Origin of the sequence: Actinoplanes sp. NPDC026619, assembly GCF_040638295.1 — a bacterium.
In the GTDB taxonomy this organism is placed as follows: domain Bacteria; phylum Actinomycetota; class Actinomycetes; order Mycobacteriales; family Micromonosporaceae; genus Actinoplanes.
Genome location: NZ_JBEZYA010000019.1, coordinates 112837 through 228179, shown reverse-complemented (window position 1 = coordinate 228179; position 115343 = coordinate 112837). Strand labels below are relative to the sequence as shown.

At 72.0% G+C, this 115343-nt stretch carries 85 protein-coding genes and 2 pseudogenes (2 of these 87 only partly in view); 52 read left to right on the top strand and 35 right to left on the bottom strand.

Annotated features, from left to right (window positions below):
* From AB0E90_RS34875 to AB0E90_RS34860, 4 genes are all read left to right on the top strand, one after another.
* Window positions 1-706: the 3' portion of a MerR family transcriptional regulator gene (locus tag AB0E90_RS34875; RefSeq protein ID WP_360415487.1), read on the top strand. It extends 125 nt beyond the left edge of the window; only the last 706 of its 831 coding nucleotides appear in the window; its start codon lies off the left edge, out of view; the stop codon is at window positions 704-706.
* A complete protein-coding gene (locus AB0E90_RS34870) occupies window positions 703-1122 on the top strand; it encodes an ester cyclase (protein ID WP_360415485.1) in 420 nt (139 codons plus the stop codon). The genes AB0E90_RS34875 and AB0E90_RS34870 overlap by 4 nt, the downstream gene beginning before the upstream one ends.
* A gap of 125 nt (window positions 1123-1247) precedes the next feature.
* Window positions 1248-1820 (top strand): hypothetical protein, encoded by a 573-nt coding sequence (locus AB0E90_RS34865; protein WP_360415483.1) that lies wholly within the window; start codon window positions 1248-1250, stop codon window positions 1818-1820.
* A 66-nt stretch (window positions 1821-1886) separates the two neighbouring features.
* Window positions 1887-4061, top strand: coding sequence for a helix-turn-helix domain-containing protein (locus AB0E90_RS34860; RefSeq protein ID WP_360415481.1), 2175 nt, complete (start codon window positions 1887-1889; stop codon window positions 4059-4061).
* Between the two features lie 216 nt (window positions 4062-4277).
* On the opposite strand, the gene AB0E90_RS34855 is transcribed toward AB0E90_RS34860, so the two are convergent.
* Together AB0E90_RS34855 and AB0E90_RS34850 are read right to left on the bottom strand one after the other, a co-directional pair.
* The gene (locus AB0E90_RS34855; RefSeq protein WP_360415479.1) at window positions 4278-5942 is read right to left on the bottom strand and encodes an alpha/beta fold hydrolase; all 1665 of its coding nucleotides are present in this window, start codon (window positions 5940-5942) and stop codon (window positions 4278-4280) included.
* A gap of 100 nt (window positions 5943-6042) precedes the next feature.
* Window positions 6043-6933, bottom strand: coding sequence for a hypothetical protein (locus AB0E90_RS34850; RefSeq protein ID WP_360415477.1), 891 nt, complete (start codon window positions 6931-6933; stop codon window positions 6043-6045).
* A gap of 170 nt (window positions 6934-7103) precedes the next feature.
* On the opposite strand from AB0E90_RS34850, the gene AB0E90_RS34845 reads away from it, so the two are divergent.
* Window positions 7104-8834 carry an MFS transporter gene (locus AB0E90_RS34845; RefSeq protein WP_360415475.1) on the top strand — a complete coding sequence of 577 codons (1731 nt, stop codon included), beginning with the start codon at window positions 7104-7106 and terminating at the stop codon, window positions 8832-8834.
* Between the two features lie 3 nt (window positions 8835-8837).
* Here AB0E90_RS34845 and AB0E90_RS34840 read toward each other — a convergent pair whose 3' ends face one another.
* Window positions 8838-10394, bottom strand: coding sequence for a multicopper oxidase family protein (locus AB0E90_RS34840; protein ID WP_360415473.1), 1557 nt, complete (start codon window positions 10392-10394; stop codon window positions 8838-8840).
* Between the two features lie 113 nt (window positions 10395-10507).
* Here AB0E90_RS34840 and AB0E90_RS34835 point away from each other — a divergent pair, with 113 nt between their 5' ends.
* Together AB0E90_RS34835 and AB0E90_RS34830 are read left to right on the top strand one after the other, a co-directional pair.
* Window positions 10508-11659, top strand: a complete 1152-nt coding sequence (locus AB0E90_RS34835; RefSeq protein ID WP_360415471.1) for a histidine kinase — start codon at window positions 10508-10510, stop codon at window positions 11657-11659.
* Entirely contained in the window at window positions 11656-12339 is a 684-nt protein-coding gene (locus AB0E90_RS34830) for a response regulator transcription factor (RefSeq protein WP_360415469.1), read from the top strand. Before AB0E90_RS34835 ends, AB0E90_RS34830 begins: the two co-directional genes overlap by 4 nt.
* Here the strand turns inward: AB0E90_RS34830 and AB0E90_RS34825 are convergent.
* On the bottom strand, window positions 12294-13451 hold the full coding sequence (locus AB0E90_RS34825; protein ID WP_360415467.1) for a glycosyltransferase: 1158 nt from the start codon (window positions 13449-13451) through the stop codon (window positions 12294-12296). The two genes, AB0E90_RS34830 and AB0E90_RS34825, sit on opposite strands and share 46 nt — an antisense overlap.
* Complete coding sequence (locus AB0E90_RS34820) at window positions 13448-14167, bottom strand: lysophospholipid acyltransferase family protein (protein ID WP_360415465.1); 720 nt, start codon at window positions 14165-14167, stop codon at window positions 13448-13450. Before AB0E90_RS34820 ends, AB0E90_RS34825 begins: the two co-directional genes overlap by 4 nt.
* Window positions 14168-14188: 21 nt before the next feature.
* Between AB0E90_RS34820 and AB0E90_RS34815 the strand changes: the two are divergent.
* Window positions 14189-14734, top strand: a pseudogene (locus AB0E90_RS34815) (DUF998 domain-containing protein); the annotation flags it as partial.
* Window positions 14735-14744: 10 nt separating this feature from the next.
* Here AB0E90_RS34815 and AB0E90_RS34810 read toward each other — a convergent pair.
* Both AB0E90_RS34810 and AB0E90_RS34805 read right to left on the bottom strand, forming a co-directional pair.
* Entirely contained in the window at window positions 14745-15578 is an 834-nt protein-coding gene (locus tag AB0E90_RS34810; protein WP_360415463.1) for a glycosyltransferase family A protein, read from the bottom strand.
* 25 nt (window positions 15579-15603) lie between these two features.
* Window positions 15604-16503 (bottom strand): SDR family NAD(P)-dependent oxidoreductase, encoded by a 900-nt coding sequence (locus AB0E90_RS34805; RefSeq protein WP_360415461.1) that lies wholly within the window; start codon window positions 16501-16503, stop codon window positions 15604-15606.
* A 100-nt stretch (window positions 16504-16603) separates the two neighbouring features.
* On the opposite strand from AB0E90_RS34805, the gene AB0E90_RS34800 reads away from it, so the two are divergent.
* The 4 genes from AB0E90_RS34800 to AB0E90_RS34785 all read left to right on the top strand — a co-directional run bounded on the left by AB0E90_RS34800 (window position 16604) and on the right by AB0E90_RS34785 (window position 19285).
* Window positions 16604-17266, top strand: a complete 663-nt coding sequence (locus tag AB0E90_RS34800; protein WP_360415459.1) for a TetR family transcriptional regulator — start codon at window positions 16604-16606, stop codon at window positions 17264-17266.
* A gap of 81 nt (window positions 17267-17347) precedes the next feature.
* A complete protein-coding gene (locus AB0E90_RS34795; RefSeq protein ID WP_360415457.1) occupies window positions 17348-17926 on the top strand; it encodes a sigma-70 family RNA polymerase sigma factor in 579 nt (192 codons plus the stop codon).
* Entirely contained in the window at window positions 17880-18566 is a 687-nt protein-coding gene (locus AB0E90_RS34790; RefSeq protein WP_360415455.1) for an anti-sigma factor, read from the top strand. Before AB0E90_RS34795 ends, AB0E90_RS34790 begins: the two co-directional genes overlap by 47 nt.
* Window positions 18567-18649: 83 nt before the next feature.
* Complete coding sequence (locus tag AB0E90_RS34785; RefSeq protein ID WP_360415453.1) at window positions 18650-19285, top strand: fasciclin domain-containing protein; 636 nt, start codon at window positions 18650-18652, stop codon at window positions 19283-19285.
* Between the two features lie 19 nt (window positions 19286-19304).
* On the opposite strand, the gene AB0E90_RS34780 is transcribed toward AB0E90_RS34785, so the two are convergent.
* Both AB0E90_RS34780 and AB0E90_RS34775 read right to left on the bottom strand, forming a co-directional pair.
* The gene (locus tag AB0E90_RS34780; protein ID WP_360415451.1) at window positions 19305-20660 is read right to left on the bottom strand and encodes a hypothetical protein; all 1356 of its coding nucleotides are present in this window, start codon (window positions 20658-20660) and stop codon (window positions 19305-19307) included.
* A gap of 25 nt (window positions 20661-20685) precedes the next feature.
* A complete protein-coding gene (locus AB0E90_RS34775; RefSeq protein ID WP_360415497.1) occupies window positions 20686-20853 on the bottom strand; it encodes a CGNR zinc finger domain-containing protein in 168 nt (55 codons plus the stop codon).
* Between AB0E90_RS34775 and AB0E90_RS34770 the strand changes: the two genes are divergently transcribed.
* Window positions 20854-21672 carry an alpha/beta hydrolase gene (locus AB0E90_RS34770; protein WP_360415449.1) on the top strand — a complete coding sequence of 273 codons (819 nt, stop codon included), beginning with the start codon at window positions 20854-20856 and terminating at the stop codon, window positions 21670-21672.
* Between the two features lie 26 nt (window positions 21673-21698).
* The gene (locus tag AB0E90_RS34765) at window positions 21699-22763 is read left to right on the top strand and encodes a magnesium and cobalt transport protein CorA (protein ID WP_360415447.1); all 1065 of its coding nucleotides are present in this window, start codon (window positions 21699-21701) and stop codon (window positions 22761-22763) included.
* On the opposite strand, the gene AB0E90_RS34760 is transcribed toward AB0E90_RS34765, so the two are convergent.
* The gene (locus AB0E90_RS34760) at window positions 22758-23645 is read right to left on the bottom strand and encodes an alpha/beta hydrolase (protein ID WP_360415445.1); all 888 of its coding nucleotides are present in this window, start codon (window positions 23643-23645) and stop codon (window positions 22758-22760) included. The genes AB0E90_RS34765 and AB0E90_RS34760 overlap by 6 nt on opposite strands.
* 84 nt (window positions 23646-23729) lie before the next feature.
* Here AB0E90_RS34760 and AB0E90_RS34755 point away from each other — a divergent pair, with 84 nt between their 5' ends.
* Window positions 23730-24209 (top strand): MarR family winged helix-turn-helix transcriptional regulator, encoded by a 480-nt coding sequence (locus AB0E90_RS34755; RefSeq protein ID WP_360415443.1) that lies wholly within the window; start codon window positions 23730-23732, stop codon window positions 24207-24209.
* Here the strand turns inward: AB0E90_RS34755 and AB0E90_RS34750 are convergent.
* Window positions 24181-24399: pseudogene (locus AB0E90_RS34750) on the bottom strand (alpha/beta hydrolase fold domain-containing protein); the annotation flags it as partial. The gene AB0E90_RS34755 and the pseudogene AB0E90_RS34750 sit on opposite strands and share 29 nt — an antisense overlap.
* A 112-nt stretch (window positions 24400-24511) precedes the next feature.
* Window positions 24512-25054 (bottom strand): DUF3558 family protein, encoded by a 543-nt coding sequence (locus AB0E90_RS34745; RefSeq protein ID WP_360415441.1) that lies wholly within the window; start codon window positions 25052-25054, stop codon window positions 24512-24514.
* A 107-nt stretch (window positions 25055-25161) separates the two neighbouring features.
* Here AB0E90_RS34745 and AB0E90_RS34740 point away from each other — a divergent pair, with 107 nt between their 5' ends.
* From AB0E90_RS34740 to AB0E90_RS34710, 7 genes are all read left to right on the top strand, one after another.
* Window positions 25162-25392 (top strand): hypothetical protein, encoded by a 231-nt coding sequence (locus AB0E90_RS34740; protein WP_360415439.1) that lies wholly within the window; start codon window positions 25162-25164, stop codon window positions 25390-25392.
* 4 nt (window positions 25393-25396) lie between these two features.
* Complete coding sequence (locus AB0E90_RS34735) at window positions 25397-28573, top strand: glycosyltransferase (RefSeq protein WP_360415437.1); 3177 nt, start codon at window positions 25397-25399, stop codon at window positions 28571-28573.
* A gap of 187 nt (window positions 28574-28760) precedes the next feature.
* Window positions 28761-29726, top strand: a complete 966-nt coding sequence (locus AB0E90_RS34730; RefSeq protein WP_360415435.1) for an ABC transporter permease subunit — start codon at window positions 28761-28763, stop codon at window positions 29724-29726.
* Window positions 29723-30598, top strand: coding sequence for a carbohydrate ABC transporter permease (locus AB0E90_RS34725; RefSeq protein WP_360415433.1), 876 nt, complete (start codon window positions 29723-29725; stop codon window positions 30596-30598). Before AB0E90_RS34730 ends, AB0E90_RS34725 begins: the two co-directional genes overlap by 4 nt.
* A gap of 24 nt (window positions 30599-30622) precedes the next feature.
* Window positions 30623-32269 carry an extracellular solute-binding protein gene (locus AB0E90_RS34720; protein ID WP_360415431.1) on the top strand — a complete coding sequence of 549 codons (1647 nt, stop codon included), beginning with the start codon at window positions 30623-30625 and terminating at the stop codon, window positions 32267-32269.
* Between the two features lies 1 nt (window position 32270).
* Window positions 32271-32936, top strand: coding sequence for a hypothetical protein (locus AB0E90_RS34715; protein ID WP_360415429.1), 666 nt, complete (start codon window positions 32271-32273; stop codon window positions 32934-32936).
* Window positions 32933-34912, top strand: coding sequence for a beta-galactosidase (locus tag AB0E90_RS34710; RefSeq protein ID WP_360415427.1), 1980 nt, complete (start codon window positions 32933-32935; stop codon window positions 34910-34912). Before AB0E90_RS34715 ends, AB0E90_RS34710 begins: the two co-directional genes overlap by 4 nt.
* Here the strand turns inward: AB0E90_RS34710 and AB0E90_RS34705 are convergent.
* The 3 genes from AB0E90_RS34705 to AB0E90_RS34695 all read right to left on the bottom strand — a co-directional run bounded on the left by AB0E90_RS34705 (window position 34906) and on the right by AB0E90_RS34695 (window position 39945).
* Window positions 34906-36837 carry an alpha-glucuronidase gene (locus AB0E90_RS34705; RefSeq protein ID WP_360415425.1) on the bottom strand — a complete coding sequence of 644 codons (1932 nt, stop codon included), beginning with the start codon at window positions 36835-36837 and terminating at the stop codon, window positions 34906-34908. The two genes, AB0E90_RS34710 and AB0E90_RS34705, sit on opposite strands and share 7 nt — an antisense overlap.
* The gene (locus AB0E90_RS34700; protein WP_360415423.1) at window positions 36834-38237 is read right to left on the bottom strand and encodes an endo-1,4-beta-xylanase; all 1404 of its coding nucleotides are present in this window, start codon (window positions 38235-38237) and stop codon (window positions 36834-36836) included. Before AB0E90_RS34700 ends, AB0E90_RS34705 begins: the two co-directional genes overlap by 4 nt.
* Before the next feature lie 61 nt (window positions 38238-38298).
* Window positions 38299-39945 (bottom strand): cellulose-binding protein, encoded by a 1647-nt coding sequence (locus tag AB0E90_RS34695; protein WP_360415421.1) that lies wholly within the window; start codon window positions 39943-39945, stop codon window positions 38299-38301.
* A 358-nt stretch (window positions 39946-40303) separates the two neighbouring features.
* On the opposite strand from AB0E90_RS34695, the gene AB0E90_RS34690 reads away from it, so the two are divergent.
* Window positions 40304-41581, top strand: a complete 1278-nt coding sequence (locus AB0E90_RS34690; protein WP_360415419.1) for a substrate-binding domain-containing protein — start codon at window positions 40304-40306, stop codon at window positions 41579-41581.
* A 175-nt stretch (window positions 41582-41756) separates the two neighbouring features.
* On the opposite strand, the gene AB0E90_RS34685 is transcribed toward AB0E90_RS34690, so the two are convergent.
* A complete protein-coding gene (locus tag AB0E90_RS34685; RefSeq protein WP_360415417.1) occupies window positions 41757-41909 on the bottom strand; it encodes a hypothetical protein in 153 nt (50 codons plus the stop codon).
* A 56-nt stretch (window positions 41910-41965) separates the two neighbouring features.
* Here AB0E90_RS34685 and AB0E90_RS34680 point away from each other — a divergent pair, with 56 nt between their 5' ends.
* Complete coding sequence (locus tag AB0E90_RS34680; protein ID WP_360415415.1) at window positions 41966-42151, top strand: hypothetical protein; 186 nt, start codon at window positions 41966-41968, stop codon at window positions 42149-42151.
* Between the two features lie 21 nt (window positions 42152-42172).
* Here AB0E90_RS34680 and AB0E90_RS34675 read toward each other — a convergent pair whose 3' ends face one another.
* Window positions 42173-42568, bottom strand: a complete 396-nt coding sequence (locus AB0E90_RS34675; protein WP_360415413.1) for a DUF2750 domain-containing protein — start codon at window positions 42566-42568, stop codon at window positions 42173-42175.
* Between the two features lie 129 nt (window positions 42569-42697).
* On the opposite strand from AB0E90_RS34675, the gene phoU reads away from it, so the two are divergent.
* The gene (phoU, locus tag AB0E90_RS34670) at window positions 42698-43342 is read left to right on the top strand and encodes a phosphate signaling complex protein PhoU (RefSeq protein ID WP_360415411.1); all 645 of its coding nucleotides are present in this window, start codon (window positions 42698-42700) and stop codon (window positions 43340-43342) included.
* On the opposite strand, the gene AB0E90_RS34665 is transcribed toward phoU, so the two are convergent.
* Window positions 43339-43620, bottom strand: coding sequence for an NAD(P)H-binding protein (locus tag AB0E90_RS34665; protein ID WP_360415409.1), 282 nt, complete (start codon window positions 43618-43620; stop codon window positions 43339-43341). The two genes, phoU and AB0E90_RS34665, sit on opposite strands and share 4 nt — an antisense overlap.
* Window positions 43621-43824: 204 nt before the next feature.
* Here AB0E90_RS34665 and AB0E90_RS34660 point away from each other — a divergent pair, with 204 nt between their 5' ends.
* The gene (locus tag AB0E90_RS34660) at window positions 43825-44808 is read left to right on the top strand and encodes an ABC transporter substrate-binding protein (RefSeq protein WP_360415407.1); all 984 of its coding nucleotides are present in this window, start codon (window positions 43825-43827) and stop codon (window positions 44806-44808) included.
* Between the two features lie 121 nt (window positions 44809-44929).
* Here the strand turns inward: AB0E90_RS34660 and AB0E90_RS34655 are convergent, their stop codons facing one another.
* Window positions 44930-45853 carry an alpha/beta fold hydrolase gene (locus tag AB0E90_RS34655; RefSeq protein ID WP_360415405.1) on the bottom strand — a complete coding sequence of 308 codons (924 nt, stop codon included), beginning with the start codon at window positions 45851-45853 and terminating at the stop codon, window positions 44930-44932.
* A 63-nt stretch (window positions 45854-45916) separates the two neighbouring features.
* The gene (locus AB0E90_RS34650; protein ID WP_360415403.1) at window positions 45917-46525 is read right to left on the bottom strand and encodes a hypothetical protein; all 609 of its coding nucleotides are present in this window, start codon (window positions 46523-46525) and stop codon (window positions 45917-45919) included.
* Window positions 46526-46609: 84 nt separating this feature from the next.
* On the opposite strand from AB0E90_RS34650, the gene AB0E90_RS34645 reads away from it, so the two are divergent.
* Window positions 46610-47293, top strand: a complete 684-nt coding sequence (locus AB0E90_RS34645) for a SprT-like domain-containing protein (RefSeq protein ID WP_360415401.1) — start codon at window positions 46610-46612, stop codon at window positions 47291-47293.
* On the opposite strand, the gene AB0E90_RS34640 is transcribed toward AB0E90_RS34645, so the two are convergent.
* Window positions 47268-54359 carry an SDR family NAD(P)-dependent oxidoreductase gene (locus AB0E90_RS34640; RefSeq protein WP_360415399.1) on the bottom strand — a complete coding sequence of 2364 codons (7092 nt, stop codon included), beginning with the start codon at window positions 54357-54359 and terminating at the stop codon, window positions 47268-47270. The two genes, AB0E90_RS34645 and AB0E90_RS34640, sit on opposite strands and share 26 nt — an antisense overlap.
* A gap of 126 nt (window positions 54360-54485) precedes the next feature.
* Here AB0E90_RS34640 and AB0E90_RS34635 point away from each other — a divergent pair, with 126 nt between their 5' ends.
* The 7 genes from AB0E90_RS34635 to AB0E90_RS34605 all read left to right on the top strand — a co-directional run bounded on the left by AB0E90_RS34635 (window position 54486) and on the right by AB0E90_RS34605 (window position 63457).
* Window positions 54486-56108 carry an FG-GAP and VCBS repeat-containing protein gene (locus AB0E90_RS34635; RefSeq protein ID WP_360415397.1) on the top strand — a complete coding sequence of 541 codons (1623 nt, stop codon included), beginning with the start codon at window positions 54486-54488 and terminating at the stop codon, window positions 56106-56108.
* Between the two features lie 69 nt (window positions 56109-56177).
* Window positions 56178-57872 carry an alpha-amylase family glycosyl hydrolase gene (locus AB0E90_RS34630; RefSeq protein WP_360415395.1) on the top strand — a complete coding sequence of 565 codons (1695 nt, stop codon included), beginning with the start codon at window positions 56178-56180 and terminating at the stop codon, window positions 57870-57872.
* 74 nt (window positions 57873-57946) lie between these two features.
* Window positions 57947-58774, top strand: coding sequence for an SAM-dependent methyltransferase (locus AB0E90_RS34625; RefSeq protein ID WP_360415393.1), 828 nt, complete (start codon window positions 57947-57949; stop codon window positions 58772-58774).
* 129 nt (window positions 58775-58903) lie between these two features.
* Window positions 58904-60514 (top strand): hypothetical protein, encoded by a 1611-nt coding sequence (locus AB0E90_RS34620; RefSeq protein WP_360415391.1) that lies wholly within the window; start codon window positions 58904-58906, stop codon window positions 60512-60514.
* Window positions 60511-61482, top strand: coding sequence for a hypothetical protein (locus tag AB0E90_RS34615; RefSeq protein WP_360415389.1), 972 nt, complete (start codon window positions 60511-60513; stop codon window positions 61480-61482). Before AB0E90_RS34620 ends, AB0E90_RS34615 begins: the two co-directional genes overlap by 4 nt.
* Window positions 61483-61543: 61 nt before the next feature.
* Window positions 61544-62179: a hypothetical protein gene (locus AB0E90_RS34610; RefSeq protein ID WP_360415387.1), complete on the top strand. Its 636-nt coding sequence runs from the start codon at window positions 61544-61546 to the stop codon at window positions 62177-62179.
* An 18-nt stretch (window positions 62180-62197) separates the two neighbouring features.
* A complete protein-coding gene (locus AB0E90_RS34605) occupies window positions 62198-63457 on the top strand; it encodes a serine/threonine-protein kinase (protein WP_360415385.1) in 1260 nt (419 codons plus the stop codon).
* Between the two features lie 18 nt (window positions 63458-63475).
* Here AB0E90_RS34605 and AB0E90_RS34600 read toward each other — a convergent pair whose 3' ends face one another.
* Together AB0E90_RS34600 and AB0E90_RS34595 are read right to left on the bottom strand one after the other, a co-directional pair.
* On the bottom strand, window positions 63476-63976 hold the full coding sequence (locus tag AB0E90_RS34600; protein WP_360415383.1) for a hypothetical protein: 501 nt from the start codon (window positions 63974-63976) through the stop codon (window positions 63476-63478).
* Window positions 63973-64512, bottom strand: a complete 540-nt coding sequence (locus tag AB0E90_RS34595) for an RNA polymerase sigma factor (protein WP_360415381.1) — start codon at window positions 64510-64512, stop codon at window positions 63973-63975. Before AB0E90_RS34595 ends, AB0E90_RS34600 begins: the two co-directional genes overlap by 4 nt.
* 220 nt (window positions 64513-64732) lie before the next feature.
* On the opposite strand from AB0E90_RS34595, the gene AB0E90_RS34590 reads away from it, so the two are divergent.
* The 5 genes from AB0E90_RS34590 to AB0E90_RS34570 all read left to right on the top strand — a co-directional run bounded on the left by AB0E90_RS34590 (window position 64733) and on the right by AB0E90_RS34570 (window position 72226).
* A complete protein-coding gene (locus AB0E90_RS34590) occupies window positions 64733-65599 on the top strand; it encodes a PfkB family carbohydrate kinase (protein ID WP_360415379.1) in 867 nt (288 codons plus the stop codon).
* Window positions 65600-65618: 19 nt separating this feature from the next.
* Window positions 65619-67094 carry a tetratricopeptide repeat protein gene (locus AB0E90_RS34585; protein WP_360415377.1) on the top strand — a complete coding sequence of 492 codons (1476 nt, stop codon included), beginning with the start codon at window positions 65619-65621 and terminating at the stop codon, window positions 67092-67094.
* A gap of 46 nt (window positions 67095-67140) precedes the next feature.
* On the top strand, window positions 67141-68820 hold the full coding sequence (locus AB0E90_RS34580) for an ABC transporter ATP-binding protein (protein ID WP_360415495.1): 1680 nt from the start codon (window positions 67141-67143) through the stop codon (window positions 68818-68820).
* Window positions 68817-70556, top strand: a complete 1740-nt coding sequence (locus tag AB0E90_RS34575; protein WP_360415375.1) for an ABC transporter ATP-binding protein — start codon at window positions 68817-68819, stop codon at window positions 70554-70556. Before AB0E90_RS34580 ends, AB0E90_RS34575 begins: the two co-directional genes overlap by 4 nt.
* Window positions 70557-70687: 131 nt before the next feature.
* Window positions 70688-72226, top strand: a complete 1539-nt coding sequence (locus AB0E90_RS34570) for a M4 family metallopeptidase (protein WP_360415373.1) — start codon at window positions 70688-70690, stop codon at window positions 72224-72226.
* 52 nt (window positions 72227-72278) lie between these two features.
* Here AB0E90_RS34570 and AB0E90_RS34565 read toward each other — a convergent pair whose 3' ends face one another.
* The 3 genes from AB0E90_RS34565 to AB0E90_RS34555 form a co-directional block, all read right to left on the bottom strand.
* The gene (locus AB0E90_RS34565; RefSeq protein ID WP_360415371.1) at window positions 72279-73046 is read right to left on the bottom strand and encodes a hypothetical protein; all 768 of its coding nucleotides are present in this window, start codon (window positions 73044-73046) and stop codon (window positions 72279-72281) included.
* Window positions 73047-73085: 39 nt separating this feature from the next.
* Complete coding sequence (locus tag AB0E90_RS34560; RefSeq protein WP_360415369.1) at window positions 73086-82490, bottom strand: LamG-like jellyroll fold domain-containing protein; 9405 nt, start codon at window positions 82488-82490, stop codon at window positions 73086-73088.
* A gap of 209 nt (window positions 82491-82699) precedes the next feature.
* Complete coding sequence (locus tag AB0E90_RS34555) at window positions 82700-85402, bottom strand: Ig-like domain-containing protein (RefSeq protein WP_360415368.1); 2703 nt, start codon at window positions 85400-85402, stop codon at window positions 82700-82702.
* A gap of 218 nt (window positions 85403-85620) precedes the next feature.
* On the opposite strand from AB0E90_RS34555, the gene AB0E90_RS34550 reads away from it, so the two are divergent.
* From AB0E90_RS34550 to AB0E90_RS34535, 4 genes are all read left to right on the top strand, one after another.
* Window positions 85621-86403, top strand: a complete 783-nt coding sequence (locus AB0E90_RS34550) for a hypothetical protein (RefSeq protein ID WP_360415366.1) — start codon at window positions 85621-85623, stop codon at window positions 86401-86403.
* Window positions 86393-87262 carry a methyltransferase domain-containing protein gene (locus AB0E90_RS34545; RefSeq protein ID WP_360415364.1) on the top strand — a complete coding sequence of 290 codons (870 nt, stop codon included), beginning with the start codon at window positions 86393-86395 and terminating at the stop codon, window positions 87260-87262. Before AB0E90_RS34550 ends, AB0E90_RS34545 begins: the two co-directional genes overlap by 11 nt.
* A gap of 120 nt (window positions 87263-87382) precedes the next feature.
* Window positions 87383-88537: a PLP-dependent aspartate aminotransferase family protein gene (locus tag AB0E90_RS34540; protein ID WP_360415362.1), complete on the top strand. Its 1155-nt coding sequence runs from the start codon at window positions 87383-87385 to the stop codon at window positions 88535-88537.
* Between the two features lie 52 nt (window positions 88538-88589).
* Window positions 88590-89159, top strand: a complete 570-nt coding sequence (locus AB0E90_RS34535; RefSeq protein ID WP_360415360.1) for an HD domain-containing protein — start codon at window positions 88590-88592, stop codon at window positions 89157-89159.
* Here AB0E90_RS34535 and AB0E90_RS34530 read toward each other — a convergent pair.
* Both AB0E90_RS34530 and AB0E90_RS34525 read right to left on the bottom strand, forming a co-directional pair.
* A complete protein-coding gene (locus AB0E90_RS34530) occupies window positions 89119-89901 on the bottom strand; it encodes a P-loop NTPase (RefSeq protein WP_360415358.1) in 783 nt (260 codons plus the stop codon). The two genes, AB0E90_RS34535 and AB0E90_RS34530, sit on opposite strands and share 41 nt — an antisense overlap.
* Window positions 89902-90022: 121 nt before the next feature.
* Window positions 90023-93448 (bottom strand): TIR domain-containing protein, encoded by a 3426-nt coding sequence (locus AB0E90_RS34525; protein ID WP_360415356.1) that lies wholly within the window; start codon window positions 93446-93448, stop codon window positions 90023-90025.
* Between the two features lie 86 nt (window positions 93449-93534).
* Between AB0E90_RS34525 and AB0E90_RS34520 the strand changes: the two genes are divergently transcribed.
* On the top strand, window positions 93535-94050 hold the full coding sequence (locus tag AB0E90_RS34520) for a hypothetical protein (RefSeq protein WP_360415354.1): 516 nt from the start codon (window positions 93535-93537) through the stop codon (window positions 94048-94050).
* On the opposite strand, the gene AB0E90_RS34515 is transcribed toward AB0E90_RS34520, so the two are convergent.
* Entirely contained in the window at window positions 94051-97005 is a 2955-nt protein-coding gene (locus AB0E90_RS34515) for a BTAD domain-containing putative transcriptional regulator (RefSeq protein ID WP_360415352.1), read from the bottom strand. It lies immediately after the preceding gene.
* 435 nt (window positions 97006-97440) lie between these two features.
* On the opposite strand from AB0E90_RS34515, the gene AB0E90_RS34510 reads away from it, so the two are divergent.
* From AB0E90_RS34510 to AB0E90_RS34485, 6 genes are all read left to right on the top strand, one after another.
* The gene (locus tag AB0E90_RS34510) at window positions 97441-98682 is read left to right on the top strand and encodes an Ig-like domain-containing protein (RefSeq protein WP_360415350.1); all 1242 of its coding nucleotides are present in this window, start codon (window positions 97441-97443) and stop codon (window positions 98680-98682) included.
* 216 nt (window positions 98683-98898) lie between these two features.
* Window positions 98899-101439, top strand: a complete 2541-nt coding sequence (locus tag AB0E90_RS34505; RefSeq protein WP_360415348.1) for a caspase family protein — start codon at window positions 98899-98901, stop codon at window positions 101437-101439.
* On the top strand, window positions 101436-104456 hold the full coding sequence (locus tag AB0E90_RS34500; protein WP_360415346.1) for an AAA family ATPase: 3021 nt from the start codon (window positions 101436-101438) through the stop codon (window positions 104454-104456). The genes AB0E90_RS34505 and AB0E90_RS34500 overlap by 4 nt, the downstream gene beginning before the upstream one ends.
* A gap of 2 nt (window positions 104457-104458) precedes the next feature.
* Window positions 104459-104686, top strand: a complete 228-nt coding sequence (locus AB0E90_RS34495) for a hypothetical protein (RefSeq protein ID WP_360415344.1) — start codon at window positions 104459-104461, stop codon at window positions 104684-104686.
* 5 nt (window positions 104687-104691) lie between these two features.
* Window positions 104692-106860, top strand: coding sequence for a hypothetical protein (locus AB0E90_RS34490; RefSeq protein ID WP_360415342.1), 2169 nt, complete (start codon window positions 104692-104694; stop codon window positions 106858-106860).
* Window positions 106860-108266 carry a CHAT domain-containing protein gene (locus AB0E90_RS34485; protein WP_360415340.1) on the top strand — a complete coding sequence of 469 codons (1407 nt, stop codon included), beginning with the start codon at window positions 106860-106862 and terminating at the stop codon, window positions 108264-108266. Before AB0E90_RS34490 ends, AB0E90_RS34485 begins: the two co-directional genes overlap by 1 nt.
* On the opposite strand, the gene AB0E90_RS34480 is transcribed toward AB0E90_RS34485, so the two are convergent.
* Entirely contained in the window at window positions 108230-108514 is a 285-nt protein-coding gene (locus AB0E90_RS34480) for a helix-turn-helix transcriptional regulator (RefSeq protein ID WP_360415338.1), read from the bottom strand. The genes AB0E90_RS34485 and AB0E90_RS34480 overlap by 37 nt on opposite strands.
* Before the next feature lie 98 nt (window positions 108515-108612).
* On the opposite strand from AB0E90_RS34480, the gene AB0E90_RS34475 reads away from it, so the two are divergent.
* Both AB0E90_RS34475 and AB0E90_RS34470 read left to right on the top strand, forming a co-directional pair.
* The gene (locus AB0E90_RS34475; protein WP_360415336.1) at window positions 108613-109251 is read left to right on the top strand and encodes an AAA family ATPase; all 639 of its coding nucleotides are present in this window, start codon (window positions 108613-108615) and stop codon (window positions 109249-109251) included.
* Window positions 109252-109284: 33 nt separating this feature from the next.
* Entirely contained in the window at window positions 109285-109959 is a 675-nt protein-coding gene (locus AB0E90_RS34470; protein ID WP_360415334.1) for a GntR family transcriptional regulator, read from the top strand.
* A 30-nt stretch (window positions 109960-109989) separates the two neighbouring features.
* Here the strand turns inward: AB0E90_RS34470 and AB0E90_RS34465 are convergent, their stop codons facing one another.
* The 5 genes in view from AB0E90_RS34465 to AB0E90_RS34445 are tightly spaced (at most 19 nt apart) and all read right to left on the bottom strand, a layout consistent with a single transcriptional unit that may run on beyond the window.
* Window positions 109990-111561, bottom strand: a complete 1572-nt coding sequence (locus AB0E90_RS34465) for an ABC transporter substrate-binding protein (RefSeq protein WP_360415332.1) — start codon at window positions 111559-111561, stop codon at window positions 109990-109992.
* A 19-nt stretch (window positions 111562-111580) separates the two neighbouring features.
* A complete protein-coding gene (locus tag AB0E90_RS34460) occupies window positions 111581-112549 on the bottom strand; it encodes an ABC transporter permease (protein ID WP_360415330.1) in 969 nt (322 codons plus the stop codon).
* Window positions 112546-113406 (bottom strand): ABC transporter permease, encoded by an 861-nt coding sequence (locus AB0E90_RS34455; protein WP_360415328.1) that lies wholly within the window; start codon window positions 113404-113406, stop codon window positions 112546-112548. The genes AB0E90_RS34460 and AB0E90_RS34455 overlap by 4 nt, the downstream gene beginning before the upstream one ends.
* Complete coding sequence (locus AB0E90_RS34450) at window positions 113403-115103, bottom strand: ABC transporter ATP-binding protein (RefSeq protein WP_360415326.1); 1701 nt, start codon at window positions 115101-115103, stop codon at window positions 113403-113405. The genes AB0E90_RS34455 and AB0E90_RS34450 overlap by 4 nt, the downstream gene beginning before the upstream one ends.
* Window positions 115087-115343, bottom strand: the 3' portion of a protein-coding gene (locus AB0E90_RS34445; RefSeq protein ID WP_360415324.1) for a polysaccharide deacetylase family protein. Its footprint extends 607 nt past the window's final position; only the last 257 of its 864 coding nucleotides appear in the window; its start codon lies beyond the right edge, outside the window; its stop codon occupies window positions 115087-115089. The genes AB0E90_RS34450 and AB0E90_RS34445 overlap by 17 nt, the downstream gene beginning before the upstream one ends.

Below are 115343 nucleotides of genomic sequence, written 5' to 3'. Positions count from 1 at the left end.
CGACGCCGTCGGGTTGGCCCGGGTCCGCCGTCTCGTCGAGCTGGGGCTCAGCCTGGCCGAGGTCGGCGATGTGCTGGCCGGCGACGCCGACCGGGACCTGGCCGAGATACTCCGCGAGCTCGACGCCGATCTCGCCGGCCAGGAGGCGGACATCCGCCGGCGCCGCGCCCGGCTGGCACAACTACTCCGACAAACGGACCAGGGCATGCCCGCCGAGCAGGCCCCGGTCTCTCCCGGGCTGGCCACACTCTTCAGCAACATGGCCGAGGCCGCCGCCGGTCACCCCGGGCCGGAACCGGCGATGGCGGCGAAGGACCGCGAAGTGATGGCGCTGTTGGAGACCGTATCGGGCGCCCACGGCGCCGACTGGCTCGACAAACTCGCCGAGGGCATGGCCGACGACCCGGGGGCGATCGAGCAGGCCCATGCGGTCTACGCGCTCCTCGACGATCTGGCCGGCTCGCCTGCCGATGATCCGCGGGTGGAGACGGCCGCCCGGCAGATCCTGGCGTCCATCCCGGAGTCGGCCCGGCAAGCAATACGGATACCGGACGGCGCATTCGAGGAAGCGGGCGAGGGCTTTGCCGCAGCCTTCTACGCGGACTTCGCCCCCGCCCAGGCCGCCGCCATCCGCCTCGCCCTCAAGCTCATGCAGCAGTCCAACTCGGCCGACAGCCCCGAAAACGAACAGGAGACCGCACCATGACAACCGAGATCACCTCGCCCGCCACGAACACCGAGCTGCTGCGCGCCGCTTTCGCGGCATTCAACGCCGGCGACGCCGACAAGTGCATGGCATTCACCGCCCAAGACCTGATCATGAACCTGGCCGAGATGCCCGAGCCCCGGCACGGGCAGCAGGTGTGGCGGCAGGGCTTCGAGATGATGAGGCACGCCTTTCCGGACCTCCAGGCGCACATCGAGGACATCGTGGCCGCCCGCGACCGGGTCGCCCTCCGGCTGCGGTTCCGCGGCACCCACCGCGGCGAGTTCCTGGGCATCCCACCGACCGGACACCCCATCGAGTACGTCAGCCACGAGTTCTACCGGATCGCCGACGGACTGATCGCCGAGGAATGGATCTGTTCCGACATGGCCACTCTGTTCCGCCAACTCGGCTGACCGCTCAACCGCCGGTCAGCTGCCGCCCAACCGCCTGTTCCGGACGATCGTCCCCGACGAACGTGGAGGCCCACGGGGAAATCGCTATTGGGGCGGTCACCCGCAGACCTATTGCGGAGGAACGAATGTCCAAACTGCTACGCCGGTTGGCGGCGCCGATGATCGCGCTGGGAATCGCGGCCGGCATGTTCACGCACGTGGAGGCGGCAAGCGCCGCCAACGCCGCAGCCGATCCGAAGTTCACGTACCTGCTGACCACGACGGAGACCTACCGCGTCGCCCACATCACCAACTGCGACGGACGGCGCGAGCAGTTCATGCGAGGCATCGACGGCGACCTTTACCACCGCTGGCAGACCGCTCCGGGCCTCGATCCAACCAAGGACTCTACGTATTCCAACTGGGTGGACATGCGGGTCTGGATGCTCTGGGACCCCTCGGTCGCCCGGAACACCGACTGTCGCCTGGACGTGTTCTGGATCGACCCGAGCCACGAGATGGTGCACATGTGGCAGGACGCCGGCGCGTCCGGCGGCTGGTCCGGCACCGAGAACTTCCGCGGCTGGCTGAGCAGTTCGCCGTGGAACGAATACTTCCCCGACGGCCGGATCATCGCCGGCGCCTGGGGATCGGACAACACGAAGCACTTCATGCGCCAGACGGCGCCGTCGCAGGGGCCGTGGATCGGCTGGTACTGAGGAAACCGCCGCCCCGCCACACCGGCGGGGCGGCGGTTCACCGGCGGCTTGGATAGCCTTCGATGCATGGGGGGCGAACGGGGCGCGTTCGGGGACTCCGTGCGCCGTCTTCGTCTCCGGCAGGGCATGACGCAGGAGGATCTGGCCGAGGCGGCCAAGCTCGGGCTGCGCACCCTGCGCGACATCGAGACCGGGCGGATCGGGCAGCCCCGGCCGGCCACCGTTCGACTGCTAGCTGACGCGTTCGGCCTGGCCGGCGCGGATCGGGACACGTTCCACCAGTCCTCCGGTGAGCACGCGGCGACCCGCCGTGACGTGCCGGCTCAGCTGCCGGCCGCCCCGGCCGGGTTCACCGCCCGGCAGGCCGAGATCGCACGGCTCGACGGCGCGCCGGGGCTCACCGTGCTGTCCGGGCCGCCCGGGGTCGGGAAGTCCGCGCTCGCCGTGCACTGGGGATATCGGGTGGCGGAGCGGTTCCGGGACGGGCAGCTCTACCTGAACCTGCGTGGTTTTGACCCGGACGGCCCGATGACCGCGGACGAGGCGGCCCGCACCCTGCTGGTCGCTCTCGTTCCGCCGGACCGGGTGCCGGACGGCCTGGACGCCCGGTCGGCACTGCTGCGCAGCCTGCTCACCGGGCGCCGGATGCTGCTCGTGCTGGACAACGCGCGCGACGCCGGCCAGGTGCGGCCGCTGCTGCCCGGCGGGGCCGGCTGCGCCGTGGTGGTGACCAGCCGGAACCAGTTGCCCGGCCTGGTCGTGTCGCACGGGGCGATGCCGCTGATGCTCGGGCCGCTGACCGCCGGCGAGGCGGAAGCGCTGCTCGCCGGGCGGCTCGGGGCGGTGCGGGTGGCGGCGGACACCGGGGCGGTGCGGGCGCTGGTCGAGGCCACCGCCGGTCTTCCGCTGGCGCTGGTGACCGTGGCGGCGCGCGCGGCGACCCGGAAATCGCTGGCCACGGTGGTGGCGGAGCTGACCGGCTCACGGCTGGACGGGCTGCGCGGACTCGATGCGGCTACTGATCCCCGTACCGTAATTTCTTGGTCCTATCGTGCGCTCAGCCCACCCGGAGCGCGACTGTTCCGCCTGCTCGGGGCCCATTGGGGCCCGGATCTTTCGGGCCCGGCGGCAAGCAGCCTCAACGGCGCGGACGCGAGCCGGGCGCTGGCCGAGCTCACCGACGCGAGCTTGATCTCCGAGCATCATCCCTTCCGGTACGCGTTGCATGACCTCGTCAAGGAGTACGCCACCGAGCTGGCCGGCCCGGGCGAACGTGACGAGGCCCGGCACCGGCTGACCGAGCACTACCTGCGCACCGGCCGCACCGCGGCGATGCTGCTCGACCCGCAGCGCCAGCCGCTGGAACTCGAACCGAACGGCGGGGACGTCTTTCCCGAGCCGATCGCCGACGTGGCCGCCGCGCTGGCCTGGTTCGCGGCCGAGCACGCCAACCTGATGGCCGTGCTGCGCCACCACGCCGGCCCACCGGAGTACGGCTGGCAGATCCCGTGGACGATGGTCGATCATCTGGACCGGCGCGGTTACTGGGCCGACTGGATCGTGGCCGAGCAGCACGCGGTCGACGCCGCCCGGCGGGCCGGCAATCCGATCGCCGAGGCGTTCGCCCACCGCATGCTGGCCCGGGCGTACGCCCAGCGCGAGGAGTTCCCGGCCGCCGAGCCGCACTACGCCGCCGCGATCGAGCTCTACGCGGCGGCCGGCGACCGGTACGGGCAGGCGAGCACGCTGCACGGCCGGGTGTACATGTGGGAGCGGCGAGGCCGGCGCGATCTCTGCGTGCGGGACATCTCGGCGGCGGTGGAGCTGTACCGCTCGATCGGCAACGCGCTGGGCGAGGCGCGGACGCTGAACTCCCTCGGCTGGCACCAGGCGCACCTGGGCGACCGGCAGAGCGGGCTGGCCCACTGCCGGCAGGCGCTGGCGCTGCTCGTCGAGGCGGACGACCGGGAGGGGCAGGCATCCACCTGGGACAGCATCGGCTGGATCCACCACCAGGACGGCGATCCCGGCGCGGCGGCCACGGCGTACGAGCAAGCCCTGATTCTTTTGCGCCGTTCCGGCGACCTGATGCAGCAGGCCGAGGTGCTGGAACATCTCGGCGATGCGCACGCGGCGGCCGGCCGGGAGCCGGAGGCGCGGGTGGCCTGGGACGGCGCGCTGTCCATCCTCGACGGCCTGGGCCACCCGGACGCGGAGCGGCTCCGGGGCCGGCTCGGTTAGCCGATGAAAGGGCCGTCCTGTCGCCGGGCCATGTCGCGGAGGACGGGCACGTCCGGACCGAAAAGCGGCTCGGGGAGCTGGTCGAGGGCGAACCAGCCGAGGTCGGTGGCCTCACCGTCCGGTTCCCCGCTCCGGCCGCGTTGTCCACGCGGCGATGCTGCCAGATAGCGAAAGGCCGCGATGGCCGGAGGACCGGCCACCGCGGCGTGGACGGGATCAGTGCTTGGGCCAGCTCCAGTGGTTGCCGGAGGGCGCCCAGGCGGTGCCCGGCACCGATTCAGGAGCAACCGACAGGGCCGAGACAGCGGCCGGTGGTACGCCGTCGCAGCCGCCGGAGTCGGGGCGGCCGGTCAGGAAGTACGCCTCGAGATGCTCGGTGCACTCCGGCACCCGGGCGACCGAACCGTGGATGTCGTCCTCGACCGTGAACACGGTGCCGCCGATCTTCGCCTGCACCTGGGCGATCCACGGGAACGGCGTGGGGCTCTCCCACCGGTGCCCCGACAGCTGCAGCGAGCCGTTCGACCGGCGCAGCTGGAACGGCTCCGTCGCGGGGATCGGCCAGCCTGCGCACATCTGGCTGAAGGGCGCCAGGCCCGCGGCGATCGGGAACTCCCGCTGCCAGCTCCGGTACGTCTTCCAGAAGGTCGGGAAGTCATGCGGGCTGGTGTCGTCGTTGCACAGGATCGCCCGGCCGGCGACATCGTTGAACTGCTCGGGCAGGTCAGCCGGCGGCTCGGTGGGCTCTTGCGGCCCGTCCCCGATCAAAATCGGCCGAAGCGCATCCGGTACGGGATCTCCGGTCTTCGCCGTGGCCAGTGCCGCCAGCGCGGGCGAGGATTCCGCCCACACCGGGCTGGGCGCGACGGCGAGGAAGGCGGCCAGGTTGCCGTCGATCGGCTGGTCGAAGTCGCTGAACACGATCGGCGCCGCGTCCAGCTTCGCCTTCAGCTTCTTGACCAGGGCGATCACGTCCTTGGTGGTGTCGCCGAGGTGGTAGGTCGCGTCCCGCTGCGCGGCCCAGGCGGCCCAGCGCGGGATCTTGGCCTCGTCGGCCGCGGTCACGTCATGGAAGCGCGAGTCGAGCCGGTTCGCGGTCGGGCCGACCACGCTGTCCAGCCACATCCGGCCGACCGACTGCGGGTAGAGGCTGCGGTAGACCTGGCCGAGCAGCGTGCCCCAGGAGACCCCGAAGTAGCTGAGTTTCGACTGGCCGAGCGCCTTGCGCACCTGCTCGAGGTCGCGGGCCACGTTGGCGGTGGTGAGCTGCCCCAGGAAGGTGGGGTCGCTCTGCCAGCACGTCTGGTTCTCCGCGACCTGGAAGTCGTAGATCTTCTTGGCGGTCTCCGCGGTGAGCGGCCCGGCCGGGATCTCCGGCGGTGTGACGTCGTCGCCCGGGCGCGCGCACGCGGCCCGGGTGCTGTAGCCGACGCCGCGCGGGTCGAACCCGATCAGGTCGTAATTCGCCGCGAGCGCCTCGAACTGCGGGCTGGTCAGCGCCAGCTCGTGCGGCATCAGATAGCCGCTGCCGCCCGGCCCGCCCGGGTTCACCGCCATGCTGCCCAACTTGTGCCGCTGGTCGGTGGCCCGGAGCCGGCTGATCGCGATGGTGATCTTCGTGCCGGTCGGGCGGTGGTAGTCGAGCGGCACCTGCACGGTGCCGCAGTCGGTCCGGGCGAGCAGCGCCCGGATCCTGGGCAGCTCCTCCGGCGGGATGCCCATCGCTTCGAGGGCCTCGTCCGAGTAGGCCACGCAGTCGCTCCACGTCACCGCTGGTGGCGCCGCGCTCGCCCCGGCCGGCGGGGCGAGGACGCTGAGCCCGGCCCCGGCCGCCATGACGAGCACCCCGATTCCGGCGACAATTCCTGTGCGTCGTGTCATGCAGAGATTGATACAGATGGACGCGTCACGCCGAGGTCACCAAAATCGTCCAGGTTCCTCTCAGCCTCCGGCCAGCTCAGCGGATCAGCCTCCGGCAACCTCAGCGGAAGGGGTAATCCACGTAGGCGAAGCGGGTCGCGTCCGGGGACCAGCTGTTCACGTTGATCGTGCCCTGGCCGCCGGCCGGCTCGGCCACCGTGCGGGGCCGCTCCCAGGCGTCCGGCGCGACCAGGCGCAGCTCGACCGGCCGGTCCGCCGGGTGGCCGATGGTTCCCGGCGGATAGCTCAGGTAGACCGCCTGGCTGCCGTCCGGGGCGAGGTGCGGGAACCAGTTGACCCGGTCGTCGAAGGTCAGCTGCCGCACGCCGGTGCCGTCCGGGCGGATCCGGGCGATCTGCGCGTGCCCGGCCGCCGTGCCGAACCGCTCGGTGTTGAAGTAGATCCAGTCACCGGCCGGGGCGTACTCGGGACCGTCATCGGTGCCGCCCGCCGCGGTCAGGCGGGCCGTGCCGGCGCCGTCGACGCCGATCGTCCAGAGGCTGGCGGTGGTCCACTCCTGCTGCTCGATGCCGACGTAGGCGAGGGTGGCGCCGTCCGGGCTCACCCCGTGCAGGAAGTGCAGCCGGGTGTCGTCGGAGGTGACCCGGCGCACCCCGCCACCGGCCAGCGGCGCCTGGTAGATGTGCCCGTCATTCGCGGAGACGTAGATCGTCTCGCCGTCCGGCGCCAGGACATGGTCGTTGTTGAGATCGGGAACGCCGTCGAGCCGGATCTGCCGGGGCGGCTCGGAGCCGTCGGCCGGCAGGCGCCAGAGCAGGCCGTCGCCGTTGACGATCAGGTGGCCGTCCGCGGTCCAGTTGGGCGCCTCGAACAGCACCGTCGAGCTGGTGTGCACCAGGGCGGTGACTCCGGTGGCCACGTCGTACGTGTGGATCCGGCAGATCTGACCGGCGGTGAGCCGCCGGCCGGGAGCCTGTTCAGGGGACGTCATTCGGCTACCTCTACACGTTTCTCTCGGCGTGGTGTGTCCGGCGACACACCCGGTTCTGCGGCACGATCGTGAATCGAGTCAAGAATCCTTCAGGTGTTGAGTGTTACCGTCGGCCGCCCGGATAGGCGGTTCCGTCACCGGCTGAGCGAGCGAACGGAACAGCCGACCCGATGACACTTCTGGACCGCGTGCACAGCGGCCCCTTCATCGCCTTCCCGCGATGGTGGAGCCGCCCGCCGGTGGTGGCCGGGGTCCTGGCCGGCGTGCTCAGCCTGGTGTGGGCGCTCTGGCTCGCCCACGACGCCGGTGACCTCGCCGCCCAGTACGCCTGGACCGGCTTCGTCCGCCACCACCCCGGGTCGGCCTACAACCTGTCCTGGTACGGCGGCATCCACCCGGCCAACTACAGCGTGCTCTCGCCGTACCTGATGGCCTGGATCGGCGTGCGCACCACCGGCGTGCTCGCCTGCATCGGGTGTGCCTCGCTCGGCGCGCTCGCGCTCACCCGGTTCGGCATCCGCCGCCCGATGCTGCCGTCGCTGTGGCTCGCGGTGGCGGTCTGGTCGAACCTGTCGGCCGGGCGGGTGACGTACCTGCTGGGGATGGTTTTCGCCCTGATGGTCGTTCTTCTCGCGCCGCCCGGGACCGCGCGGCAGCGGCACCGGCCGCTGATCGCGGCGGGGCTGGGCGTGGTGGCGACGCTGTGCAGCCCGGTCGCCGGCCTGTTCATCGAGGTGCTGGCGGCGGCGCTGTTCCTGGTCGGCCGGCGGCGGCGCGCCTACCTTCTCGCCGCCGGGCCGCCGGTGGTGATCTCGGCGACGTCGCTGCTCTTCCCGTTCTCCGGCGTCCAGCCGTTCCCGTGGTTCTCCGCCCTGCTCACGGTCGGCTCCGCGGCCGCCGTCGGGCTGCTGACGCCGCCGGCCTGGCGGACGGTGCGGGCCTGCGCCTGGGTGTACGCCGTCGGTGTCGCCCTGTGCTGGGCGCTGCCCACGCCGATCGGCAGCAACGTCGAACGGCTCGCGCTGCTGGCCAGCGCGGCGGTCCTGTTCTGCGCCGCGCCCCTGGCCGGGCCCCGCCGCTGGCGCACGGTCCTCACCTACGCGGTGGCCACCGGGCTCGCGGCCTGGACGCTGGTGCAGCCGGTCGCCGACCTCGTGCACAAAGAGCCGGTGCCGGCGACGGCCACCGCGGACGCCCGGCCGCTGATCGACGAGTTGGTCCGCCTGGGCGCACAGAACGGCCGGGTCGAGGTGGTGCCGCTGCGCACGCACTGGGAGGCGTCGGCCGTCGCGCCGTACGTCGGCCTGGCCCGCGGCTGGAACCGGCAGGCCGACGTCGAACGCAACCCGCTGTTCTACGACGGCACACTCACCGCGGACACGTACCGCGCCTGGCTGAACACCTGGGGCGTGGCGTACGTCGTGCTGCCCGCGATGGAACCGGACAGTTCGGGCGTCGCGGAGGCGAAGCTGATCACCGCCGGGGAGACCTGGCTTCCGCTGGTCTGGAGCGACGCCAGCTGGCGGATCTACCGGGTCGAGGAGTCGGTCCCGCTCGTCTCGGCGCCGGCGGAGGTGGTCTCCTCCGGCCCGGCCGCGCTCACCGTCCGGATGCCGCGCGCCGGCACCGCGCTGCTGCGCATCGCCTGGTCTCCGTGGCTCGCCATCGCCGACGTCGACAACGACGACGACACCAACCCGCGCGCCTGCCTGAGCCAGAGCGGCTCCTGGACCGAGCTGTTCGCCCCGGCCGCCGGCACCTACACGATCGAGGCCCGCTACACGCTCGACCGCGGCTCGCCGTGCGCGGTCGACCCGTCCGCCGAGCCACCGACCGGCCGGCACCGAGGGCTCCTCGACACCGGTCTGCGGCGCATGCTCACCGAGCGCAACCCCGGCTGAGAGTCAGCGGCTCACCTGGAACGTGGCCATCATCGCCATGTCCTCGTGCTCCAGGTTGTGGCAGTGCACCAGGTACCGCCCGGCGTGGTCGTCGAACCGGATCGCCACCTCGACCAGTTCATGCGGGCGCAGGTCGACGGTGTCCTTCCAGCCGTGGTCGCCCGGCCCCGGCGGGCCACCGTCACGGGAGATCACCTGAAAAGGCGACAGATGGATGTGTACGGGGTGATGCGTGTCGCTGCCCAGACGCCAGATCTCCACCTCGCCGAGTTTCGCGGTGGCGTCGACGCGCTGCGGGTCGAACTCGCGGCCATTGATGATCCAGCCGTCCGTCTCGTGGCCCATCCCGGTCACCTTGCCCTGGCGGAACATCCACGGCCGGGTGGTGGCGGCGGTTCGCGGGAGCGCCTCGACGGCGGCCAGCCGGGCCGGGATCGCGCTCTCGTCGGCCGCCCGATGGGTCACCGCGAACCGCATGACCGGCCCGTCACCGTTCTTCAGGACCACCTTCGTGCCGATCGGGTACGCCGTGAAATCGATGATCACGTCGTACCGTTCGGCCGGGGCGACCGCGATCGTGGTGTGCTCGACCGGCGCTTCGAGCAGGCCCTGGTCCGAGCCGATCTGGACGAGCGGGGCGGGCGGGTCGAGGCTCAGCTCGTACCGGCGCGCGTTGGAGGCGTTGAGGATCCGGAAGCGGTAGCGCACCGCGGCGACCGCCAGCTCCGGCCAGGGCGCGCCGTTGACCAGGATGACGTCGCCGGCCGCGCCCCGCATGTGCGCGGCGTCGATGCCCGGCATGCTGATCAGGTGCGGGTCCATCGCCGGATATTTGAAACTGCCGTCCGCCTCGAACGCCCGGTCGGTGATCATCAGGGGGATGTCCCGGTCACCGCGCGGCAGCGGAAGCGCCTTCTCCTCGTCGTCGCTGATCAGGAAGAAGCCGGCGAGGCCGCGCCAGACCTGCGGGCCGGTGAACCCCATCCGGTGGTCGTGGTACCAGAGGGTCGCCGCCCGCTGATCCATCGGGTAGGTGTAGTCGCGGGCGCCGGTGCTGGCGGTGCCGCCGACGGCCTGGGCGGCGTAACCGGATCCGCCGGCCGCCGGTAGCACCAGGTCGGTCGGGAAGCCGTCGCTGGCCGCCGGGGTGTGGCCGCCGTGCAGGTGCACGACGGTCGGCACGCCGAGCTGGTTGCGGTAGTGCAGGACGGTGCGGCGGCCACGCCGGGCGGCGATCGTCGGGCCGGGGAAGATCCCGTCGTAGCCCATGATCGGGGTGTGCAGGCCGGGCAGGATCTCCGCGGTCGCCTCGCGCGCGGTGAGCTCGAAGTGGTCGGTGTCGGAGGTGCTCCGCGACGGGCGTTTGACCGGCGGAATCGGCAGCCGCGCGGCGAACGGTTCGGGCCGCTTCGCGTCGGAGGTGAGCAGCTTGCCGCCGTACTCCTCGTCGCTGGTTTCCGTCCCGGTCTTGTCCTTGCCGCATCCGGCCAGTGCGGTCAGCGTCACCACGCCGGCCGCCTGAAGCAGGCGCCGCCGGCCGAGTCCACGTTGGTCAGTCATGCCGAGGACGATCTCGGCCCGGTCCGGTAGTCCGCGTCCTCCCCCTGCGGTAGATCCCGTCTACCGCAGCCGGATGACGCGCCCGCGGACCGGCCTCCGATAGCGTGCCATCCATGCCAGACCTCCGCCGGCGGGCCCGCTCCCACCCTCAGCTCACCGATGCCGGGCTGGGTCTGCTGGTGGTCACCGCGGTGCTGCTGGCCCACCGGTTCGGGCCCGCCGATCGGTATGCGCACTCGCTCGGCGTGGAGGACATGGTGATCGGAGTGCTGGCGGTCCTGCTGATCGCCGCCCGCCGCCGCTGGCCGCTGCCGGTCTTCGGCGCGGTCACGGTCGCCACCGCCGCGTTCAACCTGCACGCCGCGCTGGCCGGCCCGCTGCTCGCGGCCAGCGTGATCTGCACCTACACGGTGGCGTCGCGGACCAGCCGCACGATCGCCACCGCGGCCGGCGCCGTCACGGTCGTGACCGTCTATGTCGCGGTGGTGATCGGCGCCGGGCGCAGCTGGACCGACCCGCTGAACGCCTCGATCGTGGCCTGGGGCGTCGTCGCGGTCGCGGTCGGCGAGGCGGTGCGCAGCCGACGCGCCCAGCTGCGGGTGGTCGAGGAGCGCGCCCGGCAGGCCGAGCACGGCCTCGCCGAGGAGGCCCGCCGCCAGGTCGTCGAGGAACGGCTGCGCATCGCCCGCGACCTGCACGACGTCGTGGCGCACCACATCGCGGTGATCAACGTGCAGGTCGGGGTGGCCGGCCACCTGCTGCGCGATCAGCCCGACCGGGCCGAGGAGGCTCTGGCCCACGTCCGCCGGTCGGCGCGGACCGTGCTGTCCGAGCTCGGCACCGTCCTCGACGTGCTGCGCGGCCCCGGCGACACCGCGCCGCCGCCCGGGCTGAGCCGGTTGCCGCAGTTGCTCGACTCGCTCGCCGCCGCCGGGCTGCGCGTCGACTACCGGTCCGAGGGCGAGCCCCGGCCGCTGCCGTCGGCGGTCGACCTGGCGGCGTACCGGATCGTCCAGGAGGCGCTGACCAACGCCCACAAGCACGGGAGCGGCGATGCCGCGCGGTTGCACGTGGCGTACACGGCCGATGCTCTCGAGGTCCGGGTGGTGAACGCGGTGGGGCCGGCCGCGAGCGGGACCGGGCACGGCCTGATCGGGCTGCGTGAGCGGGTCAGCTCGGTGGGCGGCACGGTGCGCACCGGCCCGGACGCCGGCGGCACGTTCACGGTCGACGCCTGCCTGCCGTCGGTGCGGGAGCCGGCATGACGATCCGGGTGCTGCTCGCCGACGACCAGACGCTGATCCGCGCGGGCTTCCGGGTGCTGGTCGACAGCGCGCCCGACCTCGAGGTGGTCGGCGAGGCGACCACCGGCCGCGAGGCGGTGGAGCTGGCCGCCCGCACCCGCGCCGACGTGATCCTGATGGACATCCGGATGCCCGAGATGGACGGCATCGAGGCGACCCGAGCGATCACCGCCGACGAGGACCTGGCCGGCGTGCGGGTGCTGATCCTGACCACGTTCGAGCTCGACGAGAACGTGTTGCGGGCCCTCCGCGCGGGCGCCAGCGGCTTCCTCAGCAAGAGCGTCGAGCCGGCCGACCTGCAGGAGGCGATTCGCGTCGTCGCGCGCGGTGAGGCGCTGCTCTCCCCCGCGGCGGTCCGCACCCTGATCACCCGCTTCCTCGCCCAGCCGGGCCCCGGCCCGCTGCCCGCCCCCGACCGGCTCACCGCCCTGACCGACCGCGAACGCGAGATGATGGCCCTGGTAGCGGCCGGCCTGGCCAACGACGAGATCGGCGAGCGCCTCTACGTCTCGCCGCTGACGGTGAAGACCCACGTCAACCGGGCGATGATGAAACTCGGCGCCCGGGACCGCGCCCAACTGGTCGTGATCGCGTATCAGAGCGGCCTGGTCCGCCCGGGTGACTTCCCGGCCCGGTCGTAGATCTCGACCAGGCGACGCAGAAAGACCTCCGGGGTGTAGGCCTCGATCGCCGCCCGGCCCTCCCGGGTCACCCGGGCCCGCAGGTCGTCGTCGGCCAGCATGCGCAGCAGCGCGTCGGCGAAGGCGTCCGGCGCCGGCTCGCAGACGAAACGCCCGGCCCCGGCGGCGCCCGGCCGGGCGGCGAGCCCGGCATCGGCGACCACCACCGGCAGCCCGGTCGCTTCCGCCTCGGCCAGCACCAGGCTCTGGGTGTCGGTGGTGGAGGCGAACGCGAGCACGTCGGCGGTGCGATAGAAGTCGCCGACCTGGTCGTGCGGCACCGGCGGGCGCACCTGGACGTGCCCGGTCAGGCCGAGCGCGGCGATTCGGCGGTCCAGCCACCGGCGCTGCTGCCGCGCCCCGAGCAGCACCAGCCGGGCGTCCGGCCGGGCCGCACGCACCCGGGTGAACGCCTGCAACAGCAGCTCCGGGTTCTTCTCCGGGGTGGCCCGGCCGACCGAGAGCACCACGTTCCGGCCGTTACGCGCGGGCTCGCCCGCGGTGCCGGTGACCGGCGTGGGCAGCACGCAGGTCTCGGCGGCCGGCTCGAAGACCGCGAAACCCGCCGCCGTCTTGGCCGAGGGCGCGATCGCCACCGCCGCCCGCGCGAACATGCCCTTGCCGAGCTCGATCAGCCGGCGGAGGCGGACCGCGCCGGGCCGGGACAGCTCCAGGAACTCCCGCGGCGACCAGCCCAGCCCCAGGCTCAGGGCGCACCAGGCGGCGCCGACCGGGACCTCGACGAACAGATCGGCGTAGGCCAGCAGGTCGGTGTGCCAGGTCAGCACGAGCGGCACACCCCAGTCGGCGGCCGCCCGGAAACCGGTCATCCCGATCGGCCCGGTGCTGTGCACGTGGACGACGTCGGCCGGCCGGGCGGTGAACGGCAGCCCGACGCGGACCTGCCGGAACGGCACCGGCACCGAACGGACGCCGCGGCCCAGCAACGGCCCGGGGCGGTAGAGGTCGGCCTCGTGCCCGGCCTCGCGCAGCAGCCGCACGCTCAGCTCGACCGACCGGGCCACCCCGTCCGGCCGCCCGGTCTGGCTGTCGCAGAAATGCGCGACCCTCACTGTTGTTCGAGAGCGTTCGCGATCGACTCACGGGCCGCGTCCCGTAAGGCGGACACGTCCGGGAAATCGGCCGGCGCGAGCGGCGGCAGCACCTCGACCCGCGCCTGGATGTGCTCGCGCAGGATGAGCCCCTTGCGCGGCAGCGCCCGCCCGGTGCCGTGCACCGCGATCGGGAAGACCGGCACGCCGTGCCGCACCGCCAGGTCGAACGCGCCGTCCTTGAACGGCTGCAGGGCGCCGTCCGAGGTTCGCCGGCCCTCCGGGAACATCATCAAAGGCGAGCCGGCGGCGAGCAGCCGGTCGCAGCGCTCCATCATCTGCCGCACCGACGCCGCGCTGCCGCGGACCACCGGCACGTAACCGTTGAGGCGCATGTTCCAGCCGATCACCGGCACCCGGAAGATCTCCTGCTTGGAGACCCACTTGAACGGCCGGAACAGCGCGAACAGCACCAGGATGTCGATCAGCGAGGCATGGTTGGCGACCAGCACCGCGGCGCCGTGCCAGGGCAACCGGTCGCGGCCGCGGACCCGCAGCCGCCACAGCGGGTTGAGGTAGACGTAGAACGCCGCCCAGGCCGAGGAGTAGAGGTGCAGGGCGACGCGACGCCGGTCGAACGGCAGCGTCACCAGCCACACCAGCAGCGCACCGGCGAAGAACACCGGGCAGGTGACGACGATGAACGCCCAGTACGCCACCGAGAACACCCTCAGCATGGCGACTCCTAAGCTTGGACGATGAAGCTGCCGGCTTTCGGCGTGCTCGCCGCGGTTCAGATGATCGTAGCGAGCACAGTGGACGGACTGACCCGGCCCGGCTATGACCCGAACCGCAACTGGATCAGCCAGCTGTCGCTCGGGCCGGCTGGCTGGCACGGCCCGGTCAACCTCGCCACCTGCGGCCTCTGGCTGGTCCTGGCCGCCGCCGGGCTGCGCCGGCGGGCCGACCGCTGGGCGGCAGGCCTGATCCTGTGGTGCGGGCTGAGTCTCATCTCCCTGGCCGTCATCCGCACCGACGCGGGGCTGGGCTTCCCGCCGGGAGTGCCGACGGAGCACACCGCCCGCGGTCTGATCCACCAGCTGATCGCCATCACGCTGGGCGTTGCCGGGATCGGGGCGGTGGCCCGGCTCGGACCACGACGGGTGGCCTGGCCGCTCGCGGCGGTCATGACGGTGACGTTCGTGACGGCCAGCGTGCTGGTCGTGCTCGACGCCGGCGGCGTGCTGCCGGACAACCCGAGCGGGCTGCTCGAACGGGTCGCGCTGTTCGCCGGGCTGGGCTGGATCGGCCTGATCAGCGGCCGGGCCGCATGGGGTTCTTCCGGCCGCCGCCGCCCCGCAGCGTCGCCCACGGGCGGGGCTGGGCGAGGGCGTACGCCAGGCGCAGCGACGGAAACAGCAGAAGCTGGACGCGGCCGGTGAGCCAGGCCCGGGCGTACGCGTGCGGTCGCGGCCGGCCCGGATGCCGCCGATAGGTCTGCTCGGTCATCAGCACGTACGCGCGGTAGTCGCCGAACCGGTTCGCGATCCGCCGCGCCGACGTGCCCGCGCGCATCCCGGCCGCGAACACCGTCGCCGAGCCCTCGCCGTGCAGGTGGATGCCGAGGTCGATGTCCTCGTGCACGTCCGCGTCCGCGCACAGGGCCGGCCGCACCCGCCGCCACGCGGTCGCGCGGATCGCCATGTTCGCGCCGAGCAGCCAGTCGAGCGAGTCACCGCCCCACACCCGCCGGAACAGGGCGTCGCCGCCGTCGATCAGCCGGGCCAGCGCCACGTCGTAGTAGGCCACCGGCCCGGTCGCGGCCTGCACCACCGGGTCGGCGAACGTCTCCCGGACCGCACGCGACCAGCCCGGAGAGAGCCGGGTGTCGCCGTCGATCCGGCCGATCACGTCGCCGCCGGCGGCGCCGAGACCGGTGTTCCGCGCATGCTGGACGCCCTGCCGTGGCTCGTGCAGCAGCGTCACCCGGCCCGCGTATTCGCCGAGCACCGCCAGGGTGCCGTCGGTGGAGCCGTTGTCGACGACGATGACCTCGTGCACCGGCTCGTCCTGACCGAAGACCGCGTCCAGGCACGCTCGGAGGAACTGCTCCTCGTTGTAGACCGGCACCACGACGGAGATCAGCATGGCCCCCATCATCCGATGAGGACGGTCAGATCGGGAACTCGACGCTGGTGAGTTTCTCGGAGACGGCCCACAGGCGCTGCTGGACGGCCACGTCGTGCGACTCGGGGCTGGACGCCACGAGCCGCGGGTGGCCGCGGACCTCGCCCAGGCCGTCCGGCCCGTAATACTGTCCGCCCGCGACGGCGGGGTCGGTGGCGGCCCGCAGGGTGGGCAGCGCGCCCATCGCCGGGCTCTGGGTGATCAGCGGCCCGAGCCAGGTCAGCGGCAGCCGGAGAAACGCCGGCGAGTTGCGGGCGAGCTCGGTGTTGGACACGCCGGGATGGGCGGCCACGGCGGCGGTCGTGCCGAGCGCCGCGAGCCGCCGCTGCAACTCGTAGGTGAACATGAGGTTGGCCAGCTTGGCCTGCCCGTAGGCGGCGGCCCGCCCGTACGACCTCTCCCACTGCAGGTCGTCGAAGTGAATCGCGGCCCGGATGCGGTGGCCGACGCTGCTGACCGTCACCACCCGCGAGCCGGCCACCGGCAGGAGCCGGTCGAGCAGCAGCCCGGTGAGCGCGAAGTGCCCGAGGTGGTTGGTGCCGAACTGCATCTCGAAGCCGTCGCGGGTGGTCTGCTTCGGCGTATACATCACCCCGGCGTTGTTGATCAGCAGGTCGATCCGCTCGTGGGCGGCGCGCAGGCCGGCCGCCGCGTCGCGGACCGACTCCAGCGAGGTCAGGTCGAGCTCCTGCACGGTCACGTCGCCGGTGATCCGGGCGGCGGCCCGCTTGCCCTTCTCGATGTCGCGCACGGCCAGCACCACGGTGGCCCCGTGCCCGGCCAGCGCCCGGGCCGTCTCGAAGCCGAGGCCGGTGTTGGCGCCGGTCACGATCGCCACCCGCCCCCGCTGGTCGGGGATGTTCGTCTCGGTCCACTTCTCGCTCATGTCGTCCTCCTAAAGAACCGCCGGTCTCTTATGAGAACACGTTAAGAGACCGGCGGTCTGATGTCAAGAGACCGGCGGTCTGTAAGATAGGCTGACGACCATGACGTTCCAGCGAGCTCGCAGCGACGAGCAGCGCGAGGTCCGGCGCCGGGCGATCCTGGAGACGGCGGCGGCGATGCTCGCCGAGATGCCGGTGGCCGACCTGAGCCTCAACGAGCTGAGCCGGCGCGTCGGCCTGGCCAAGTCCAACGTGCTGCGCTATTTCGAGTCCCGCGAGGCGGTGCTGCTCGAACTGCTGGACGACTTCCTGCAGAAATGGCTGGCCGAGCTGCCCGGCGAGCTGGCCGCCGGCATCGACGCCGGGCGGCCCGCGGCGCAGCGGGCGGAACAGCTGGCCGACGTCCTCAGCCGGTCACTGGCCGGCCGCGTGGTGCTGTGCGACCTGTTCGGCGCGCAGGGCGGCGTCCTGGAGCACAACGTCTCGGCCGAGGTCGTCCGGCGCCACAAGCGCGCCTCCCATGACAGCCTCGCGCGCATGGTCGACCTCCTCCGACGCCACCTGCCGGAGCTGGGCGACGGCACCCAGACGACCTGCTTGCAGGCCTTGATCATGGCGGGCGCGTTGTCGACCTACTGCTCGCCGTCGGCGAGCGTGCTCGCGGTCTACCAGGCCGAACCCGAGCTGGCCCTGCTCCACACCGACCTGCGCACCGCACTGCGGCTCGGCATCGTCACCGGGATCCTGGGCACGCTGCCACGCTGAGGACAGGAAAATCGAATTCGGTGCATCTGCCGGCCGGGCCCGCGACGAAGAACGGTAAGAACCCGTGCGGGAAGGAGGTCGATGGACTCCGACGACGAGCTCGCCGAACGGCTGCGCGACGGCGACGAGAAGGCCCTTCGGCTGGCGTACGACCGGCACGGCGCCGCGGTGCTCTACCTCGCTCAGCGCCTGCTGGGCAGCCGGGCCGACGCCGAGGACGTCACCCAGCTGACGTTCGTCGCGGCGTGGACCGGGCGCGACGGCTACGACCCGCAGCGCGGCACCATGCTCGGCTGGCTGCTCGGCATCGCGAAGCGCAAGGCCGTCGACCGGCTGCGGTCGGCCGCCCGCGACGCGCGGGTGGCCGCGACCGTGCGCGCCCAGGTGCCCGCTCCGGACGAGACCGAGCGGCCCGACCGGATCATCGACCGGCTGGTCGTCGCCGACGAGCTGAGCCGCCTGCCCGCCGAGCAGCGGCGCACGCTGGAGCTGGCATTCTTCGACGATCTCACCCATCCACAGATAGCGGCCGTCACCGGGCTGCCGCTCGGCACGGTCAAGAGCCATATCCGCCGCGGGATGGCTGGTCTGCGACGTCGTTGGGAGGTGGACGGTGCGGCATTTGGATCCCGATCGACTGGTGCTTCTCGCGCTCTCTGAACTGCCGGACCCGGGCGAGGCCGACCACCTGGCGGACTGCACCGGCTGCCGGCACGACCTCGAGTCGCTGCGGCACGTCGCCGAGCTCGGCGCGCAGGGCCAGGACCTCGGCCGCCTGCCCGCCCCGCCCGAGCGGATCTGGCAGGGCATCGAGGCCGGCATCGCCCCGGCCACGGCCGCGCCCGCCGCGGTCAGCCGGCCACGACCGCGCCGGCTGGGTCGACTGGTCGCGGTGGCGGCCGCGGTGGTGCTGGCGGTGGGCGGCGCGGTGGTGATCGACCGGCTCGTGCAGCGCGCCCAGGCCGAGGCAGTGACCGCGCGGGCCACGCTCAAACCCCTGGCCACGGTGCCCGCCGATGCGACCGGCACGGTGCGAGTGCTGGCCGACGGGCAGATGCTGATCGCCGTACACAATCTGCCGTTGACCGCCGGTTTTCATGAGGTTTGGCTGATCGACCCGGACCATCCGGCGAAGATGATCGCGATCGGCAATCTGGCCGACAAGCCGGACGCGACGCTGCCGGTGCCGCCGGGCATCGACATGAACACCTACCGGCTGGTGGACATCAGCGACGAACCGCACGACGGCGACGCCGCCCACTCCGGCCACAGCCTGCTGCGCGGAACCTTGACGTCCTGAGTGCATCTATCGGGGCCGATCCGGTCGAAGTACGGGGTGGTGGCACCGACGCCACCATCACGTACCCGAAAGGACGGACAACGATGAGGTTCCTCCGAACCGCCGCCGTCGCGACCGCCGCAGTGGTGGTCTCCACACTGGCCCCGGCGCCCGCCGACGCGCACACCAAGGGGCTCGGCACCCGGTCGCTGGCCTCGGTGCTGACCGCCCACGGCAGCGGCTTCGACCGCAACGGCCGCGACTACGACATCCTGACCGCCGCGGTGCTCGCCGTACTCAAGGCCAAGCCGGCCAGCCCGGTGGGTGTTCTCACCGACGGCAAGACGGCGCTGACCGCCTTCCTGCCGACCGACCGCGCGTTCGAGACGCTGGTCGCCGACCTTCAGCACACCCGGCGGCTGCCGAGTGAAAAGGCCGCCTTCACCGCGGTGGCCGGGCTCGGCATCGACACCGTCGAGTCGGTCCTGCTCTACCACGTCGTGCCGGGCGCCACCGTGACCCGCACGGCCGCGCTCAAGTCGGACAACGCCCGCCTCACCACCGCCACCGGGGCGAAGATCAAGGTGGATGTGTACGGCTTCGGCCACCGCCGGATCCGGCTGATCGACGCCGACACCAGCGACCGCAACCCGCGCGTCGTCGTCTTCAACATCAACAAGGGCAACCGGCAGATCGCGCACGGCATCGACCGCGTGCTGCGCCCGATCGACCTGCCCTGACCCCGGGCCGGCGCACCGTTCAGCGGGCGGTGCGCCGGATCTGGGCCGTGCACGTGCTGGACAGGCTCGGCCACGACATCCCGAGCGTCTGATCCGCCGCGGTGGTCAGCGGGGTGCCCTGGACCGCTACGGCGTGGAAGAAGTTGAGCGCCTTGGCCCGGCCGGCCTGCTGCATGAGGCAGGAGACGCCGAGATAGGCGGCGCCGTAACGGCCGTTGGCGTCGGTCAGCGACGCCTTCTTCCCCGGCCGGCCCACCCGCAGGTCGCCGTTCCACCTGCCGCGCACGAACGACACCGTCACCGACCGGCTGCTGTATTGGGCGAACGGCCGGCCCTCGGCGGCCACGTAGTCGGCCATGCCCTCGACCAGCCACCAGGCATCCGCGTATTTCACCTCGGTGCTCTGGCCGGCCAGCGTGGACACGTGCCCCAGCTCGTGCCGGAGCAGCTCGGGCAGGAACGACGGGGTGGCCTCGGACGCCTGGAGGACCACCGACTCCCGCTGCGGCTCCGCGTAGCCGGCCACCCAGTCACCCTCCTCGCTGTACGGCCACTTGCCCCATTCCTTGGCGCCGGCCAGGTAGACGACGTACTTGCTGGGTTTCGTGGTCTGCGCATACTGGTCCGCGACCCGCGCCGCCTTCTCGGCCTCGGCCAGCACCGCGCTCAGCCGCCCGGCATTGGCGGCCGACCCGGCGACGATCACCCGGGAGCCGACCTTGGCCTGCAGCACCGACTGCGCCCAGGGCGGCGACGCCTGGCCGCCGGTGTACTCCCACAGCTCGGTGATCCGCGGCCGCGCCTCGTCGGCGAGGTCCCACATCGTGTGCAGGGTGATCGTGCTGGGGGTGGCGCAGCCGGCCACGAAGCAGTACTTGACGTCGATGTTGGACTGCCAGCGGGTCTCCGAGTACGGCGTCCAATAGTCGATCTTGGGCGCCCACTGCACCACGCCCATCGCCCGCAGCGAGGTGAAGCTGTGCGCCAGCCAGGTCTGGCCCAGCTTGTAGGCCGGCGCCGCGTAACTCACGAACGTCGCCCGGTCGCCGGCCAGCAGCGCGGTCGACTGGGCGGCCACGGCGCCGCTGATCACCTTGCCGATCCGCGCGGTCTTCGCGTCCCGGGCCTGAAGGCTGGCCTCGGCCGACGCGAGCGCGGCCGACTTGGTGTAGCCGTAGGTCGGCAGGGCGTCGAGCTCGCGCCGCAGTTGCCGGCGCTCCCAGAGACCGAGGCCGACCAGCGCCACCAGGGAGAGCGCCACGACTCCGGCGCAGATCGCGAGCGCCCGCTTCCAGGTCAGGCCCCGCTTGCGCGCCGGCTCGGGCTCCTCCACCGACGGCGAGAACGGCTGGGACGGACGCAGATCGTCGGACACCCGCGCACGATACAGCGGGCACGGTCTATGAATCTGCCCCGTTGCGGCGGCGGTAGGCACGGGTCTTGTTGCGGTTGCCGCACGCCTCCATCGAGCACCAGCGGCCGCCGCCGTTGCGCGAGGTGTCGTAGAAGGCCCAGCGGCAGTCCGCCGCGGAGCACAACTTCAGGCGGTTCCAGCCGCCGCCGGCCACATGCTGACCGATCCCGGCGCGCACGGCGCCGACCCCGCCGACGCGTTCGACGTGGTGGTGCCGGACATGCCGGGTTTCGGATACTCGGATCGCCCGAGCGCCGCACCGCTCGACTCGATGGCCGTCGCCGGACTCTGGGCCGAGCTGATGCGCGATCTCGGCTATCCGCGGTTCGGCGCCGCCGGTGGCGACATCGGCAGCTCGGTGAGCCGCTTCCTGGCCCTCGATCACCCCGACCAGGTGGTCGCGGTGCACCGCACCGATTCCGGCCCGCCGGTCGTCGCCGGCGACCCGGCCGGCCTCACCCCCGCCGAACAGACCTGGCGGGCGGGCTGGGCGGGCTGGCGCTTCAGCGAGGGCGCCTACGCGGCGATGCACCGCACGCGGCCGCAGACGGCGGCGTTCGGGCTGACCGACTCGCCGGTCGGGCTGGCCGCCTGGATCGTCGAGAAGATGCGGGCGTGGAGTGACTGCGACGGCGACATTGAGCGCAGCTTCACCAAGGACGAGATCCTCACCAACGTCATGATCTACTGGCTGACCGGGACGATCGGCTCCTCGATGCGGATGTACGGCGCGGAGGCCGCGATCCCGCCCGGCCAACTGACCCGGCGGGTCGAGACGTCGTCCGGCTACTCGCTGTTCCCGGGCGATTTCCTGCCGCCGCCGCGGGCCTGGCTCGAGCGCACGTCGAACGTCGCCCGCGTCACCGAGCACGGGCAGGGTGGCCATTTCGCGCCGTTCGAGGAGCCCGAGTTGTACGCGGCGGAATTGCGCGAGTTCTTCCGCCCATATCGCCTCGCGGCACCCCCGAAGTAGGCTCCCGACCGGGGGTGACACCAGCCGTGGACGTCCGACGCACCTGGCAGCCGCCCCGGCCGGCGGGCCGGGGCCGCGCCGACCACACCGCGATCGTGGGCTGCGACCTGATCGTGGACGGGGCCGCCGTGGAGAGCCCCGGCCCGGCCGCCGATCTGGCCGGGCTGCACGAGCGGGCCCGGGCGCAGGACGGCGCCTTCGTCTGGCTCGGCCTGCACGAGCCCACCGCGGCCGCGCTCGCCCGGGTCGCCGAGGTGTTCGGCCTGCACCCGCTGGCGATCGAGGACATCCTGCACCGCGAGCAACGGGTCAAGATCGAACGCTACGAGGACGTGGCGTTCCTGGTCGTCCGCGCCGCGCAGTACGTCGAGCACGAGCGGCTCACCTCGACCAGTGAGATCGTCAGCACCGGTTTCGTCCGCATCTTCGTCGGCCCCGACTTCGTCATCACCGTGCGCCAGGGCACCGTCATGGAGCTCGGCTCGCTGCGCGCCGACCTGAGTTCCGACCCGGAAGCGCTGGTCAACGGGCCGTGGGCGGTGGTGCACGCGATCCTGGACCGGCTCGTCGACGGCTACGTCGACATCGCCGCCGCGATGCAGACCGACCTCGACGGAATCGAGGCGGCCGTGTTCGCCGCCGAGGCGCCGGTCACGGTCGAGCAGATCTACCAGCTCAAACGCCAGCTGATGAAGTTCAAGGCGGCGGTGCTCCCGCTCCACCGCCCGCTGGCCGCGCTGGCCGGCAAGCAGTTCGCCGACCTGCCCAAGGAGATCCGCCGCTATTTCCGCGACGCCGCCGACCACCATGCGGCCGCGGTGGAGCAGGTCGTCGCGTTCGACGACGTGCTCAACACCCTGCTGCAGGCCCGCCTCACCCAGCTGACCGTGGAGCAGAACGACGACCTGCGCAAGATCGCCTCCTGGGCCGCCATCGCCGCGCTGCCGACCGCGATCGCCGGGATCTACGGCATGAACTTCACCCACATGCCCGAGCTGGAATGGCGCTACGGCTACCCCGCCATCATGTTGTTCATGCTGGTCAGCGCGGCCGTTCTCTACTGGACGCTGCGCCGCGCCGGCTGGCTATGAGGCATCGACGCCTCCGGTGAAGCGGAGGATGGCCTTCGCCAGCTCTTCGGGGGCCTCCATCGCGGCGTAGTGGCCCACGCCGTCGAGGGACACGGCGTCGATCTCGCCCGGCACGGCCTGGGACATGGTGCCGGACGTGAAGGGGCCGCCGCCGGCGCCGACCGCGAGCACCGGCGCCCGCAGGCCCCCGGTCTCGGCGAGGGCCCTGAGCTCGGCGCCCTCCCGCAGCATCGACCGGTACAGACCGATCGCACCGCGCCAGCCGTCAGGGCGCGCGTAGGTGCGGGCGAACTCCTCGATGTCGGTGCCGGCGATCGCGCCCGGGACCGCGGTCATCGCCGGGAAGGCGTACTGACCGAGGAATTCGCGTTCGCGGCCGGCGAGCAGCATCTCGGGGATGCCGGGCGCGGCGAGCACGCCGATGTGCCAGGCTCCGCCGTGGGTGACGTCGGCGAGCCCTTCCAGGCCGAACCCGGCCAGGCCCATCTCGATGGCGGTCAGGCTCAGCACGTCACCCGGGTGGGTCGCGGCCAGCCGGAAGACGGTTCCGCCGCTGATGTCCTGGCCGGTCAGGTGCACGGGGCCGGCATCGAGGTGCTCGATCAACCCGTGCAGGTCCTCGGCCGAGGTGGCGCTGTCGTACTCCCCCGCGGTGTGGTCCGAGTCGCCGAAACCACGCAGGTCGACCGCGAAGACGCGGTGATGGGTCGCGAGCAGCGGGATGAGCTTGTGGAAGGCCCACCAGCTCTCCGGGAACCCGTGGACCAGAAGAATCGGGGACCCGCTGACCCCCGCGGCGACATAGTGCAGAGCCGTGCCGTTGACCTCGGCGTGGTGATGGGTGACCCCGGCAATCGTGCGGCCCCGTGGCGTGACGGTCATTTTCTGCTCCTCAATTCGACAGCCTAGCTGTCGAATAATAGACAGCCCGGCTGTCGTTTGTCCAGGGTGCCGTAGCCTTCTCGCATGTCTCGGTCCGGCGCTGATCTCGCGCTACTGCTGCTGGGGGGTTTCCGCACACTCGTGGACGCCGCGACCGCCGAACTGGCCCGGCGTGGCCACGAGGATGTGCGCCCCGTCCACGACTTCGCCATCCGGGCCATCGCGGCGGGCGCGGACACTGCTTCGGAGCTGGGCCGCCGCCTGTCGATCACCAAGCAGTCGGCCGCGAAGACCATCAGCGTGCTGCAGGAACGCGGCTACGTGGCGCGCGACACCGACCCGCTCGACGCCCGGCGCAAACGCCTGCAGGTCACCCCGCGCGGCCACGACATGCTGCGCCACGGCGAGGCGGTCTTCGACGAGCTGCGCGAGCGATGGGCCGAGCGGATCGGCATCGCCGAGCTCGAAAGCTTCGAGACCCAGCTGGCGGCGATGGTGGGCGCGCAGCCGGTGCGCTTCGACACGCCCGGCTGGTTCACCCAGGACCTCGGCGAGCCGGCCTGAGAAGGTGACCAGCGATGTGACTCAGTGCGGCCCGGGCGGTGGCAACGGGTTCGTTGTGGGTGAAGCCGTGGTCGGTGCCCGGGAACCGGACGTGGGTGACCGCGACGCCGGCCGCCGCCAGCCGCTCGGCGAAGCGATCCGCCTCGGCCGCCACCGTGTCCAGCTCGCCGATCATGATCAGGGTGGGCGGGAAGCCGGCGAGGTCGTCGTCGAGGACCGGTGAGGCGAGCGTCTCGGAGCGGCGGGTGGCGGGTGGCGGGTGGCGGGCGGCGGGCGGCGGGCGGCGGGCGGCGGGCGGCGGGTCAGAGCTTGCCGTCGGTGCGTGCGCGGATCAGGCGGACCAGGCGGACTGTGGTGTTGCGGTCCTTCTTGCTCGTCGGGTCGGTGACGACCTGGACGTAACAGACCCGGTTGGCGATCACGAAGGTGCCGGTGTTGTCGCTGGTGAACCGGATGCCGTCCGGGCCGGCCTCGGCCGGGCCGCCGCCGGGCAACTGCTCGTAGTCCGGCAGCTTGCCGTTCGGGGCGGTGCCCGCGGTGCCGATGCTCACGGTCACCGAGTGGTAGTTGTCCTCGTTCTCCCACCCGCAGACGCTCTCGCCGACGCCGTCGGCCGGCTTGCCGCCACCGTTGGGGCCGATGATCGCCTCGACCTCGTCCTGCTTCAGCAGCGTGCACGAGTCGACGGCGGGCTTCTTGGCCTTCGCCTTCGCCGCCGCGGTCTTGCCGGTAGCCGCGGGGGCGCCGCCGGCCGTGTCAGTCGTGCCGGCCGAACAGGCGGCGGCGGTGCCGAGCAGGGAAAGGGCGGCGACGCCGGCCAGGATGCGGTGACGAGTTGATCTCACTTGGCGATCATCGCAGGCTGACTGCAGGATGCATCACCCGTTCGTGCCAGCCACCCGGACTGATCGTCGGCGGCCGGCGGAAGCGGGGCAGCGATCGGTCGACGCGGATGGCTACCATCGGCGGCGAACTACGGGGGATCATGAACGACCTAGATGACACGCGACATATCCGCCTGCCGCGAAAACCGGTGTTTGTGGACTGGCGGGGCGCGCGCCGGCGCGCGGTCGTCGCCGCCGGGATCGCCGCCGGGGTGGCGCTGAGCGGCTGGCTCACCCTGATCGTGGCCAGCTTCGTCACGGCGATCATCACCGGTCCGTCGCTGCCGGGCAGCGGCTGACCGGGTGCCCCGGCATCGCCACGGCGGGCGCATCCGCGCCCACTGGAGCATCTTCGTGCTGGCCGTCGCCGCCCTGTTCGCCACGCTGGTGCTGGACGACTTCGCCCGGAACACCGGTGGCGGCACGGTCCCGCCCGGCGAGACCGAGATCGTCGACCACGGGTCGGCCGTGTCCGGTCCGATCATCCACGTCGAGGGCGACCGGGTGGTGGCCGAGCGCCTGCCCCGCCGCACCGTGGCGCTGACCTTCGACGACGGCCCCGATCCGGTCTGGACCCCGAAGATCCTGGACGCGCTGCGCCGGCATCATGCCACCGCCACGTTCTTCGTCGTCGGAGCGCAGGTCAACAACTACCCCGATCTGGTACGCCGGATCGTCGCCGACGGACATCAACTCGGCCTGCACTCGTTCACCCACCGGGATCTCGCGACCATGTCCGAGGCGCGCCAGCGGGTCGAGTTCGAGCTGACCCGCAACGCGGTCGCGCACGCCACCGGCCTGGACGTCAAGCTGTTCCGGCCGCCGTTCCTGGCCTCGCCGGCCAAGGTGGACGCGGAAGCGCTCGCGCTGATCACCGACGCCGGCCGCAGCGGCTACACGACCGTCCTGGCCGACCGGGACACCGGCGACTGGCGGCGGCCCGGCGTGAAGGTGATCGCCGACGCCGCGATGCCTGGCGGCTCGGCGGGCGCCGTCGTCCTGATGCACGACGGCGGCGGGGACCGCTCGCAGACGGTCCAGGCGCTCGACCGGATCCTGCCCGCGCTGGCCGCGGAGGGCCGGCGGACGGTCGGCGTCTCCGCCGTGCCGCCAGCCTCGGCATCATCGTGGTCGCGGGTGCGGGGCGGCGCGTTCGCGGTCGCGCAGCGCGGCGCCGGCTGGACCCACGCCGGCCTGTTCGGGCTGATGATCTTCGCTACCGCGCTGGCCGGCACCAGGATGGCGATCCAGGCCTACTGCGCGTGGCGGCACGCCCGCCGGCGGCGGCGACATCCGCTTGCGGCGTACGAGACGCCGGTCTCGGTGATCGTCCCGGCGTACAACGAGGCGGCCAACATCGTCTCCACCGTCCGGTCTCTGCTGGCGAGCGAGCACGCCGAGCTGGAGATCATCGTGGTCGACGACGGCTCGACCGACGACACCGCCGACCTGGTCGAGGCACTAGCGCACCCGGACGTGCGGGTGCTGCGGCGGCGCAACGGCGGCAAGGCGGCGGCGCTGCGCACCGGGGTCGCGGCCGCCCGGCACGACGTGCTGGTGCTGATCGACGGCGACACGATCGTCGAGCCCGACACGATCGGGATGCTGGTCCGCCCGTTCGCCGACCCCGGGGTGGGCGCGGTCGCCGGCAACGCCAAGGTGGCCAACCGGCGCGGCGTGATCGGCCGCTGGCAGCACCTGGAGTACGTGGTCGCGTTCAACCTCGACCGGCGCGTGTTCGAGATGGGCCGCTGCATGACGACCGTGCCGGGGGCGCTCGGCGGGTTCCGGCGGGCCGCGCTGGAGGCGGCCGGCGGCGTCCGCAGCGACACCCTCGCCGAGGACACCGACCTCACGATGGCCGTCGTCCGGGCCGGCTGGCGGGTGGTCTACGAGGACATGGCGTGCGCCTGGACCGAGGCGCCGGCCACCTGGGGCCGGTTGTGGCGGCAGCGCTACCGGTGGTGCTACGGGACCATGCAGGCGATGTGGAAACACCGGTCGGCCCTGCTCGAGCGCGGTCCGGCCGGCCGCTTCGGGCGCCGCGGGCTCGGCTACGTGGCGGCGTTCCAGATCCTGCAGCCGCTGCTCGGCCCGATCGTCGACGTCTACCTGGTCTACTCGCTGCTGTTCCGGCCGCTCGGCCTGGCCACGGTGCTCTGGCTGGGCCTGCACGTCGCGCAGTTCGCCGTCGCGGCCTACGCGTTCCGCCTCGACAAGGAGCCCGCCGGGCCACTCTGGTCGTTGCCGTTGCAGCAGGTCGGCTACCGCCAGCTGATCTACCTGGTCACCATCCAGTCGGCGGTGACCGCGCTGCTCGGCGGCGGGCTGCGCTGGCACGCCTCGACCCGCACCGGACACGCCGCCGCGCTCGACCCGGCCGCGGCCGCCGGCGACTCGAAAGCGGCCGGCACCCAGCGCCTGGTGCGCCGCATCCGGCTCGGCCTCTACCGCGATCCCCGGTGGGCCCGCTGGACCGTACGCGCCGGATTGGCTCTGATCCTGATCAGCGGAGGCCTTTGGGCCGGCGGCACGCTGGTCGCCGATCGCTACGCCAACGCGGTGTCCCGCGACGACCTGCTCGGCGACGCCGCCGCCTACCACCGGTCGCCGGACACCTGGAGCCTCGACCGGGCGCTCAACATCCTGCTGATCGGCGTGGACTGGAGGGAGGGCCAGACCGGAATGATCCGCTCGGACACCGTGATGGTCCTGCACGTGCCGAGGTCGAAGGATCGCGCCTACCTGTTCTCGCTCCCCCGGGACACCATCGTCGACATCCCGCCGCTGGCCGCGACCGGTTTCCGCGGCGGCCGGGACCGGCTCAACAGCTCCTTCGCGTACGGGGCGGGAATCGAGCAGGACCGGGCGCGCGGCGGCCGGCTGCTCGCCGCGACCGTCACCGGCCTCACCGGCCTGCCCGGTCTCGACGCCGCCGTCCTGATCGACTTCTACGGCTTCTCCGACGTGGTCCAGACCCTCGGCGGCATGAACGTCTGCGTCGACGCCAAGGTCACCTCGATCCACACCAAGCGCGTCTTCGCGCCGGGCTGCCGCCGGATGAGCGGCGCCGAGGCCATCGACTACCTGCGCCAGCGCAAGACGGTGGCCGGCAGCGATTACGGCCGACAGCACCACCAGCAGCAGTTCATCACGTCGATCGCGGTCGAGGCGAAGCGGCAGAACCTGGCCACCAACCCGATCAAGCTGGACACCCTGCTCCGCGCGGCCGGCCACGCGATGACCGTGACGACCGGCCCGGTCGAGCCGCTCGACCTGGCCCTGGCACTGCGCGGCATCAACCCCGACCGCCTCACCATGCTGCAGACCCCCGGCCACGGCCGGCACGACGCCGCCGACAACTATCTCGGCGAGGTCCTCGACCCGGCCGCCTACGAGATGTTCCGGGCGGTACGCGAGGAGAAGCTCCCCGAGTTCGTCGCGGCCCACCCCGGCCTGGCCGGCAAATCACTCGGCTAGCGCCGCGCCGCAAGTTCCGGCCTCGCTCGAGAAGTTCGGGTGGGGCCGGATCCGTTGGGCGTGGCTGTGAGCGGGCAGGACAGCGCATACCTTTGCCAAGATCGAAGAGTTGACATGTTTCGATGTGACATCTAGTTTTCGAGAACATAACCAGCGTTACCGAAACTTCCGGGACGGGAGGTCGAGCATGACCTTGCTCAGAACGACCCGCCCGGAGGCCGGAGCGCCGGCCGCACCGCTCGTCGCGCGCCGGCGTACGTGGCGGGACGCGGCGCGGCGGGACTGGCAGCTCTACTCCCTCGCCGTACTGCCGCTGCTGTTCTTTGTGGTCTTTCGTTATCTGCCGATGCTCGGCAACGTGATCGCCTTCCGGCGGTACTCCCCCGGCGGTCAGCTCTTCGGCGAGTACTGGGTCGGGCTGCGCTACTTCAAGATGTTTCTCGAGGACCCGTCGTTCTGGCAGGTCTTCACGAACACTTTGATCATCGGCGGGCTGACGCTGCTGTTCTGTTTCCCGCTGCCGATCGTGCTCGCGCTGCTGCTCAACGAGGTGCGTACCCGCTGGCTCAAGGGCTTCGTGCAGACGATCTCCTACCTGCCGCACTTCCTGTCGATCGTGGTGGTGGCCGGCGTCGTCCTGCAGACCGTCTCGGTGGACGGGGTGGTCAACCAGGGGCTGCACGCGGTGGGGCACGACACGATCGCGTTCATCCAGGAACCCGGCTGGTTCCGCACCATCTACGTCTCGTCGGAGGTGTGGCAGACGGTCGGCTGGGGGACGATCCTCTATCTGGCCGCGCTCACCACGATCGACGACGACCTTTACCTGGCCGCCCGGGTGGACGGCGCGAACCGGTGGCGGCAGACCTGGCACGTGACGCTGCCCGGCATCCGGCCGACGATGATGACGCTGCTGGTGCTCAACATCGGCACGTTCCTGGCGGTCGGTTTCGAGAAGATCCTGCTGCTGGCCAACCCGCTGACCTACCCGACCGCGGACGTCATCTCGACCTACCTCTACCGGGTCGGCATCGTCTCCGGAAGCTTCAGCTACGCCGCCGCGATCGGCCTGTTCGAATCGGTGATCGGGCTGGCCATGGTGCTCGGTGCGAACCGGCTCTCCCGCCGCCTGGTCGGAGCGAGCCTGTGGTGACGGTGAAGCAGACCCGCGGCTACCGCGGCTTCCAGGCGGTCAACGCGGTCGCTCTCACCGTCGTCGTGGTGGTGACCCTCTACCCGTTCGTCAACATCATCGCCCGCTCGTTCAGCGGCGAGCGGGAGATCCGGTCGGGTCAGGTCAACCTGATCCCCAAAGGCTTCAACGTCGAGACGTACCGGCACGTCATGTCCGACTCGATGTTCTGGACGAACTATCGCAACACCGTGGTCTACACGGTCGTCGCGACGGCCATCTCGATCGTCCTGACGACCTGTTACGCGTACGTCCTGTCGAAAAGGCAGTTGAAAGGTCGTGGCCTGCTCGTCGGCATCGCGGTCTTCACGATGTTCTTCAACGGCGGCCTGATCCCCAACTACGTGCTGGTCAGCTCGCTCGGGCTGCGCAACACGCTGTGGGCGATCGTGCTGCCGAATGCGATCAACGTCTTCAACCTGCTGGTGATGAAGGCGTTCTTCGAGAGCCTGCCGGTGGAGCTGGAGGAGGCGGCCGCGGTCGACGGGACGTCGCAGTACGGCACGCTGTGGCGGATCGTGCTGCCGCTGTCCAAAGCGATCCTGGCCACGATGCTGCTGTTCTACGCGGTGTCGTTCTGGAACTCGTGGTTCTCCGGCTTCCTCTACATGGACCAGCAGAACCTCTTCCCGGTCACCGTCTACTTACGCAACCTCATCGCCGGCGCCACCGCCGGCGCCGACCAGACCGCGTCCAGCGAATCCGCGTTGCAGATCGCGGCCAGCATCCAGGCCGTCACCATCGTGCTCACCATGCTTCCGATCATGCTCGTCTATCCGTTCATCCAGCGCTATTTCGTCTCCGGCGTGATGCTCGGCGCCGTCAAGGGGTAGCGCCGTCCTCATTGGAGTCTCCCCATGGTTCAGATATCCCGACGGCAGCTTCTGGCCGCGGCCGGCGCCGCGGCGGCCGTCTCGCTCGCCGGTTGCGACAGCGGCGACGGCTCCGACTCGACCGACGTGAACGACAAGAAGGCCGGCTCGATGGACGGCTTCAAGGTCGGCGACCAGTTCAAGGCGACCGAGCCGCTCAAGTTCTCGGTCATGATGCTCAGCAACCAGAACTATCCGTTCAAGGCGGACTGGCCGATGCTGACCGAGCTCACCAAGCGCACCAACATCTCGTTCGAGCCGACCACCGTTCCGGGCAGCGACTACAACCAGAAGGTCAGCGTGGTGGTGAGCGCGGGCAACGCGCCGCAGATCATCCCGAAGACCTACCACCCGGCCGAGGAGGCGTTCATCGCCGGCGGCGCCATCCTGCCGGTGAGCGATTACGTCCACCTCATGCCGCACTTCACCGAGAAGGTGCAGCGCTGGAACCTGCAGGGCAACCTCGACGCGATCAGCCAGCAGGACGGAAAGTACTACCTGCTGCCCGGTCTGCACGAGGCGGTGTGGCAGGACTACTCGCTGGGCATGCGCGCCGACATCCTGGAGAAGCACAGCCTCGCGGTGCCGACCACCTGGGACGAGGTGACCACCACCCTGCGCGCACTGAAGCAGGCCTACCCGGACCGCTATCCGTTCTCCGACCGGTGGAGCACGCAAACCCCGGGCCCGGGCGCCAACAACCTGCTCGGTCTCCTCGCCGCGTCCTACGGCACGTACGCCGGCTGGACCTACCAGAACGCCTACTGGGACGGCACCGCCGGGAAGTTCGTCCTCACCGGCGCGATGGAGCAGTACCGCCAGGTCGTGCAATATCTCGCCACCCTGGTCAGCGAGAAGCTGATGGACCCGGAGAGCTTCACCCAGACCGACGACGCGGCCCGGCAGAAGTTCGCCTCCAGCAAGTCGTTCGTGATCAGCGTCAACGCGCAGACCCTGGTCAACGAGGCTCGCAAGGACATCGACAAGGTGCCGGGCGGCAAGGTCGTGAAGATCCCGCTGCCGACCGGCCCGATGGGCGCCACCCTCTCCGGCGACTCGCGCCTGGAAAACGGCATCATGCTTGGCAAGAAGGCCCTCGAGAGCAAGAACTTCGTCGCGATGCTCCAGTTCATCGACTGGCTGTGGTACTCGGACGACGGCCTGATGTTCAGCAAGTGGGGCATCCAGGGCGACACCTACACCGGCAGCGTGGACGACGGCTCGTTCAAGCTCAACCCGCAGATCAAGTGGGCCGGCCTCAACCCGCAGGCGCCCAAGAACCTGCAGGTCGACTACGGATACTTCAACGGCGTCTTCGCGTACGGCGGAAGCACCAAGATCCTGAACTCGCAGTTCTCCGACGAGGAGAAGGCGTTCCAGGCCGAGATGAACAAGCGCAAGACCCGTGACGTGGGCCCGCCGCACCCGTTCAGCCCGGACGAGCGCGAGCAGGCCGGTCTCTGGGAGGCCGCCATCGCCGACCACGTCAACCAGTCGACGCTGGCGTTCATCCTGGGCAAGCGGCCGCTGAGCGAGTGGGACAAGTACGTCTCCGAGCTGAGCGCCAAGGGCGGCGACAAGTACATCGATCTGGCCAACAAGGCGTACGGCCGATTCAAGGAAAAGAAGTGACATGAGCGCCATCGACACCGGGCGGCGGTTCGGCACCGGACCGCTCGCCCGGGTCGCCTCCGCGGTCCACACGTTCCTCGTGGTCGGGGTTCTGCTGCTGCTCACCGGGGCGCCCGGCCTGGTCGTGCTGGTGCTGCTCGACCGGAGCGCCGGCAACATCCCCCTCGCCGCCGCCTGCGCGATCCCGGCCGGGCCGGCGCTGTCCGCCGCGCTCTACGCGCTGCGATGGCGCAGCAACGACCTGACCGACCTCGAACCGGCCCGCGCGTTCCTCCGCGGCTACCGGATGAACGTGGCCGGCGTGCTGAAACTGTGGGTGCCGTGGCTGGCCTGGGAGGCCGTCCTCGGCATCAACCTGGCGTACGGCCGCTGGACGGTCGCGGTCACGGTCCTCGCCCTGCTCGCCGCGCTCTGGCAGGCGAACGCCCTGGTGATCGCCTCGCTGTTCGCCTTCCGGGCGCGGGACACCGGGCGCCTGGCGGCCTACTTCCTGGTGCGGACGCCCGGCGTGACGCTGGGCGGCGCCGGCCTGGCGGTGCTCGCCGCCGGCCTCGTGCTGCTCTGGTCCGAGGCGGTGCTGGCGCTGGCCGCTGTGGGCTTCGCCGCGGCGCTGCTGCGCACCTCCCGGCCGATGCGCGCCGAGATCGAGAAGAGGTTCGTCCGATGAAACTTCGCTACGGCGGGGACTACAACCCGGAACAGTGGCCGGAGAAGGTCTGGGACGACGACTACCGGCTGTTCGACCTGGCCGGGATCGACACGCTGACGGTCGGCGTCTTCACCTGGGCGCTCACCCAGCCCGCCGCGGACACCTACGACTTCAGCGTGCTCGACCGGATCGTCGAGCGGGCCGCCGCCGAGGGCCGGGCGATCTGCCTGGCCACCGGCACCGGCGCGCACCCGGCCTGGCTGGCCCGCGCGCACCCCGAGGTGACCCGGGTCGACTTCGAGGGGCGCCGGCACCGCTTCGGCCAGCGGCACAACTCGTGCCCCAGCTCCCCGGTCTTCCGCCGGCTGTCGGCCGAGGTGGCCCGGCGGATCGCCGAGCGCTACGCCGGCCACCCGGCGATCGTCGCCTGGCACGTCGGCAACGAGTACGGCGGGGCGTGCTACTGCGAGCACTGCGCGGCCGGTTTCCGGGACTGGCTGCGGGACCGGTACGGCACGCTGGAGCGGCTCAACGAGGCCTGGTACACCACGTTCTGGTCGCACACGTTCACCGCGTGGGCGGAGATCGAGCCGCCGTCGGCGCTCACCGAGCACTGGCGCGGGCCGGACCACACCGCGTTCCAGGGCATCACCCTCGACTACCTGCGGTTCATGTCGGACGCGATGCTCGCCAACTTCCGCGGCGAGAAGGCCGCTATCCGCTCGTATGACCCCGGCACGCCGGTCACCACGAACTTCATGGGGGCCTACCGGCCGATCGACTACCACCGTTGGGCCGCCGATCTCGACCTCGTCTCCTGGGACTGTTATCCCCCCGACGACGACCACCCGGAGTGGATGGCCTTCACCCACGACCTGATGCGCGGCATCAAGGGCGGGCAGCCGTTCTGGCTGATGGAGCAGACCCCGAGCATGACCGCGTGCCGCGACGTCAACCCGCTGAAGCGGCCCGGCGTCATGCGGCTGTGGAGCTGGCAGGCGGTCGCGCACGGGGCCGACGCGGTGCTGTTCTTCCAGATGCGGGCCGGGCGTGGGGCCAGCGAGAAGTACCACGGCGCGGTCATCGGGCACGCCGGCCGCGACGACACCCGGGTGTTCCGCGAGGTGGCCGCGCTCGGCGCCGAGCTTTCCCTGGCCGGCGACGCGGTGCTCGGCGGCCGGACGCCGGCCCGGGTGGCGATCCTGTTCGACTGGGACAGCTGGTGGGCGCTCGAACTCTCGGACGGGCCGTCCCGGCTGGTGCGCTATCAGGAGGTGGTGCGCGACTACCACCACGCGGTGTGGGCGGCCGGAGCCGGCGTCGACGTGGTTCCAGTGACAGCCGACCTTTCCCGGTACGACGTTGTGCTCGCCCCGGTCCTGCACATGATCAAGGGTGACCTCGCCGACCGGCTCGAGCAGGTGGCCCGGCGCGGCGGCACGGTGCTGACGACGTTCCTGTCCGGCCGGGTCGACGAGGACGACAACGCGTTTCTCGCCGACGTCCCCGGCCCTCTCGGCGACCTGATGGGCGTTCGTGTCGACGAGTGGGACGCCCGGCCCGCCGACGTGGTCAACCCGGTGGACTTCGGCGACCTGCAGGCTGCGGGCCGGCTGGTGTTCGAGATCGTCATTCCGCGCGGGGCCGAGCCGGTCGCGACCTACCGGAACGACTTCTACGCCGGGACGCCCGCGGTCACCCGAAATGCCTTCGGCGCCGGCGAGGGCTGGTACGTGGCGACCGCGCTCGACCGGGCCGGTGTCGGCCGGGTGGTCGGCGCGGTGCTGGACCGGCACGGGCTGCGCGGGCCCTACGCCGGGGTGCCCGGCCTGGAGGCGGTCGTCCGCGGGCGGGTCACGTTCCTGCTGAACCACGGGGCCGAGCCGGTCTCGGTGACCGCGCACGCCGACGCACAGGACCTGCTCAACGGCGTACGGATAAATCGGGGTGAAGCTCTTCGCCTGGAGCCTCGTGACGTCATGATCCTTCAGTAGATCTGCCGTCCTTTCGCGTCCGGCACCCCGGACTTGCGGAAGAAGTACGCGTTGATCTGGTCCCGCCACTCCCGCGCCGACCGCACCTGTTCGGCGAGCAGCTCCCGGACCCGCTCGAACTTGGCCGCCGGCACCGTGCCGGCCATCTCGGCCCAGCGTTCGCGCATCCCGGCGGCCTCGTCCGCGCCGGCGAAGTGCGTGTCGTAGATGTGCTGGATCACCGTGACTCCGCTGCGCAGCACGTGCTCGTACGGCAGGTGGTGGAAGAACAGCGCGAGCTCGTCCGGGCATTCGTCCGGCGACTCGTAGACCTGTGCCCAAGGCTTGGGGTAAAGGCCGGCGCAGCCGGTGCCGGACGCCACCGTCCGGTCCACGCCCACGCCGTCCCGGTCGGCGTGGTGGTAGGTGCCCCACGGGGTGTACTCGTAGCCGTCCACGTCCGGGCCGTAGTGGTGGCCGGGCCGCACCATGAAACCCACGCCGAGCGGGGCGGTGTAGCGCTCGTACGTGCGCCAGGAGTCGTCCATGATCGCGTGCAGCGCGTCGAAGAGCCGCCGGGGCGCCCGGGGGAAGGTGAGCCCGGCCCACTCGTCGAGCACCGCCGCCGGGTCCAGCTCCGGATCCCAGGCCAGCCGGCCGAATGCGTACAGGTTGGCCTGGGCCAGCGGGTGACCGGTCCAGAACGGATCGTCGCCGACGTTCGCGACGGCCACGAACTCGGCGGCGACCTCGGCCAGCGCCGGTCCGTGCGTCCCGGTCAGCAGCGCGCTCCACATCGGAGCCAGGTAGCACACGTGCCGCTGCTGGCCGGTGTACTCCTGGGTGACCTGGAACTCCACCCCGACCTGCGTCTCCGGCATGGCGACGATCAGCGGGGACGCCGGCTCCCGCGCCTGGAAGTCCATCGGCCCGTGCTTGACCTGCAGGACCACGTTGTCCCGGAAGGCGCCGTCGTGCGGGGTGAAGTGGTCGAAAGCGGCGCGGGCCCGGTCGACACCCCGGTCCCGCCAGTCCTGCCGGTGGTTGTAGACGAAGGCCCGCCAGTGGACCACCCCGCCGTGCGCCGCCAGGACGTCGGCGAGCAGGTTCGCCCCGTCGGCGTGCGAGCGGCCGTAGGTGAACGGGCCGGGCCGGCCCTCGGAGTCGGCCTTGACCAGGTAGCCACCGAAGTCGGGAATGGTGGCGTACACCTGCGCGGTGGTCTTCTCCCACCAGCGCCGCACCCACACGTCCAGCGGATCGGCGGTGTCCAGGCCGTGCAGCACCGGCGCCGCGAACGACACCGAGAGGTGCGTGCGGATGCCGTAGCGGCGGAACACCCCGGCCAGCTCGGCCACCTCGCCGAGCCGGTCGGTGAGCAGATGCGCCTCGGTCGCGTGCACATTGACGTTGTTGAGGGCGACCGCGTTGATCCCACAAGAGGCGAGCAATCGGGCGTACGCGGTGACCCGCGCCAGGTCACGCCGGGGCCGGCCGGCTCGCCAGAACAGCGAGCCGCCCGCGTACCCCCGCTCGACCTGGCCCATCACCGGGTGCACGTCCACGTTGTCCCAGTGGTCGAGCATCCGCCGGGGCACCGCCGGCCGGAACGTGCCGTGGACCGGCGCGTCATCGGATCGCAGCAGGTGGAACATCCCGTGCAGCAGGCCGTGCGGCCGGGCGGCCCGCAGCACGGTGCGGGTGTCGTCGCCGGTCAGTGCGTACCCCTCGGGGCCGAGGGACTCGTCGCCGCCGAGGCTCATCTCGAGGTCGCACGGCTCGCCGCCGGTCCCCCGGACGACTTCGCCGCCGAACCGCCCGCAGGCCTGGCGCAGCTCGCCGGCCACGGTGTCGACCAGCAGCCCGCTTCCGGTCACCCGGATGCGGCGGCTGCCGATCGCCCGCCAGGCCTGGGGCGGCAGCCAGGCCGCGTCGACCTCGGTCATCCCGGCGTGCATGACGTGATGCGCGGCCGGGCGCCGCTGTTGCCGTTGGTCATGGTGGTGAAGCCGAAGGTGTTGCCGCTCCCGTTCGGCTTGACGGTCATCGTGTAACCGCCGCCGCTCCAGCTGAACGTGCCGCTCCAGGTGGTGGAGACCTTCTGCGGCGAGGTGATCGCGACGACCACGGTCCAGTTGTCGCTTCCCGTGACGGTGACCGAGGTGTTGTACCGATCGCTCCACACCGTGCCCGGAGTGATCGTCGCCGAGCAGCTGCCACCGGCCGGCGGGGTCGTCGTCGGAGCCGAGGTCGGCCCGTCGGTCGGACCCGAGGTCGGGCCGACGGTCGGCGTGGTCGGCGGCGTGGTCGGCGAGGTGCCGGAGTTCAGGGCGTTCAGCACCGAGGTGTAGGCGGCCTTCTTCGCGCCGCTGCTGGTGAACAGCAGCGGGCTCTCGCCCGAGCGCCACGAGTCGGAGTCGCGGATGCCCCACACCGTGATGTCCGTGCAGCGGGCCACGGCGAGGCAGTCGTTGACCACGCTGGTGTACGCCCCGGTCGGCGCGTTGGTGATGTCGAGCTCGGTGATGTGCACGTCGACGCCGAGCGCGGCGAAGCTGGACAGCGTGGTGCGGTAATTGCTCGGGTAGCTCGATCCGCCGGTGAGGTGGGTCTGGAAGCCGACGCAGTCGATCGGCACGCCGCGGGCCTTGAAGTCCTTGACCATGCTGTAGACGCCCTGCGTCTTGGCGGCGGTCCAGTTGTCGGTGTTGTAGTCGTTGTAGCAGAGCTTGGCGTTCGGGTCAGCGGCGCGAGCCGTCTTGAAGGCGACCTCGATCCAGTCGTTGCCGGTGCTCTGCAGGTTGGACGAGCGGCGGCCGCCACCGCTGTCGGCGTACGCCTCGTTCACCACGTCCCACCAGGTGATCTTGCCCTTGAAGTGGGTCATGACCTGGGTGATGTGGTTGATCATGGCGGAGCGCAGGGTGCTGCCGGACATGCTCTGCATCCAGCCGGGCTGCTGCGAGTGCCAGGCCAGGGTGTGGCCGCGCACCTTCTGCCCGGCGGCCACGGCGTGCGCGACGATCCGGTCCGCGTTCGGGTAGGTGAACACGTTCTGCTGCGGCTCGGTGGCGTCGATCTTCATTTCGTTCTCGGGCGTCACCGCGTTGAACTCACGGTCGAGGATGGTGGTGTAGGCGGAGTCGCTGAGTTTGCTCGCCGCCACGGCCGTACCGAAGACGCGGCCGTCGCGGGCCGCCGCGGATGCGCCGAGGGTGGTGGCGGCGCTGGCGCTGCCGGGCAGGGCGACGGCGCCGGCCGCGACCAGCAGTCCGACGGCCGAGAGGAGGAGCGCGCCGCGCTTCGGCTTCAGCCGCGCGGCCAGGCCGGGGGAATCGTGATTCATCGGGGAACCTCCAGGGGATGGCTGGTCCGGGCGGCGGTGGACGCCGCCCGGACCGTGCCGCTTATGCCGTGGTGCAGGAAGTGATCTGGGGGCGGGCGCTCGAGTTGCCGTTGGTCATGGTCGTGAACCCGAAGGTGTTGCCGCTGCCGTTCGGCTTGACGGTCATCGTGTAACCGCCGCCGCTCCAGCTGAAGGTTCCGCTCCAGGTGGTGGAGACCTTCTGCGGCGAGGTGATCTGGACGACGACCGTCCAGTTACTCGATCCGGACACCGTCACCGAGGTGTTGTACCGGTCGCTCCAGACGGTGCCGGGCGTGATCGTCGCCGTGCAGCTGCCACCCGGCGGCGGAGTGGTCGGCTCACTGGTCGGCGGCTGGGACGTCGGCTCACTGGTCGGACCGGACGTGGGTCCGTCGGTCGGACCGGACGTGCCGCCGGTGGTCAGCGTGGGGGTCGTCCACGTCCGCCAGTCGGCGAGGTTGCCCAGCGCCTTGCTCGAGATCCGGATCGCGCCCGCGTCGTTGCCGGTCTTCACCAGGAACTTCTTGATGTTCTGGGTCAGCGGGGTGGTCCACTCCGGCCGGTTGGCGCAGTGCGTCCCGTTCGCGATGTCGGACCAGTAGGTGATGTTGCTGCCCGCGCCGAGAGCCTTGTAGACCTCCGCGCCACCCAGCGCCGCCACACTGCCGGACTTCGGGCCGAGGTTGGCGATGTGCGGGTTGTCCATGACGAACAGGCCGCGTGGCGCCACCATCGCCACCATCTCGTGGGTGTCCACCGGCAGCTTGGTCGGAGCGCCGGTGAACGAGCTGAACGCGTCACCGAACCACGGCTGCTCGCCGTAGGCGCTGCTCAGGCTCTGTGCGCCCTCGCCCGGGATGCCGCGGAAGATCGGCACACCGGCGGTGCCCGACTCGATCGGCATGGTCAGCGCGATCCGCTGGTCGAACACGCCGGCCACGAACGCGCCCTTGCCGAACCGGGAGCATCCGGTCACGCCGACCGCGTCGGCCTTGAGGATGTTGCCGCCCGACTTGGCGATCACGTCGATGATCCGGCTCACGCCCCAGCCCCAGGCCTGCAGCAGCCCGGTCGTGCTGGTCGAGCCGTAGAGCGTGTAGAACGCGCCCTGCTTGTTCGCCCGGCCGGTGCCTTCCTTGCCGGTCGAGTACGGGTCGTAGTTGATGATCGCGGCCCCGGCGGCCTTGATCGTGGCGGTGTCGGCGATCCCGCCGTAGGTCACCACCGCCGGGAACGGACCGGTGCCGCTCGGCAACGACACCGACGCCGAGAAGCTGGCGCTCTTGCCGTTGTCGGTCACGTTCACCGTGATGTTGGTCGAGGTGACGGTGCCGGTGACGGTCGACGGCGGGGCGGGCTTCGTCCCGTACACGTACTTCTCCGCCTGTTTCTTGATCTCCTCGCGCCGGCACCGCCAATCCGCGGTGCTCGAGATGCGGGTGCCGTCGATCTTGGTGAAGGGATCGGGAAGCTTGGCGATGGTGGGCAACGCGCTGGCGTCGGGCAGAGCCGGCACCGTGCAATCGGCGCCCTCGTCCTCGACGAACGGGGCGGCCGCGAGGGCGGGGGCGGTCTGCGCGGTGGCCGTGCCGGCCAGGGCGGCGACGGTGCCGGTGAATGCGAGCGCCGACACCACCAGCGCGACGACCGCGGGACGGGCCCTGGAACGGCCCGGGCTGATAGTCACCAGGGCCCTCCTTCCACTCGGGGATGGATGCGGCCGTGATCGGGGAATCACGACCAGAGGCATTTGTCAGCGGCGAATCCGAGAAACGGTTTCCGAAACTTTCGGCACCTCTCGGAGACTTCCGGAGTGATGAAGCGCACGTTACGACGCCGTGTCGTACCGGTCAATAGAAGTGATGGTCCTGAATTTCTTGAAACTGATTTAATACTGATTAATTGTCAGTTCATAAAATTCCGAGCACGCCGAAAGTCGGTCCGGACGAGCCAGCCGGAACCGGGGAGGCACGAGGCCGGGATGGCTCCGTCCGTGGAGCTACCAGGGGCATTGACGTGGAGCTATCTGGCACTACTGTTGCTCCATGGCATCCCAGTCGGGTCGGCGACGGGTGGCACGCGGCGAGATCGAGCGGCTGCCCAGTGGATCGTTACGCGTCCGGGTGTATGCGGGCATCGACCCCACCACCAGGAAGAGGCGCTACCTCCTGGAGACCGTTCCGGCCGGGGACAACGCCGAACGGGACGCCGAGGCGGCCCGCGTCCGTCTCCTTCGCGAGGTCGACAGGCAGCGCAAACAGCAGCTTCCGCCGACGCCGGCCGAGGCGAGTCCGGCGGCTGTGCGGCAGCGCGGGCGGCGGCGCGGTGAGCTCACCGTCGCGGCGGTCGCCCGCCTCGCCGGGGTTTCGGCGCCGACGGTGTCGAAGGTGCTCAACGGCCGGCCCGGCGTGGCCCTGGACACCCAGCGGCGGGTGGAAGCGGCCCTGCGGGAACACGGCTACCGCCGCCCTGGGAACCTGGTCCAGGCCGCCCACCTCGAGGTGGTCTTCTACGGCATGCAGAGCAGCATGGCGATCAACGTCCTGCACGGCGTGGAGCTGGTCGCCGGCGCACACTCGCTGGCCGTAAGTTTCACTGACGCCCTGCACCAGGCCTCGCTGGGCCGGGCCTGGGCACGCGAGCTGCTCGCCCGCCGCCCGATCGCGGTGATCGCCGTCCACCTCGGCTTCACCCCGGAACAGCACGCCCTGCTGGCCACCAGCGGGATCCCGCTGGTGGCGCTCGACCCCAACGGCGAGCCGGAACACCCGATCCCGTCGGTGGGAGCGACCAACTGGAGCGGCGGGATCGCCGCCACCCGGCACCTGCTCGGGCTCGGCCACCGCCGCATCGCCGTCCTCAGCGGACCGGCCGACCGGCTGTGCGCCCGGGCCCGGCTGGAAGGCGCCCGGGCCGCGATGTCCGCCGCCGGGATTCCGCTGGACGAAGGGCTGGTCCGCGTCGGCCAGTGGTTCGCGTTCGAGGACGGGCTGAGCTACGGCCGCGAGCTGCTCCGCCTGCCCGACCGGCCCACCGCCGTGTTCTGCGGCAACGACCTGCAGGCGCTCGGGGTCTACGAGGCGGTCCGGCAGGCCGGCCGGCGCATCCCGGAGGACCTGAGCGTGGTCGGCTTCGACGACATCACCTACAGCCGGTGGTGCGGACCGCCGATGACCACCGTCCGGCAGCCCCTGGTCGAGATGGGCGCGGCCGCCGCCGAACTCGCGCTCGACCTGGCCGCGGGGCGGACGCCCGCGCAGACCCGGGTGGAGCTGGCGACCACCCTCGTCGTCCGCGACAGCACCGCCGCACCGCTCCGGTAACCGCCGCTTGCCAGAGCGAACGGTTTCCATTGATACTTCTAACTGTTTCGGAGCCGTGACGTGCCGGGCGCGGGGAAGCCTCGGCCGTGGGCTCCCGCGGGCTTCTTCGCATTGCGTCGCCTGATCTTGCGAGCAATTTCCGCCCGGCTATCCGGCAGCGCAGAACTCGTACCGATCACTTTCCCGCCGGGCAATAGGCGGAAAGAAGTACACCAATGGTCAAACCGATAAGACTCACCGCCGCTCTCTTTGTCGCGGCGCTCGCCGCAATAACAATCATGTCGGGTCCGGCCGATGCCGAGTCGAACGGCGGGGTGCGGGTGCCCACGGCCGACGTCCTCGTGGCGACGATCATCCCGCTCGCCGGAGCGGACACCCAGGTCCGTGACCGTCGCGATCACCTCGCCGCAGAAGGTCTCCACCACCTGGAGCGGAACATTCAGCTGGAGCGGCGGCGGTTACACCATGACCGTCAAGCCCAACGGCAGCGGCAACACCTTCGGCTTCACCACCATGACCAACGGCAACAGCGGCGCCCGGCCGCGCATCACCTCCTGCGTCCTGATGTAGGCCGGGCCCGCACGGGCGGTGCTAATTCAGCCGAAGTGCGGCGGTCATCCGGGAGCGGAACTCGTCCCGCGTGAGAATTGACGTGTTCCGCTCCTCGACCGGGAAGATCGAGATATCGGCGTCGTCGTCCTTCAGCTGTGGCAGCCACTCGGCCAGGAACACGTCGACCGGGATCCGGATGGCGTGTTCGCCGTCGACCTCGCCCTCGTTCTCCAGCCGGGCCACCGTCGCGTAGGGCCAGATCGGCAGCAGGGTCGTCCGGCGGGCGTCCTCGGTGAAGAGGATCTCGTCCTCGTCGCCCCAGACCCACAGGGCGCCCTGGTCGGCGATCGCCTCGAAGGTCGCGGCCACCCGGGCCTCCGCGGCCTGCCCGCGAAGGCGCTCCGCCTCCCGGCGCGAGACGTCATCCGATGCCACGGGACCTCCATTGTCCGATTCGCCAGTTCCGCGCCGATGGTATCCGGCACTGTGCAGCTCCGGAGCACCGGCGCAACAAACACCGCATAGCATCGACCGGTCGGTATTCATCGAGGGCAGGAACGAGCCGTGCGCGAGGACTTCCACGATGAGCTCGCCCGGGTCAACAGCTCCCTGGTCGCCATGGCCAAGGCCGTGCGCGAAGCCATGCGGCAGGCCAGCGTCGCTCTGCTGACCGGCGATTACCCCCTGGCCCAGCGGGTGGCCGCCCAGGACGCCCAGGTCGATGTGCTCTACCGCCTCGTCGACGAGCGAGTGCTGCAGCTCATCGCGCGGCAGCAACCCGTCGCCGATGACCTGCGCTCGGTGCTGACCGCGTTGCAGGCGGCCGCCGACCTCGAACGCATGGGCGACCTGGCCGTGCACATCGCCCGGGCCGCGCTGCGCAGGCACCCGTCGATCGCGGTGAGCCCGGAGCTGGTCGATCTGTTTCAGGCGATGAGCACGGTGGCCGACCAGCTGGCCGCGAAGATCGTCGTGGCGCTGTCCGACCGCGACGAGGTCCTGGCCGCCCAGCTCGACGCGGACGACGACGCGATGGACCAGCTGCACCGGCGGTTGTTCCAGGTCATGCTCGACCCGGAATGGCCGCTGGGGGTCGAGGCCGCGGTCGACGGGGCGCTGCTGGGCCGCTACTACGAGCGGTACGCCGATCACGCCGTCAACGTCGGCCGGCACATCCTGTTCCTGGTCATCGGCAAAGCCGACAGCTAGCGGGCGAACTGCTCGAGGTTCGCCGACACCCGCTCGACGCCGCGGCGCCGGGCGTCGGCCGGCGTCTCGGTCAGGCCGGCACAGCCGGCCAGGGTGAACATCGCCGGTACGCCGGCGAGGGTGGCCGCGTCGTCGAGGTCGCCCACGCGCGCCTCCGCGCCCGGCGGCAGGCGCTTGCCGCTGCGCGAGACGGCGCGGGCCTCGTCGCCACCGGCCAGCGCGGCCTCGACGATTGCCCGGCCCACATTGCCGGTCGCTCCCAGCACCAGAATTCGCATTCGTCAACGTGTATCACTATTTTTCGGACGATCCATCGTGTACGGGTCTTGACTCGATTGTTGAGAGCGTTAACATCCACATCTGCCGCGGCTGAAACACCGGTGAAACAGACCGGACATTTAGCACAAGGGTCACTCCCCCTGACCCGATCTGCCGGGCCGGCTCAACCCGCGGCGCGCGATGGACACAGGGGGGAACGAACCATGCGCAAAACTATTACTGCCGTACTCAGTGCTGCCGTGATGGCTACGACCATGACGGCCTGCTCGCCCGATAACGACGTGAAAATTCAGCCGGCCCGCAAGGGTCAGATCACCATCGGCTTTTCTCAGATCGGCGAATCGAGTCGTTGGCGCGCCGCCAATACGAAATCGATCCAGGACGCGGCCAGAATCCAGAACGTCCGGCTCATCTTCTCGGTCGCGGAGCAGCTCAGTCAGCCGAAACAGATAGCCGACATCGAAGGCTTCATCAACCAGAAGGTGGATATCATCGCCTTCTCGCCGGTCGTCGAGACGGGCTGGGACGACGTGCTGCGCAAGGCCAAGGCGGCGAAGATACCGGTCATCCTGACCGACCGCGTCATCAAGACGGCGGATCCGTCGCTGTACACCTCGTCGCTCGGCTCCGATTTCGTCAGCGAGGGAATCAGCGCCGGGGTCTGGCTGAAGAATGCATTCCGGAAAGCCGCCGGCCCGGTGAAGATCGTCGAACTGACCGGCACCCCGGGGTCAGCTCCGGCAAATCAGCGCAGGGCAGGCTTCCTGGAGGGAATCGACGGCGACGCCAAGTTCAAGATCACCTTTTCCCGTACGGCGAACTTCTCCCGGGCCGACGGCAAGCGCGTGATGGCCGACCTGCTTCGGACCGACGACGACATCGACGTGGTTTTCGCCCAGAACGACGACATGGGGCTGGGCGCCGTCGCGGCCATCGAGGAGGCCGGCAAACGACCCGGGAAAGACATCAAGATCGCGACGATCGACGCCATCCACGACGGCCTGGTGGCCCTCTCCACCGGAAAGATCAATTTCATTGCCGAATGCAACCCGCTGACCGGTCCACAGTTGATGGAGCTCATCCAGGACGTTTTTCTCGGCATCGAGGTCCCCAAGCAGGTGGACACCAAGGAAACGGTCTTCTTCCCGGAGACCGTCCAGGAGTACATCAACGACCGGAAGTATTAGGTCGCTCAGCACGGGCCGGCAGGTGCGCTCGGCCCGGCCCGGCAGGCGTGCCCGGCCGCTCAGCGCGGGCCGGCAGGCATGCCCGGCCGCTCAGCACGGGCCGGCAGGCATGCCCGGCCGCTCAGCACGGGCCGGCAGGTGCGCTCGGTCGCTTGGCCCTGGTCGGCAGGTGTGCTTGCAGGAAGGCGATCTCGGCCGTCGCGGCCGGCTCGTGCTGGTCCAGGAACGGCGCGTAGTGGCCGCCGGGCAGGCGCACCAGCTCGCCGCGCGGGGCCCGGCCGGCCGCGCGGGCAGCCGGTCCGGGCAGCGCCACCTGGTCCTGGTCGGCGACCACGACCAGGAGCGGGCAGCGCACCCGGGCAGCCCAGCGGCCGGGGCGGTAGACGGCGAACCGGAGCGCCGAGCGGGCGGCGACCCCCCGCTGCCACTGCGGGTAGCGGTCTCCGGGGTTGAGCGCGCGGCCGCTGTCCTGGGCGTCCGGCGTGGTCAGCACGGCCACCGTGCCGGGCGGCCCGTCGAGCGCCACCAGCCGCGGCGGGTGGCCGGCGAGCGCGCCGACGGCATCCCGCAGGCCCCGGCCGGTCAGCCGGAGCATCGCCGCCGGCGTCTGATGGCGCATCGCGTTGCGGCCGACGGCCGGTCCGTCCACGCTCGGCGTCTGGGCGATCGCCGCGGCGAGGCCGGGCCGGTCGGCGGCGACCCGCAGGACGTGCCCGCCGGAGGTGGAGAAGCCCCAGATCGCAAGCTGTGCCGGGTGGACGCCGGGCAGCGTGGCGGCGTGGTCGATCGCGGCGTGCCAGTCGGCGATCTGCTCGCGCACGCGGGCGACCTGGCGGGGCCGGCCGCCGCTCGCCCCGAAATGGCGGTAGTCGAAGGCCAGGACATGGAAGCCGGCCTCCTGGAAGCGCCGGGCGAACAGGTCGGTGCCGGGCTCCTTGGTCACCCCGAGCCCGGCCGCCATGATCACGCAGGCCGCGGTGGCTCCCGGGTAGTGCCAGGCGGCGCACTCGCTGTCGCCGCTGGTGAAGCGAGTCTGATCGCGCATGCGGTCCTCCCCCGTGGTCGGTCTCCAAGAAGTGAACCACGTGGTTCGCAAACTGTCGACGGCTTATCCGGCCGCCTCCTCGCGCTCCAGCGCCCGGTGCAGCGCCGCGAGCCCGGCCTCGATGCCGGCCTCGTCGCCGCTGGTGCGCAGGTCGACCAGGAACCCGCGCAGGGTGGCCAGGACCATCTCGGCGACCTGCAGTTTGCGATCGTCCGGCCAGCCCGGCGGGCAGAACGAGAGCAGCGCCGGAAGATAGAGCCGGGACGCGCCGCGGCTCAGCTCGGCGTACCGGCCGGGGTCGTACATCGACAGGCCGATGACCTGGTCGAGCACGGCCGACTCGGCGCTCGCCGACAGGATCGGCCAGACGGCGCGGACCCGCTGCGCCAGCGTGGGCAGGTCGGCGGCGGCGCCGAGGCCGCCGGTGATGCGCCTCTCGCGCAGCCGCTGGACCGCCTCGCGCAGCAGCTCGTCGCCGTCGGCGAAGTGGTAGAGCAACACCTTGTGGGTGGCGCCGGCCGCCCGGGCCGCGCGCCGCAGCGAGAAGTCCGCCAGGCCGTTGGCCTGCAGGTCGTCGGTGACCCGGTCGAGAAGCTCCTGTCGCCGGGCCGCGCCGCGCGGCGATCCCGCCGATCGCCGGTAGCCGGCTCGCCCGGCGGTCTCGTCATCCATGCCGAGACGGTCTCACAGCGGCGTTCCGGGCCGGCGCCGTGGCACCATTGGCCGGCGTGTGCGAGTGAGCGGGGAGCGGCGGGGTTGGATCTGAGTGAAGCGAGGCGCCTCGCCTCCGGCCTGATGGCCGAGCACGGGTTGCGCGGGTGGCGCCTGGTGTTCGACAACGCCAAGACCAGGGCCGGCGTGTGCCGCTACGACCGCAAGGAGATCGGGCTTTCCCGCCCGCTGATCTCGCTGTACGACGTCGAGGTGGTCACCGAGACGGTGCTGCACGAGATCGCCCACGCCATGGCCGGGCCCCGGCACGGCCACGATCGGGTCTGGCGGGCCACCGCACGGCGGCTCGGCTGCTCGGGCCGGCGCTGCATGCCGGCCGACGCGCCCAGCGTCGACGGGCCCTGGGTCGGCCTCTGCCCGGCCGGCCACCGCACCACGGCGCACCGCCGGCCGATCCGCGTCAAGTCGTGTCTCGCCTGCTCGGCCCGCTTCGACGCGGCCGCGATCTACACCTGGGCACATCACGGGCAGCCGGCCCCGATGGACCCGCGGTACGACGCCGAGCTGGCCCGCATCCGGGCCGGCCGACCCGCTATCGGTCCGCCACCGGTGCCGGCGCAGGTCGGCGAGCGGGTCCGGCTGACCGGCACCGGCAAGTACGCCGGTCTGGCCGGCACCGTCGTCAAACGCGGGCGCACCCGCTACCAGGTGCAGACCCGGGCCGGCCTGCTCAGCGTCGCGTTCACGGCCGCACAGCGAACTGGTTGACGAGCCATTCGCGTACCGCCGCGGCGGTTGTCCGGGCATGCACGTTCAGCATGCTGAAATGGTCACCGGGCACCTCGACCCGAGCGTGCGGCACCGAGCGGGTCGCCCGCCAGGTGGCCGGCAGGCCGGGCAACGGGTCCGCGGCCGCGACCAGCAGGCTCGGCGTCGCGAGCGGGCCCGGACGCCAATGGTGCAGCAGCCGGACGTAAGTGCCGGCGGCGAGCATCAGGGCATGCTCGGCGGCGGGGTCCAGCCGCGCACGTATCCGGGTCAGGCCGGTCGCGATCAGGGTGGCCCGCAGATCGTCCTGCCCGTGATCGTTCTCGTAGGTGTCGAGCAGCACGAGCCCGGCGGCCGGGCTTCCGGCCCGCTCCAGGCGCTCGGCCATCAGGTGGGCCAGGTGGCCACCGCTGGACCGCCCGACCAGGATCAACGGCCGGTCCCCGGCGGCCTCGACCGCCCGGTCGGCGAGGACCGCGATGACCCCCTCCAGCGAGACGGGCCGGGCGGCGAGAGACTCAAAACCCGGCAGCGGTACGACGGTGACAGCCGACCCGGCGGCACGCGCGAACGCCTGGAACTCGAGATGCGGAAACGGCCCGTACGAGGGAAGACACACCAGCACCGGCCCGTCGTCCTTCCCGGCCAGCGGCACCGGCTCGGGCGCCCGGCCACCGGACTCCCCCAAGGGCGCGGCTGATGCGCTGATCAGGAGGTTCACCGCCAGCTCCGGGCGGCCTGCGCCGAGGATCGCGTAGAACAGCTCCGGCACACCGGCGGTCGCCGCCGCGGGCGGGGCCAGACTCGCGGCGATCGCGGCCGGGCCGGTCGCGGCCAGGGCTAGGGCCGGTGCGGTCGCGGCCGGGGCGGCCGGGGCGGTCGGGGCGGTCGGGGCGGTCGGGGCGGCCGGTGCGGTCGCGGCCGGGGCGGCCGGGGCGGTCGCGGTCTGGTCGTGTTCGGTGGCGATCCAGCGGGCCAGGGCGGCCGGGGTGGGGTGGTCGAAGACGATCGTGGCGGGCATGGTGATGCCGGTTGCGGCGACCAGCCGGGTGCGCAGTTGGATCGAGGCGACCGAGTCCAGGCCCTGGTCGGTGAAGGCGGCGCCGAGGTCCACCAGGCCCGCGTCGGGATATCCCAGTTCGCCGGCCACCTCGGTGCGGATCAGCGCCTCGGCGGCGGTGACCAGCTCGTCGCCGGTGAGACCGGTCAGCACGCCCGCCGTGGCCGGCATGGGCTGATCATCGGTGGCGACCGGCCGCGCCGGGGCGGCCGGGACCGGGCGGGGCAGGGACGGCAGTGGGGCCACGACCGGTTCGGCGGCGCGCAACGCGGCGTCGAAGGCGGCCGTCACCTCCGCCGGGTTCAGCGGGCGCAGCCGGGAACGGGCGGTCACCGGCATGCCGCCGTCGAGGTCGAGCGGGCCCCAGGCCACCGACAGCGCCGGCTGACCGGCCTCGTGCCGGCGGCGGGCCAGGTCGTCGAGGAAGGCGTTGCCGGCCGCGTACGGCCCCTGGCCGGCGTTGCCGAGCAGGCCGGACGCCGAGGAGAACAGGACGAACGCGGCGAGGTCGTGGGTCAGCTCGTGCAGGTGCCAGGCGGCGTCGATCTTCGGCCGCAGGACAGCGTCGGCGCGATCGCGGGTGAGCCCTTCGAGAACGCCGTCGCTGAGCACGCCGGCCGTGTGCACCACCGCGGTGACCGGCGGGTCGGCCTTCGCCAGCAGCTCGGCGACGTCGGGCCGGTGCGCGACGTCGGCAGCCACGATGGTGACGGCGGCGCCGAGGTCCGCGCGCAGTGGTGCGGCGCGCGGCGCCAGGTCACCCTGGCGGCTGACCAGCAGCAGGTGCCGCACGCCGTAGGCGGCCACGAGATGCCGGGCGATCAGCCCGGCCAGGGCCCCGGTCCCGCCGGTGACGAGCACGGTCCCCGAGCCGAACGAGACGTCGTCCCGGGCGGCGCCGGCGCGGACGAGCCGGGGCACGCCGACCGCGCCCCGGCGCACGACAGCCTCGGGCTCGGTGGCAGTCACCCGGACCGCGCCGGGCAGCGCGTTCACCGACTCGGCGGCGCCGTCGTGGGCGACGAGCCCGACCTGGCCCGGATATTCGGCGGCCGCGACGCGCACCAGTCCGGCCACCGCCGCCGAGCGGGTGGTGACGACGAACCGGCCCGATCCCCCGAGCCGCTCGCGCAGCGCCAGGACGGCGTTCCACACCTGGTCACGTACGTCCTCGGGGCCGGCCGGGTCGGTGACGTCGAGATCGAGCACGGCCGGCGGTTCGCCGCCCGCCGGCACCGGGACAGGCACCACCGTGGGCGCGAACAGGGCACGCGGCACGGGTCGCAACGTCAGCGACTCGATCTCGAGCAGCGGCCGGCCGTCCTCGCCGGACAGCTGCACCGCGATCCGGTCGGACCGGCGCGGGTCCCGGATGAGACGCACCCGGGCCCGGGCAGCGCCGGCGGCCCAGCGCCGAACTCCGGTGAAAACGAACGGCAGGCGCGGCTCCGGCCGCCCCGCCTCGAACAGCCGCGCCGGATGCAGCGCGGCGTCGGTCAGCGCGGCGTGCAGATCAGTGCCGGCCCCACCCACCGGAACGGGCAGCCGCACCTCGGCATACATCGTGTCGCCGCTCCGCCAGGCCGCCGTCACCCCGCGGAAGGCAGGCCCGTAGTCACCACCGACGTAGAGGCCGCCGACATCAACCGGCTCCGCGTCCACCGGCGGCCAGCTCCGCGCCCACGCCCAGGTCCCAGGACCGCCGGGCTCCGGCTCAGCACTCAGCTCGACCGGGGCCGGGTCGGGGTGGCATGTGCCGGTGGCGTGGCGGGTCCAGGTGCCGTCGTGGGTGGCCTGGATCTCGATGGTTCGGGCGCCGTCGGCGGCTGGGTCGCCTAGCAGTAGCCGCAGCTCGACCGGTTCGTCGTCGGGCAGTTCGAGGGGGCGCTCGACTATCAGTTCCGTGAGCACCGGAACGCCGGCCTCCTGGCCGGCTGTTACCGCCAGTTCGGCCAGGAGCGTGCCGGGCACCAGCGGGGCGCCGCCGAGTGCGTGGTCGCGCAGCCAGGGGTGGGAGCGCAGCGAGAGGCGGCCGGTGGTCGAGGTCAGGATTCGGGGTGCGCGGACGGTGTCGGCTAGCCAGAAGCGGCGTCGCTGGAACGCGTAGGTGGGCAGGGCGGCCGCCTCGCGTGGGTCGGCGCGGCCGAGCACGGCGGGCCGGTCCAAGGTGACGCCGGCCGACCAGAGCAGCGCGGCGGTGTCGTCGGACATCGGCACGGTGTGGCCCGGGACCAGCGGCGTCAGCGTGGGACGTGGGCCCAGCTCGACGGTGACGCCGGTCAGGCCGGTGGCCGCGGCGGCGAACCGCACCGGCTCGCGGACCTGGCGCACCCAGTAATCGGCGGAGCGCAGGTCGTCGCCGGTGGCCGGGCGGCCGGTGAGCGTGGAGACGATCGGAATCGCCGCGGCGCGGTAGGTCACCGAGCGGGCCACCTCGGCGAAATCGGCGAGCATGGGCTCCATGCGTACGGAATGAAAAGCGTGACTGACCCGCAGCGAGGTGGTCCGGTGGCCGCGCTCGCGAAGCGTCGCGGCGATCGTCTCGACGGCGGCCTCGTCGCCGGAGAGAGTGACCGAACGCGGACCGTTGACGGCCGCCAGGCCGGCCCGCTCGCCCAGCAGCGGCCGCACCTCGTCCTCGGCGGCGTCGACCGCGATCATGGCGCCGCCGGGTGGCAGCGCGCCCATCAGCCGGGCCCGTGCGCCGACCAGGCGGGCCGCGTCGGGCAGCGACAGGATCCCGGCGACGTGCGCGGCGGCCAGCTCGCCGATCGAGTGCCCGACGAGGACATCGGGGCGGACACCCCAGGAGCGCAGCAGCCGGTACGCCGCGACGCCGAACGCGAACAGCGACGGCTGGGCGTGCTCGGTGCGGTCGAGGTCCGCGTCGCCGGGCACCGGTTCGGCGAACTCGGCCATCACCTCGTCGTAGGCCGCACGGAACAGCGGGGCGGCCAGCATCTCCCGCATGCCCGGCCGTTGCGCGCCCTGGCCGGGGAAGAGGAAAGCGACCCGGCCGGCCGGGCGGCCGTCACCCGCCACGACGCGGGGGTGCGGTTCACCGGCCGCAAGCGCGGTCAGGCCGGTGGTCCATCCGTCCGGACCGCCGAGCACCGCGGCGCGGCGGCGCTGGGCCGCGCGGGTTCCCAGCGCGGCCGCCGCGATCGGGTCGTGCGCCAGCAGCCGCGCCGCTTGAGCGCGCAGGGACGGCTCGTCGGCCGCGGACAGCAGCAGAGGCAGCCCGGTCGCGCCGGACTCCGGCGAGACAAACTCCGGCAAAGCGGACGCCCGCGGGGCCGGCTCAGGTGGGGCCTGTTCCAGGATGACGTGGGCGTTTGTGCCGGAGATGCCGAAGGAGGAGACCGCGGCGCGGCGCGGGCGCCCGGTTTCCGGCCAGTCGCGGGCGGCGGTCAGCAGCGTGACGTCGCCGGCGGTCCAGTCGACCTTGCCGGTGGGCCGGCCGGCGTGCAGGGTGCGGGGCATCCGGCCGTGCCGCATCGCCTCGACCATCTTGATCACGCCGGCCACGCCCGCCGCGGCCTGGGTGTGGCCGATGTTCGACTTCACCGTGCCCAGCCACAGCGGCCGGCCGGCCGGGCGGTCCCGCCCGTAGACCGCCAGCAGCGCCTGCGCCTCGATCGGGTCGCCGAGCGGCGTGCCGGTGCCGTGCGCCTCGGCCATGTCGACGTCGGCCGGCCCGAGCCGGGCGTCGGTCAGGGCGGCGCGCAGAACCCGCTGCTGGGCCGGCCCGTGCGGCGCGGCGAGCCCGTTGGAGGCGCCGTCCGAGCCGACCGCCGAACCGCGGAGCAGGCCGAGAACGGGATGGCCGTGCCGGCGCGCGTCGGAGAGCTTCTCCAGGAGCAGCAGGCCGGCTCCCTCGGCCCAGCTCGTGCCGTCGGCGTCGGCCGAGAACGCCTTGACCCGGCCGTCCGGGGCGAGGCCGCGCAACCGGCTGAAGCCGACGAACGGCCCCGGCGTGGACATCATGGTCGCGCCGCCGGCGATCGCCAGTCCGCATTCGCCGGATCGCAGTGCCGCCGCCGCCCAGTGCATCGCGACCAGCGACGACGAGCAGGCGGTGTCGACGGTGACGGCCGGGCCGGTGAGGCCGAACGTGTAGGCGATCCGGCCGGACGCGACGCTGCCCGCGGAGCCGAGCCCCAGGTGGGCCTCCAGCTCGGCCGACGGATCTTCGGCGGAGCTCGCGTAGTCGCGGTACATCAGGCCGACGTACGTGCCGGTGTCGCTGCCGCGCACGGAGGCCGGGTCGATGCCGGCCCGTTCCCACAGCTCCCAGGCGGTCTCCAGGAGCAGCCGCTGTTGCGGGTCCATCGCGACCGCCTCGGCCCCGCCGATGCCGAAGGGCGCCGGGTCGAAGCCGGGCGCGTCGTGCAGGAAGCCGCCGCTCCGGGTGTACGAGTGGCCGGCCCGGCCGGGGTCCGGGTCGTACAGGCCGGGATCCCAGCCCCGGTCGTCCGGGAACTCGGTGATCGCGTCGACCTCGCCGTCGACCAGATCCCAGAGCTGCTCGGGCGAGGCGACACCGCCGGGGTAGCGGCAGGCCATGGCGACGATCGCGATCGGATCGCCGGCCGGCTCCTCCACCGGCGCGTGCCGGATGACCTTGCCGGTGTCGGTGCGCGGGATGGCGGTGACGAGGCGGATCTCGTCGGGTGCGCGACCGGCCGAAAGAAGGCTGCGGCAGGCGGCCAGCAGCGCCACCGGGTCGGCTCCCCCGGCGGCCGGCACGACGTACCCGATCGCGACCTGCCCGAGCCGGTGGTGCGGGCGGCCGGCGACCATGGCGTCGGCGACGCCGGGCAGCCCGAGCAGCACCTTCTCGATCTCGGCCGGATGCACGTTGGCGCCGCCGCGGATGATCAGGTCGCCGGCCCGCCCGGTCAGCACGAGCAGGTCGCCGTCGACGAGACGGGCCAGATCGCCGGTGTGGTACCAGCCGTCGGTGAGCACCTCGGCGGTGACGGCCGGCTGGTTGTGGTAACCGCGCATGACGCCCGGCCCGCGCAGCCAGAGCTCGCCCTCGGCCCCGGCGGGCAGCGGCTCTCCGGTCCGTGGCCGGACGATCCGCGCCTCGAACCCGGTGATCCGGCCGACCGATCCCTCGACCGGGTCGGCGCCCGGTGTCTCCAGCGCGATCGCGCCGCAGGTCTCGGTGCTGCCGTAGCTGTTCACCAGCGGGACGCCGAGCGCCGTTCGGACGTCGAGCCGCATCTCCGCCGAGCACGGGGCGCCGCCGGTGACGCAGACCCGCAGCGAGGGCACGCTCAGCCGGCGCTCGCCGAGCGCGGCCAGCAGCCGGTGGTAGGTGGTCGGCACGCCGGTGAGGACGGTGGGCGCGGTGCGCTGCACGGCGTCGATCAGCTCGGCGTCCGACGGGTGGTCCAGGATCGTCGCGGTCGCCCCGGTGATCAGCACGCCCAGCAGGCATCGGGCGTGGCCGAGCGCGTGGTGCAGCGGGAGCGGCCAGAGCAGCCGGTCGTCCGGCCCCACCTCGAGGCGGGCCAGCACCCGGACCAGCGTGCTGAGCCAGTTGGCCTGACTGGACACGACGCCTTTCGGGCTGCCGGTGCTGCCCGAGGTGTAGTGGATCCAGGCGTCCTCGTCCGGGCCGAGGTCGTCGCGCGCCGGACCGGTCCCGGCGGCCTCCAGGGCCGCCATCTCGACGCCGGTCACGACGAGTTTCGGCCGGCAATCCGCCACGAAGGCGGCCAGCTCCGCGGTCGACGACCGCGGGTTGACCGGCACGCCGATCGCGGCGGCCCGCACGACGCCGAGCACCGCCACGACCGCGTCGATCCCGGCCGGCAGGCAGACGAGCACCGGCTCACCGCGGCCGACGCCGTGCGCGGCGAGGCCGGCGGCGAAACGCCTCGTCCGGTCGTCCAGCTCGGCGAAGGTGATCCGCCGGTCGCCGGACGCGTACGCGATCCGGCCGGGCCGCTCGGCGGCGTGCCGGCGGAGGAGCTCGACTATGGACGTTTGCACCCGGACACGATGACAGACCCGGGCAACCCGGTCACCGACTCGTTACTTCGTGCCATTGGCCGATCACGTACGCCGTACCCCCAATGCATTGGCAATGATGAATGGCACTGCAGAACGGGGAGAAACATGCACAAGAGGTATGCGGCTGCCGCCGCACTGTCCACCATCGTCCTCGCCGGCACGATGCCGGCCGCGGCCCACGCCGCACCCGCCGTCCAGAAGTTCACGGCCGTCCAGAAGATCACCAAGGACGGCGCCTCGATCACCTTCCAGCGGGTCGCCGCGCCGGCGACGCCACGCTCCGGCACCGGACCGACCACCTCCGACTTCGACGGCGACGGCCTCGACGACATCGCCGCGACCGCCCGCGGTGGCGTGGTGGTGCGCTACGCGTCCGGCGGCCGTCTCGACTACTTCGGGAAGACCACCGGCGGCACCGCCATCACCCTGGGCGCCGCGATCACCAGCGGCGACTTCGACAACGACGGGTACGGCGACCTGGTCATCGGCGATCCCACCGAGGCCGACGGCGCCAATCACACGGCGGCCGGCGGCCTCTGGATCGTGCCGGGCTCGGCCGGCGGGCTGCGGGTCGCCGGGATCCGCCATCTCACCCAGAGCAGTGCCGGAGTGCCCGGCGCGGCCGAGGGCGGCGACGAGTTCGCGGGCGCGCTGGCGGCCGGCGACATCAACGGCGACGGCCGGGCCGACCTGGCCGTGGGCCTGCCCGGCGAGGACGTCGGAACGGTCAGTGACGCGGGTGGCCTGATCATGTTCCTGAGCGACGCGCACGGCGTCAGCACGACCGGCGCGCGGTGGCTCGACCAGGGCACGGCGTACATGCCGGGAACGCCGTCGGCCTTTGACCGCTTCGGCAGCGAGCTGGCCATCGGTCACTTCAACCACGACGAGTACGGCGATCTCGCGATCGGCAGCCCCGGTGAGAACGAGGGCGGCACCGGCCCCAGCCGCGGCATGATCAGCCTGATCCTGGGCGTCAGCACCGGCCTCAACGTGATCGGCGTCTTCTCGGTCGAGGGCGACGACTTCGGCACGGTGGCCCCGGACGTGCAGCCGCTGCGGCTCGGTTACGGCGGGCTGGCGATGGCCGACGTCGACGGCGACGGCGCGGACGAGCTGTTCGCCGGCGTGCCGGAGGCCACGGTGGCCGGACAGGCCGAGGCCGGCCTGGTCGCGGTCCTGCCGGGCAGCAACGACGGTTTCTTCGTCACCGCCTCGTCGGTGCTGACCAGGGCGACCGCGGGCGTGCCGGACGACCCGGCGGCGGGCGACCGGTTCGGCGCCGCGGTGGCCGCCGGCGACCTCACCGGCGACGGCTTCGCCGACCTGGTGGTCGGCGTGCCCGGCCAGGACGTCGTCGACGCCCCGCTGGCGCCGCCCGGCACGATCCGCGACGCCGGCGTGGTCAGCCCGTTCCGCGGCTCGGCGACCGGGCTGGTGTCCCGCGGCGGCGATATCTCGCAGGGATACGAGTACGTCGACGGGATCTCGCAGGCCGGGGACCGCTTCGGCCACGACGTCCGGGTGCTCAACCTGGACGGCCGCAACGGCCTGGACGCGATCATCTCGTCGCCGGGCGAGCCCGGCGAGGACCCGGGCGACACCGCCGGCGCGGTCTACGAGTGCCTCGGCGGCGACCCGAACCTGATGTACGGCATCCACCGCACCACCGGCGCCGACGTGGCGCTGCCCGGCTTCAACACCAACATCTACGGCTACGTCGTCTGATCGAGGGTCAACCGACCGAACGCCGACAGTTGACGCACGATGCCTCCGCCCCCGCCCGACACTGATGGGATGGCAGATCCGACGCGGGCCGCGGAGATCGACCTCGCCCCGATCCCCGGAAAGACGTACTTCTCCATCGACCGTGAGTGGCGGGAGGAATTCATCTACTTCCTGATGGTGGATCGCTTCTCGGACGGGGTGGACCGGCCGGCGCCCACGGGCGCCGGGCGGTCCGCCGGCGTCGACACCCCGGACGCGTTCTACGGTGGCACGATCGCCGGCATCCGGCGCAATCTCGACTACATCGCCGGGCTGGGGTGCACCGCGATCTGGCTGTCGCCGGTCTTCGAGAACAACCAGAACTCCTACCACGGGTACGACATCAACAACTACCTGAGCATCGACCCGCGGTTCGGGACCAAGCAGGACCTGATCGACCTGGTCGAGGACGCCCACAGCCGGCCGGTCCCGATCCGGATCATCCTGGACGTGGTGATCAACCACAGCGGCGACAACTGGTCCTATCCCGGCGGGTTCCGCTACTTCTACTCCGGCAACCAGCAGTTCGGGTTCGGCGACTTCCGCCGCGCCGACCGGCCCCTGCCGGCCGAACTGCGGAATCCGGAGTGGTACCACCGCCGGGGCGAGATCGGCGACTTCGACAACTCCCCGGAGAACCAGTTCGGCGACATCCTCGGGCTGAAGGACTACGCCAACGACGACGACCCGGTCGGCTCCGAGGTCATCAACACGCTGATCAGGGCGCACGCCTACTGGATCCGGGAGACCGACGTCGACGGCTTCCGGGTGGACGCGGTCAAGCACATGGGCGAGCTGGCCGCCGCGCGGTTCTGCTCCAACATCCGGGAGTACGCGTACGGCCTCGGCAAGCGCGGTTTCTTCCTGTTCGGCGAGGTCGCGACCCCGTCCGACGACATCTACAACCGTTACATCGGCCAGAACACCAGCCAGTCCGACGGCAACCGCACGGTGTTCTTCGGCCTCGACTCGGTGCTCGACTTCCGGCTCGCCTCCGGCATGTTCGGCGACGAGAACAACGCCCCGCTGCGCGACGTCCTGACCGGCGCCCGGGGCCCGCAGACGCTGTTCAACCGCCTCGAAGCGCAACGCGACCGGGCCCTCAACCGCGGCGAGATCGGCCGCTACCTGGTCACCTTCATCGACAACCACGACTCGTTCTGGCAGCCCGGCGGGCGCTTCCCGGCCATCGCCGACGACGACCAGGTGATCGCGGCGGCCGGCTTCCTGCTCTGCGCCCTCGGGACGCCGTGCCTCTACTACGGCGACGAGCAGGGCCTCACCGGCGCGGGCGGCGACAACCAGATGCGCCAGGCCCTCTTCGACACGGCCGGCGACCGCAGCCTGCTCAACCCGCAGTGCCGCATCTACCAGGAGATCGCCAAGATCGCCGCGGTCATGCGCAGCCACCAGGCGCTGCGCTTCGGCCGCATGTACTACCGCCAGATCTCCGGCGACGGCCAGAACTTCGGCGAACCGTTCGGCACCACCTACACCCTCGCCTTCGCCCGCCTCCTCTACCCGCAGGAGGTGCTGGTCGCCTACAACGTCTCCGACCAGCCCCGCCACGACTGCGTGGTGGTCGACGCCGCCCTGCACCCGGAAGGGTCCACGATGTCCTTCCGCTACGGCGCCTCCGGCGACACCACCGTGCAGAAGACCAACAACGGCATCCATTTCGTACGCCTCGAGCTCGCCCCGCACCAATTCGTCGTCCTCGAGTGACCGGCGGCGGGCCCCCGCGGGCCGGCCTTGCCGGGCTACGATGTTGATCCACGGCTGAGCACAGTGGAGGGTCGATGAGCGGTCAGCAGGCCGGCAACAGCAGTCCCATCGACACCACGGTCGCCCATCCGGCGCGTCGTTACGACTATCTGCTGGGCGGCAAGGACAACTTCGAGGCGGACCGGGAGTCGGCGCGGCGCATCGAGGAGCAGATGCCCACGATCCGGCTCACCGCTCAGGAGAACCGCTGGTTCCTGCACCGGGCGGTCCGGTTCCTGGCCGAGCGCGGGATCCGCCAGTTCCTCGACATCGGGACCGGCATCCCGACCTCGCCGAACACGCACCAGATCGCCCAGGAGGCCGACCCCACCGCCCGGATCGTCTATGTCGACAACGACCCGCTGGTGCTCGTCCACGCCCGCGCGTTGCTGACCGGTGACCCGCGGGGGCGGACGGCGTACCTCGAGGCCGACCTGCGTGACCCGCAGAAGATCCTCGACCGGCCCGAGTTCGCCGAGGTGCTCAACCTCGCGGAGCCGGTCGGGTTGCTGCTCGTCGCGGTCCTGCACTTCATCCGCGACGACGACAACCCGAAGCAGATCATCGACACCCTGGTCGACGCTCTGCCCGAGGGCAGCTTCGTGGCCGCCACCCACGTCACCCTGGAATACATGAGCCCGGAGCAGTTCGCCGCGGTGCGCGCGACCGCCGAGCGGCAGACCGCGGCCCGCTCCGGCGCCGAGCTGGCCGCCCTCTTCACGCACCCACGCCTGCAACTGGTCGAGCCCGGCGCGCAATCGGTGGCGCGGTGGTGGCCGGAAGGCGCGCCGCAGCCGCGGCCACCGGTCGAGCAGGTGGCCTGCAACGGGATCCTGGCCCAGGTCGGCCCGCCCACCAGGTAACGCGGCGCCACGAGTCCGACGGGTTCGCGACTCGGCGCTTCCCTTCGGTTCGGCGCCGTGCCTACGGTGAGTCGCCCGGCGGCTGCTCCACATGTCGCCGTCGGTCCGCATCCCGAGTGGGTGAGCAGCGTGGCCGAGACTATTTCGTTTCCGGAAAGTCTTCGGTGGACGCGCGACGTGCTGACGCAGTGGCGGCACTGGACGCGCACCCACTGGAAGATCACGCTCGCGCTGAGTGCGATGGCCTTTCTCACCGGGTGGGCCTGGAACACGTACGCAATGGCCGTCGGGCTCGAGGGCAGCGACGTCCCCGCGGACACCCGGACGACCGCGACGGCCGACGGCCACACCATCAACGCGGTCTTCTGGCTGGTCCTCTTCACGCTGGTCAGCGGCCTGGTGACGTACGCCTGGACGCGTGGCCGGACCGCCCTGCGGGCTGATGTCGCCGCGCTGCCGAGGCGGTTCGCCGAGGCCATGAGCACCAGCCGGGCGGGCACTCTCGCCATGTTCCTCTGGGGCGCTTCGGTGGCGCTGGTGATCGCCACGCTGATCGACTCGGCGGTTTCGCTGGCCCTCGGGCTGGTTCTGCTGGCCCTGGCCCCGACACCGATCGGCGTGGTCCTGAACTTCGCGCTCATCCGGATCTGGCGCGGGCTGTGCGGCATCGTCGCGCCGAAGGCGAGCGCCCAGGTCGCCGTGATGATCAGCCCGTTCCTGGTCATGATCGGCGAGGGCGCCGGTCTCACGGTGGACGGCCTGTTCGACAACTGGCGGATAAAGGCGCTGCTCGGGCTCGCCGCCGCGGCGCTCTCGGTGGCACTGGCGCGCAGGTCCGCGCCGCCGGCCGCGGCCATCCTGCTGGTCCTGGTGGCCGCGGCGGTGGCCGGGCAGTTGATCGGCCTCCCGGCGGCCTACGCGGACGACGGTGGCTGGAGCGAGTGTGTCACCGCGGACAACCGCACCTGCTCCGATCTGGGGCTCGGTGGGGTGCTCGCCTGGCTGCACTCCCCCGGTGCCGGGCACGTGCTGCTCCGGGGCTCGATCGGGGCGGCCTTCGCGTCGATCGGCACGCTGCTCGGACTCGGGATCGGCGCCGCGTTCGCGGCAAGCCTCGCGCAGACGGCCGCCGCGGGGAACACACCGCGCCATCGTGGCGGCCCGCCGCGCCGGCCCGACGGCCTCGGCTACGACGACCGGGGGTGGCCTCCGCAACAGCCGGACCCCGCCCCGCCACCGGCCACCGGCGGGGCGCGGCCGATCCCACCGCAGCCGCCGGCACCTCCCGGCCCACCGGCCGGCCGTCTGCTGCACGGAACCGGCCCCGGCGGCGACGGCTCGGCCGGACGCCAGATGCACGGAACCGGCCCCGCCGAGGACGGCTCGGCCGGGCACTTGTACGGAAACGCGCCGGCCGAGGACGGCACGGCCGGCCCGGTGCGCGGAGCCGGACCGCCCGAGGCCGGCCCGGTGCACGGCGCCGGCGCGTCCAGCACCCTCGGACAGGTCTACCGGTCCACCTCCGTCGACTTCCCGGTGATCGACCAGCCGCCGCCCGACCCGGTGGTCCCGGATGCACCCGCCGTAGGCCAGGCCGCCGTGCCGCCGGCCAGGCACGGCAATCCCTGGGCTGACCTGGATGAGGTGGATGACTTCCTGCCGGATCCGCCCGAGCGCCGGGCCCGGCACCGCCGGCGCGGCCCCGACGACGATCCGCCACCGCCCCGAGAGCGGCCGTGACCAGGTATCGCCGCTGGCCGGCGCGGGTCGTCGTATTCCTTCTGGCCGGCGGTTCGATCGCGGCGCTGCTCGCCGACCTCTACCGGATCGCACCGATGGGCCGGGTGTTCTGGTTCGTCTCGGTGCCGGCGATGGCCGTGCTGGCGATCGTGGCCGCCCTGCCCCGAATCGATCCGGACCTCCGGGCCCGGATCCGGGTCGGCGCGGTCGCCGGCGTCCTCGGAGTGCTCGGCTACGACGTCGCCCGGATCCCCTTCGCACTGGCCGGCCAGCGTGTCTTCGCCCCGATCGAGAGCTACGGCATCCTGATCGCCGACAGCTCCGCGTCGTCCGGCCTGACCTCGACGCTCGGCTGGCTGTACCACCTGTCCAACGGCGTGACGTTCGGCATCGCCTACCTGGCGATCGCCGCGCGCCGCCGGTGGCCGCTCGGTGTGCTGTGGGCGCTGCTGCTCGAGACCGTCGCGGTGCTCAGCCCGTTCGCCACCCGGTACGACCTGGCCGGCCACCTGGTCCCGATCGCCATCGCGTACCTGGCGCACGTGTTCTACGGCTATCCGCTCGGCCGCCTCGGACGCGAGCTCGACGGCGCGGAGAGTGCGCTGCGCCGGTTCGGCCGGCACACCGTGTCGGTGACGCTGATCGTGACAGCCGGGGTGATCGTCGGATGGCAGCGTCCGTGGCACGTGCCGCCCACGGACCGGGAGGCGGCCCGGCTCTCCCACGACGGGACCCCGGCGGCAATCGTGCGCTCGGATCGCTTCGAACCCGAATGGCTCCGCGTGCGGGCCGGCGGCTGCGTGCTGATCGACAACCGCTCCGGGCGGACCTATCCGACCTCAGCCGGGGTGCTGCCCGCACGGACCGCCGGGACCCTCTGCTTAGAAAGGCCCGGCGTCTATCGGATCCGCCTCGGCGCCCGCCCCTATTCCGGCGGCTTCGTCTACGTGGACGCGACCCGGCCGTGAACGAAAGTCCGTCGTGGTGGGACGAACAGGAGGACAGACCCACCACGAAACAAGGAGTGCCGTGAAACGCCACCATCTCTACCGGCCCGTCGGGGCCATCCTGCTCGGATTCGTCATCAGCCTGGCGGGCGCCACCGCACCCGCGTCCGCGAAAGCGCCCGCCGGCTGCGAGGGCGCGGTCGTGCACACCGTCGACGCTGCCCGGCCCGGTCCGCTGCCGCGGCTGTGCGTCGCGCGCGGCGGGGTCGTGCGCCTGGTCAACATCGGGCCGGGGTCGCTCGTCGCGGACCCGGCCGGCGCCGTCGACTGCTTCTATGCGGCCGGCACCTACCAGTGCCGGCTGATCAAGGCCGGGACGCTGCGGTTCACGCTGGCCCCGGATGCCCGGCAGTTGCGGGTCACGGTGCCGGCGGCCGTGCCGGGACAGCCCTCGACCGCCTGTTCGCCGCCCGGCGCCGTGGTCGATCTAGACACCAACGACGAGCTCGGCTGGTGGGCGCCGTGCCTGCGGATCGGCGCGACCCTGCGGGTGGTCAACCTCGGGCCCGGTCTGCTGACGAGGAGCCCGGCCGATGCCGTGACCTGCTACTACGAAGCCGGGATCACCGCCTGCCAGTTCCGCCGGCCGGCCAGTGTCGTCTTCACCGCCACTCTGGACTCGACCACCCGGTCAGTGACGGCGGTCGCGGTCGGCTAGCCGGTCTATGGTCGAGCGGTGACCGGCCCGCAGCAGATCGGCGCCTACCGCATCGAACGGTTGCTCGGCGCCGGGTCGTTCGCCACCGTCTGGCTCGGCCACGACCCGGCCCTGGGCGCGCACGTGGCGATCAAGGTGCTGGCCGAGAACTGGAGCCACGACCTGCGGGTCCGGGAACGCTTCTCGCAGGAGGCCCGGCTGCTGTGGCGGCTGGCCGACGAACGGCTGGTGCGCGTGCACGCCGTGGGCGAACTGGCGGATGGTCGCCCGTACTCGGTCATGGATTTTGCCGACGGTGGCAGCCTGCGTGACCGGCTCGCCCAGGGTGATCTGCCGCCGGCCCTGGCCCTCCGGATCTTGCGGGAGGTTGCCGCCGGGGTCGCGGTGCTGCACCGGAACCGGATCGTGCACCGCGATCTCACTCCCGGCAACGTGCTGTTCCAGGCCGGCCGGGTGGTGATCGCGGACCTCGGTCTGGCGAAGGCGCTCGCGGCCGCCTCGGGGCTGACCGCCCGGGCCGGCACCCCCGGCTACATGGCGCCCGAGCAGGACGATCCGCTGGCGGTCGTGGACACCACGGCCGATGTGTACGGCCTGGGGCGGCTGGGATCGCGGCTGGGTGTGCCGCTCCGGTTCGCCCCGGTGCTGCAGCGGGCGACCGAGCGCGACCCGCAGGATCGCTATCCGGATGCCGACGCCTTCGCGGCGGCGCTCGACCGGGTCGACACCTCGGGCGCGCTCGGTCCGCTGCGCCGCACGGGATGGCTGGTGGCCGCCGGCGCGCTGCTCGCCGGCATGTCGTCGGACGTCGCGCCGCCGCCGAAGCCGCGCACCGCGACCGAGCAGACCGGACAGCTCACGGTCGCCCTGCCCGACGGTTGGCGGGGCGCCGGATCGGGCTGGGCCGGCCGTTTCGACGGCACCGGGAAGCTGGAACCGGCGCTGGTGATCTCCCCGGATCCGCGCCGCTGGCCCACCGATCCGGGCATGCCGGGCGCGTTCGTCGGGCTGTCGCGCAGCGCGGCGGCCCGCACCACGGCCGCCGGTTTCGTGGCCGAGCACCCGCACGCGAGTTGCACCGCCGCGCCCGTGCGGCACAGCCGGCCAGCCGGCATCGACTGGGTGCTGGCCCGCTTCACCTGCCAAAAAACCAAACCCGTGATCATCGAGGCGGCCGGCATCAAGGCCGGCTTCATGGTGTACGCCCAGATCACGCCCGGGGCGAGCGCCGATGACCGGTCCGTGGATGCGCTTCTCGCCGGCGTGGTCGTCGGTTAGCGCACGACGACCGTCCGGTTAGCGCACGACGACCGTGATGTCGTGGGACTGGCTGCCCTGCGGGATCGTCACGACGACCGTGCCGGGGCGCACGAAGCGGATCTCGACGATGCCCGCCTCGTAGTTCGGATCGACCAGGTCCGGCGAGTCGGTGGTGACCTCGCCGGGCCCGATGTGCTCGATCCGCAGGACCGCCCCGACGCCGACGCACAGAGCGGGCACGAGGGCGAGCTCGTCGGTGGTCAGGTCGATGGTGTGCACGACCGGGCCCTCGCAGGCCGACCCGGTCGTCGTCGGCAGCGAGAGCGGCGGCGGGGAGACCGCGGTTCGGCTCGTGCGTGCCGGCGTCGGCCGGTGCGGGATGGTCGGCGCGACGCTCGCCGGCCGTGACGGGGTGGCGCTGCTGGATGCGACGGGCGGGGGCGGGGCGGCTTCGGTCGGCAGCGGGGAGACGGCCGGCTCGACCGTGCAGCCGGCCAGCGCCGCCGCGAGGACGCCGGTGATCAGCCGCCGCATCATCGGCCCAGGTGCTGCCGAAGCTCCGAGCGAGCCTGGTGGATGCGGGACTTCACGGTGCCCTCCGGCACCGCGGTCAGCCCGGCGATGTCTCGATAGCTCAGGTCGAGCAGATCCCGCAGGACGACCGCCTCGGCGAGGTCGGGCCGCAGCCCTTCGAGCGCGTCGAGCAGATCGAGCCGGGTGCCGGCCACCACGCTGGTGCGGCGCGGGTCGGGCCGGTCCGGCAGCGGCGCCCCGCCCGACTCGGCCAGGAAGCGACCGCGCAGGCGCTGGTAGGTCGACCGGGCCCGGTTGGCGGTCAGCCGATGGAGCCAGGTGCGGAACGACGATCGCCCCTCGAACCGGCCGATCGACCGGGTGAGCGCCAGCAACGTGTCCTGGCAGGCGTCCTCGGCGTCGTCGCGGTTGGGCAGGAAGCGGGCGCACATGCGCAGCACATCGGGCCGCACGGCGGTCAGCAGCGTCTCGAGCGCGGCGGCGTCACCCGCGGCCGCCGCCCGGGCCAGCTCCTCGACCTCGGTGGCTCCACTGTCCACCGCCCCACCATAGGTGGCCGCCGGGCGGTCTGGTGCAGACCGAGGATCGCCAGGTGCTGGACCGATCCTGCTGAATCTCCGCCGACATCGGTGCCGACCTGGTCAAAGTCCTGTGGAATGGGCCGGTGGAAGCCTTCGCCCCCGCGGCCCAGACCCTGCCAAGCGCCGATCCTGGGCACGGACGGGCTGGGAAGCGCCGGCCCGGATCTGAGGACCGAACATGTTGCTGATCGTGGGCGAGGCCATCGTCGCCTTCCACCGGACGGGCCGCGAGCACTACACCGGCCCGTGGCCGAGCGGTTCGCCGGCGATCGCCGCCTATGTCGCCGGCCGGCTCGGGGTGCCGACCGTCTTCGTCGGCGCCGTCGGGCGCGACGACCACGGCACGGTGATGGCCGACGGGCTGGCCGCCGGCGGGGTGGACATCAGCCACCTCGTGGTGTCCGGCAAAGCGCCGACCGCGACCGCGTACATCACCTATCGCGGCGCGGCGCGCGAGTTCGACTTGCGGGTCAGCGACTCGGCGGCGATCCAGGTCGCCGGGCCGGACCTGGCCGACCTGCCGGAGCGCGCCGGCTGGCTGCACCTGTCCGGCTCGGCGCTGATCTTCGGCGAGCCGCTCGCCGGCACGGCCCTCACCGCTCTGCACCGGGCCCGGGCGGCCGGCGCCCGGATCTCGATCGACCCGAACGTGCGGCCCGAGTCCCTGGACCGGACGGCCCGGGAGGCGGTGGTCGAGGCCCTCGGACTCGCCCACGTCGTGCTGGCCGGCGAAGGCGAGCTGGCGGCGCTCAGGGTGGACGCGTCCGCCCTGGTCGCCGACGGGGCGACGGTGTGCACCACGTTCGGGGCGGGCGGCGCAACGGTGACCGACGAGTCCGGGTCGGTGCACATCGACGCGCTCCCGGTCGAGGTGGTGGACACCGACGGCGCCGGCGACGCGTTCGCGGCCGGGTTCATCGCCGCGGCGCTGGCCGGCGCGGACCCGGTCGACGCGGCCCGCGCCGGCGTGCGGGTCGCGACGGAGGCCATCCGCACCGAAGGCCCGATGAGCGTCATGCCCGACCGCGGGCTGCTGGCCGGATGAGCGGCTACACTGCCCGGCCATGAACGCTTCCTCCGCCTCCGTGAGCCTGGTCCACGAGGCATTGGTGCTGCTGCGGGCCGATCGGGTGGAGGAAGCCGAGGCGATGATGAAGCGGGCCGTGCGCCGGGCCGGCCAGCTGCACGGTGAGCACAGCGCCGCCTGGGCCGCGGCCCAGTCCGACATGGGCAACGTGCTGCTGCGCGCCGACCAGCCGGCCTGGGCGGTCGAATGCTTCCGGGCGGCGGTGTCGGTGCCGGTCCCGCCGGGCGGCGAACCGCAGCACCGGCTCGGCCACCAGCTCAACCTCGGCATCGCGCTCACCCTCAGCGGGCGGCTCGAGGAGGGCGCCGAGGCGCTGCGGGAGTCACGGGCCGGCCGGCTCGAGTTCTACGGCCCCGACCACGTCGGGTACGCGGCCGGCCTGGAACCCCTCGCCGACGTGCTGCTGCGCCTCGGCGATCACGCCGGGGCGCTGGCCGCGATCGAGGAGGCGGTGCCGATCTTCGACCGCGCCGGGCACCAGCGGATCGCCAGTTCGGTCGCGTTGCGCGGGGTGATCCGCCAGGCCGGCGGTCACTCCGGTCCGCTCTTCCCGGGGCTGCACGAGCTGCCCGACCACGTGGTGGAGCAGGTCGCCACGATCGCGGCCATCCGGGTGCGGCAGGGCATCGACCCGGACGCCGCCTACCTGTTCCTCGCCCACCTCGCCAACGCGCTGCGCACCCGTCTCGGGCCGGACCACCCGTCCACCGTCGACGCGTTCAGCGCCCTGTCCGTCGCGGCCGGCGAGCGCGGCGACCACAACGGCCGGGTCGCGGCGCTGCGGCGGGTGCTCGCCTCCTACGACCGCCAGGACCGCGTGGAGGAGGCGCTGGCCGCGACGATCAGCATCGCCGAGGCGCTCGGCGACGCCGGCGAGACCGACAAGAGCCTGCTGCGGTACGAGGATGCGGCGTCCCGCGCCGAGCGGACCGGTCACGCCGGCCTCATCGGCCAGGCGCTGTTCGACTGGGGGCTGGCGCTGCAGGCTGCCGGGAAGCCCGAGCCGGCCACCGAGCGGCTCGGCGAGGCGTCCGCCGCCGCCCGCGACGGCGATGACCCGGTGCTGCTCGGGCATGTCGCCGCGGCGTACGGCATCGGCCTGCAGCACCTGGGCCGGCGGGCCGAGGCCCGCACCGCGCTGGAGGAGTGCCTGTCCGTGCTGGAACCGCGCGACGAGGCCGCCGGCGCCGCTCGGAGCCACCTGGTCGCGATCCTCGACGACCGGGAGTGTGACTGTGCCGGTCTGCGAGCGGCCGTCGAGGAGGGGTTCCGCGACTTCGTGATGTCGCGCCTGCCGGCCGACCTGCTCGGCCGGTTCGACGTGCGGATCGTCGGCAACAACTTCGTGATCGACGCCGACTTCCAGCGGGAGCCGGCCGGCGACGAGGCCGAGCGGTTCGACGAGGTCGTCCGGGCCGGCCAGGCTGAGTTCAGCCGCCAGGTCGCCGGCTGAAGTCATTAGGGTAACCTTACTTGATCTTTGAGTAAGGGGAACTGCGCTGTCCACCAATGCGAAGCCGGGCACCGCGATCCTGCGACGGGCGGTCGCCCGCAACGGCCGGCGCCTCTGGCTCGGAACCGTCCTGGCCGGCCTCTATCAGATCTCCGCGGCCCTGGTGCCGATTCTGATCGGGGTGATCATCGACCGGGCCGTCGAGACCGGCCGGGTGGCCGCGCTGGTGACCTGGGTCGGCGTCCTCGTCCTGCTGTTCGTGGCGCTCGCGGTGTCGTACCGGTTCAGCGCGCGGAACCTGCAACGGGCCATCGCCGAGGAGGGCCACCGGCTGCGGGTCGAGGTGGCGGCGAAGATCCTGCACCCGCGCATCGTGCGCACCGACCGTCCGGCCGGCGACCTGCTCACCATCTCCACCACCGACGCCGACTACACGTCGTACGTGCTCGACCACATCCCGCGGGTGATCAGCGCGGTGCTGGCCGTGGTGGTCAGCGCCGGCACGCTGCTGTTCATCTCGGCGCCGCTCGGCCTGGTCGTGCTGGTCGCGACGCCGATCATGCTGGTCGCCCTGAACCGCGCCGCGCCGCTGATCGCGAACCGGATCCGGGAGCAGCAGGATCAGGCCGGCCGGGCCACCGCGCTGGCCACCGACCTGGTCACCGGGCTGCGCCCGCTGCGCGGCATCGGGGCGCAGGACGCCGCGGCCGAGCGCTACCGGGTGGTCAGCCGCCAGTCGCTGGCCGCCACCCTCGCCGCCGCCCGCGCGCAGAACGCCTACCAGGGCGCCTCGACGATGCTGAGCACGCTGCTGGCCTGCGGCATCGCGATCGCCGCCGGCTGGTTCGCGCTGACCGGCCGGATCACGGTCGGGCAGTTCATCACGGTGATCGGGTCTGCCCAGTTCCTCATCGAGCCGTTCGGCACGCTCGCCATCGTTCCGCGCTGGTACGCCGCGGCCCGCGCTTCCGCCGACCGCGTCGCCTCGGTCACCGGCGCCGGGCTGGTCCTGCCCGACGGCGCCGCCGACCCGTCCGGCCGGCGGTGCGAACTGCGCCTGCGCGGCGTCCGGTACGGCCCGCTGGACGGCCTCGACCTGCACGTGCGGCCGGGCGAGTTCGTCGGTGTCGTCGCCTACCGGCCGGCCGAGGCCGAGGCGCTGGTGCGGTTGTTGACGGTGCCCGACGCGTACGAGGGCGAACTGCTCCTCGGCGGCGAACGCCTCGAGACCGTGGACCGGAGCCGGGCCCGCCGCCTGCTGCACGTCGAGCCGCACCGCACCGACCTGTTCACCGGCTCCCTGGTCTCGAACGTGGACGTGCACGGCGGCGGCGCCGAGCCGCTCGCCGAGGTGATGCGGGCCGCGGCCGCGGGCGGGGTGGGCGCCGACGCGCCGATCGCCGAACGCGGCGCGAATCTCTCCGGCGGCCAGCGCCAGCGCGTCGCCCTGGCCCGCGCGCTGCTCGCCCGGCCGCCGCTGCTCGTCCTGCACGATCCGACGACCGCGGTGGACGCCGTCACCGAACACGCCATCGCCGCCGGCATCCGGGCGCTGCGGCACGGGCCGGACGCCGGCTTCGGCACCGTCGTGATCACCAGCAGCCCGGCGATGCTGGCCGCCGCCGACCGGATCGTCGTCATCGGGGCCGGAGCGGTCACCGCCGAGGGCGTGCACGCCGAGCTCAGCGCCCGCGACGACACCTACCGGCGGGCGGTCCTGCGATGACGACCCAGCTCCTTCCGGTCGCCGATCCGCGCGAGCGCCGGGCCTGGCTGTTCGCCGAACTGCGGACCCGCCGGACCGCCGCGACGCTCACCCTGGTCACCGGGCTGCTGGCCGCCGCGGCCTCGACCGTCCCGGCGTACGCCCTGGGCCTGCTCGTCGACCGGATCCGGGCCGGCGGCGACACCGGCGCCATCGTCGGAGTCGCGGTGGTCATCGGGGCCGCCGCCGTGGCCGGTGGCGCCGCGACCGCGGCCGGCGGCTACCTGACCGGCCGGCTGGGCTCACAGATCCTGGCCGGCCTGCGCGAGCGGACGATCGCCACCGCCCTGCGCCTGCCCGCCCAGGTGCTCGACCGGGCCGGCCGTGGCGACCTGCTCTCCCGGGTCAGCGCGGACATCGCCGCCATCGACCGGGCCGTCTCCGAGGTCCTGCCCGGCATGATCTCGGCGCTGCTGCTCGCCGGCATCAGCCTGGCCGCGATGATCGGCATCGACTGGCGCCTCGGCCTGGCCGGCGCGGCCGCCGTCCCGCTCTACGCGATCGCGCTGCGCTGGTACCTCCCGCACGCCGCCCCGTCCTACGCGGCCGAACGGGTGGCCATCGCCGAGCGGTCCCAGGCCTTCGTCGAGAGCATGCAGGGTGTCCCGACGGTGCACGCCTACCGCCTGGAGGACCGGCACCTGGCCGGCATCGACAGTCTGTCGGCCCGGGCCCGGGACATCTCGATCAACGTGTTCGCGCTGTACACCCGCTTCGTCGGCCGGATCAACCGCGCCGAACTGACCGGTCTCGGCGCGGTTCTGGTGGTGGGCTTCCTCCTCGTCCGCAACGAGGCCGTCACCGTCGGCGAGGTGTCCGCGGCGGCGCTGCTGTTCCACCGCCTGTTCAATCCGGTCGCCCTGCTGATGGTCACGTTCGACATGGTGCAGGACGCGGGCGCCAGCCTGGCCCGGCTCGTCGGCGTCCTCGACATGGACGTCGAACTCCGCGACGGCGGCACCGCGCCGGCCGGCCGGGAGCTGGTGCTGAGCGACGTCAGCTTCAGCTACGACGGCGTCACGCCGGTGCTGAGCGGCGTCAGCCTGCGGATTGAGCCGGGCGAGGTGGTCGCGCTGGTCGGCTCGACCGGTGCGGGCAAGACCACCGCCGCCTCGCTGGCCGCCGGCCTCCTGCGGCCCGGCTCGGGGCAGGCCACGGTGGGCGGGGTTCCGGTGACCGAGCTGCCCGCCGACACGGTCGCGATCGTCAGCCAGGAGACCCACGTGTTCACCGGCCCGCTCGCCGAGGACCTGCGGCTGGCCCGCCCGCACGCCTCGGACGACGAGGTCACCGCGGCGCTGAGCACGGTCGGCGCGCTCTGGTGGGTGCGCGAGCTGCCGGACGGGATCGACACCGTGGTCGGCAGTGGCGGGCATCAGCTGACCGCGGCGTACGCGCAGCAATTGGCCCTTGCCCGGGTTGTTCTTCTGAATCCGCCGGTGGTGGTGCTGGACGAGGCGACCGCCGAGGCGGGCAGCGCCGGGGCCCGTGATCTGGAACAGGCGGCCGCGGCCGCGCTGCGGGGACGCACGGCGCTCGTGGTTGCCCACCGCCTCACTCAGGCGGCGTCCGCCGACCGCGTCGTCGTCATGGAGCACGGCCAGGTCGTCGAGAGCGGACCGCACCCCGACCTGATCGCCGCGGGCGGCCGTTACGCCGAGCTGTGGGCGGCGTGGTCAGCGCGTCCGTCGACTTAAGGGAAACTTCATGGCCGTTGACCCTCGTCGATGTCTAGCCTTGGCGACTGGTCAGCCCGGCGGAAATCGCCCGCCGCCGGGCCTCGATCCTGCCTTCTCCCCTCGAGGGCAGGGAACGGAGTGCACCCACGTTGAAACGAAAGATCCCCCTGATCATCGTGCTGGCGACCGCGACAGCCGGATCGCTGACCATGGCCGTGCTATCCCACTCGGCCTCGGCGGAACAGACCTCCCCGGCGGGCGGTGACCCGGTCGCGCTGGCCAAGGCCACTGCCGCGCGGGTGGTGGCGAGCCGGCCGCAAGGGCTGCACGCCGGCAAGTACGACGCGTTCCAGCAGCAGGCGCCGCTGACCTACCACAGCATCACCTACGTCCCCTACGCCCGCACCTACAAGGGCGTGGCGGTCGAGGGTGGTGACCTGGTCGTGCAGACGGATGCCGCGGGCCAGGCGACCTACACCTCGGTCGCGCAGTCGGCCGGCATCGGCGAGCTGTCGGTGACCCCGGAACTGTCCGCGGCCAAGGCGACCAGGATCGCGAAGGCGCAGCTGAAGACGGTGAGCGCCGTCGAGGACACCACGCTGGTGGTGGACGCGACCGGCAAGACCGCGCGACTGGCCTGGTCGGCCACCGTGGACGGCACCGGCGCCGACGGCCGCAGCCGGCTCACCGTGCGGGTCGACGCCCTGACCGGCAAGGTGCTCGGCACGACCGAGCACATCACCGAGGTGACCGCGTCCGGCACCGGCGCCATCTACGGCGACGTGCAGTTCGAGACCGACGAGGGCCGCCTGCAGGATCCGCAGATCACCGGGCTGGTGTGCCAGGACGCCGCGGACAACCAGACCTTCACCAGCCAGGACAACACGTACGGCAACGGTGACGGGACCGAGCGGGAGACCGGCTGCGTCGACTCGTTCTTCGTGGCGCAGAAGCAGAACGAGATGCTGGCCCAGTGGCTCGACCGGGACGGCCAGGACGGTCAGGGCGGTTCCTTCCCGCTGCGCGTCGGCCTGCAGGACCAGAACGCGTTCTTCGACGGCCGTCAGGTGCAGATCGGCTTCAACACCAAGCGTGAGTTCCTCGGCTCGGCCGACGTGGTCGGCCACGAGCTGGGTCACGCCATCGACGCCACCACGCCCGGTGGCATCTCCGGCGGCAACACCTCGGAGTTCGTCGCCGACACCATCGGCGCGGCCACCGAGGCGTTCATCAACAGCCCGAACGACAAGCCGGACTTCACCGTCGGCGAAGAGGTCGACCTGGTCGGCGACGGGCCGATCCGGGACATGCGCGACCCGTCGTCGCTCGGCGCCGACAACTGCTTCTCCGCGCAGACCGAGCAGGACGAGGTGCACGCGGCCGCCGGCCCGGGCAACCACTGGTTCTTCCTGCTGTCGCAGGGCACCGACGGCAACGGCCAAGGCGCCAGCCCGACCTGCAACAACAGCACGGTGACCGGCCTCGGCATCGAGAACGCCATCAAGATCATGTTCAACGCGATGCTGCTGAAGAACTCGAACTCGTCCTACCTGCAGTACCGGGTGCTGACGCTGCAGGCGGCCAAGACCCTGTTCGCGGGCAGCTGCACCGAGTTCGACACGGTCAAGGCCGCGTGGGACGCGGTGTCGGTGCCGGCCCAGAACGACGAGCCGACCTGTAACGCCTGACGATCCGGGGCGCCGGAGGCCACCTCCGGCGCCCCGCCGTCACGTGACCCGGTCAGGCGGGTGATCTCAGCTGTTCGATGGCGAGCCGGATGTGCGGTGGAAGGCCGTCGCGGCGCTCGAAGTTCTTCGGGTTCACCAGCAGTTGCCGCTGCCCGAAATCGATCTCGCGCTGCAGCACGTCCTCCAGGAAGAACCGGGCCTGGCCGGCCACCTCGGACGGGTCCGGCGCCAGCGCGGCGACGGCCCGCCGCACCGCCGCGCCGGCGTCCGGCAGGTAGAGGTGGTCGCCGTCGGCCGGCAACTTCTGGGCGGCGAGGTCGACCCCGAAACGGAAGAACACCTTGACGAGTACGGCGTCGGTGAAGTCGTTGCCCCGGATCTGGTTGCTCTCCCGCAACGCCAGCTCCCGGTAACCGGGTGGTTCCGGCAGGCCCCGGCGGGCGAACGACCGGAGGCTGGCGTCATAACGCGCCTGTCCCCCGTGCGGGGCGCCGCGCATCTCGAGGCCGGTGATCTTCCCGGTGAACGTGCAGTCCACGAACTCGAGATAGTCGGCGTTCGGCCGGACGAAGCGGGCGTTGCGGAAGGTACAGCCGACGAAGCGGGCGAAGCCGCCGAGGAAGGTGAGCGAGACGCGGTCGAAGGAGCAGCGGAGGTACTGCGACTGCTCCGTTCCCGCGCCGAAGGACGCGCTGCCCACCTTGGCCCGGTCGAACTTGCAGTCCTCGAACGTGCAGCCCTGCGCACTGAACTGGTCCGTCGACAGGCCCGAATAGTCGATGCCGGTCACGTGCTCGTGGGTGAGGACCAACCCCTCCATGCTCCAGCCTCCCTACCGCCGCCCGTCACTCTACCGAGATCACTTCTTCCAGTTGTAGGTGCCGTAATCGCAGGTGAGGTACTTCGGGTCGTAGTTCGACTTGGTCGGGTCCTTGCCCTTGGCCTTGTGACTCGACACGGCGCCGGGTGTGGTCAGCTCGATCCACTTCTTGGTCAGCGTGTCGAAGAAGTCGACGCCCCGCCGGTAGTACTTGAACCGGCCCGGGTAATCGGTCTCCAGCTGGGCGAACGTGCGGTCGTGCACGACGTGTCCGCGCGACCGCCAGATCCGCCAGCCCTCCTCGTCGTGCCTCGCCCGCTGCGCGTCGCTGAAGTCGGCGTCGATCGACTCGAAGCCCTCGTCGGCGACCCCCTGGGCGACGTTCGAGATGATCTCCCGGGGATCGTTGTCACAGCCCGACGGGTCACCCGTACCGGCGATCTGCAGTCCGTCGGTGGCGGCCACCGCGCCGGCCGCGGCCGCGGTGTTCGGTGCGTCGGCGCCGTCGCTGCCGGCGAACACCGTGCCGGGCAGCTGGGTCGTCCCGCCGATGTTCGTCACCAGTCCGGCGCCGCCGACCAGGGCCACCGCCGCCGGCGGCTTGACCACCGTGGTGCCGACCGGGCCCGGGGTGGCGGCCTTGATCGCCGCCGCCTTGTCGGCCGCCTGCCGGATGTCGTACGCCTTGCGGTCGGCCTCGATCTTGGCTTCCGCCTCGGCGAACTTCCGGGCCGCCTCGGCCCGCGCGGCGTCGATCCGGGCCTGGAGATACTGGTTGTACGCGGCCGTCATCTCGGCCACCCGGGCGTTGATCCGCGCCTGCGTGGCCGCCTGCTGATAGTTGGCGTAGGCCTGGGCCCGCGCGGCCGCCGCCTGGGTCTGCGCGGCCGTGTTGAGCCGGGTCGCGTAGTCGTTCTGGGCGTACGCGTACGAGTTCGTCTGGGTGGCCGTGGCCGGGCCGTCCCAGCTGCTCGCGCTGTTGGCCCACTGCCGGTTCTCGTTCCACTTGTAGCCCTGGTAGACCACCACGCCGGTGCCGACGACCGCGACCACGGCGAGGACGCCCCAGCCGACCGGGTTGGAGCCGAGGAACACGCCGCCGAGCAGGACGAGCGGGTTGTGTCCGTCCGCGTCGACGTTGTTCAGCGGGCTCGCGTTGCCGTACCCGTACCGGTTGCCCTGCGCCACCGGGTCGGGCGCGAGGGCCCAGGTGTCGCGCGAGGTGAAGGAGCCCGCCCCCGGGTCGTACCAGCGGGCGTTCGCGTTGAGCAGGCCGGTCTGCGGGTCGGACCAGCCGCCCTGGAACCCGAGCGGGAGCCGGTCGGCCGAGGAGGCGACCACCTCGCCGGACGGGTCGTAGACCGCGGACCGGTTCAGGCCGCCGTCGGCCGGGTCGTACCAGCCGCGCACGTCGCCGTGCCGGGCGTCGGTGAAGAGGCTGCGGCCGGGGCTGCCGTCGAGCGTGGCCGACAGCGGCCGCGACTCGGGATCACGGAAGATCTGGCCGCGTGGCGCCGACCCCTCGCCGGGCACGAGGACCGGCGAGTTGCTGAGGTCGGAGTACCCGAAGGCGATGCCGTTGCGAGTGGCCACCCGGCCGAGCGAGTCGTACGCGTAGTTGACGGTGTAGCCGGGGTCGGCCGCCTTGGTCATCTGCTCGAACGCGTCGAACGTGTAGTTCGTCGTGCTGCCGTCCTGCGTGGAGCTGCGGATCGTGCCGCGCGCCGACCACGTGCTGGACAGGTCGGGCTCGCCGCCGCCGGTCTCGGTCAGCAGCCGGTTGCGCTGGTCGAAGGTGGACGTCCGGGTGCTCGTGCCGGTGGTGACCGTGGTGCGGTTGGACGCGTTGTCGTAGCCGTACGCGACGGTCGAGCCGTCCGGCCGGATCCACGACGTCTGCCGGCCGAGACCGTCGTATCCGTAGCCGTTGGCGCCGTCACCGGTGATGCCGGCCGGGGTGGCGGCGGTAAGCAGGTCGTCGTTGTCGTAGCCGTAGGTGACCTTGGCGGACTGGGTGCCGTTCGCCTTGGTCAGGGTGTCGCTCGCCAGCCGGCCGAGAGTGTCGTACCCGTAACTGCGCGAGGCCGCCCCGGTGCCCTGCGACACCCCTTGGACCTCGCCGGTGGGGCGATAGGTGTAGGTGAGCGTCTTCGAGACCAGCGGGTCGGTCACGGTCTTGAGCCGGGCCGCGCCGGTGTAGGTGAACGTCGCGGATCCGGCCCCGTCGGTACGGGTGGTCAGCCGCCCGGCGGAGTCGTAGCCGTACGCCGCGGTCCCGCCCGGCCCGGTCACGTCGGTGAGCAGGCCGCGGTCGTTCCAGCCGTAGGTGTTGTCCCCACCGGAGGTGCCGGCCTTCACCACGTGGCCGGCCGCGTCGTAGTCGAACGACCGGGTGGTGGTCGCTCCTTCGGCCCCGCTGCCCGACTCGGTGGTGATCTGGCCGAGCCCGTCGTAGACGCGGTCCACCGTCACCCCGCCGGGCAGGGCGGCCCGGACGACCTGCGCGCCCTTGTCGTACACCGTGGTCCAGGTGCGGTCGGCGGCGGCCGGGTGCGCGGCGGTGGCCGGCTCCAGCACCTCGATCTCGGCGCCCCAGTCGTTGTAGCGCGACTCGGTGACGTTGTTGCCGGCGTCGGTCGTACGCGTGCGGTTGCCCACCGCGTCGTAGTCGACCTTCACCGTGATCGCCGTCGCCGGATCGCCGGTCACCCGCAGCTGGATGACCGTGCGCATCTGACCGCCGGCATCGTAGGTGTAGTCGGTGGTCCGGCCCTCGGCGCTGGTCGACCGGGACACCCGGCTGTCCCGGTCGTAGCTCGTCCGGCTGGTCCGCAGCGGGGCGGAAAGCACCCCGCCGCTGACCGTGTGGCCGGTGACCGCGGTGGCGCGGCCCAGGCCGTCGAACGTGTACCCGGTCGCCAGCGTGCCGCCGACGATCTCGGCGACGGTGCGGCCGGTCGCGTTGTACCGGAACTCGGAGATCACCCCGTCCGCGTCGGTGACCTTGACCTTCTCGTCGGCGGTGTCGTAGGCGGTGGCCGTCGTGTGGTTCAGCGGGGTGATGACCGAGGTGGTCCGGCCACGGTCGTCCGGCGTCATCGTGGTCGTGTAGTAGTACGTGGTGCCGCCGGACCGCTCGGTCACCGTGTCGGTGAGCTGGTTGCCCCGGTCGTCGTAGGTGGCCAGCCGCCGGGCGCCGAGTGGGTCGACGGTCTCGAGCACCTCACCCAGCCGGTTGCGCTTGTACTGTGTGGCCGGCGCCGTCTTCGGACCGTCGCCATCCGGGTCCGGCTCGGTGACCTTGGCCAGCCAGCCGTTCTTGTCGTACTCGTAGCCGGTGACCCGGCCCAGCGGGTCGGTCCTGGTCTTCGGCAGGCCGCGGTCGTCGTACTCGGTCTTCGCAACCGGCGTGATCATGGTGCCGCCGGGCGGGGTGTACGAGGGCAGGATGCTCTGGACCTGGCGGCCCGCCGCGTCCAGGACCGTACGCACGATCGCGTCGTTGGCGTCGCGGATCTCCGTCGTCTCGCCGAACGTGTTGTGGCCCACCACCGACGTCGGAGCAAGGTTGTCGGTGGCCACGCCGTTGCGCCACACCGGCCGCGCCGGCTCGGCGGTCCGTTCGAGCCGGCCGGACTTGTCGTAGGCGTACGCCGTCACCGCGCCCGCCGGATCGGTGACCGAGGTCTGCAGGCCGCGCGGGTCACGCTTGATCGTGGTGACCAGCGCCTGCGGACTCGCCGCCGGGTCGGTCAGCGTCGTGGCCGTGTTCCGGCCCATCGCGTCGTAGCCGAACGAGGCCGCCTCGGCGGGCGCGCCGGCCCGCTGGAACCGCAGTTCCGACCGCCGCACCCGGCCACCCCAGCCGTTGGCCGGCTGGCTGTCGCGGACCCGCAGGTAGATCGTCTTGCCGGCGGCGAGCGCCGGGCCGAGGTCGATCGTGCGGATGGCCCGGTTCGAGCCGTTACGGATGTCCTGGGTCTCCTCCAGAACCTTGGTCCAGGTGCTGTTGTCGGGGCTGGTCTCGACCAGGAACTGGTTGGCGATGTCGGTGATCAGGCTGGCGCCGGTGGTGTCCGCCGGCAGCGCGAACTTGTAGGTGAACGAGGTGGCGCCGTCGGCGTAGCGGGCGCGGGAGCCGTCGATCAGCGATCCGCTGTCGGTCAGCACCGCCTTCTCGCCGGGCGTGTCGACGTCGACCGCGAGGCCGTTGCCGGCCACCACCGAAGCGGCCTGGCCGTCGCCGCGCATCTGGTACGACGTGGAGCGCATCAGCCCGGCCGGGTCGAGCACCTCCTGGATGACGTTGCCGAGGTTGTCGTACAGGTAGTCGCGCACGACGCCGCCGGCCTCGGTGCGGCGCACCACGTTGCCCGCGTAGTCGTAGACGTTCTGCTGCTGCAGCACCGTGGACGCGACCGTGCCGTTGGCGTTGCGGGTGACGTGCTTGATGCTCTCGACCAGGCCGGTCTCGTAGTACGTGTACGCCGTCTCCCGGCCCATCGCGTCGACCACCGAGGCGAGCTGCCCCGCCGGATCGTAGGCCCGGGACTCCTGCACCAGGCGGGTGGCCGCCGGGTCCATCGGGTCCACGCCGGCGCCGGTCACGGCGGTCTCGACCAGTTGGTTACGGTCGTCGTACTTGTACTCGGCGACCTGCCCGCCGGGACGGGTCTCGCGCACCTTGGCGCCGGCCGGGTCCCATTCGCTGGTGGTGACGGCGCCGTCCGGGGTGGTCGACGAGGTGATCCGGCCGGCCGGGTCGTAACCGGTCTTCCAGGTCCGGACGGTGTCCCCGCCGGTGGTGTCGCTGGTGTCGACCTGGGTGGTCCGGCCGCTCACGTCGTAGGTGTACTTCGTACGGGCGGTGTGCGTGACCCCGGTGATCGGGTTGGCCAGGCCCGGCTCGGTCAGGGTCTCGGGCAGCGACGCCGCGTTGTAGGTGGTGACCGTGGTCCCGTAGTCGGCGGTGGCGCCGTCCACCGTCCCGGTGACCTTGGACGTGGTCGGCCGGCCGATCGCGTCGTAGCTCACCTCGGTGGTCAGGCCGACCGGGTCGACCGACTTCACCCGGTCGCCCACGCTGTTGTAGTAGTGCCGGGTCACGCCGCCGGAGAATTGCGACTCGGTCGCGACCAGGCCGGGCGGGGTGGTGCCGCCGCCGATCGCGGCCTCGGTGCCGGCGGTGTAGGTGATGTCCTCCCGGGCGGTCCAGTCCAGTTGCCCCGGCAGTTTGGGCTTGATCACCGCGGTCGGGCGGCCCTTGGCGTCGCGGTAGAACCAGGTGCGGTGCTCGTCGGAGCTCGAGCCGTTGTCCCGGCCGTCGCTCGCCCAGAGAAGCTGGTCGTTGCGGGGATCCAGCGGATCCGTCGTGACCTGGTAGGCGTAGTAGCGGTAGCGCCAGTCGCCGTTGTAGGAGACGGCGTCGCTGGTCCGGTTGCCGCGGGCGTCGGAGAAGAAGTACCGGGTGTGATTGTTCGGGTCGGTGTAGTTGAAGGTGAACCCGTTGGCGTCGTACTCCCAGTCAGCGGTGCCGGACCCGTCGGTGCGCACGACGAGGCGGCCGTTGTGGTCGGCGTCGTAGGTGTAGGCGATGGCGTCGCGCGCCGACGATGACAGCGTGACGACGCGGACCCGGTCGCCCACGGCCGGCGCGCCGAGCGTCCACGTCGCGCCGTTGCGGTCGGTCATCGTGGTGACCCGGCCGGTCGCGTGGTCGTACCCGGCGGTGGTGGCGGTGAACGGCCCGGGCTCCACCACGGCGCTCAGCCGCGACGTGGCGATCTGGGCGTCGTAGTGGGCCTTGACCTGGTTGACCGACAGCGGGTGCCGGTATACGGCGACCTCGTCGATGTCACCGGTGAAGGGGAAGTAACCGGCCGCCATCCCGGGCCAGTTCTTGGTGTAGCCGTTGCCGAGGAAGTGCCGGTTCATCCCGAAGTGGTCGACGACCTTGCCGGAGATCTCGCCGACCTTGGCGCCGTCCAGGTAGAGGATCTGCTTGTCGACGGCCATGGTGAGCACCGCGTGGTGCCAGGCGCCGTTGTTGACCGTGCCGGGCGACACCATCGGGCTGGACGCCGTGCCACCGGCCGTCCACTGGTAACCGCGCAGCTTGCCGTCGGTGTCGATGGTCAGGTTGGGCGCCCACCCGCCGGCCGGGACGGTGGGGATCGGGACCGTCTGGGTGCCGAAGAGCACACCGGTCTTGCCGGCCGGGGCCTTGAACCAGAGCTCGATGCTGAACGCCACCGACGGGGCCAGCAGGGCTTCCGGCAGTGCCACGAAGCTGTCCGTCGCGCCGGTGAAGCCGAGCGCGCCGTCCGGCGACCCGGCCAGCGCCCCGGGCCGGCCGGCCACGATGTTGCGGGCGGTCGCCTTGCTCTCGTCGGGGCTGCGCGCCACCACGTTCTCGAGGTCGGCGGCGGTGCCGCCGAGCGGCCAGTAGGTGGCCGGGTTGTCGTCGAGCACCACCGAGCGGTAGTGCGACGAGGTCACGTACGAATAGCTGGTGCAGGAGGTGGCCGACAGCGGGCTGCAGACCCGGGTCAGCTTCGCGCCGTCGTAGGTGTAGGCCCAGGTCGGCGCGGCGGCCCCGGTCGCCGGCGGGTCGGTGGCGACCGAGGTGAGCCGGTTGCCGGTCCAGGCCGGCCACAGCGAGCGGCCGCTGGCCTCGTCCTTGATCCGATTGGGCCGCGTGCTGGCGCCGTCGTAGGTGGAGATCTGCTGTCGGCCGCTGCTGTCCTCGACCGTGGTCAGCCGGCCGAGCTCGTCGAAGGTGCGCTTCTGGCCGGACGGATCGCGCAGGATCCACGACACCGGCGGCCCGGCCACCCGCACCAGGGTGAGGTTCATGCCCGGCGGCGGCTGATAGACGCTGCCGGACAGCCCGAACCGCACGGTGCGGCCGCTGGAGAGGGTCACGACCACATTGCCGGAGCCGTCGCCGTCCTCCACCAGGCGCTGGTCGAGCGGGCTGGCCCAGCCGGGACCGAACGCGCCGTCGCTGCGCGGGTCCTGGGAGTTGTAGGTGCGCTCGATCGACAGGGCCGGCCCGACGGCCGGCACGGCGGCGTCGGTGGTGGTCGTCGAGTAGTTGCCGACCTGCGGGTTCAGGCCGGGCGCGTCGGCGTCGTCGGGCGCCCCGGCGAGGTGGCTGGTCACCTCGGGCTGGGCCACGATCGGCGTGAAGTAGAACGGGCCGTATTCCGGGCTGGTGTTCTGGGTGTCGGTGAGCGTGACGTACCAGAAGGACGGCTTGCTCCAGGCGAGCACGCCGGCCGGCACCTGCCAGGCGGCGGTGGTGATCAAGCCGGAGGACTGGCAGCCGGTCGGCGCGGCCGGGGTGCCGTTGCAGATCCGGTACGAATATTTGCCCGCCGTGTTGGCCGGGAAGTTGTCCGGGTCGCTGTAACCGGCCCAGATCGCCGGGCGCAGCTTGTCGACGTACCCGTTATGGGCGGGGTACGTGCCGGTCAGGATCGGTGGGCCGTTGCCGACGTTGAAGGTCGTGACGCCGGCCGGCACCGCATAGGTGGACGAGTCGAAGTCGACGCCCGCGGGAGTGACCATGGTCAGCTTGAGTTGATAGTTGGTGCCGACCGGAACCGGGCCGACCTCGATCGGCACATCCACGTTCCAGGTGTACTCCACGACCGCCGGCATCGGGTAGAGCGTGCGGGACAGCTGCGTACCGGCCGAGTTCTTGACGATCACGGCCAGCTTGTAACCGTTGGTCGGCGTCCACTGCGCCGCGCCCCACTTCTTGATCCGGACGGTGATCCCGCCCTTGGCGGTGGGCGTCACCGGCGGCGAGAACGTGGTGGTCGGCAGCGAGTAGTCGGCGCCGACGTCGGAGTAGGTGACGTCGAGGTACGGCCGCGCGGTGGTGATCGCCGAGTTGGCCGTGGCGTACCACCGGTGGGTCGTGCCGGACGGCTGCCGGATGGTGAAGCCCTCCACCGGCTGGTCCTCGCCGTGCGCCCATCGGGTGAACCGGGCGCGGGGCAGCTGCCAGGTGTGCCAGCCCGCCGCGACCGTGCTGCCGTTGCTGTTCTCGCAGCCCTTGCTCGCCTGGTTGACGGTGGCGAGCGGAGAGGCCGAGTCGTACGTCTTGCCCGGCCACGCCATCACGCCGTAGCCCCAGGTCTGGCGGACGGCGTACACCGAGGAGGAGGCGGCGGTGCAGGTGTACGACGAGTCGTTGTAGACGTTCAGGGACGCGCCGAGGATGTACTTGTAGGACAGCTTCGCCCAGAAGTCGAAGGTCAGGTAGCTGGCGTACTGCGCGCCGCCGAAGGTGCCGACGCCCATCAGCTGGTCGAGCGAGTAGTCGATCTTGGCGTTGCTGACGGTGAAGGTGTCCTCGCCCCAGGAGAGAAGCCGGACAGTCGGGTCCGCCGTGACCGGGAACTTGCGGGTGTTGCTGTGCAGCCACGCCTGGTCGATGTCGACCCGCAGCACCCAGCCGGCACCGGCCCGCTCGAGGGTGTAATAGACGTCGCGCGACTCGACCGGACGCCGGGTCTTCGGGTCGATCGCCGAGTCGGTCATGATGCCCGGCGGGATGGCCGCCTTGACCGTGCCGGCCGCGTCCTTGAAGAGCACCCCGGACTGCGGCGTCTCCAGCGACGGGGTCAGGCCCTCGACCACCAGCGGGAAGCGCCAGGTCGCCGGGGAGTCCGGCCCGTCGAGGAGGATCTCCTCCTTGAACCCGTCGGACAGCGTGGTCAGCTTGAGGTCGGCGCCCGGGCGCACGTCGGCGAACGAGACCACATCGCCGCTGACCGCGGCGGTGGCCGGCCCGGCCCCGTCGAGCCGGAAGCCGACCTTCGCGCCGCCGCCCGCGTCGACCGAGGCGAGCACCGGGTCGTCGGCGCGCGGCGCGATCGAGGACTTCGCCGCCAGCCGCGGGGTGAGCCGCTTGTCGGCGCCGCGACGCAGCGTGGTGTCGATCTGCTGCAGCTCGCCGGTGGCGTCCGGCACGTACCGGGTGTCCTCGAAGAACCGCATGGTGTGCGTGCCGTCGGGGTTGTCGAAGACGGTCGACTTGGCGGTGCGCCGGCCGGAGTTCTCGCGCGACCCGGAGACCACGCCGGGCGACTTCGGCTCGGCCACCGGCGTCAGCGTGTTCGGCGGTGGCGCGGCCTGCGGCTTCGTCGGCTCGGGGAACTTCTGCTCCGGCCCGGTCGCGGCCACTCCCGCGGGTGCGGGTGGCGGCGTCTTCGGCGTCGCACTGCCCTTGGCGGCGGTCACCGAGGCCGCGGTCTTGTGGCTGCGACCTGCGGCCGAGCCCGCTTTCTGCTTCGGCGCCGAGCTTCGTGCGCCCGGCCCACCGCCCGGATCGGCCGCGGCCGGCGAGCCGCCGGCCACCAGGGATGACAAGACCATCACGACCGACAAGACCAGCGCGACAGCAATTTTGGACGTGTTTCTACGCTCCACCGACGCCTCCCCCGAATGGCGACCTCAGACGAGCGGGAGAGTAGCCAGTCCACATAGATATGTCGACATACGTCTTCCCAGCACGAAACTCCACGCTCGGTGATCAACAGGTACCGGTGGTGGCCCCGCGATCGAGAGCGAGGCCACGCACCGTCACATTTGAGTTACCGGTAGCTGTTCACCATCTGCATCGACGGGCATTCCTCCGGTCAGACCCTCGGCTTGAGAAGGGTGATCCGGGAGGCGCCCAGCTCGGTCACGTAGAGGTTGCCGGTGGCCACGTCCTCGGTGACGTCGAGCGGCTGACTGAAACCGGTCAGGCCGGTGATCCCGGTGGTCCGATTGGTCAGCGCGCCGGACGCCACCACGTCGAACGTCTCGATGTCCTGGCCGTCGGAGTAGCGGACCACCAGCAGCTTGCCGTCCAGGGCGCCGCCGCGGTACTCGATCGCGCCGTCGGCCGAGGCGTGCAGGCCCGCGTCGTACGTGCCGGCCAGGTCGAAGTTGACGTCCGGCAGGGTGCCGGCCGGGTAGGCGCCGACCTGGTACGGATCGGCGCCGGCGGTCGGGTTTCCACCGGCCAGGACCCATTCGCAGCGCACCGGGTCGGGATGGCCGTAGTAGCGACCGGCCCGCACGTCGAAGACGTAGTCGGTCTCGGCGGTCGGCACGCCGGTCAGCCCCGGCACGGCCGGTCCGGTGTAGCCACGGCGCGCACACGACGCCGGCAGTGTGGCCGGGGTGGCCGGGGTGCTTCCGCCCGCCGCCGAGCCGTTGGTCGGCGCGTACAGATGACCATTGCGATGCCAGACCAGATCAAACGCATTCCGTACGCCGGTGGCATAGAGCGTCAGCGGGGCGTTCACCGCGTACGGGTCGTAGCTGCCGCCGTCCTCGGTCTTGACGTTCAGCGGCAGCGTGGCCGGCAGGCGGGCCGGATCGAGGCGCAGGACGGCCGCGCTGAGCAGCCGTTCGGGCCGGTTGCCCCAGGTCGAATCGGCGGCGCCCATCGCGTTGTTGGCGCCCTGCGACAGGTAGATCGCGCCGTCCGGCCCGAAGGCGAGCGAGTTCGTCTCGTGGTCCTTCACCGAACGAGGCAAATTCACCACCATCGAGGTGTACGTCGTGAGATCCGTCCCGGACAACCGGCCGATCCGGCCGCTCCAGTCGGGCACGTCGAGCGGGCCGACGAACTCGTAGTTGTCGGTGATCCAGAGAATCGGGGCGGCCGCGGTCGACGCCGGATCGAACGCCATCCCGATCACGGTGCGGGCCGGGGCGCCGGGCAGGCCGAGCGCGGTGGCGTTGGACCGTACAGTGCTGATGATCGTGGGTGTTCCGAGGGTGCCGTCGGTGTTGATCGGGAAGCGGTAGATCCGGCCGTCGAGCGTGCCCGCGTAGAGCCGGCCGTCCGGTCCCTTGAGGACGGTGGTGAACGACGCGCCGGTGGCCACGCCGGCCACCTTGTCGAACGCGACCGTTCCGCTCGTGCCGCCGCTGCCGGTGGTGAAGACCATCGAGTACGGCGCGAACGGCTTGCCGGTCACGTCGGTGACCTGTTCGGTGACGGTGAACCGGTAGGCCGTGTTCGCGGCCAGGGGCGCGGTCGGGGAAAGGTTGATGACGTCGCCGCCACCGCTGGTGATCACCGTGGCCGGGACGGCCGCGCCGGTGTCGAGCCGGGTCAGCGTCACCGACGAGCTGGTCAGCGAGGCCGTCCGGACGCCACCGTTCGGCAGGACCAGGTCCTCCACGATGCTCGTCGTCAGCGGCACACCGGTCGCCCCGTCGGCCGGTGAGCTGGTGCGCACCGCCGGAATCGTGGCGCCGCCCGGCACCTCCGCGATATCCGCATAGGCGAACTTGGTATTCGTGCCGCCGGCCGGGCTGATCGTCAGCCGGCCGTCGGTCACCCGGACCGTACGGGTCGCGGTGGCGAACTTGGTGGCCGCCGCCGGCCGGAACGCGGCGATCGCGTTCTGGTCCTCGATGCCCACCCAGTGGACACTGTCGACGGCCGTGCCCGCGTCACCGACCGCGACCGTCACGGTGTAGAGGCCGGCCGGCACGGCCGCCTCCCAGCGCCCGGGCGTGACCACGCCGGCCGATCCGGCCGGCAGTTGCGCGTGGATGAAGGTGGCCAGCCGGGCGTCGGCCTGCCCGGCCGCCGGGTTGCGGTTGCGGCCGTTGCCGGTGAGGTCGACCGGGGTGCCCTCGCCGAGGTCCACCCAGCCGTAACCCCGCGCGGCGGCGAAAGCGCCGCCGGAGTCACGGACGTAGCCCGCGGCCGGGGCGGTGGCCGCGTCGGAGAAGTCGACCTTCAGCGCGAAGTCGGCGGTGACCCGGCTGATCTCGACGTAGTTCAGCTTGGTGTTGGACCCGCCGGCCGCGTCGATGGTGAGCCGCCCGTCGGAGACCACGACGGTCGCGGTGGCCTGCTTGAACTCGGCGGCGGCGGTGGACACGAAGCCGTCGATGGCGCGGATGCCCTCGACGTTGACCGTGTGCCGGCTGTCGTACGGCGCCTGATCGCCGGCCGACACCGTGACCTGGTAGGTGCCGGCCGCGACCGCGTATTCCCAGGCGCCGGCGGTCAGCACGCCGCTGGCGCCGCCGACATCGCCGTACTGCAGGTGGATCATCGTGTTGAGGCGCGGGTCGACGCCGGACCGGGCCCGGTCGCGGGTGTTGCGGGTCAGGTCGAGCGGAGTCTGCGTGCCCTGCTGCACCCAGCCCGAGCCACGGGCGGCGGTGAAGGCCGCGCCGGTGTCGGCGGTGTAGCCACTCGGAACGGCACTGGCGGCCGGCTGGAAGTTGACTTTGAGCAGGGCGGTGACCGCGGCGTGCGCGGGGGTGGCGGCGGCGATCGGGACGAGGAGGAGGACCAGCAGCAAGCACAGTCGACGGCGCATGCTGCCGAACGTCGCACGTCGATCGAGGCCATGGCTATCGGCTGCCCGACCATGTATCGCATTCCTGTCGGATGGCTGACTACCGCCACCCGGTCTACGATCACGGTAGCCGGTTCGGTATTCAGCGGGGGCAGGAGTAAATATTGAACAAGCATGGCCCGACGTGGATCGTCTATATCGGAATGCTGGCGGCAGCGATTACCGCGACAATCGGATTGATGACCAATCTCGGGCTGGTGGATACCGCCACTCTGCTCGGTCTGGAGCTCATTCTTACCGTCACGCTGGAAATCTTCCAGCTGGTCCGGATTCGTACCGACACCGTCCTCGGCGCGGACGCTCAGCGGCTCAAGCCCGGCGACGTGGCCGATATCCGGGAACTTACCTCGGGCCTGATCAAGGCACGCCAGGTCAACAGCGAATTCATGCAGAGCCGGGTGGACGACGCGGTCGAGTCGCTGGTCCGGGTGCTCATCGAGATCGGCAGCGGCCGCGCCGCGTACGAGCTGTCGCCGGGCGGCATCTTCTACACCGAAGTGGACTTCATCGCCGAGGCCAAGAACCGGGCCCGGGTGACCAGCTTCGTCGACGCCTCGAAATACTGGACCTCCGCGCACGGCGGGTCCTCGCTGACCCAGAACCGCGCGGCGATCGGCCGCGGAGTGCGGATCACCCGCATCTTCATCGAGGACCAGGAGCGGCTGGAGGACATCCGCCCGGTCGTCGAGGAGCACCACGCCGCGGGCGTCGAGTGCCGGGTCGCCATCCGCACCCAGATCCCCCCGACGTGCCTGCGGGACTACGCCATCATCGACGACGGCAGCCTCGCCGTCGTCCTCGATCTCGACGACAAGCGCATGCCGACGGTGACCCGGTTCATCACCGCCGCCACCGAGATCGGCCGCGGCGAGATCCGCCGGCTGGAGGACATCCACCGCGTGCTCACCCAGCGCTCGATGTCCGCGGCCGAGTTCCTCGGCGAGGAGCGCCGTGCCACCTGAACATCGGCCACCTGATCATCGGCCACCTGAACATCGGCAGGATCGGGGCCGGCTCGCTCGCGCCTACGAAGCTCGCGCGTCCGACCTGGACGAGATCAACGACCGCTCGCCGTGGCACCGGCTGCACCGGCTGGTCACCGCGGAGCACCTCGCAGCCCTGCGCCCGCCGGTCCCGACCGCGGTCGACCTCGCCTCCGGCACCGGGCTCACCGCCGAACTGCTGTGCGATCTCGGCTACGCCGTGACCGCGGTCGAGACGCTGCCGGTCATGCTGGCGATCCTCCGGCGGAAGGCGGCCGGCCAGGCCATTGAGGTCGTCGACTTCGACCTGCTCGGCGACGGCGAGCTCGGCCTCTCCGGTTTCGGGCTGGCCACCTGCACCCAGGCCCTCAACTTCTTCCCGCGGCTCGATCCGGTGTTCGCGCGCGCCCGGGACTCCCTGCGCGAGAACGGCCTGTTGTACGTGGACATCGACACGTCCTACCGATGGGCGGTGATCGAGGCGATGGCCGGCCGCCCGTCGAACGCGATGGCCATTCTCGACGAGGGCGTCGACGCGGGCCGGCAGATCGTCGGCGCGGACTATTTCTTCCACTCCCGGGCGGACATCGTGACGGCTCTGGAGCAGCACGGTTTCACCGATATCACGGTCGAGGGAATCCTTCCGGTCGCGCCGCTCCTGCACATCCTCCACGAGTCGGCCGACTTTCTCGACCGGCCCGGCCTGGTCCGGGCGGCGACCCATTACGCGTCGGATGACGGATTCGCGGAATTGCGTCGGCTGGACACCACGGTCGGCAAAATGATGCCGGCCGAACTGTGCGGCTACATGACAATTACCGCGACCCGGCGACAATAGCTCCGCCGACCGTTCCGAGGGCTATTCCGGGGATGCCGAGATGTGCTTGATAGAATGACCCGTTGGCATTCCCAAAGTATGGCTCGCTCAAAAACGGGTCCTACTTCTGGAAGGAGCATAATGGAGCAGTGGGGACCCAGCACCACGGCGGTTCATGCCGGCGTCGAGCCCGACCCGACCACGGGCGCGCTCAATCAGCCGATCCACATGTCATCGGTCTACGTGCAGCCGGAACCGGGCAATTTCCGGTACGACTACGGCCGCTCGATGAATCCGGACTTCTATCCGCTGGAAAAGGCGCTGGCGGCGCTCGAGGGCGCCCAGCACGCCACCGTCGTCTCCTCCGGTGTCGGCGCCATGTCCGCCCTTCTCGGGCTGCTCGACGACAATTCCCGCATTGTCCTGCCGACCGACGTCTACGGTGGCACCTATCGCCTTTTCCAGCGCATCTTCGCCAAGATCGGGGTGGTCGTCGAGCAGATCGACATGACCGACGCCGAGGTGGTCGACAACGCGCTGAAGGACTCCACGCGCACGACAATTCTCTACGCCGAGAGCCCGACCAACCCGTTGCTGCTGGTCTACGACTTGCGGGAGCTGTCGACGATCGCGAAGCGGTACGGCGCGACCACCGTGCTGGACAGCACCTTCGCCTCGCCGATCTTCCAGAACGGCCTCGCGCTGGGCTTCGACATCGTGCTGCACAGCTGCTCGAAGTACATGGGCGGCCATTCCGACATCGTCGCCGGCGCGCTGATGACCAATGACGCCGAGATCAAGACGCAGCTCGACTTCACCCGCACGTCGATGGGATTGCACCTGGATCCCAATACGATGTTCCTGCTCCGGCGCGGCCTGAAGACACTGCCGCTGCGAATGGAACGGCACCAGTCGAACGCGATGGCCGTGGCCGAATTCCTCGAAGGACACCGGCTGGTCCGGCGGGCCCTCTATCCCGGTCTCAAGTCCCACCCGCAGCATCACATCGCGGCCCAGCAGATGTCCGGCTACTCCGGAATGGTGAGCGTCGAATTCGACCTCGACCTTCCCACCGTCTCCAAGCTGGTGTCCAACTTCCGGCTCTTCGAGCTGGCCGAGAGCCTGGGTGGCGTCGAGTCGCTGGTGGAGCTGCCCGCGCTGATGACCCACCTGAAGATCCCGGCCGAGGTGCGGCGCGCGCACGGCCTGGCCGACGGCCTGGCCCGGTTCTCGGTCGGCATCGAGGACGTCGAGGACCTCCTGCAGGACCTGGAGACCGGACTCTCCGCCATCTGATCAGGTCCGGCCCGCGGCGGACACCGAGCCGCGGGCCTTCGGGGAGGTTTGTATGACCGCGGACGCCGACTACCCGGGGCTGCATCGCGAGGTCGCGCCGGACGACGAGGCGTTCGAGCTCGTCCTCACCCACTGCGAGATCGTCTGGGCGATCGCCCGGCAGCTGATCGACACCGGCGGCCTCGCGGTGGACGTGGAGCTGGTGCGCGCCGGCTGCCTCGTACACGACATCGGGGTTCATCTTCTCGGCGAAGCCGCCTACATCCGGCACGGGGTGCTCGGCGAGGCGCTGCTGCGTGAACGCGGTTTCCCCGAGAAGCTCGCGCGGTTCTGCTCGCACCACACCGGCGTCGGGCTCACCCGCGAGGACATCGAGCGGCAGCAGCTTCCGCTCCCGGTCGACGACTATCTCGCCGAGACCGCCGAGGAACGCCTGGTGATGTACGCCGACAAGTTCCACAGCAAGACCACGCCGCCGGTCTTTCTGACCGCGGCGAGCTACGCCGCCCGGGTGCGCCGCTTCGGCGACGCGCACGCCGCCCGGTTCGCCGAGATGGTCCGCGAGTACGGCGAACCGGACCTCACCGAGCTGTCCCGTCATCACCGGCACCCGGTGGTCTGACGAAGCGCTGCACCGCGTCGAGGACGGGGGCGAGATCGGTGGCGTCGATCGCCGCGTCCGGGCGGAACGGAAGCCGGGCGAGCCGCTCGACGCCGGCCGCCCAGATGGTGCGATCGTCGGGCGCGGGCGCATGCAGCTCGGTCTTCTCGCCGCAGCAGGGGCACCGGAAGTACGCCATGTTCTCCACCCCGCCCAGCACCGGCGTGCGCACCTGGCGCAGGGCGCTCAGCGCACGCCCGGTGTCCAGATGGGAGACCTCGGCCGGCGTCACCACCAGGATCGTCGCCACCCGCCCGGCGCCGGACAGCACGCCCTGCTGGGTGAAGCTGATGCCGGGCGGTAGGTCGACGATCAGCACCTCGATGTCGCCCCAGGCGGTCTCCCGGATCAGCCGGCCGAGCATGAGGTCGCCGAGGTCCGAGCCGAGCGCGAGCCCCTGGCTGCCGGCCATCAGGAAACCCGCGGACGCGACCTTGAGGCCGTCGACCTCCATCGCCTCCAGCCCGGAGCCGCCCCGGTCGCCGCGCGCCCAGCCGGCGAGAGTGACCGACCGGGCCGGCACGTCGCGGCGCAGGCCCAGCATGCGCGGCACGTCAGGCCCGGCGATGTCGGCGTCGACCAGACCGGCCCGGCGCCCGGCGCGGACCAGCTCACGGGCGATCGCCACCGCGACGCTCGACTTGCCCACGCCACCCTTGCCGCTGCCCACCGCGATGATCGGCAATTGCCCCGGTACGCCCATCCGGCAACCGTACTTCGCGGGTCAGGAGCCTCAGCCGACGCTATCAGCGGCGCGGGCGGCAGGAGGGGATCCGGCCCGACCGGCGCGGGCTGCCGGGCCGCCCGCGCCGTGCGACGGCTCGTCAGTTGGCGCAGGTGTTCCGGTACTTGATCTCCGGGATGAAGCGGGCCCACTCCTCGGCGTTCAGGCCGCGGCCGGCGACACCACAGGCGTACTTGGCCGGGTCGGCGTGCAGGCTCATCAGTTTGCCGTAGCTCCACAGCGTGGTGCTGGCGGGCACCTCCGTCTGCTGGCCGGTGATCGCCAGCGTGTGCCCGCTCGTCCGGAACATCACCCCCGCGCTCGGGGAATCGGAGTCGGCGTCCGCCGTGGCGAGCCGGACCGGTGACGTCGCGTCGCTGGCGTCCCACAGACTCGTCTCGCCGGCCGAGGTGCCGACGGCAAGGAGGTCATCGTCGGGGCTGAAAGCCACCGAGGTCACCCAACCGGGTGATTCGGCCATGCTGGTGAGCCGGGCCGGCCGGGATCGGTTGGTGACGTCCCACAGCACGGTCGTGCGGTCGTAGCTGCCGCTCGCCAGGGTGCGGCCGTCGGGCGTGAAGGCCACCGAGGTCACGGTGTTGGTCTGCCCGGTCATCGTGGCGAGCCGGGCGGGGGCGGACCGATTGACCATGTTCCACAGCGAGATCGAGCGATCGGTGCCCGCGGCGGCCAGCGTCCGCCCGTCCGGGGTGAAGGCCAGCGCCGAGCCGAAGGTGCCGCCGCTCGCCGTGGCCAGCAGGGCGGGACGGGCCACGTCGGCCACGTCCCACACCATCAGCGTGCCGGCGTCGGCGACGACGGCGAGGGTGCGCCCGTCCGGGCTGAATGCCATCTCGTTCTTGCTGCCGGAGGGGAAGGTGGTGAGCGTCGTGGCCCGGGCCGGCTGCTTCGCGTCGGCCAGGGTGAGCGTTCCGCTGTTGTTGGCGACGGTGGCCACCTTGCGGCCGTCCGGGCTGAACTTCACCGACCGGACCTCTTCCCCGCGCAGAGTCAGCCCGGCGCCGGGGACGGGACGGGCCGGGTCGCTGGTGTTCCAGGTGTTCGCCTTGCCGTTCGTGCCGGCGACGATGAGGGAGCGCCCGTCCGGGCTGAAGAAGGCGCCCCGGGGCGTGGTGTCCGGAGTGGTGAGCATGGCGAGCTGGTCCGGGACGCCGGGTGGCGTCAGGTTCCATATCGTCGCCGCCTTGGTCGCGTCGGCGGTGATCAGCAGGCCGCTCTTCTGGTCGACGGTCGCCGAGGCGATCGCGCCGTGCGCCTCGACGCCGGCGATCGGCGCCGCACTCCCGTCGGTCTCCCACACCGCCGCCCCGCCGCTCCCGTCCCCGGCGACCACCAGTGTCCCGTCCGGGCTGAACGCCAGCGAGGTGACCTGGCCGGTGAGGCCTTCGAGATTCCAGTACGGATCGTCGTCCTCGTCCGGGAAGTCCGGGAACGTCGGCGTCTGGATCACACCCGACGGCTCCGTTGTCCCCGGCGTTGTCGCCGACGGATCCGGAATATCCGTGTCATCGTCCGGGATATCCGGCATCTGCGGTGTTTCCACGGTTTCCGGAGCAACCAGCGCGGTGCGCATCTGCGCCATCCCCGGGGTCTTGCTCGCTATGTGGTAGAGGGCCACGCCACCGGCGACGCCGACGGCCAGGATCGTTCCGTCAGGGCTGAACGCCAGCGGCGTGACGCCCCAGCCGAGCATGCCCGTGACGTCTTCCGGAAAGGCCGGATCGGTCAGGTCGTAGAACGGCACCCACCGCCCCCGGTCCACGATGAGGAGCCGCCCGTTCGGGCTGAGCGCCAGGTTCTCCACCGGACGGCTGTCATAATCGGCGATCCGGTGGAGCTCGACGGGGCGGGCCATGTCGGTCGTGTCCCAGGTGGTCACGATGCCGTTGTTCTGGCCGGTGACGAAGACGGTCTTGTCGTCGCTGAACACGAATTTGTCGACCCGGCCGTCGGTCGTCAGCGTAGCGAGCCGGTTCGGCCGGGACCGGTTGGCGACGTCCCACAGGACGACCCGGTAAGACGGGCTCAGGAAGGCCAGCGTTCGGCCGTCCTTGCTGAACACCAGTGGACTGTCGGTCGCCACCGGGTCGGCGAGGGTGGCGATCCGGACCGGCTTCTGCGGGTCGGCCGCATTCCACAGGGAGAGGCGGCCGTCGCCGCTGGTCGCCGCCAGCACGCCGTCCGGCGCGGACTCGGCCGCCACCACGTCGCTCATCATGCCGGCGTAGTTCGTCGAGTTGAGCAGGCCGGTGAACTGGCCGAGGGTGGTCGTGTCGGGGTTGAGGTTCTGCGCCGCCGCGCCCAGCCGCAGGGCGGTCTGCGGGTCGTCGACGAGCACCGTGCCGGCCTGGTTCAGCAGCCGCCGGCTGACCGCGAGACGCTGCTGCTGGTCGGCCTTCTCCTGCTGCTTCTTGGCCTCGGCCGCGGCCTGATCGGCGAGCCGGCGCTGCTCGGCCGCGATGGCGGCCAGCCGGGCCGCCTCGGCCTGCAGCTTCTTCGCCCGCTCGGCCGCTGCCTTCGCCCGCTCGGCCGCTTCCTGGGCCAGCCGCTGCTGTTCGGCGGTGTCGCTCTTGGCCTGGTCGGCATTGCTCTTCGCCTGGTCGGCGAGCTTGCGCTGCCGCTTCGCGTCGGCCGCCGCCTGGTCGGCCAGCCGCTGCTGTTCCCGCGCCACCCCTTCGGACCGGGTCGCCTCGGCCGCCGCCTTGGCCGCCCGGGCCTGCTGCTGACGCGCCAGCTCCTGCTGTGCCGTCGCCAGATCCTGCTGCCGGCGCGCTTCCGCGGCCGACTTCTCGGCGCTGTCCCGCTGGGTGTCGGCCACGTTCTGCTGGCGCAACGCCTCGGCCGCCGCGTCCTTCGCCCGCTCGGCGTTGCGCACCGCCGACACCCCGGTCAGCGACGCCACCAGGGCCAGGACCACCAGGGTCGCCACCGCCCCGGACCGCAGGCGCTTCGCCCGGCGGTGCTGCCGGACGTCCTCACCCTCCAGCTCGTCTTTGCTCAACCCATGCATCGGGGCCGCGAGCTGGGCAATCGCGTCCCGGAAACGGGAGTGGTGCAGGCTCAGGTGCTCACTGCCGCGCGCCCACCGCAGGTCCAGGAAGAACGGCTCCTCGCCGAACACCCCGCGCAGCGCGGCCGGCACCGCGGTCGAGTCCTCGGTGAAGTCGCCGCGGTCGTCGTCCCAGGCCCACTCGCCGTCGGTCACCACCGGCAGGATCCGGTCGGCCGACTTGGTGGCCATCCAGTGCTCGATCTCCCGGTTCACCCAGGGCGAGCCGGCCGCCTCGGGCGAGGCGAGCAGCACGAAGTACTCCGAGCCGTCCAGGGCGGTCTGGATGGAGGACCACAGCCCGGGGGTCACCGCCAGGCCGGTCTGATCCCGGAAGATCCACAGAGCGCGACGACGGTGCCACGGCTTGGCAAGTCGGTGCAGACCACGCTGCACGGCGGGAGCCAGGCGCCCGTCCGCGGCATGGCTGTACGAAATGAACCCATCGAAGGTCATGACCCGTCCCCCGTAGTCGACACCTACTGCGACGACAGATTGTGCATGCCTCTGCCCCACGAGAAAAGGCAACGGATCGTATCGTCATGGTGCTTCGCAGCTGGACGAGGCCCGGTACGGAGGTCGATGTGCGGTTCGGTGTCACAGGTCATAGGGTCCTCCCGCCCGGCATCGCCGACCGCGCGGTGCGACATTGGGGCCGTGTTCTGCCCGCCGGCGCCCTCCTGCACGGGGTGTCGATGCTCGCCGACGGGGCCGACCAGTTGTTCGCCGGTCACGTCCTGGCGGCCGGCGGCACCCTGGAAGTGGTGGTGCCCTGCGAGGGCTACGCCCGCACGCTGATCGGCGACGACAGCCGGGCCCGCTTCGCCGACCTGCGGCGGGCGGCGTCGAAGGTGACGACGATGCCCTACGCCGAACCGAGTGACCAGGCTTTCCTCGCGGCCGGCCAGGCCCTGGTGGATGGGTGCGATCACCTCTTCGCGATCTGGGACGGCCAGCCGGCCCGCGGCCTGGGCGGCACCGCGGACATCGTCAATTACGCCCGCGATCACGGCCGCCCGGTCACGGTGCTGTGGTTGCAAGGCGTGCTCCGGGTCTGATCACAGAGACGGAGCGGCGGGCACGGCGAGGTCGGCGTAGAGGCGCCGGGCCAGATCGCGGTGCGGGTCGCCACCGTCGCCGAGCGTGGCCGCGATGCCGTCGTGGGCGCGCGCCTGCTCGTAACGATCGCCGATCTCCCCCGCCAGGGCCAGCGCCTGCTCGTGCTGGGCGCGGGCGCCGGCCGCGTCGCCCGCGGCCCGCAGCACCTGACCGAGGTCGTTGAGCGCCTCGGCCTCGCTGGCCCGGTCGCCGATCCGCCGGTGCAGCACCAGGACCCGGCGCAGGTGAGCGTCCGCCTCGGCGAGCCGGCCGCGCTGGGCGTCCACCGCGGCCAGGTCGGTCAGCACGTACGCCTCCGCCGTCCGGTCGCCGGCCTGCCGGACCGCCGCGAGGCTCTGCCCCAGGTGGGCGGCGGCGCGGTCGAGGTCGGCCGGCTCGTGCGAGATCCGGGCGAGCAGCGACAGCACGTACGCCTCGCTGAACTGGTCGCCGAGCTTGGTGACCAGCTCGAGCGCCGATCGGAGCCGGTCGACCGCCTGCGCCTCGTCGCCCAGCCGGGCGTCCACCAGGCCGAGCCGCACCGACGCGTCGGCCTGCCCGGCGTCGTCGCCCAGGTGCTGGTAGTGCGACCAGGCCCGGCGATAGTGGTCGGCGGCCTGGCGGTAGTCGCCCAGCCGCCAGTGGACGCTGCCCAGATTGCGCAGCGCCACCGCTTCCGCCGCGTGTTCGCCGAGGTCCGCGTACAAAAGCAGGGCCTTGTGATAGGTGTCGGCGGACTCGGCGAGGCGGCCCTGCCGCCGGTGCAACCGGCCCAGATCGGACAACGCCCGGGCCTGCGCCTCCCGATCGCCGACCGCGACGGCGGCCGACACGGCGGAGGCGGTCACGGCCACCGCCTCGGCGACCGGGCCGCCGGCGTCGAGGTAGCGGAACAGCGTGCCGGCGAGCGCGATCGCGAACCGGTGCCAGCCGTGCGCGGCCCCGTAGGTGCAGCAGGCGGCCAGGTTGGGCCGTTCCGCCTCGATCCAGTTCCGGGCCGCCTCCGGGTCGCCGGCGGCCTCGGCGCCGTCCGGGTAGAGCGTGTTCATCGCCGCGACCGAGCCGGCCAGGTAGTGGTCGAACAGCCGGGTCAGCGCGGCTTTCCGCTCCGGCGCGGGGTCGTGCTCGGCGGCGAGCTCGGCGGCGTAGGCCCGCAGCAGGTCGTGCATGGCGTACCGGCTGCCGCGGCCGGCCTGCACCAGGCTGGCCCGGACCAGTACGCCGAGCAGCCGCCGGGCCTCACCGGCGCCGGCGCCGATCAGCGCGGCCACCGCGTCGGCCCGCACGGTGTCGCCCGGGTGCAGGCCGAGGAGACGGAACAGCCGGGCCGCGTCGGCGGGCAAGTTTTGGTACGACCAGGAGAACACCGCGCGGACCTCGGCACGCGGATCCCCGGCATCGAGCAGATCCAGCCGTACGCGATGGTCGCCCAGCTCGGCGACCAGCTCGGCCAGCGAGACGTCGGTGCGCGCCGCGGCCAGCTCGGCGGCGATCCGCAGGGCCAGCGGCAGCCGGGCGCACGCCGCGGCCAGGTCCTCGGCGACGGACGTCTCGCGGTCGACCCGGGCGCCGATCAGCCGGCGCAGCAACACCACCGCGTCGGCCAGCGGCAGCAGATCCAGGTTGATCCGTTCGGCGCCGTGGATCGCCACCATGCCGGGTAGCGAGTCGCGGCTGGTGATCAGCACCAGGCACGACCCGGTGCCGGGCAGCAGCGGCCGGACCTGCTCGACCGAGGAGGCGTTGTCGAGCAGCACGAGCATCCGGCGGCCGGTCAGCTCGGAGCGGTACCGCCCGGCCCGCTCCTCGACGCCCAGCGGGATCTCCGTGCCCCGCACGCCGAGCGCGCTCAGGAAGCCGGCCAGCGCCTCGCCGACCGCGACCGGCTGCTCGGAGTCGTAGCCGCGCAGGTTCACGTAAAGCTGCCCGTCGGGGAAGGACTCGCGCACCCGGTGCGCCCAGCGCGCGGCGAGGGCCGACTTGCCGACCCCGGCGGTGCCGGCGAGCAGCACGACGGTCAGCGGCGGATCATCGCCCTCCGGCGGCGCCAGCGACCGGTCCAGCGCGGCCAGCTCGGCGTCCCGCCCGGTGAAGGCCCGCACGTCGGCCGGCAGTTGAGCCGGCACGTCCCGGTGGGGGCTGACCGGCGCGACCGGGGCCGCCGCAACAAGAGCGGTGAGGGCCGGGTCGGCGGCGAGGATGCGCTCGTGCAGGCGACGCAGCCCGGCGCCGGGGTCGCTGCCGAGCTCGTCGGCGAGACGGCTACGGATCCGGCGGTACTGCTCGTCGGCGTCGGCCTGCCGGCCGGCCCGGTAGAGGGCGAGCATCAGTTGCTCGGCCAGCCGCTCGTCCAGCGAATGCGCGCCCGCCGCGGCGGACAGCGACGGCAGCAACTCGCCGTGCCGGCCGAGCCGCAGCAGGACGTCGTTGCGGTCCAGCTCGGCGGCGAACCGCTCGCCCAGCAGCGACTGCCGCACCGAATCGAGCCAGGGGGTGTCCAGCCCGGCGAACGGCTCGCCGCGCCACAGGCCGAGAGCCTGGGTGGTCAGTTCCGCAGCGGACCGGTCCGACTCGGCCGCGCGGGCCAGCGTGACCAGGCGGCGGAAGCTGTGCAGGTCGACCGTCAGCGGGTCGACGGTCAACACGTATCCCCCGGGCCGGCGCTCGATCCCCACCTCCGCGCCGTCAGCGACGGCCGCGCGCAACCGCGACAGGTAGCTGTAGAGCGCCCCGGTGGCCCGCTGCGGCGCCTGCTCGCCCCACACCCGGGCGACCAGCTGGTCGACCGTGACCGGGCGGCCGGCCTCGACCAGCAGCACCGCGAGCACGCTGCGCTGGCGGGCGTGCCCGAGGACGACCTGCCGCCCGGCAAGGTGCGCTTCCACCGCGCCGAGCACCCCGAACTGCGCCGTCAACTGACCTCCGCCCGCCCTTCACTCAGACGCTCCAGCAGGGGATTCAAGATATCCACAAGGAGCGCGCCAAGTCTTGCATGCTTCGCGCAAGGTCCGTCGACGACCATTGATCTCGTTGCAGGGAACAGGTCGCCCTCGCCCGGTTGCACAGAAGCGTGTACGGGGGAATCGGGACGTGACAGTAAGACCTTGAGCGACGGGCGACCTGCTCTGCGACAACGCTTTCGCCCGGCCGGAATCGTATCCGTGTTCGCTGCCCCCAAGACGGCATCACGGATGCGACTCCGGCCGGGCGAGAGTTTTTTCACCGGCCCGCTGCCACAAAACCGGGCCTGGCGTACGTCGTAGAGGCGTGCGTCATCGACAGGAACGGGATTGATCCATAGAGTGCGCGTGCCCGTATTCCTGTGTGGCGATATCTATCGAGAGAGAGTCATGGTTCGGCGACGTAACGTCATCATCGGCGCTCTTGGCGCGGCGGCGGGACTCACCGCGGCCGGCTGCTCGACGCCGAGCCACGCAAAAGGCAGCACGGCCGCCGCAGCGGACAATTCGCCGGTCGGCACGTGGAACTCACCGTCCGTGACACCGGTCAGCCTGACCGTGACGCCCCGGGCCGGCGCCGCCAAGGTGCTGCCGACCGAGGCGGTCACGGTCTCGGTCGCGGGCGGCACCCTCGACGCGGTCACCGTCGCGGCGGGCTCGAAGAAGCTCAGCGGTTCGGTGCAGTCCGACGGTGTGACCTGGAAGTCCACCGGCACCATGGCGTACGGCACGACGTACAAGGTGACCGCCTCGGTCGTCGACGCCACCGGCGCGAAGGTCGAGAAGACGTCCACCTTCGCCACGCTCAAGCCGAAGGCCGTCGCCGCGATCACGTTCCAGGCCAACGGAATGGGCTCGCTCAAGACCGGCGGGACGTACGGCGTGGGCCAGCCGGTCATCGTCGCGTTCAGCAAGGCCATCACCGACAAGGCCGCGGCCGAGAAGGCAATCACCATCGAGACGACGCCCGAGGTGCCGGGCAAGTTCTTCTGGGTGAGCAGCACGATCGTGCACTGGCGGCCGGCGAAGTACTGGGCCAAGGGCACCACGATCAAGGTGAACGTCGACTCGCTCGGCGTCCACCTCGGCAACGGCGTCTACGGCAGGAGCAACTCGTCGACCCACTTCACCATCGGCCGCAAGCTGGTGGCGATCAGCGACAACAACACCCACCACACCAAGGTCTACATCGACGGCGCGATGGTGCGCGACATGGCCAGCAGCAACGGCAAGGGCGGCTACACCACGATCACGGACGGCACCCAGATCCACTTCTGGACGCAGAACGGCCCGCACGTGGTGCTCTCCAAGGAGCGGACGCACACGATGAGCTCCGCCAGCTACGGGCTGAGCGACCCGACCAACCCGCACTACTACGCGCCCGAGGTCGTCGAGTACTGCACGCGGATCTCCTACTCGGGCGAGTTCCTGCACGCGGCGCCGTGGAACCATTCGCTGGGCAAGGCGAACATCTCGCACGGGTGCGTCAACCTGGGCGAGGCCGACGCGAAGTGGGTCTACGAGAACTTCCTGGTCGGCGACGTCGTCGAGGTCAACCACAGTCCGAAATCCCTGCCGGTCTGGGACGGGCTGGGCGACTGGAACGTCGCCTTCGACAAGTACGGCCACTGACCCGGTCGAGGGTGTCGGGATTCCGACCCGGCGGACGCATCCGCGCGATGATAGGTCAGACGTAAACCGCACGCAGGACGTGTCGCGACGCGGTTCATAACCCTCCCCACGAGTGATCGCACAGTGGGGAGATTTACCCATATCGCACCCTGGGATCGGGGCGCACGCTGCGCGTACGTTATAGCCGACTCGTGATCGGGAGGCGTCGTGGCACGCGTGGCAGTTCACATCGGATCCGAGATCGAGGGGCTCAGCGGCGTCCACAACGACGTCGCGATCATGGCGGAGCTGATGGCGCGGCGCGGGTTCGAGACCCGCCGGCTGACCGGTGCCGACGCCACCCGGGACGGCATCCTCGAGGCGTACGACCGGTTGATCGGCGAGGCCCGGCCCGGCGACGCGATCGTCGTCACGTACAGCGGGCACGGCGTGATGATCGCTCCGGCCGAGGCCGACGCCGCGGACATCGCCCGGTTGCTCGGCACCACCGGGCCACCGCCCGAACTGCAGGCGATCGTGCCGACCGACTTCGGCGCCGCCGGCTCCGACTTCCGCGGCATCACCGCCCTCGAGCTTTCCGTGCTCCAGAACCGGCTGACCGCCGTGACCAGAAACGTCACGGTGATTCTCGACTGCTGCCACGCGGCCCGGATGAGCCGCGACCCCGACCTGGTGCCGAAGGCGCTGCAGCGGGTGGCCTACCTGGACGTCGCCGCGCACTTCGACGCGCTCCGGCGGGCCGGCCGGATCGGCCCCGGCGACCTGCGCCCGCTGAGCAACCCGGACGCGGTCCGGATCGTGGCGTGCGCCCCGTTCGAATCGTCGTACGAGGGCACCAATGCCGACGGCCTCCGGTGCGGCATGATGACCGACGCCCTGCGCATCGCCTTCCACCAGGCCGGCGACCTGCCGGTGACCTGGGAGACCCTGATGCGCGCGGTTCGCGCCCGGGTCGCCGCCGTGCTGCTGGGCCAGCGGCCCGAGGTGGAGGGCCCGGGCGCCCGGGTGCCGTTCGAGGAACGGCAGCTCGACCGGTCCCGAGTGCTGCCGATCCTTTCCCGCGGCGGTCTCCGGGTGTCGATCCCGGGCGGCCGGCTGGTCGGTGTCGAGCCGGGCGACCAATTCGCCGCCATGCCGGCCGGCGCCGGGCAACCCGAGGAGAGCACGGCGATCGGGCGGATCACGGTCGCGTCGGTCGGATCGGTCGCCGCGGAGGGCGCCATCGCGTTCGCCGCCGGCCACGCCGAGGTGCCGCTCGGCACGGAAGCGCATCCGACCCTGGTGACCGGCCGCCGATGGCCGGTGGTCGTGGCCGGTTCGGGCGCCGACGCCGACCGGGTGGCCGCCGCCGTCGATGCGGCTCCTCAGCTGCGGGTGAGCACCGACCCGGCCGACACCGTGCTGGCCACGGTCGAGGTGGGCGCCACCATGGTGGTCCGTGACCACACCGGGCCGCTGACCGGGCCGCGGCCGGCCGGCCCGGCGGGCATCGACCGCGTCGTGACCGACCTGCTGCGGCTGTCCCGGGCCGCGACGTTGCGCGGGCTGGAGCCGGAACCGGCCGAGGCGCTCGACGCGCCGTTCACCATCGAGTGGGGCCGGGTGGTCGACGGCACCCGCCGTCCGCTGCCCGTGCGCGGGGAGTTGCTGCACGCCGGCGAGCAGATCTACGTGTTGCTGCGGAACGACGGCCCTGGCCATCTCTACTTCTCGCTGTTCGACATCGGCGTGCTCGGCAAGGTCACCCTCCTTCTCGGCGACTCGCCCAGCGGCCGGCGACTCGGGCCCGGCGACGAACTGACCGTCGGCGCGGACGAGCTCGGCACGCTCACCGGATTGACGCTCGGCTGGCCGGACGGCGCGCCGGGAACCGATCCGCGCGGCGAGGATCTGCTAGTCATCGTCACCAAGGCGCCGCAGGACCTCTCGGTCCTGCAGCAGGACGGGATCCAGCGGGGTGACGACGTCGCCGGCGGCTCCACGCTGCAGCAGTTGGTCGCACAGATCGCCACCGGCGCCCTCCGGGACCTCACCGCGGTCGCGGCGCCGGCCACCGTGCGGTTCGCGGTGTGGCACGCCTCGTTGCTGCTCGATCCGGCGCTCGCGCCGGCCGCCGAGACGGTGCCCTTCCTGATCGACGACCGGCCGGACCCCTCGGTCCTGCAGCTGAGCCCGCGCGGGACGCCGCGCCGGCAGCCGGCCACCGTGGCGATCCGGCTCAACGAGCTCGTCGTCCACCGCAACAAGGCGCTCGGCAGCACCGACGTCCGGGTCGACGCGATCGTCCTCACCGGGCCGGCCGGCAACCGGGCGGTCTACCGGGCCGAGACGGCCCGGTTCACCGGCATCGGCGACGAGACCCGGCTGCCGATGGACAACCTGCTCGTCTACCACGGCGAGGTGGTCAACTTCGTCGACCTCGCGGTGATCATCTCCCGCGACCGCAAGAATTCGCTGGACCTGAGCGCCATGCTCGCCGACGAGCTGAACGGGGCCGACTTCCAGCAGGCGGCCGGGGTGCTGATCGGCGCGGCGGTGGCCGCCCCGCACGCCGCCGTGGCCGCGGCCATGATCGGCGCCGGCGCGGTGGCGGTGAACACGGCGTACAAGCTGCTGTCCAAGGCGGTCGGCAACAGCATCGGGCTCTACCGCACCTCGCTGCTCGCCGGCGAGAACTTCGGGATCGGCCGGCACCCCGCGGACGGGCTGCGCCGGGTGCAGGACTATTCGTTCGCGTACGAGATCGTGCCGGTGTGACTCCGGACCCGCCGCGGATGCTCAGCCCGACCTTCGTGGGCCGGGCGGCCGAGCTGTCGATGCTGCGCGAGTCGATGGCCTGGGCGCAGGGCGGCGTGGCGGGTTCGGTGCTGCTCGGCGGCGAGGCGGGGGTGGGCAAGAGCCGGTTGCTGCGCGAGTTCGCCGCCCAGGCGGCCGCCGCCGGCGCCACCGTGCTCAGCGGCTCCTGCATCGACCTCGGCACCGGCGACCTGCCCTACGCGCCGTTGATCGAGGCATTCCGCCGGCTGGTGCGCGACCGGGGGGTCACGGCCGTCCGGGATCTCGCCGGCGAGGCCTACGACGAGCTGGCCGGCCTCGTGCCGTTCCTCGGCGAACCCGCGACGCCGGCGGCCGCCCCGTCGCCGTCCCGGCTGTTCGCGGCCGTGCTGCGACTGCTCGACTGCCTGGGCGCCGAGGGCCCGGCCGTGCTGATCGTCGAGGACCTGCACTGGGCCGACCGGTCGACGCTGGACCTGCTCACCTATCTGACCCGCAGCCTGGGCGAGGAGCGGGTGCTGCTGCTGGTCAGTTGCCGCACCAGCGACCTGCCGCCAAGCCATCCGCTGCGGCCGTTCCTGGTCGAGCTCGGCATGATCCGCCAGGTGCGGCGGATCGAGCTGTCCCGGTTCGACGCCGACGAGCTGCGGTCGTTCCTCGGCGGCTTGCTCGGCGGGCCGGCCGGGTTCGAGCTGGTCCAGCTCGTGTTCGAGATGTCCGACGGCAACGCCTTCTTCGCCGAGGAGATCGCGGTCGCCGCCGCGCTGACCTCGGGGCCGGCCGGGCCGAGCGGCCCAGCCGTGCGACAGCTGCCGCACTCGCTGCGCGACCTCGTGCTGTCCCGGGTCGAGCTGCTCGGCGACGACGCCCGTGAGGTGCTCCGGGCGGCGGCCACCGCCGGCCGGCGGGTCAGCCACCGGCTGCTCGCCCTGGTTTGCGAGCTGCCCGGCCGGCGGCTGGTGGCGGCGCTGCGCGAGTGCGTCGACCAGCACGTGCTGGTCACCGACCTGGCCGACGACACCTACGTGTTCCGACATGCGCTGGCCCGCGAGACGGTGCACCAGAGTCTGCTGCCCGGCGAACGCCTGCACCTGCACGCGCAACTGGCCACCGTGCTGGAGAGCGACCGGGCGCTGAGCTACGCCCAGGATCTGAGCCTGTCGGCCGAGCTGGCCTACCACTGGTTCGAGGCGGGCGACCTGCCGAAAGCGCTGAACGCGTCGGTCCGGGCCGGCGACGACGCGGTCGCGGTGCAGGCGTACGCCGAGGCGGAGCGCCAGTACGACCGGGTCATCGACCTCTGGCCACGGGTGAGCGACCCGGTCGGCGTGGCCGGCGTCTCGCACGAGCGGATCCTGGCCCGGGCCGCGGACGCCGCGCGCTGGCAGGGGCACGTCGACCGGGCGGTCGACCGGATCCGGGACGCGCTGTCCGAGGTGGACCTGACGGTGCAGCCGATCCGGGCCGCCGAGCTGTCCGAACGCCTCGGGCGTTACCTCTGGGAGAGCGGCGACCTGCCCGGCTGCCAGGCGGCGTACCGGTTGGCGCGGGCCCTGCTGGCGCCGCACCAGCCGTCGGCGCTGGCCGCGAAGATCCTGGCCGAGCTGGCCGGCACCGAGCTGATCACCGGCCGCTATTCGGCCGGGCTGGCGCTCGCGGAGGAGGCCGTCGCGCTGTCCCGCACGGTCGGCGCGGTCGCCGAGGAGGGGCTGGCGCTCAACTTCGTCGGCCTCGGCCGCACCCTGCTCGGCCGGCCGGACGACGGGGTGACCGAACTGCGGCGCGCGGTCGCGATCGCCGAGACTGGCGGCCGCCTCGAAGACCTCCACCGGGCGTACGGGAATCTGAGCTTCGCCCTGGAGAGCGCCGGCCGCCTGGCCGAGTCGGTGACGGCGGCGCTCGCCGGGCTGGAGCGGGTCCGCCGGTTCGGCGTGGACCGGGCCAGCGGCAACGCGCTGCTGCTGAACAACGCGACCTCGGCGCTCGTGCAGCTCGGCCGGTGGACCGAGGCGGAGAAACTGGCCCAGGACGCGATCGACCGGCAGGCCGCGGCGGCGGTGGCGGTGTTCCCGCACGTCATCCTGGCCCAGATCGGCATCGCCCGGGGCGCCACCGCCGAGGCGGCCGCACATCTGGCCACCGCCCGGGGGCTACTGACCGAGAACCCCGAGTCGCACGTGGCCGGGCCGCTCTACGCCGCAGCCGCCGAGCTGGCGCTGTGGCAGCGGGACACGGCGGCGGCCCGCTCCGCCGTCCGCGACGGGCTGGCCGCGATCGGCGGAGCCGAGGACACCGCGCAGATCCTCCGGTTGTGCGCGCTGGGTCTGCGGGCCGAGGCCGACGAGCACGCCCGGGCGACGGACCGGGCCCGCGGCGCGACCGCCGCGGACGCCGACTCCGCGGAACGGGTGCGGGCGCTCGCCGACCGGGCCACCGGCGCGGAATCCGGGGTGCTCCTGCCGGAGACGGCGGCGCTGAGCCGGCTCGTGCGGGTCGAGCGCGACCGCTTCCAGCACACCGTGCGGGCCGGGCAGTGGACCGAGGTGGCCGGCTGCTGGATGGCGATCGGCTGCCGGTACGCCGCCGCGTACGCGTTCTGGCGCGAGGCGGAGCACGCGCTGGACGGCCCGCCCGCGGACCCGGTGGAGCCGTTGCGCCGGGCCCGGGACCTCGCCGACGAACTGGGCGCGCTCCCCCTCGCCGCGGAGATCGCCGCGGTGGCCGGGCGCGGGCGGCTGGATCTGCGCGAACCGGTGGCCCCGACCGAAGCCGCCGAACCGGATGCGGTCCCGTTCCGGCTGACCCCGCGCGAACGCGAGGTCCTGGGCCACGTGTGTGCCGGCCGCAGCAACCGCCAGATCGCCCGGCTGCTCGGCATCAGCGACAAGACCGCCAGCGTGCACGTCTCCAACATCATCGCCAAGTTGGGGGTGGCCAGCCGCGGTGAAGCTGCCGCCGTCGCCTACCGGCTCGGCATCGTCAGCACCCAAGAGGAGTAACCATGGCCAAGCGCATCCGCATCGGCGACCGTCTCTACTTCCTGGCCGACAGCACAGCCACCAACGATCTGGCCGACCAGCTCATCGAGGCCATCGACAACGGCAACGCGGTCAAGATAGCGGTGGCCGACGATTTCGGGGCCGACCTGATCCTGGTCCTCGGCCCCGACGATCTCCGGCAGGTGGAGATCTACACCGGCACCGACGGCCGCGGCCAGATCTCGCTGTAGCCGACATGCCCGGCAGCCCGGTAGAAGCCCTCCCCGGCGGTCTGCTCGACCGCCTCGCGGAGGCCATCCCCGCGCAGGCCATCCCCGCGCAGGCCGGCCCCGCGCAGGCCGATCCGCTGGTCGCCGTCGTGCGGCAGTGCGCGGCGGGGTCCTGGGCGGCGGCAGGCCGTGCCCTCGAAGGCGCCGTCGGCGGGCCGGCCGCCGCGTGGCGCCGGCTCGCGTGGATCGGCGCACACGAGCGGCTGCCGGACGGCGGCGGACGCTCGCACACCACCACCGGGCTGCTGGGCCGGCCGCCCGCGCCGGACCCGGCGGCCGCGCCGGACGCCGCGTCGCAGATCGCGGGCGTCCTGCTGCCGTTGCTGTTCGACGCCCGCGCGCTGCTCATGTTGAGCGGCGGGCCGCTGCTGCGGCCCACCGTGGACACCGCGCTGGCCGCCGTCGCACAGGTGCAGGCCGCGCGGCCGGAGCTGGCCGCGCATCTCGACCTGCTGGCGGCGGACCTGCTGGCCCGCTTCGGCGACGAGGCGGGCGCGGACGACCGCGCCCGCACGGCGGTCGACGCAATGACGGCGGCCGGCGACCGGCTCGGTCTCGCGGTGGCCGCGGTGGTGGCCGGCGATCGGCTCGCGTCGCCGGCCGGCCCGCCGGTGCACCTGAACTGTGTGCTGCGGACGCTGGGGTCCAACCCGGACAACGCGCTCGAGGCGGAGGTGGAGAGCCGCGAGTTCGACGGTTCACCGGGCCGTTTCGCCGAGGCCGGCGAGGCCTACGAACGGGCCGCCGTCGAATACGCCGGCGCCGGCAACGCGGCCGGACTGGCCGTCGTGGAGCTGCGCCGGGCCTGCCTCCGGACGCTGGAAGGGCGGCCGGCGGAGGGCAGCGCGCTGGCCGATGCCGCGCACCAGGGGCTGACGGTGGCCGGGCGTGTCTTCGACGCGGCGGTGGCGGCCACGATCCGCGATGTGGCGGCGATCGCGGACGACCGGTTCACCGGCATTGCCGTGCCGGAGGCGCTGATCGGCGACTGCGGGCCGGGGGTCGCGTACGGGCTGGGAATGATCTTTGTCCGGATGGCCCGGCACTGGATGGTGGCCGGCCCGGCCGAGCGGGCCGAGGCCGCGCTGCGCGCCGCGATGCGGTTCTGGTCGGTGCTCGACGAGCCCGGCCTGCGGGCCAAGACCTTCACCGACGAGTTCCAGCTGGCCTCCGCCGTCGGCGACCTGTCCGCCGCGCAGGTGGCCGCGATGGCCGCGCTGGACGCCGATTCCGAGCCGCTGCCGGAGCCGGCCGACCCGCAGGATGATCGACGGGTGGCCCGGGCGATGCGCGCCGGCCGCATCTTCGTGTGGGCGGGCAACGTGATGGACGCCGACGGGATGGCGCGCGCCGACCGGATGATCCGGGACACCGTCGAGCCGCTGCGCGCGCGCCTGGATCAGCTCACCGGCATGGACCGGTTCATCGCCGAGCAGTTGCTGACGCTGGCCGAGCTGCCCAGCGGCAACGTGTCGCAGGTGCTCTACCGCGCCCGGGCGGCGCAGGAGAAGGGCGACGACGCCGAGGCCGACCGGCTGTTCGCGGCCGCCCGTGCCGTCGTCGCGGCGGCCGGCCCGGAGGAGTGGGACCTCGACGAGAGCGTGCTGCTCGCCTACACCGCCGAGTTCGCGGCCGCCTCCGACGCCTTCGAACGGTATGCCGCGGCCGCGCTCGCCCGCGCCGCCGGGAACCGCACCGAAGTGCGGCGGCGCCACGACGAGGGGTTGGCGTTCCAGCTCAACGTCGGGGCGACCGGCCGCGCGCGGGCGCACTTCGACGCGCTCGCCGCCGATGCCGACCCTTGGTGGGCCGGCCTCGACGACCCGGCTTGGCGTTACCTGCACGCCCAGGGCCGCCTCGCCGCGCAGGAGGACCGGCTCGACGACGCCCGGGAAGCCTTCGACGACGCGCTCGGGCGGGTCGAGCAACTACGGGGTGACCTGCGCCGCGACCAGTTCCGGCAGGGCTTCTTCGCGAGCCGGGACGTGCAGGATCTCTACCGCGACGCGGCCGGCGCCGCGCTGCGCGGCCGCGCCGAGGCGATCGGCCGCGGGGACACCGCCGGCGCGGCGGATTGGGGCGCGGCGCTGTTCGGGTACCCGAACGCGCCCGCAGCCGCGCCCTGCTGGACCTGATGGCGGCCAACGGCGGCGCCGAGTCCTCGGATCTGCCGGCCGAGCTGGTGCGGCGCTGGCGATCGGCGGGCGCCGAGGTGACCCTCGCCCAGGACCGGCTCGCCGCCGCGGGCGACAACTCGCCGGCGCTCGCTGTCCTCCGGGACGCGCTGGCCGGCGCGCAGCAACAGCTGTCCATCGTGGAGGACGAGCTTCGCGCGGTGCAGCCCCGGTTCTGGGCCACCATCAACCCCCAGGCGCCGGTGCGCACGCTGGCCGAGGTCGCGGCCGCGCTCCCGGCGGGCACGGTGCTGCTGCACTACCTGGTCGGCCGGACCGATCTGCTGATCTGGGCGGTCACCCGCGACGGCGTGGTCGCCGCGGACCATCGCACCGGCCGCAACCGGCTGACCGCGCTGGCCGGCCGGTTCGTCGACGCGTGCGCCGGCGGCGGGAACGATCCGGTGGCGGCGGCCGAGTTGAGCCGGCTGCTGCTGGCGCCGGTGCGGGACGCCCTCGCCGCGGCCGAGGCGGTGTTCGTCGTGCCGTCCGGACCGTTGCTGCGGCTGCCGATGGCGGTTCTGCCGTGGAACGACAAGCCGCTGGGCCGGGCGTTCCCGCTGACCGTGCCGCCCAGCGCGAGCGCGCTGGGCACCGAGCCGGCGCCGCTCGCGTCCGGGCCGGCGCTGGTGGTGGGCGATCCGGCGGACATGGCCTACCTGCCCGAGGGCGCCGACACCCCGGTGCGGCCGGGCGCGCTGCCCGGCGCCGCGGTCGAGGCGGCCTGCGTGGCCACCTTCCTGCCCGGCGCCACCACGCTGATCGGCCCGGCCGCCGGCGAATCCGCGGTCCGCGCCGCGTTACCCGGCGCGCGCGTCGTCCACCTGGCCACCCACGGTGTGCTGGACGAGATCGCGCCGCTCGGCTCCGCGGTCCTGCTCGCCGACGGCGCGAGCCTCACCGCCGCCGAGGTTCTCGGCCTCGGGCTGGGCGCCGAGATCGTGGTGGTGAGCGCCTGCCGCACCGGCACCGGCCGGGTGGCCCGCGGCGACGAGGTGCTCGGGTTCGGCCGGGCCGTGCTGGCGGCCGGCGCCCGCGCCGTCCTGGTCTCGCTGTGGAAGGTCAACGACATGTCGGCGGCGCTGCTGACCACCGCGTTCCACCGCCGGCGCGCCGGCGGCGAGTCGTCGGCGGCCGCGCTGCAGCACGCCTGCGACGAGATGCGCACGATGACTCTGGCGCAGGCCGAGGAGGCCTGGGCGGGGATGCGGGCGATCGCCGCCGCGGCCGGTGACGCGCGGCTCGCCGGCCTCGTCGATCGCGAGGTCGGCGACCTGCATCAGGCCCGCGATCTGTCACCGGCGCCGTTCCCGCCGTACGGGCATCCGTTTCATTGGGCGCCGTTCGTGCTCATCGCCGCATCCTGATCATCCGCCCGCGGAGGCAGCCCGGTCGGCGGGGTGAGTTCGAGCAGGCCCAGGGCGTACGCCCGAAGGACCGCGACCAGCCGGTCCGAGACGCCGAGCTTGCGGTAGAGGTGGTTCTGGTGGCGGTGCACGGTCCGTTCGGAGATGCCGAGGCGGCGGGCGATCGCCGCGGCGGTGAGGCCGCCGGCCAGCAGCCCGAGCACCGCCGATTCCCGCTGGGTCAGATGCGGCCGGGTGTGCTCGGTCATCGCGGTGTCCCCTTCGACTGCGGTGGTAGTTCCGGCCATCAGTCTTGACAGCCGGCCGTCCCGCAACCATAGGGAAATTGCCCAGTGGGGGACCTCAGATGGAGGGCGCGCCCCCTCAGAAGCGGCATGGGCAGTTCTGCCGACTGCCGCCCGGCCGGCCCACCGGCCGCTGCTTCGAGACCGCGGAACGCGATGACGCGGTGCTCATCTTCAACGAGGCCGATTCGATCCTCGGCAGCCGGCTGAGCCAGGTGACCCAGAGCGGCGACCACAGCGTCAACGTCTCCCGGGCGGTGATGCTGGCCCAGCTGGACCACTTCGCCGGTCTGGTCATCTTCACCAGCAACTTCCCGCGCAACTACGACGTCGCCTTCGTCCGGCGGATCATCGCCCACGTGCCGTTCGAGCTGCCGGACGAGGCGACCCGCAAGCAACTGTGGGGCGTGCTGCTGCCGGCCGCCCTGCCGCTCGCGCCGGACGTCGACGCCGGGGTGCTGGCCGCCCGGTCGGCCGGTCTGGCCGGCGGCGAGCTGGTCAACAGCGTGCTGGCCGCCGCCGCGGCGGCGGTGACGCGCGACGGCGACACCCGCCGGGTGACCCTGGCCGATCTGACGGCCGAGATCAACGCACTGCGCCGGGCCAAGGCGGAGGTGGGCAAGCCCCATGACGGGCCGCTGATCGTGTCCTGGAAGGACGACGCCGAGCCGCCCGAGACGCCGGTGGCCGAAGCTGGATAATGGAATCGGAAATTGTCTTCCGGAAGGAAATACATGGCTGGCCCGGTCACCGACGAGGAACGCCCCGAGTCTCTCTCCCGGCAGATTTACGCAATGCTTCGCGAGGGCATTATCCGGGGGCGGTGGGCGCAGGGTTCCCGGCTGGCCGAGCAGCGTCTGGCGCAGGAGTTCCAGGTGTCCCGGGTGCCGATGCGCGAGGCGGTGCCGATGCTCGAGGTGGACGGGTTCGTGCAGACCCTGCCGCGCCGTGGGGCGGTCGTGTCCAGCTGGTCGGTCAAGGCCGCCAACGACCTGTTCGACCTGCGGCTCTGCCTCGAGGTGGGCGCGGCGCGGTATGCCGCGCGCGAGGTCGCCGGCGGGGTGTCGACCGCGCCGCTGGAGGCCGCTCTGGAGCAGTCCCGGCGGGCGGTGGCCGAGCGCGACTCCTACGCGATCGCGCGGGACAGCACCGCGTTCCACGAAATCATCGTCGATCTGACCGACAACGCATTGATGCGCTCGCTGATGCGGTCGGTTTCCGGGCGCATGATGTGGCTGTTCTTCATGACGTCCGAGCTCGATCCGGTGGACGCGCTTTCCGGGCACGAGGAATTGCTCCGGGCGATCGGATCGGGAAATGAGCGGGTCGCCGAATCGGTGGCGTACACGCATATCGAGAGCGACCGGCTGGAATCGCTGGCCGCCCTCAAACGTCTGGGCATCTCGTAGGGCGGGCGGGCCCGCCCTACGAGACGAGAGTCAGCCCTTGATGCCGAGCTTCGCGAAGTTCAGCTCGTTGGCGCCGATGTTGTGCGACTCGGCCACCCCGGTCAGCCACTTCTGGGCCACGACCCAGTCCTTGTTGTAGGAGAAGTTCAGGTAGCAGCCGCTGGCTGCGTACTTCTCCGCGGCCGAGACGAACAGCGCGTTGTCGCCGGTCAGCACTGCCTTGTCGAGGTCGGCGTCGACCGACGGGTCGTCGCAGGCGAAGTAGTTGATGCCGCCGGACTTGTCCCAGAAGACGTGGCCCCACATGTACGGGTTGCCGCCGTCCGGGCCGTTGTTGCCGTCGAAGAACGCGTCCGGGCCCTTGGCCGGGTCGTTCACCCAGTCGAAGACCTGGGCGGTCGGGTAGCCCTGCGCGGTGGCCTTGATGTTCAGGGTGGCCATCTGCGCCGCCACGATGGTGGCGAGCTGCTGGGCGTTCGGGTTGCCGGTGGCGTACCCGATGGTCATCGTGCTGCCGGCCGGGAGCGTCGCGGCGTACGTCTTCATCGCCTCGGGGTTGTAGGTGATGTTCTGCTTGTCGGCGCCGTCCGGGATCATGCCCTTGGCGTAGAGCGTGGTGGCCAGCTCGGACCGGTTGCCGAGCACCTGCGGGATGAGCTTCTCCCGGTCGAGCGATTGCAGGAAGGCGAGGCGGGCCTGCGCGGTCTTGAAGAAGCTGCCGCTCGGGTTGAGCGTGACCAGCGCGGACTGCAACGTCGGCAGCAGGTAACTGTCGGCGGCGGCGGAGTTCTCGTACTTCTTCAGGTCGGACGACGGCAGCGCGGCCACGATCGCCGACACGTCACCCTTGTCGAAGGCCAGCTCCAGCGCTGACGAGTCGTTGTAGACCGGCAGCTCGACCTTGGTGAACGGCGACCTGGTCCCCCAGTAGCCGTCGAACTGGGTCAGCTCGTACTTGGTGCCGGTCTGCACCGCGGAGAGCGAATACGGACCGGAGCCGATGTCGTGGGTGGTCAGGTAGGTCTGCGCATCGTCGCTGCCCTTGTTCCTCGCCAGGCCGTCCGGCGAGATCATCTTGGGTCCGAAAGGCGAGGCGAGGTAGTCGAGAAACGCCGCGTTCCCCTCTTTGAGCGTGACCACTGCGGTCGAAGGGTCGGAGGTGTCGACGCTCTGCACGCCGGCGGTCATGTAGGCGGCGCCGCCCTTGACGTCGGTGCGCCGCTGCAGCGAGACCTTGACCGCCTCGGAGGTGAACGCCGTGCCGTCGTGGAACTTCACCCCGTCGCGCAGGTGGAAGGTGTAGACCTTCTTGTCCGCCGAGACCTCCCACGAGGTGGCCAGCCGCGGCGCGATCTTCACGGTGTCGAGGTTGTCCTCGTACTGGACCAGGCCCTCGTAGGTGTTGAGCACGATCGCCAGGCCGTTGTTGGCGTAGTAGATGTCCGGGTCCGGCGGCTGGCCGATGTCCCCGAGCAGCCCGACCGTCAGCGTGCCGTCGGTCGGCGCCGGATTGGCCGCCTTGGCATCATTTGTCTGGCCGGAACAGGCGCTGATAAGAAGGACCGCGGTCAGCACCGCCGCGGTAACGCGCAATGGCTTCATGGATATCTCCGGGGGATTTTTATAGGGCGATGCGCGGGTCGGCGAGAGCCTGGATCATGTCCACCACGGTGTTGGTCACGACGTAGACGGCGCCGAGCACCACGGTGACGCCGGCGATCGCCGGGTAGTCCGCCGCCGGGATGCTCTCCGCGAGGTAGTTGCCGATGCCGGGCCAGCTGAAGATCTGCTCGACGACGACCACGCCGGCGAACATGAAGCCCAGTTGGAGGCCGGCCATCGAGAGGCCGGGCCCGATCGAGTTGCGCAGGACGTGCCGGCCGAAGACGGCGGCCTCGGTAAGGCCTTTGGCCCGTGCGGTGCGGACATGGTCGGCGCCCAGCGTCTGCTGAAGACTGGCGCGCAGGATGCGCCCGATGCTCACCGCGGGAGCCACGGCGAGGACGAGCGCGGGCAGGACGACGTGCTGCAGGCCGGCGCCGAGTTGCGCCCAGTCACCGGTGACCAGGCTGTGCGTCAGCAGGAAGCCGTCGTCGTTGCCGCCCCGGCCGGTGGCGGGCAGCCAGCCGAGGTGCGCGTAGAACAGGATGATCCCGCCGAGGGCCAGCAGGAATGGCGGCGCCGTCGCGCCGACGAGCAGGATGCCGCGCACGAAGGTGCCGGCGATGGTGCGGAGCATGGCGAAGACCGCCCCGAGCAGCAGGGCGAACAGGAACGCGACGACGACCAGCTCCACGGTGGCGGGCAGGAAGGCGCCCAGGTCGGCGGTCACCGGCCGGTGCGTGCGGTAGGAGGTGCCGAGGTCGCCCCGGAGCGCCTGGGTGAGGTAGTGCCAGTAGCGGCTGGCCAGCGGGTCGTCCAGGTGCAGCGAGGCCCGCTCGGCGGCGACCGCGGCCGGTGAGGCGTTGGCCCCGAGGTAGGCCTTGACCGGGTCGCCCGGCGAGTTCTGCTGAAGGACGAAGACCGCCGCGGTCAGCACCAGCAGCACGGCGATCGCGGCCCCGGCCCGCCGGGTCAGGAAGCCGATCATCGCCGGCCGTCCAGCAGTCCGCGCAGCGCGTCGCCGCCGAGGTTGGCGACCAGGCTCAGCAGCATCACCGCGAGGCCCGGGATCACCGGCACCCACCACTGCGCGAGCAGTTGGGTGAGCGCCCGGGCGGTGTCGGCGCCCAGTTCCGGCGCCGGCGCGAGCTGGCCGAGGCCGATGAACGACAGCCCGGCGAGCAGCAGCACCACGTTGCCGATGTCGAGGCTGGCGGTGACGATCGCGGTCGGCACGGCGCCGGGCAGCAGGTGCCGGCGCAGGATCCGGCCCCGGCTCGCGCCGGCCAGCCGGGCCGCCTCGACGTGCGGCCGAGCGGCCAGGGCGCGGACCTCGCCGCGGATGATCCGGGCGTAGTAGGGCCACCAGACAATCGAAATTCCGATCAGCGTGTGTACGAGGCCGGGGCCGAGCGCGGCCACGATGGCGATCGCGACGAGCACCCCGGGCAGTGCCAGGAACAGGTCGGTCAGCCGCATCAGGACGTTGTCGACCCAGCCCCCGGACGCCCCCGCGACCAGCCCGATCAGGCCGCCCACCAGCAGGCCGACCAGGACCACGGCCAGCGCCGACAGCCAGCTCGCCTGGATCCCCCACAGCGTGCGGCTGAGCAGGTCGCGGCCGATCAGGTCGGTGCCGAGCAGGTGGCCGGGCGAGCCGGGCGGCAGGTTGAAGTCGCCGGCCGGCTGGATCGGGTCGTCCGGCGCGAGCAGCCGGGCGGCCAGCGCGATCAGGGTGACCAGCAGCAGGAGCCCGACCAGCAGCCGGTTGAGGGTGGTGTTGTGCACGGCCGGGGTCCGCGAACGGACCCCGAACCGGCGGGGGACGACGGCGGCATCACTCATGGCGCGATCTCCGGTACGGCGGCGAGCAGCGTTTTCGTGTAATCCGCTTGGGGCCGCGACACGATGTCGTCGGCGGTGCCGGTCTCGGCGATGCGGCCGCGCGTCATCACGACGATGCGGTCCCCCATCAGCCGGGCGACGGCCAGGTCGTGGGTGACGAAGACGACCGCCATGCCGAGGTCGGCGCGCAGTTGCCGGATCAGGTTGAGCACGCTGGCGGCCAGTGAGGCGTCGAGCGCGCTGGTCGGTTCGTCGCAGAGCAGGACGGCCGGCGGCACGATCGTCGCCCGGGCCAGGGCGACCCGCTGCCGCTGGCCGCCGGACAGCTGCCGCGGGCGGGCGGCGGCCACCTCGGCGGGCAGGCCGATTCTCGTCAGCGCGGCCTCGACCCGCTGGTCCTGCTCGGTGCGGCTCAGCCGGAGCGGCAGCAGGCGCTCGCGCAGCAGCTCGCCGATCGTCAGCCACGGCGTCAGCGACGAGCCGGCGTCCTGGAAGACCATCTGGGTGCCGCCGCTGATCTCCCGCGTGCCGCCGGTCGGCTTGATCAGGCCGGCGATCACCCGGAGCAGGGTCGATTTGCCGGAGCCGCTCTCGCCGACGATCGACACCGCCTCGCCCGGCGCGACGTCGAGGTCGACGCCGTCCAGGGCCTTGAGGGTGCCGGCCCGCCGCCAGCCGTTGCGAAGCTTGAAGTCGCAGCGCACGCCGCGCAGCCGGACCACCGGCGCCCCGTCGGCGGCACCGTCGAGATCGCCGGATTCGGCTGCCGTCTCGTCGCTCGGCAGGTCGGAGATATCCCGCCAGCAGGCCCGCACGTGCTCATCGCCGGTCAGCGGCGGCTGCTCGTCCACGCAGCGGTCCACGGCCAGCGGGCAACGGGTGTGGTAGGCGCAGCCCGAGCCGCGCGGCCCGGCCTCCGCCGCCAGCGTCGGCAGCTCGCGACGGCGCGGCGTGGACAGCGACAACCGCGACCGCAGCAACCCGGCGGTGTACGGATGCTCCGGGTGTGACAGCAGCTCACGGGTCGGGCCGAGCTCGGCCAGCCGCCCGGCGTAGAGCACCCCGATCCGGTCGGTGATCTGCGCGGCCACCGCCAGGTCGTGGGTGATGAACAGGACGCTGCAGCCGTACTCGTCGCGCAGGTCCCGCAGCAGCGACAGCACCTGGGCCTGCACCGTCACGTCGAGCGCCGTGGTCGGCTCGTCGGCGATGATCAGCGACGGCCGCCCGGCCACCGCGATCGCGGTCATCACGCGCTGCCGCAGGCCGCCGGAGAGCTCGTGCGGATAGACCCGCAGCCGCATCGCCGCGTCCGCCACCCCCACGTGCTCCAGCAGTTGCACCGCCCGGCCGCGGTCCCGGGTCACCTCGGTGATCTGCCGGCCGATCCGCATGGTCGGGTTCAGCGAGGTCATCGGGTCCTGGAAGATCACCCCGAGCTCGCGGCGCCGGACCGCCCGGTGCGAGGCGGCCGATCCGTGCACCATGTCGGTCCCGGCGACGTGGACGGCGCCGGTCACCTGCGGGTGCGCGTCCGGCGGCAGCAGGCCCATCAGGGTCAGGGCGAGCACGCTCTTGCCCGAGCCCGACTCGCCGACCAGTCCGAGGATCTCGCCGGGTCGCACCGACAGCGAGACCCCGCGCAGCACCGGATTGCCGCGCAGGGTGACGTGCAGATCCTCAACCGACGCGATCATGCGCGGTCACCTCCCGGAAGATCTCGCCCGGCCGGGTGAACCAGACGTCGTCGGCACGCCCGGCGATATGCCGCAGCGCCCGGGTGAGCGCCCGCAGCCGGAACGGAGCGCCCGAGATGAACGAGTGCGTGACCAGGCCCATCACCAGCGGCTGCTCATCGGCGGCGTCGAGGAGCTCGTCGAACTCGTCGATCACCATCTCGGTGAAGTCGGACGCCGACGCGGCCCGGCCGACCATCG

Bases quoted from the DNA above. Each gene is read 5' to 3' on its own strand.
- AB0E90_RS34870 (WP_360415485.1), top strand. From the start codon at position 703: ATGACAACCGAGATCACCTCGCCCGCCACGAACACCGAGCTGCTGCGC.
- AB0E90_RS34865 (WP_360415483.1), top strand. From the start codon at position 1,248: ATGTCCAAACTGCTACGCCGGTTGGCGGCGCCGATGATCGCGCTGGGA.
- AB0E90_RS34860 (WP_360415481.1), top strand. From the start codon at position 1,887: ATGGGGGGCGAACGGGGCGCGTTCGGGGACTCCGTGCGCCGTCTTCGT.
- AB0E90_RS34855 (WP_360415479.1), bottom strand. From the start codon at position 5,942: ATGACACGACGCACAGGAATTGTCGCCGGAATCGGGGTGCTCGTCATG.
- AB0E90_RS34850 (WP_360415477.1), bottom strand. From the start codon at position 6,933: ATGACGTCCCCTGAACAGGCTCCCGGCCGGCGGCTCACCGCCGGTCAG.
- AB0E90_RS34845 (WP_360415475.1), top strand. From the start codon at position 7,104: ATGACACTTCTGGACCGCGTGCACAGCGGCCCCTTCATCGCCTTCCCG.
- AB0E90_RS34840 (WP_360415473.1), bottom strand. From the start codon at position 10,394: ATGACTGACCAACGTGGACTCGGCCGGCGGCGCCTGCTTCAGGCGGCC.
- AB0E90_RS34835 (WP_360415471.1), top strand. From the start codon at position 10,508: ATGCCAGACCTCCGCCGGCGGGCCCGCTCCCACCCTCAGCTCACCGAT.
- AB0E90_RS34830 (WP_360415469.1), top strand. From the start codon at position 11,656: ATGACGATCCGGGTGCTGCTCGCCGACGACCAGACGCTGATCCGCGCG.
- AB0E90_RS34820 (WP_360415465.1), bottom strand. From the start codon at position 14,167: ATGCTGAGGGTGTTCTCGGTGGCGTACTGGGCGTTCATCGTCGTCACC.
- AB0E90_RS34810 (WP_360415463.1), bottom strand. From the start codon at position 15,578: ATGCTGATCTCCGTCGTGGTGCCGGTCTACAACGAGGAGCAGTTCCTC.
- AB0E90_RS34805 (WP_360415461.1), bottom strand. From the start codon at position 16,503: ATGAGCGAGAAGTGGACCGAGACGAACATCCCCGACCAGCGGGGGCGG.
- AB0E90_RS34800 (WP_360415459.1), top strand. From the start codon at position 16,604: ATGACGTTCCAGCGAGCTCGCAGCGACGAGCAGCGCGAGGTCCGGCGC.
- AB0E90_RS34795 (WP_360415457.1), top strand. From the start codon at position 17,348: ATGGACTCCGACGACGAGCTCGCCGAACGGCTGCGCGACGGCGACGAG.
- AB0E90_RS34785 (WP_360415453.1), top strand. From the start codon at position 18,650: ATGAGGTTCCTCCGAACCGCCGCCGTCGCGACCGCCGCAGTGGTGGTC.
- AB0E90_RS34770 (WP_360415449.1), top strand. From the start codon at position 20,854: ATGCTGACCGATCCCGGCGCGCACGGCGCCGACCCCGCCGACGCGTTC.
- AB0E90_RS34760 (WP_360415445.1), bottom strand. From the start codon at position 23,645: ATGACCGTCACGCCACGGGGCCGCACGATTGCCGGGGTCACCCATCAC.
- AB0E90_RS34755 (WP_360415443.1), top strand. From the start codon at position 23,730: ATGTCTCGGTCCGGCGCTGATCTCGCGCTACTGCTGCTGGGGGGTTTC.
- AB0E90_RS34740 (WP_360415439.1), top strand. From the start codon at position 25,162: ATGGCTACCATCGGCGGCGAACTACGGGGGATCATGAACGACCTAGAT.
- AB0E90_RS34730 (WP_360415435.1), top strand. From the start codon at position 28,761: ATGACCTTGCTCAGAACGACCCGCCCGGAGGCCGGAGCGCCGGCCGCA.
- AB0E90_RS34720 (WP_360415431.1), top strand. From the start codon at position 30,623: ATGGTTCAGATATCCCGACGGCAGCTTCTGGCCGCGGCCGGCGCCGCG.
- AB0E90_RS34715 (WP_360415429.1), top strand. From the start codon at position 32,271: ATGAGCGCCATCGACACCGGGCGGCGGTTCGGCACCGGACCGCTCGCC.
- AB0E90_RS34710 (WP_360415427.1), top strand. From the start codon at position 32,933: ATGAAACTTCGCTACGGCGGGGACTACAACCCGGAACAGTGGCCGGAG.
- AB0E90_RS34705 (WP_360415425.1), bottom strand. From the start codon at position 36,837: ATGACCGAGGTCGACGCGGCCTGGCTGCCGCCCCAGGCCTGGCGGGCG.
- AB0E90_RS34700 (WP_360415423.1), bottom strand. From the start codon at position 38,237: ATGAATCACGATTCCCCCGGCCTGGCCGCGCGGCTGAAGCCGAAGCGC.
- AB0E90_RS34690 (WP_360415419.1), top strand. From the start codon at position 40,304: ATGGCATCCCAGTCGGGTCGGCGACGGGTGGCACGCGGCGAGATCGAG.
- AB0E90_RS34665 (WP_360415409.1), bottom strand. From the start codon at position 43,620: ATGCGAATTCTGGTGCTGGGAGCGACCGGCAATGTGGGCCGGGCAATC.
- AB0E90_RS34660 (WP_360415407.1), top strand. From the start codon at position 43,825: ATGCGCAAAACTATTACTGCCGTACTCAGTGCTGCCGTGATGGCTACG.
- AB0E90_RS34655 (WP_360415405.1), bottom strand. From the start codon at position 45,853: ATGCGCGATCAGACTCGCTTCACCAGCGGCGACAGCGAGTGCGCCGCC.
- AB0E90_RS34650 (WP_360415403.1), bottom strand. From the start codon at position 46,525: ATGGATGACGAGACCGCCGGGCGAGCCGGCTACCGGCGATCGGCGGGA.
- AB0E90_RS34635 (WP_360415397.1), top strand. From the start codon at position 54,486: ATGCACAAGAGGTATGCGGCTGCCGCCGCACTGTCCACCATCGTCCTC.
- AB0E90_RS34630 (WP_360415395.1), top strand. From the start codon at position 56,178: ATGGCAGATCCGACGCGGGCCGCGGAGATCGACCTCGCCCCGATCCCC.
- AB0E90_RS34625 (WP_360415393.1), top strand. From the start codon at position 57,947: ATGAGCGGTCAGCAGGCCGGCAACAGCAGTCCCATCGACACCACGGTC.
- AB0E90_RS34600 (WP_360415383.1), bottom strand. From the start codon at position 63,976: ATGATGCGGCGGCTGATCACCGGCGTCCTCGCGGCGGCGCTGGCCGGC.
- AB0E90_RS34590 (WP_360415379.1), top strand. From the start codon at position 64,733: ATGTTGCTGATCGTGGGCGAGGCCATCGTCGCCTTCCACCGGACGGGC.
- AB0E90_RS34585 (WP_360415377.1), top strand. From the start codon at position 65,619: ATGAACGCTTCCTCCGCCTCCGTGAGCCTGGTCCACGAGGCATTGGTG.
- AB0E90_RS34575 (WP_360415375.1), top strand. From the start codon at position 68,817: ATGACGACCCAGCTCCTTCCGGTCGCCGATCCGCGCGAGCGCCGGGCC.
- AB0E90_RS34565 (WP_360415371.1), bottom strand. From the start codon at position 73,046: ATGGAGGGGTTGGTCCTCACCCACGAGCACGTGACCGGCATCGACTAT.
- AB0E90_RS34555 (WP_360415368.1), bottom strand. From the start codon at position 85,402: ATGCGCCGTCGACTGTGCTTGCTGCTGGTCCTCCTCCTCGTCCCGATC.
- AB0E90_RS34550 (WP_360415366.1), top strand. From the start codon at position 85,621: ATGACCAATCTCGGGCTGGTGGATACCGCCACTCTGCTCGGTCTGGAG.
- AB0E90_RS34540 (WP_360415362.1), top strand. From the start codon at position 87,383: ATGGAGCAGTGGGGACCCAGCACCACGGCGGTTCATGCCGGCGTCGAG.
- AB0E90_RS34535 (WP_360415360.1), top strand. From the start codon at position 88,590: ATGACCGCGGACGCCGACTACCCGGGGCTGCATCGCGAGGTCGCGCCG.
- AB0E90_RS34530 (WP_360415358.1), bottom strand. From the start codon at position 89,901: ATGGGCGTACCGGGGCAATTGCCGATCATCGCGGTGGGCAGCGGCAAG.
- AB0E90_RS34525 (WP_360415356.1), bottom strand. From the start codon at position 93,448: ATGACCTTCGATGGGTTCATTTCGTACAGCCATGCCGCGGACGGGCGC.
- AB0E90_RS34520 (WP_360415354.1), top strand. From the start codon at position 93,535: ATGGTGCTTCGCAGCTGGACGAGGCCCGGTACGGAGGTCGATGTGCGG.
- AB0E90_RS34510 (WP_360415350.1), top strand. From the start codon at position 97,441: ATGGTTCGGCGACGTAACGTCATCATCGGCGCTCTTGGCGCGGCGGCG.
- AB0E90_RS34495 (WP_360415344.1), top strand. From the start codon at position 104,459: ATGGCCAAGCGCATCCGCATCGGCGACCGTCTCTACTTCCTGGCCGAC.
- AB0E90_RS34490 (WP_360415342.1), top strand. From the start codon at position 104,692: ATGCCCGGCAGCCCGGTAGAAGCCCTCCCCGGCGGTCTGCTCGACCGC.
- AB0E90_RS34485 (WP_360415340.1), top strand. From the start codon at position 106,860: ATGGCGGCCAACGGCGGCGCCGAGTCCTCGGATCTGCCGGCCGAGCTG.
- AB0E90_RS34480 (WP_360415338.1), bottom strand. From the start codon at position 108,514: ATGACCGAGCACACCCGGCCGCATCTGACCCAGCGGGAATCGGCGGTG.
- AB0E90_RS34475 (WP_360415336.1), top strand. From the start codon at position 108,613: ATGGAGGGCGCGCCCCCTCAGAAGCGGCATGGGCAGTTCTGCCGACTG.
- AB0E90_RS34470 (WP_360415334.1), top strand. From the start codon at position 109,285: ATGGCTGGCCCGGTCACCGACGAGGAACGCCCCGAGTCTCTCTCCCGG.
- AB0E90_RS34465 (WP_360415332.1), bottom strand. From the start codon at position 111,561: ATGAAGCCATTGCGCGTTACCGCGGCGGTGCTGACCGCGGTCCTTCTT.
- AB0E90_RS34460 (WP_360415330.1), bottom strand. From the start codon at position 112,549: ATGATCGGCTTCCTGACCCGGCGGGCCGGGGCCGCGATCGCCGTGCTG.
- AB0E90_RS34455 (WP_360415328.1), bottom strand. From the start codon at position 113,406: ATGAGTGATGCCGCCGTCGTCCCCCGCCGGTTCGGGGTCCGTTCGCGG.
- AB0E90_RS34450 (WP_360415326.1), bottom strand. From the start codon at position 115,103: ATGATCGCGTCGGTTGAGGATCTGCACGTCACCCTGCGCGGCAATCCG.